The organism is Micromonospora sp. NPDC049204 (assembly GCF_040647935.1).
Taxonomy (GTDB): domain Bacteria; phylum Actinomycetota; class Actinomycetes; order Mycobacteriales; family Micromonosporaceae; genus Micromonospora.
The window spans coordinates 57,085-166,842 of sequence record NZ_JBEZDC010000004.1 but is presented as its reverse complement, the minus strand read 5'-3'; the positions used below and the strand labels follow the sequence as shown (position 1 = coordinate 166,842).

General features: G+C 70.5%; 125 protein-coding genes and 1 riboswitch (2 of these 126 cut by a window edge). Of the genes, 43 read left to right on the top strand and 82 right to left on the bottom strand.

Annotated elements, in window-relative coordinates; translation table 11 throughout:
* Positions 1–829, bottom strand: the beginning of a protein-coding gene (locus AB0A90_RS09905; protein WP_357244610.1) for a BTAD domain-containing putative transcriptional regulator. 2,336 nt of this gene lie to the left of the window's left edge; only the first 829 of its 3,165 coding nucleotides appear in the window; its start codon is at positions 827–829; its stop codon lies beyond the left edge, outside the window.
* A gap of 416 nt (positions 830–1,245) precedes the next feature.
* On the opposite strand from AB0A90_RS09905, the gene AB0A90_RS09900 reads away from it, so the two are divergent.
* From AB0A90_RS09900 to AB0A90_RS09890, 3 genes are all read left to right on the top strand, one after another.
* Complete coding sequence (locus tag AB0A90_RS09900) at positions 1,246–2,772, top strand: hypothetical protein (RefSeq protein ID WP_357244606.1); 1,527 nt, start codon at positions 1,246–1,248, stop codon at positions 2,770–2,772.
* Positions 2,773–2,896: 124 nt separating this feature from the next.
* Positions 2,897–4,603 carry a glycoside hydrolase domain-containing protein gene (locus AB0A90_RS09895; protein ID WP_357244603.1) on the top strand — a complete coding sequence of 569 codons (1,707 nt, stop codon included), beginning with the start codon at positions 2,897–2,899 and terminating at the stop codon, positions 4,601–4,603.
* Positions 4,604–4,707: 104 nt separating this feature from the next.
* Positions 4,708–5,913 (top strand): low temperature requirement protein A, encoded by a 1,206-nt coding sequence (locus tag AB0A90_RS09890; protein WP_357244600.1) that lies wholly within the window; start codon positions 4,708–4,710, stop codon positions 5,911–5,913.
* 7 nt (positions 5,914–5,920) lie between these two features.
* Here the strand turns inward: AB0A90_RS09890 and AB0A90_RS09885 are convergent, their stop codons facing one another.
* From AB0A90_RS09885 to AB0A90_RS09875, 3 genes are all read right to left on the bottom strand, one after another.
* Entirely contained in the window at positions 5,921–6,751 is an 831-nt protein-coding gene (locus tag AB0A90_RS09885; RefSeq protein WP_357244597.1) for a siderophore-interacting protein, read from the bottom strand.
* A gap of 15 nt (positions 6,752–6,766) precedes the next feature.
* On the bottom strand, positions 6,767–7,999 hold the full coding sequence (locus AB0A90_RS09880) for a deoxyguanosinetriphosphate triphosphohydrolase (RefSeq protein ID WP_357245181.1): 1,233 nt from the start codon (positions 7,997–7,999) through the stop codon (positions 6,767–6,769).
* A gap of 81 nt (positions 8,000–8,080) precedes the next feature.
* A complete protein-coding gene (locus AB0A90_RS09875) occupies positions 8,081–8,434 on the bottom strand; it encodes a VOC family protein (RefSeq protein ID WP_357244594.1) in 354 nt (117 codons plus the stop codon).
* Between the two features lie 252 nt (positions 8,435–8,686).
* Here AB0A90_RS09875 and AB0A90_RS09870 point away from each other — a divergent pair, with 252 nt between their 5' ends.
* Positions 8,687–9,187: a roadblock/LC7 domain-containing protein gene (locus AB0A90_RS09870; protein WP_357244591.1), complete on the top strand. Its 501-nt coding sequence runs from the start codon at positions 8,687–8,689 to the stop codon at positions 9,185–9,187.
* A 50-nt stretch (positions 9,188–9,237) separates the two neighbouring features.
* Here AB0A90_RS09870 and ppdK read toward each other — a convergent pair whose 3' ends face one another.
* Positions 9,238–11,973, bottom strand: coding sequence for a pyruvate, phosphate dikinase (gene ppdK / locus AB0A90_RS09865; RefSeq protein ID WP_357244588.1), 2,736 nt, complete (start codon positions 11,971–11,973; stop codon positions 9,238–9,240).
* Positions 11,974–12,338: 365 nt separating this feature from the next.
* On the opposite strand from ppdK, the gene AB0A90_RS09860 reads away from it, so the two are divergent.
* Positions 12,339–14,015, top strand: coding sequence for a beta-N-acetylhexosaminidase (locus AB0A90_RS09860; protein WP_357245179.1), 1,677 nt, complete (start codon positions 12,339–12,341; stop codon positions 14,013–14,015).
* An 862-nt stretch (positions 14,016–14,877) separates the two neighbouring features.
* Positions 14,878–15,540: a C39 family peptidase gene (locus AB0A90_RS09855; RefSeq protein WP_357244586.1), complete on the top strand. Its 663-nt coding sequence runs from the start codon at positions 14,878–14,880 to the stop codon at positions 15,538–15,540.
* A 211-nt stretch (positions 15,541–15,751) separates the two neighbouring features.
* Here the strand turns inward: AB0A90_RS09855 and dusB are convergent, their stop codons facing one another.
* The 5 genes from dusB to AB0A90_RS09830 all read right to left on the bottom strand — a co-directional run bounded on the left by dusB (position 15,752) and on the right by AB0A90_RS09830 (position 20,092).
* Complete coding sequence (gene dusB, locus AB0A90_RS09850; protein ID WP_357244583.1) at positions 15,752–16,924, bottom strand: tRNA dihydrouridine synthase DusB; 1,173 nt, start codon at positions 16,922–16,924, stop codon at positions 15,752–15,754.
* A 71-nt stretch (positions 16,925–16,995) separates the two neighbouring features.
* A complete protein-coding gene (locus tag AB0A90_RS09845) occupies positions 16,996–17,589 on the bottom strand; it encodes a hypothetical protein (RefSeq protein WP_357244580.1) in 594 nt (197 codons plus the stop codon).
* A gap of 163 nt (positions 17,590–17,752) precedes the next feature.
* Entirely contained in the window at positions 17,753–19,132 is a 1,380-nt protein-coding gene (locus tag AB0A90_RS09840) for a glycine--tRNA ligase (protein ID WP_357244577.1), read from the bottom strand.
* A 114-nt stretch (positions 19,133–19,246) separates the two neighbouring features.
* Positions 19,247–19,726: a hypothetical protein gene (locus AB0A90_RS09835; RefSeq protein WP_357244574.1), complete on the bottom strand. Its 480-nt coding sequence runs from the start codon at positions 19,724–19,726 to the stop codon at positions 19,247–19,249.
* A gap of 24 nt (positions 19,727–19,750) precedes the next feature.
* Complete coding sequence (locus AB0A90_RS09830) at positions 19,751–20,092, bottom strand: antibiotic biosynthesis monooxygenase (protein ID WP_110566725.1); 342 nt, start codon at positions 20,090–20,092, stop codon at positions 19,751–19,753.
* Positions 20,093–20,121: 29 nt separating this feature from the next.
* Between AB0A90_RS09830 and AB0A90_RS09825 the strand changes: the two genes are divergently transcribed.
* The 8 genes from AB0A90_RS09825 to AB0A90_RS09790 all read left to right on the top strand — a co-directional run bounded on the left by AB0A90_RS09825 (position 20,122) and on the right by AB0A90_RS09790 (position 24,738).
* The gene (locus AB0A90_RS09825) at positions 20,122–20,379 is read left to right on the top strand and encodes a hypothetical protein (protein WP_110566727.1); all 258 of its coding nucleotides are present in this window, start codon (positions 20,122–20,124) and stop codon (positions 20,377–20,379) included.
* Positions 20,380–20,432: 53 nt separating this feature from the next.
* Positions 20,433–21,374 carry a metal ABC transporter substrate-binding protein gene (locus tag AB0A90_RS09820; protein WP_357244570.1) on the top strand — a complete coding sequence of 314 codons (942 nt, stop codon included), beginning with the start codon at positions 20,433–20,435 and terminating at the stop codon, positions 21,372–21,374.
* A complete protein-coding gene (locus tag AB0A90_RS09815) occupies positions 21,371–22,132 on the top strand; it encodes a metal ABC transporter ATP-binding protein (protein WP_357244566.1) in 762 nt (253 codons plus the stop codon). The genes AB0A90_RS09820 and AB0A90_RS09815 overlap by 4 nt, the downstream gene beginning before the upstream one ends.
* Positions 22,133–22,135: 3 nt before the next feature.
* Positions 22,136–23,008: a metal ABC transporter permease gene (locus AB0A90_RS09810; protein ID WP_357244562.1), complete on the top strand. Its 873-nt coding sequence runs from the start codon at positions 22,136–22,138 to the stop codon at positions 23,006–23,008.
* A gap of 37 nt (positions 23,009–23,045) precedes the next feature.
* Positions 23,046–23,345 (top strand): metalloregulator ArsR/SmtB family transcription factor, encoded by a 300-nt coding sequence (locus AB0A90_RS09805; RefSeq protein ID WP_355030824.1) that lies wholly within the window; start codon positions 23,046–23,048, stop codon positions 23,343–23,345.
* The gene (locus AB0A90_RS09800; RefSeq protein ID WP_357244559.1) at positions 23,342–23,740 is read left to right on the top strand and encodes a Fur family transcriptional regulator; all 399 of its coding nucleotides are present in this window, start codon (positions 23,342–23,344) and stop codon (positions 23,738–23,740) included. The genes AB0A90_RS09805 and AB0A90_RS09800 overlap by 4 nt, the downstream gene beginning before the upstream one ends.
* A 151-nt stretch (positions 23,741–23,891) precedes the next feature.
* Positions 23,892–24,500 (top strand): hypothetical protein, encoded by a 609-nt coding sequence (locus AB0A90_RS09795; protein ID WP_357244556.1) that lies wholly within the window; start codon positions 23,892–23,894, stop codon positions 24,498–24,500.
* 70 nt (positions 24,501–24,570) lie between these two features.
* Positions 24,571–24,738, top strand: coding sequence for a hypothetical protein (locus tag AB0A90_RS09790; protein ID WP_357244553.1), 168 nt, complete (start codon positions 24,571–24,573; stop codon positions 24,736–24,738).
* Between the two features lie 48 nt (positions 24,739–24,786).
* On the opposite strand, the gene AB0A90_RS09785 is transcribed toward AB0A90_RS09790, so the two are convergent.
* The 5 genes from AB0A90_RS09785 to AB0A90_RS09765 form a co-directional block, all read right to left on the bottom strand.
* Positions 24,787–26,793 (bottom strand): acyl-CoA dehydrogenase family protein, encoded by a 2,007-nt coding sequence (locus AB0A90_RS09785; RefSeq protein ID WP_357244549.1) that lies wholly within the window; start codon positions 26,791–26,793, stop codon positions 24,787–24,789.
* Positions 26,794–26,896: 103 nt separating this feature from the next.
* Positions 26,897–27,400, bottom strand: a complete 504-nt coding sequence (locus AB0A90_RS09780; RefSeq protein WP_357244546.1) for a DUF6328 family protein — start codon at positions 27,398–27,400, stop codon at positions 26,897–26,899.
* 139 nt (positions 27,401–27,539) lie between these two features.
* Positions 27,540–28,289, bottom strand: coding sequence for an SIS domain-containing protein (locus AB0A90_RS09775; protein WP_357244543.1), 750 nt, complete (start codon positions 28,287–28,289; stop codon positions 27,540–27,542).
* Positions 28,286–29,092 (bottom strand): AAC(3) family N-acetyltransferase, encoded by an 807-nt coding sequence (locus AB0A90_RS09770; protein WP_357244540.1) that lies wholly within the window; start codon positions 29,090–29,092, stop codon positions 28,286–28,288. Before AB0A90_RS09770 ends, AB0A90_RS09775 begins: the two co-directional genes overlap by 4 nt.
* 28 nt (positions 29,093–29,120) lie before the next feature.
* Complete coding sequence (locus AB0A90_RS09765; RefSeq protein ID WP_357244537.1) at positions 29,121–29,951, bottom strand: alpha/beta fold hydrolase; 831 nt, start codon at positions 29,949–29,951, stop codon at positions 29,121–29,123.
* Positions 29,952–30,057: 106 nt separating this feature from the next.
* A riboswitch (TPP riboswitch) is annotated at positions 30,058–30,162 on the top strand.
* A 77-nt stretch (positions 30,163–30,239) separates the two neighbouring features.
* Between AB0A90_RS09765 and AB0A90_RS09760 the strand changes: the two genes are divergently transcribed.
* From AB0A90_RS09760 to AB0A90_RS09750, 3 genes are all read left to right on the top strand, one after another.
* On the top strand, positions 30,240–30,827 hold the full coding sequence (locus tag AB0A90_RS09760; RefSeq protein WP_357244534.1) for an ECF transporter S component: 588 nt from the start codon (positions 30,240–30,242) through the stop codon (positions 30,825–30,827).
* 111 nt (positions 30,828–30,938) lie between these two features.
* Positions 30,939–32,369, top strand: coding sequence for an ABC transporter ATP-binding protein (locus AB0A90_RS09755; RefSeq protein WP_357244531.1), 1,431 nt, complete (start codon positions 30,939–30,941; stop codon positions 32,367–32,369).
* Positions 32,366–33,166, top strand: a complete 801-nt coding sequence (locus AB0A90_RS09750) for an energy-coupling factor transporter transmembrane component T (RefSeq protein WP_357244528.1) — start codon at positions 32,366–32,368, stop codon at positions 33,164–33,166. Before AB0A90_RS09755 ends, AB0A90_RS09750 begins: the two co-directional genes overlap by 4 nt.
* Positions 33,167–33,335: 169 nt before the next feature.
* Here AB0A90_RS09750 and AB0A90_RS09745 read toward each other — a convergent pair whose 3' ends face one another.
* Complete coding sequence (locus AB0A90_RS09745) at positions 33,336–33,794, bottom strand: hypothetical protein (RefSeq protein WP_357244525.1); 459 nt, start codon at positions 33,792–33,794, stop codon at positions 33,336–33,338.
* Positions 33,795–34,081: 287 nt separating this feature from the next.
* On the opposite strand from AB0A90_RS09745, the gene AB0A90_RS09740 reads away from it, so the two are divergent.
* Both AB0A90_RS09740 and gndA read left to right on the top strand, forming a co-directional pair.
* The gene (locus AB0A90_RS09740; RefSeq protein ID WP_357244522.1) at positions 34,082–34,381 is read left to right on the top strand and encodes an MTH1187 family thiamine-binding protein; all 300 of its coding nucleotides are present in this window, start codon (positions 34,082–34,084) and stop codon (positions 34,379–34,381) included.
* Between the two features lie 104 nt (positions 34,382–34,485).
* Positions 34,486–35,928: an NADP-dependent phosphogluconate dehydrogenase gene (gene gndA, locus AB0A90_RS09735; RefSeq protein WP_357244519.1), complete on the top strand. Its 1,443-nt coding sequence runs from the start codon at positions 34,486–34,488 to the stop codon at positions 35,926–35,928.
* Between the two features lie 159 nt (positions 35,929–36,087).
* On the opposite strand, the gene AB0A90_RS09730 is transcribed toward gndA, so the two are convergent.
* From AB0A90_RS09730 to recO, 5 genes are all read right to left on the bottom strand, one after another.
* Positions 36,088–36,849: a pirin family protein gene (locus AB0A90_RS09730; RefSeq protein ID WP_357244516.1), complete on the bottom strand. Its 762-nt coding sequence runs from the start codon at positions 36,847–36,849 to the stop codon at positions 36,088–36,090.
* The gene (locus AB0A90_RS09725) at positions 36,846–37,046 is read right to left on the bottom strand and encodes a thioredoxin reductase (protein WP_357244514.1); all 201 of its coding nucleotides are present in this window, start codon (positions 37,044–37,046) and stop codon (positions 36,846–36,848) included. The genes AB0A90_RS09730 and AB0A90_RS09725 overlap by 4 nt, the downstream gene beginning before the upstream one ends.
* 175 nt (positions 37,047–37,221) lie before the next feature.
* Positions 37,222–37,407, bottom strand: coding sequence for a hypothetical protein (locus AB0A90_RS09720; protein WP_357244511.1), 186 nt, complete (start codon positions 37,405–37,407; stop codon positions 37,222–37,224).
* Positions 37,408–37,478: 71 nt separating this feature from the next.
* On the bottom strand, positions 37,479–38,291 hold the full coding sequence (locus AB0A90_RS09715) for an isoprenyl transferase (RefSeq protein WP_357244508.1): 813 nt from the start codon (positions 38,289–38,291) through the stop codon (positions 37,479–37,481).
* Positions 38,292–38,295: 4 nt separating this feature from the next.
* Positions 38,296–39,162 carry a DNA repair protein RecO gene (gene recO / locus AB0A90_RS09710; protein ID WP_357244506.1) on the bottom strand — a complete coding sequence of 289 codons (867 nt, stop codon included), beginning with the start codon at positions 39,160–39,162 and terminating at the stop codon, positions 38,296–38,298.
* A 102-nt stretch (positions 39,163–39,264) separates the two neighbouring features.
* On the opposite strand from recO, the gene AB0A90_RS09705 reads away from it, so the two are divergent.
* Positions 39,265–40,068: a DUF4097 family beta strand repeat-containing protein gene (locus AB0A90_RS09705; RefSeq protein ID WP_357244502.1), complete on the top strand. Its 804-nt coding sequence runs from the start codon at positions 39,265–39,267 to the stop codon at positions 40,066–40,068.
* Positions 40,069–40,109: 41 nt separating this feature from the next.
* On the opposite strand, the gene era is transcribed toward AB0A90_RS09705, so the two are convergent.
* The 7 genes from era to AB0A90_RS09670 form a co-directional block, all read right to left on the bottom strand.
* The gene (era, locus tag AB0A90_RS09700; protein WP_357244499.1) at positions 40,110–41,015 is read right to left on the bottom strand and encodes a GTPase Era; all 906 of its coding nucleotides are present in this window, start codon (positions 41,013–41,015) and stop codon (positions 40,110–40,112) included.
* Complete coding sequence (locus AB0A90_RS09695) at positions 41,012–41,398, bottom strand: cytidine deaminase (RefSeq protein WP_357244496.1); 387 nt, start codon at positions 41,396–41,398, stop codon at positions 41,012–41,014. Before AB0A90_RS09695 ends, era begins: the two co-directional genes overlap by 4 nt.
* Entirely contained in the window at positions 41,391–42,812 is a 1,422-nt protein-coding gene (locus AB0A90_RS09690) for a hemolysin family protein (protein ID WP_357245177.1), read from the bottom strand. Before AB0A90_RS09690 ends, AB0A90_RS09695 begins: the two co-directional genes overlap by 8 nt.
* Complete coding sequence (gene ybeY, locus AB0A90_RS09685; RefSeq protein WP_272613012.1) at positions 42,788–43,261, bottom strand: rRNA maturation RNase YbeY; 474 nt, start codon at positions 43,259–43,261, stop codon at positions 42,788–42,790. Before ybeY ends, AB0A90_RS09690 begins: the two co-directional genes overlap by 25 nt.
* A gap of 15 nt (positions 43,262–43,276) precedes the next feature.
* Positions 43,277–44,335: a PhoH family protein gene (locus AB0A90_RS09680; RefSeq protein ID WP_357244492.1), complete on the bottom strand. Its 1,059-nt coding sequence runs from the start codon at positions 44,333–44,335 to the stop codon at positions 43,277–43,279.
* Positions 44,336–44,466: 131 nt separating this feature from the next.
* Entirely contained in the window at positions 44,467–45,864 is a 1,398-nt protein-coding gene (locus AB0A90_RS09675; protein ID WP_357244489.1) for a serine hydrolase domain-containing protein, read from the bottom strand.
* Positions 45,861–46,220, bottom strand: a complete 360-nt coding sequence (locus tag AB0A90_RS09670) for a histidine triad nucleotide-binding protein (protein WP_357244486.1) — start codon at positions 46,218–46,220, stop codon at positions 45,861–45,863. Before AB0A90_RS09670 ends, AB0A90_RS09675 begins: the two co-directional genes overlap by 4 nt.
* 99 nt (positions 46,221–46,319) lie before the next feature.
* Between AB0A90_RS09670 and AB0A90_RS09665 the strand changes: the two genes are divergently transcribed.
* Together AB0A90_RS09665 and ppk2 are read left to right on the top strand one after the other, a co-directional pair.
* A complete protein-coding gene (locus AB0A90_RS09665; RefSeq protein WP_357244483.1) occupies positions 46,320–47,081 on the top strand; it encodes an SDR family NAD(P)-dependent oxidoreductase in 762 nt (253 codons plus the stop codon).
* A 62-nt stretch (positions 47,082–47,143) separates the two neighbouring features.
* Positions 47,144–48,055: a polyphosphate kinase 2 gene (gene ppk2 / locus AB0A90_RS09660; protein ID WP_357244480.1), complete on the top strand. Its 912-nt coding sequence runs from the start codon at positions 47,144–47,146 to the stop codon at positions 48,053–48,055.
* A 73-nt stretch (positions 48,056–48,128) separates the two neighbouring features.
* Here the strand turns inward: ppk2 and AB0A90_RS09655 are convergent, their stop codons facing one another.
* From AB0A90_RS09655 to wrbA, 3 genes are all read right to left on the bottom strand, one after another.
* On the bottom strand, positions 48,129–48,599 hold the full coding sequence (locus AB0A90_RS09655; protein ID WP_357244477.1) for a hemerythrin domain-containing protein: 471 nt from the start codon (positions 48,597–48,599) through the stop codon (positions 48,129–48,131).
* A gap of 283 nt (positions 48,600–48,882) precedes the next feature.
* A complete protein-coding gene (locus tag AB0A90_RS09650; protein WP_357244474.1) occupies positions 48,883–50,304 on the bottom strand; it encodes an MFS transporter in 1,422 nt (473 codons plus the stop codon).
* A 26-nt stretch (positions 50,305–50,330) separates the two neighbouring features.
* Complete coding sequence (gene wrbA / locus AB0A90_RS09645) at positions 50,331–50,957, bottom strand: NAD(P)H:quinone oxidoreductase (protein WP_357244471.1); 627 nt, start codon at positions 50,955–50,957, stop codon at positions 50,331–50,333.
* Between the two features lie 88 nt (positions 50,958–51,045).
* On the opposite strand from wrbA, the gene AB0A90_RS09640 reads away from it, so the two are divergent.
* Positions 51,046–51,486, top strand: a complete 441-nt coding sequence (locus tag AB0A90_RS09640; RefSeq protein WP_357244468.1) for a MarR family winged helix-turn-helix transcriptional regulator — start codon at positions 51,046–51,048, stop codon at positions 51,484–51,486.
* Between the two features lie 216 nt (positions 51,487–51,702).
* Here the strand turns inward: AB0A90_RS09640 and AB0A90_RS09635 are convergent, their stop codons facing one another.
* From AB0A90_RS09635 to hrcA, 3 genes are all read right to left on the bottom strand, one after another.
* On the bottom strand, positions 51,703–52,437 hold the full coding sequence (locus tag AB0A90_RS09635) for a 16S rRNA (uracil(1498)-N(3))-methyltransferase (protein ID WP_357244465.1): 735 nt from the start codon (positions 52,435–52,437) through the stop codon (positions 51,703–51,705).
* A gap of 1 nt (position 52,438) precedes the next feature.
* Positions 52,439–53,584 carry a molecular chaperone DnaJ gene (dnaJ, locus tag AB0A90_RS09630; protein WP_172862226.1) on the bottom strand — a complete coding sequence of 382 codons (1,146 nt, stop codon included), beginning with the start codon at positions 53,582–53,584 and terminating at the stop codon, positions 52,439–52,441.
* A gap of 75 nt (positions 53,585–53,659) precedes the next feature.
* Entirely contained in the window at positions 53,660–54,682 is a 1,023-nt protein-coding gene (gene hrcA, locus AB0A90_RS09625) for a heat-inducible transcriptional repressor HrcA (protein WP_357244462.1), read from the bottom strand.
* A 166-nt stretch (positions 54,683–54,848) separates the two neighbouring features.
* On the opposite strand from hrcA, the gene AB0A90_RS09620 reads away from it, so the two are divergent.
* Positions 54,849–55,499 (top strand): DUF4870 domain-containing protein, encoded by a 651-nt coding sequence (locus tag AB0A90_RS09620; protein ID WP_357244459.1) that lies wholly within the window; start codon positions 54,849–54,851, stop codon positions 55,497–55,499.
* Positions 55,500–55,565: 66 nt separating this feature from the next.
* On the opposite strand, the gene hemW is transcribed toward AB0A90_RS09620, so the two are convergent.
* Positions 55,566–56,789 (bottom strand): radical SAM family heme chaperone HemW, encoded by a 1,224-nt coding sequence (gene hemW / locus AB0A90_RS09615; RefSeq protein ID WP_357245175.1) that lies wholly within the window; start codon positions 56,787–56,789, stop codon positions 55,566–55,568.
* A 19-nt stretch (positions 56,790–56,808) separates the two neighbouring features.
* Between hemW and AB0A90_RS09610 the strand changes: the two genes are divergently transcribed.
* The gene (locus tag AB0A90_RS09610) at positions 56,809–57,618 is read left to right on the top strand and encodes an enoyl-CoA hydratase-related protein (RefSeq protein ID WP_357244456.1); all 810 of its coding nucleotides are present in this window, start codon (positions 56,809–56,811) and stop codon (positions 57,616–57,618) included.
* A 104-nt stretch (positions 57,619–57,722) separates the two neighbouring features.
* Here AB0A90_RS09610 and AB0A90_RS09605 read toward each other — a convergent pair whose 3' ends face one another.
* A complete protein-coding gene (locus AB0A90_RS09605; RefSeq protein WP_357244453.1) occupies positions 57,723–58,487 on the bottom strand; it encodes an SDR family NAD(P)-dependent oxidoreductase in 765 nt (254 codons plus the stop codon).
* A 401-nt stretch (positions 58,488–58,888) separates the two neighbouring features.
* Between AB0A90_RS09605 and AB0A90_RS09600 the strand changes: the two genes are divergently transcribed.
* The 3 genes from AB0A90_RS09600 to AB0A90_RS09590 all read left to right on the top strand — a co-directional run bounded on the left by AB0A90_RS09600 (position 58,889) and on the right by AB0A90_RS09590 (position 62,247).
* Positions 58,889–59,749, top strand: a complete 861-nt coding sequence (locus tag AB0A90_RS09600; RefSeq protein ID WP_357244450.1) for a hypothetical protein — start codon at positions 58,889–58,891, stop codon at positions 59,747–59,749.
* A gap of 223 nt (positions 59,750–59,972) precedes the next feature.
* Positions 59,973–60,875, top strand: coding sequence for a phytanoyl-CoA dioxygenase family protein (locus AB0A90_RS09595; RefSeq protein WP_354979729.1), 903 nt, complete (start codon positions 59,973–59,975; stop codon positions 60,873–60,875).
* Between the two features lie 190 nt (positions 60,876–61,065).
* On the top strand, positions 61,066–62,247 hold the full coding sequence (locus AB0A90_RS09590) for a low temperature requirement protein A (protein WP_357244446.1): 1,182 nt from the start codon (positions 61,066–61,068) through the stop codon (positions 62,245–62,247).
* A 15-nt stretch (positions 62,248–62,262) separates the two neighbouring features.
* Here AB0A90_RS09590 and AB0A90_RS09585 read toward each other — a convergent pair whose 3' ends face one another.
* Positions 62,263–63,456, bottom strand: coding sequence for a low temperature requirement protein A (locus AB0A90_RS09585; protein ID WP_357244443.1), 1,194 nt, complete (start codon positions 63,454–63,456; stop codon positions 62,263–62,265).
* Positions 63,457–63,588: 132 nt separating this feature from the next.
* Positions 63,589–64,209, bottom strand: a complete 621-nt coding sequence (locus tag AB0A90_RS09580) for an MOSC domain-containing protein (protein WP_357245173.1) — start codon at positions 64,207–64,209, stop codon at positions 63,589–63,591.
* A 93-nt stretch (positions 64,210–64,302) separates the two neighbouring features.
* On the opposite strand from AB0A90_RS09580, the gene AB0A90_RS09575 reads away from it, so the two are divergent.
* Genes AB0A90_RS09575 through AB0A90_RS09565 form a run of 3 tightly spaced genes read left to right on the top strand, consistent with a single transcriptional unit; the run spans position 64,303 to position 66,679 of the window.
* Entirely contained in the window at positions 64,303–65,100 is a 798-nt protein-coding gene (locus AB0A90_RS09575) for an ATP-binding cassette domain-containing protein (protein ID WP_357244439.1), read from the top strand.
* Positions 65,097–65,858 carry an ABC transporter permease gene (locus AB0A90_RS09570; RefSeq protein ID WP_357244436.1) on the top strand — a complete coding sequence of 254 codons (762 nt, stop codon included), beginning with the start codon at positions 65,097–65,099 and terminating at the stop codon, positions 65,856–65,858. Before AB0A90_RS09575 ends, AB0A90_RS09570 begins: the two co-directional genes overlap by 4 nt.
* A gap of 38 nt (positions 65,859–65,896) precedes the next feature.
* Positions 65,897–66,679 (top strand): MerR family transcriptional regulator, encoded by a 783-nt coding sequence (locus tag AB0A90_RS09565; RefSeq protein WP_357244433.1) that lies wholly within the window; start codon positions 65,897–65,899, stop codon positions 66,677–66,679.
* 24 nt (positions 66,680–66,703) lie between these two features.
* Here AB0A90_RS09565 and AB0A90_RS09560 read toward each other — a convergent pair whose 3' ends face one another.
* From AB0A90_RS09560 to AB0A90_RS09530, 7 genes are all read right to left on the bottom strand, one after another.
* Positions 66,704–67,534: a carbohydrate ABC transporter permease gene (locus AB0A90_RS09560; protein ID WP_357244429.1), complete on the bottom strand. Its 831-nt coding sequence runs from the start codon at positions 67,532–67,534 to the stop codon at positions 66,704–66,706.
* Positions 67,531–68,517, bottom strand: coding sequence for a sugar ABC transporter permease (locus AB0A90_RS09555; RefSeq protein ID WP_357244426.1), 987 nt, complete (start codon positions 68,515–68,517; stop codon positions 67,531–67,533). Before AB0A90_RS09555 ends, AB0A90_RS09560 begins: the two co-directional genes overlap by 4 nt.
* A complete protein-coding gene (locus AB0A90_RS09550; protein WP_357244423.1) occupies positions 68,514–69,800 on the bottom strand; it encodes a sugar ABC transporter substrate-binding protein in 1,287 nt (428 codons plus the stop codon). The genes AB0A90_RS09555 and AB0A90_RS09550 overlap by 4 nt, the downstream gene beginning before the upstream one ends.
* A gap of 248 nt (positions 69,801–70,048) precedes the next feature.
* Positions 70,049–70,333 (bottom strand): GlsB/YeaQ/YmgE family stress response membrane protein, encoded by a 285-nt coding sequence (locus AB0A90_RS09545; RefSeq protein ID WP_099857898.1) that lies wholly within the window; start codon positions 70,331–70,333, stop codon positions 70,049–70,051.
* 846 nt (positions 70,334–71,179) lie between these two features.
* A complete protein-coding gene (locus AB0A90_RS09540; protein ID WP_099857898.1) occupies positions 71,180–71,464 on the bottom strand; it encodes a GlsB/YeaQ/YmgE family stress response membrane protein in 285 nt (94 codons plus the stop codon).
* A 407-nt stretch (positions 71,465–71,871) separates the two neighbouring features.
* Positions 71,872–73,749: a translation elongation factor 4 gene (gene lepA / locus AB0A90_RS09535; protein ID WP_357244420.1), complete on the bottom strand. Its 1,878-nt coding sequence runs from the start codon at positions 73,747–73,749 to the stop codon at positions 71,872–71,874.
* Between the two features lie 114 nt (positions 73,750–73,863).
* Positions 73,864–74,400 (bottom strand): DUF4240 domain-containing protein, encoded by a 537-nt coding sequence (locus AB0A90_RS09530; protein ID WP_357244417.1) that lies wholly within the window; start codon positions 74,398–74,400, stop codon positions 73,864–73,866.
* A gap of 61 nt (positions 74,401–74,461) precedes the next feature.
* Here AB0A90_RS09530 and AB0A90_RS09525 point away from each other — a divergent pair, with 61 nt between their 5' ends.
* The gene (locus AB0A90_RS09525; RefSeq protein ID WP_357244414.1) at positions 74,462–75,448 is read left to right on the top strand and encodes an aminoglycoside phosphotransferase family protein; all 987 of its coding nucleotides are present in this window, start codon (positions 74,462–74,464) and stop codon (positions 75,446–75,448) included.
* 182 nt (positions 75,449–75,630) lie between these two features.
* The gene (gene rpsT / locus AB0A90_RS09520; RefSeq protein ID WP_357244411.1) at positions 75,631–75,897 is read left to right on the top strand and encodes a 30S ribosomal protein S20; all 267 of its coding nucleotides are present in this window, start codon (positions 75,631–75,633) and stop codon (positions 75,895–75,897) included.
* Positions 75,898–76,015: 118 nt separating this feature from the next.
* Here rpsT and AB0A90_RS09515 read toward each other — a convergent pair whose 3' ends face one another.
* From AB0A90_RS09515 to AB0A90_RS09505, 3 genes are all read right to left on the bottom strand, one after another.
* Positions 76,016–76,453 (bottom strand): hypothetical protein, encoded by a 438-nt coding sequence (locus AB0A90_RS09515; protein ID WP_357244408.1) that lies wholly within the window; start codon positions 76,451–76,453, stop codon positions 76,016–76,018.
* Complete coding sequence (gene holA, locus AB0A90_RS09510; protein ID WP_357245171.1) at positions 76,450–77,430, bottom strand: DNA polymerase III subunit delta; 981 nt, start codon at positions 77,428–77,430, stop codon at positions 76,450–76,452. Before holA ends, AB0A90_RS09515 begins: the two co-directional genes overlap by 4 nt.
* A gap of 237 nt (positions 77,431–77,667) precedes the next feature.
* Entirely contained in the window at positions 77,668–77,913 is a 246-nt protein-coding gene (locus AB0A90_RS09505; protein WP_357244405.1) for a hypothetical protein, read from the bottom strand.
* 115 nt (positions 77,914–78,028) lie between these two features.
* Between AB0A90_RS09505 and AB0A90_RS09500 the strand changes: the two genes are divergently transcribed.
* The 7 genes from AB0A90_RS09500 (at position 78,029) to AB0A90_RS09470 (ending at position 84,628) form a co-directional block, all read left to right on the top strand.
* Positions 78,029–78,922, top strand: coding sequence for a hypothetical protein (locus AB0A90_RS09500; protein ID WP_357244402.1), 894 nt, complete (start codon positions 78,029–78,031; stop codon positions 78,920–78,922).
* Complete coding sequence (locus AB0A90_RS09495) at positions 78,922–79,212, top strand: hypothetical protein (RefSeq protein WP_357244399.1); 291 nt, start codon at positions 78,922–78,924, stop codon at positions 79,210–79,212. Before AB0A90_RS09500 ends, AB0A90_RS09495 begins: the two co-directional genes overlap by 1 nt.
* A complete protein-coding gene (locus AB0A90_RS09490; RefSeq protein WP_357244396.1) occupies positions 79,209–79,475 on the top strand; it encodes a hypothetical protein in 267 nt (88 codons plus the stop codon). The genes AB0A90_RS09495 and AB0A90_RS09490 overlap by 4 nt, the downstream gene beginning before the upstream one ends.
* A gap of 28 nt (positions 79,476–79,503) precedes the next feature.
* Positions 79,504–80,808 carry a hypothetical protein gene (locus AB0A90_RS09485; RefSeq protein ID WP_357244393.1) on the top strand — a complete coding sequence of 435 codons (1,305 nt, stop codon included), beginning with the start codon at positions 79,504–79,506 and terminating at the stop codon, positions 80,806–80,808.
* A 1-nt stretch (position 80,809) separates the two neighbouring features.
* Positions 80,810–81,028 carry a hypothetical protein gene (locus AB0A90_RS09480; RefSeq protein WP_357244390.1) on the top strand — a complete coding sequence of 73 codons (219 nt, stop codon included), beginning with the start codon at positions 80,810–80,812 and terminating at the stop codon, positions 81,026–81,028.
* 265 nt (positions 81,029–81,293) lie between these two features.
* Positions 81,294–82,502: a hypothetical protein gene (locus AB0A90_RS09475; protein WP_357244387.1), complete on the top strand. Its 1,209-nt coding sequence runs from the start codon at positions 81,294–81,296 to the stop codon at positions 82,500–82,502.
* Positions 82,503–82,537: 35 nt separating this feature from the next.
* Complete coding sequence (locus AB0A90_RS09470) at positions 82,538–84,628, top strand: hypothetical protein (RefSeq protein ID WP_357244384.1); 2,091 nt, start codon at positions 82,538–82,540, stop codon at positions 84,626–84,628.
* A gap of 63 nt (positions 84,629–84,691) precedes the next feature.
* On the opposite strand, the gene AB0A90_RS09465 is transcribed toward AB0A90_RS09470, so the two are convergent.
* The 3 genes from AB0A90_RS09465 to AB0A90_RS09455 form a co-directional block, all read right to left on the bottom strand.
* Positions 84,692–84,943 (bottom strand): hypothetical protein, encoded by a 252-nt coding sequence (locus tag AB0A90_RS09465; protein WP_357244381.1) that lies wholly within the window; start codon positions 84,941–84,943, stop codon positions 84,692–84,694.
* 203 nt (positions 84,944–85,146) lie between these two features.
* Positions 85,147–85,497 carry a hypothetical protein gene (locus tag AB0A90_RS09460; RefSeq protein ID WP_357244378.1) on the bottom strand — a complete coding sequence of 117 codons (351 nt, stop codon included), beginning with the start codon at positions 85,495–85,497 and terminating at the stop codon, positions 85,147–85,149.
* Positions 85,498–85,517: 20 nt separating this feature from the next.
* Positions 85,518–86,204, bottom strand: a complete 687-nt coding sequence (locus tag AB0A90_RS09455; RefSeq protein WP_357244375.1) for a hypothetical protein — start codon at positions 86,202–86,204, stop codon at positions 85,518–85,520.
* Here AB0A90_RS09455 and AB0A90_RS09450 point away from each other — a divergent pair.
* Positions 86,188–87,426 (top strand): helix-turn-helix transcriptional regulator, encoded by a 1,239-nt coding sequence (locus AB0A90_RS09450; RefSeq protein ID WP_357244372.1) that lies wholly within the window; start codon positions 86,188–86,190, stop codon positions 87,424–87,426. The two genes, AB0A90_RS09455 and AB0A90_RS09450, sit on opposite strands and share 17 nt — an antisense overlap.
* 270 nt (positions 87,427–87,696) lie before the next feature.
* Complete coding sequence (locus tag AB0A90_RS09445) at positions 87,697–87,999, top strand: hypothetical protein (RefSeq protein WP_357244369.1); 303 nt, start codon at positions 87,697–87,699, stop codon at positions 87,997–87,999.
* Positions 88,000–88,173: 174 nt separating this feature from the next.
* On the opposite strand, the gene AB0A90_RS09440 is transcribed toward AB0A90_RS09445, so the two are convergent.
* From AB0A90_RS09440 to AB0A90_RS09320, 25 genes are all read right to left on the bottom strand, one after another.
* Positions 88,174–88,446: a hypothetical protein gene (locus tag AB0A90_RS09440; protein WP_357244366.1), complete on the bottom strand. Its 273-nt coding sequence runs from the start codon at positions 88,444–88,446 to the stop codon at positions 88,174–88,176.
* A 71-nt stretch (positions 88,447–88,517) separates the two neighbouring features.
* Positions 88,518–88,856, bottom strand: coding sequence for a hypothetical protein (locus tag AB0A90_RS09435; RefSeq protein WP_357244363.1), 339 nt, complete (start codon positions 88,854–88,856; stop codon positions 88,518–88,520).
* Between the two features lie 94 nt (positions 88,857–88,950).
* Positions 88,951–89,148, bottom strand: coding sequence for a hypothetical protein (locus AB0A90_RS09430; RefSeq protein ID WP_357244360.1), 198 nt, complete (start codon positions 89,146–89,148; stop codon positions 88,951–88,953).
* Positions 89,149–89,173: 25 nt separating this feature from the next.
* Positions 89,174–90,016 (bottom strand): hypothetical protein, encoded by an 843-nt coding sequence (locus AB0A90_RS09425; RefSeq protein WP_357244357.1) that lies wholly within the window; start codon positions 90,014–90,016, stop codon positions 89,174–89,176.
* A gap of 44 nt (positions 90,017–90,060) precedes the next feature.
* Positions 90,061–91,497: a hypothetical protein gene (locus AB0A90_RS09420; protein ID WP_357244353.1), complete on the bottom strand. Its 1,437-nt coding sequence runs from the start codon at positions 91,495–91,497 to the stop codon at positions 90,061–90,063.
* A complete protein-coding gene (locus AB0A90_RS09415; RefSeq protein ID WP_357244350.1) occupies positions 91,494–92,567 on the bottom strand; it encodes a hypothetical protein in 1,074 nt (357 codons plus the stop codon). The genes AB0A90_RS09420 and AB0A90_RS09415 overlap by 4 nt, the downstream gene beginning before the upstream one ends.
* The gene (locus tag AB0A90_RS09410; protein WP_357244347.1) at positions 92,567–93,550 is read right to left on the bottom strand and encodes a hypothetical protein; all 984 of its coding nucleotides are present in this window, start codon (positions 93,548–93,550) and stop codon (positions 92,567–92,569) included. Before AB0A90_RS09410 ends, AB0A90_RS09415 begins: the two co-directional genes overlap by 1 nt.
* 14 nt (positions 93,551–93,564) lie before the next feature.
* Positions 93,565–94,449 carry a hypothetical protein gene (locus tag AB0A90_RS09405; protein ID WP_357244344.1) on the bottom strand — a complete coding sequence of 295 codons (885 nt, stop codon included), beginning with the start codon at positions 94,447–94,449 and terminating at the stop codon, positions 93,565–93,567.
* Positions 94,436–97,477, bottom strand: coding sequence for a hypothetical protein (locus tag AB0A90_RS09400; RefSeq protein ID WP_357244341.1), 3,042 nt, complete (start codon positions 97,475–97,477; stop codon positions 94,436–94,438). The genes AB0A90_RS09405 and AB0A90_RS09400 overlap by 14 nt, the downstream gene beginning before the upstream one ends.
* Entirely contained in the window at positions 97,477–97,803 is a 327-nt protein-coding gene (locus AB0A90_RS09395; protein WP_357244339.1) for an HK97-gp10 family putative phage morphogenesis protein, read from the bottom strand. Before AB0A90_RS09395 ends, AB0A90_RS09400 begins: the two co-directional genes overlap by 1 nt.
* Before the next feature lie 21 nt (positions 97,804–97,824).
* Positions 97,825–98,004, bottom strand: coding sequence for a hypothetical protein (locus AB0A90_RS09390; RefSeq protein WP_357244336.1), 180 nt, complete (start codon positions 98,002–98,004; stop codon positions 97,825–97,827).
* Between the two features lie 38 nt (positions 98,005–98,042).
* Positions 98,043–98,561 (bottom strand): hypothetical protein, encoded by a 519-nt coding sequence (locus tag AB0A90_RS09385; RefSeq protein WP_357244333.1) that lies wholly within the window; start codon positions 98,559–98,561, stop codon positions 98,043–98,045.
* On the bottom strand, positions 98,561–98,995 hold the full coding sequence (locus AB0A90_RS09380) for a hypothetical protein (protein ID WP_357244330.1): 435 nt from the start codon (positions 98,993–98,995) through the stop codon (positions 98,561–98,563). The genes AB0A90_RS09385 and AB0A90_RS09380 overlap by 1 nt, the downstream gene beginning before the upstream one ends.
* A gap of 163 nt (positions 98,996–99,158) precedes the next feature.
* Positions 99,159–99,371: a hypothetical protein gene (locus tag AB0A90_RS09375; protein WP_357244327.1), complete on the bottom strand. Its 213-nt coding sequence runs from the start codon at positions 99,369–99,371 to the stop codon at positions 99,159–99,161.
* Complete coding sequence (locus tag AB0A90_RS09370; RefSeq protein ID WP_357244324.1) at positions 99,368–99,754, bottom strand: hypothetical protein; 387 nt, start codon at positions 99,752–99,754, stop codon at positions 99,368–99,370. Before AB0A90_RS09370 ends, AB0A90_RS09375 begins: the two co-directional genes overlap by 4 nt.
* 13 nt (positions 99,755–99,767) lie before the next feature.
* Positions 99,768–100,118: a hypothetical protein gene (locus AB0A90_RS09365; RefSeq protein WP_357244321.1), complete on the bottom strand. Its 351-nt coding sequence runs from the start codon at positions 100,116–100,118 to the stop codon at positions 99,768–99,770.
* Entirely contained in the window at positions 100,115–100,588 is a 474-nt protein-coding gene (locus tag AB0A90_RS09360; RefSeq protein WP_357244318.1) for a hypothetical protein, read from the bottom strand. The genes AB0A90_RS09365 and AB0A90_RS09360 overlap by 4 nt, the downstream gene beginning before the upstream one ends.
* 18 nt (positions 100,589–100,606) lie before the next feature.
* On the bottom strand, positions 100,607–100,873 hold the full coding sequence (locus tag AB0A90_RS09355; protein ID WP_357244315.1) for a hypothetical protein: 267 nt from the start codon (positions 100,871–100,873) through the stop codon (positions 100,607–100,609).
* Between the two features lie 14 nt (positions 100,874–100,887).
* A complete protein-coding gene (locus AB0A90_RS09350) occupies positions 100,888–101,784 on the bottom strand; it encodes a phage major capsid protein (protein ID WP_357244312.1) in 897 nt (298 codons plus the stop codon).
* Positions 101,785–101,802: 18 nt separating this feature from the next.
* Complete coding sequence (locus AB0A90_RS09345; protein WP_357244309.1) at positions 101,803–102,282, bottom strand: hypothetical protein; 480 nt, start codon at positions 102,280–102,282, stop codon at positions 101,803–101,805.
* 87 nt (positions 102,283–102,369) lie between these two features.
* Complete coding sequence (locus tag AB0A90_RS09340; RefSeq protein ID WP_357244305.1) at positions 102,370–103,044, bottom strand: hypothetical protein; 675 nt, start codon at positions 103,042–103,044, stop codon at positions 102,370–102,372.
* The gene (locus AB0A90_RS09335; RefSeq protein WP_357244302.1) at positions 103,028–104,482 is read right to left on the bottom strand and encodes a phage portal protein; all 1,455 of its coding nucleotides are present in this window, start codon (positions 104,480–104,482) and stop codon (positions 103,028–103,030) included. The genes AB0A90_RS09340 and AB0A90_RS09335 overlap by 17 nt, the downstream gene beginning before the upstream one ends.
* Positions 104,482–105,942, bottom strand: a complete 1,461-nt coding sequence (locus tag AB0A90_RS09330) for a hypothetical protein (RefSeq protein ID WP_357244298.1) — start codon at positions 105,940–105,942, stop codon at positions 104,482–104,484. The genes AB0A90_RS09335 and AB0A90_RS09330 overlap by 1 nt, the downstream gene beginning before the upstream one ends.
* A gap of 13 nt (positions 105,943–105,955) precedes the next feature.
* Positions 105,956–106,276 carry a hypothetical protein gene (locus tag AB0A90_RS09325; RefSeq protein ID WP_357244295.1) on the bottom strand — a complete coding sequence of 107 codons (321 nt, stop codon included), beginning with the start codon at positions 106,274–106,276 and terminating at the stop codon, positions 105,956–105,958.
* Between the two features lie 88 nt (positions 106,277–106,364).
* The gene (locus AB0A90_RS09320) at positions 106,365–106,526 is read right to left on the bottom strand and encodes an HNH endonuclease signature motif containing protein (RefSeq protein ID WP_357244292.1); all 162 of its coding nucleotides are present in this window, start codon (positions 106,524–106,526) and stop codon (positions 106,365–106,367) included.
* An 85-nt stretch (positions 106,527–106,611) separates the two neighbouring features.
* Here AB0A90_RS09320 and AB0A90_RS09315 point away from each other — a divergent pair, with 85 nt between their 5' ends.
* Positions 106,612–106,794 (top strand): hypothetical protein, encoded by a 183-nt coding sequence (locus AB0A90_RS09315; protein WP_357244289.1) that lies wholly within the window; start codon positions 106,612–106,614, stop codon positions 106,792–106,794.
* On the opposite strand, the gene AB0A90_RS09310 is transcribed toward AB0A90_RS09315, so the two are convergent.
* The 6 genes from AB0A90_RS09310 to AB0A90_RS09285 form a co-directional block, all read right to left on the bottom strand.
* Positions 106,784–107,077 (bottom strand): hypothetical protein, encoded by a 294-nt coding sequence (locus AB0A90_RS09310; protein ID WP_357244287.1) that lies wholly within the window; start codon positions 107,075–107,077, stop codon positions 106,784–106,786. The two genes, AB0A90_RS09315 and AB0A90_RS09310, sit on opposite strands and share 11 nt — an antisense overlap.
* Positions 107,068–107,733, bottom strand: coding sequence for a hypothetical protein (locus AB0A90_RS09305; RefSeq protein WP_357244284.1), 666 nt, complete (start codon positions 107,731–107,733; stop codon positions 107,068–107,070). Before AB0A90_RS09305 ends, AB0A90_RS09310 begins: the two co-directional genes overlap by 10 nt.
* A 3-nt stretch (positions 107,734–107,736) precedes the next feature.
* Positions 107,737–108,744 (bottom strand): tyrosine-type recombinase/integrase, encoded by a 1,008-nt coding sequence (locus AB0A90_RS09300; RefSeq protein WP_357244281.1) that lies wholly within the window; start codon positions 108,742–108,744, stop codon positions 107,737–107,739.
* Positions 108,745–108,926: 182 nt separating this feature from the next.
* Entirely contained in the window at positions 108,927–109,157 is a 231-nt protein-coding gene (locus AB0A90_RS09295) for a hypothetical protein (RefSeq protein WP_357244278.1), read from the bottom strand.
* Complete coding sequence (locus AB0A90_RS09290; protein ID WP_357244276.1) at positions 109,154–109,324, bottom strand: hypothetical protein; 171 nt, start codon at positions 109,322–109,324, stop codon at positions 109,154–109,156. Before AB0A90_RS09290 ends, AB0A90_RS09295 begins: the two co-directional genes overlap by 4 nt.
* A gap of 382 nt (positions 109,325–109,706) precedes the next feature.
* On the bottom strand, positions 109,707–109,758 hold the final stretch of the coding sequence (locus AB0A90_RS09285) for a phage/plasmid primase, P4 family (RefSeq protein ID WP_357244273.1). It continues 2,672 nt past the right edge of the window; 52 of the gene's 2,724 nt are visible here — the last part of the coding sequence; the start codon falls outside the window, past its right edge; its stop codon occupies positions 109,707–109,709.

Here is a 109,758-nt window from a genome sequence, read left to right as displayed (position 1 = left end):
CGGCCTCCACCGGCACGGGTACGACGGCAGACGGCTGCGCCGGGCGCGGCACCTCGACAACGGGTGTGGGCGCCACCGGTGCCCGCAGGGTGCCGCGCAGGATCTCCCGGTGCAGGTCCTGGAGGTCTGTCCCCGGGTCGACCCCCAGGTCGTCAACGAGTCGGGCCCGGGTCCGGGCGTACAGCTCAAGTGCCTCGGCTCGGCGTCCGTTGAAGTAGAGGGCCCGCATCAGGCTCAGCACCAACGGCTCGACGAGCGGGCTTCGGTCCACGGCCAGGGTGAGCCGCTCGGTGACCGGGCCGGGCCGGCCGTGGGTGATCTCGCTGTCGGCCCAGTCGAGCAGGACCCGGATGAGCTGTTGACGCAGACCCTCCCGGACCCGCGACGCCCAGTCGCCGGGCAGGCCGTCGAGGGGTTCCCCGCGCCACAGGTCGATCGCTTCCCGGAGCAGAGCCGGGCGGTCCGGATGCTCGGCCGGCAGGCCCTGCGCCTGCTCGGCGAGGCGGCGCAGCCGGTGCAGGTCCACGCGGTCCGGGTCGGCGGAGAGGAGATAGCCGGTCTGACTGCGACCCACGGTGATCGGCACCGTCTCGGCGGACCGGGCGGTGGTCAGGATCCGCCGGATGCGGGTCAGGTAGGTGTACAGGACGCCGCGTGCGTCGGCCGGCGGCGTCTCGTCCCAGACGCGATCGACGAGCGCCTCGATCGGCACGCTGCGACCCGCGTCGACGGCGAGTACGGCGAACACCAACCGCTGCTTCGGCGGACCCAGCTCCACCGGTTGCCCGTCGACCACAACCTGCAGGTCACCCAATATCCGTAGTTCCACGGCTTCGCCCCCGCGCCCGTAGTGCCTACACGGCCCACGATCGGGGCCGCCCACGCTGTCAAGGATCCGTTCAGGTTCGCTACCGCATCCGGCTGCGAGGGTCTCCCCAGCCAGTCACCGCGAACAGCACGCGACACCGCTCAACGGGGTGCCACGGCTCATGTGTCCTCATCCGAAGGGACGGTTGCCGACCCACAACCGCATAGCAGGACCAACCAGGGACCGACCACTTCGGACGGTACCCACGGTGACGCCTGTGTCGCGGATCTTAACCGGCCGCAGCAGATCCAGCCAAGGGTCTCGATGCTCCCGGTCCGGTCGTCACCGCCCGGCACTCATCCACCTCGAAGGGAAAAGTTGTGCAGTCAGGAATCCGCCGTACGCGGCGAGCGAGCAGCATCATCGGCGCACTGGCCATGATCGCCACTGGACTGGTCGGCCTGTCACCGGCCCCCGCCCAGGCCTCCGAAATCGAGGGCCCCATCAGTCGCAACGAGGTCCTGTCCCGGGCCCAGGACTGGGTGGAGCGCGGCATCACGTACACGCAGACCGGCACCTGGGCGAGCGATGTGGACGGGGACAAGACCTACCGGCGCGACTGCTCCGGTCTGGTGTCGATGGCCTGGCACCTGAACACGAGCTACGTCACAGGCGACTTCCAGGGGTCCAACTCCCGCTGGTACACGCTGGGGAGCAGAGACGACTGGCAGCCCGGCGACGCGATGGTACGGTCCGGCCACATAGAGCTGTTCGCGTTCTGGGCGGATCGGAACGACCACGGCAAGGGCGCCTACGTCTATTCGTTCAACACTGATGACGAAACGGTCCAGAACCCGTACAAGAACAGCAATTTTGGCCACCTGGGCTTCAACAGTTCGGGTGACCTGTCGAGCTTCAAGCCGATCCGGCGTACCGGTCTGATCACCTCCCCGACGACTCCCGCGAAGCCGCAGGCCACGAAGCTGTCGGTGGCGCTGAACGCGGACGGTCGTATGCAGGCGTTCCAGACGCGTGGCTCCGGTGCGGTGCACAGCACCTGGCAGTCCGCCCCCAACAGCGTCTTCGGCGACTGGGTCAGTCTCGGCGGCAGCGCCCTGAAGTCGCCGACGGCGGTGACGAAGGCGGACGGCCGGATCGAGCTGTTCGCGATCGGTGGGGACGGGAAGCTCTACCACAAGTGGCAGAGCACGGTGAACGGTCCGTTCTCCGACTGGACCAGCCTGGGCGGCAGCGGGCTCAGCAGTGACCTGAACGTCGCCACGAACGCCGACGGACGCCTCCAGGTCTTCGTCATCGGCGGCAACGGCAGCCTTTACAGCATCTGGCAGACCACCACCAGCGGCCCGTGGTCGGCCTGGGCGAACCTCGGCGGCAGTGACCTGCGCTCGCTCAGCGCCGTGAAGAAGAAGGACGGCCGGATCGAACTGTTCGCGATCGGTGGGGACGGCAAGCTCTACCACAAGTGGCAGAACACGGCCAACGGCACGTTCGCCGACTGGACCAGCCTCGGCGGCAACGACCTCACCACCGAGCTCGCCATCTCCGCCAACGCCGACGGACGCCTCCAGGTCTTCGTGATCGGCGGCAACGGCGCCCTCTACAGCATCTGGCAGACCACCACCAGCGGCCCCTGGTCGGCCTGGACCAACCTCGACGGCACCGACCTGAGCGCCGTCCGGGCCGTCACCAAGACCGACGGCCGGATGGAACTGTTCGCCATCGGCGGCGACTCGAAGCTCTACCACAAGTGGCAGACCACGGCCAACGGGCCGTTCTCCAACTGGACCAGCCTCGGCGGCAACGACCTGACCAGTGACCTCGCCATCTCCGCCAACGCCGACGGACGACTCCAGGTCTTCGTCGTCGGCGGCAACGGCGCCCTCTACAGCATGTGGCAGACCACCACCAGCGGCCCCTGGTCCACCTGGGCCAACCTCGGCTGACCCGGCACCACCGCGGGGGTCACCGGCGCGGCCGGTGACCCCCGCTCCACCGCAGACTCCCGGTCCGCCCCTCGGCGGAGCCGCGCCCTCGTACGCCCCGGTAGCCCTTGGAAAGGAACTTCCCATGCGTGTTTCCTCCGCACCGCACCTGTCCAACCAGATCTCCCGACGCGGCGTGCTGGCCGGTCTGGCCGCCATCGCTGCCGGCGGCGTCACCGGGCTGAGCTTCGGATCCCCGGCGGCCGCGGCCGCCCTGCGCCGCGGCGTCGACTACTCGTGGGGTCGCCCGAGCATCAGCGCCCTCCAGGCCGGCGGTTACACCTTCGCCTGCCGATATCTGAGCGACAGCACCACCGGCAAGAATCTCACCCGGAGCGAGGCGGACGCCCTCATCGCGGGCGGCATCGACATCGTCTCCAACTGGGAGTACACCGCCAGTGAGGCGCTGCTGGGGTACGCGAAGGGGGTCGAGAAACCCACCAAGGCGCACAGCCAGGCGTTGGCCTGCGGCATGCCGGCGGGCAGGCCGATCTACTTCAGCGTGGACTTCGACGCCTCGGCGTCGCAGCAGCCCGCCATCAACGCGTACTTCGACGGAGTGGCCTCGGTGCTGGGCCGGGCGCGGGTCGGCGCCTACGGCGGCTACTACGTGATCAAGCGACTCTTCGACGCCGGCAAGATTCGCTGGGGCTGGCAGACGTACGCGTGGTCGTCCGGTCAGTGGGACAGCCGCGCACAGCTGCGGCAGGTGGAGAACGGCGTGCCCATCGGCGGGGCCGACTGTGACCGCAACGAGGCCTGGGCCATCGACTTCGGCCAGTGGGGCACCCGGCGGCCGGCCGCCCGATCGCTGACGGCGGCGTTGAATGCCGACGGCCGGTTGCAGGCGTTCCAGACCCGCGGCTCCGGTGCGGTGTACAGCACCTGGCAGACCTCCGCGAACGGCGTGTTCGGCGACTGGGCCAACCTCGGCGGCACCGACCTCCAGGCCCCCACGGCCGTGACCAAGCCGGACGGCCGGATCGAGCTGCTGGCCATCGGCGGCGACTCGAAGCTCTACGACAAGTGGCAGGCCACCCCGAACGGGCCGTTCGCCGACTGGGCCGGCCTCGGCGGCACCGACCTCACCACCGATCTCACCGTCGCCACGAACGCCGACGGACGCCTTCAGGTCTTCGTCATCGGCGGCAACGGCAGCCTCTACAGCGTCTGGCAGACCACCACCAGCGGCCCCTGGTCGGCCTGGGCGAACCTCGGCGGCACCGACCTGCGCTCGCTCAGTGCCGTGAAGAAGAAGGACGGCCGGATCGAACTGTTCGCCATCGGCGGCGACGGCAAGCTCTACCACAAGTGGCAGAACACGGCCAACGGTCCGTTCGCCGACTGGACCAGCCTCGGCGGCAACGACCTCACCACCGACCTCACCATCGCCGCCAACGCCGACGGACGCCTGCAAGCCTTCGTCATCGGCGGCAACGGCAGCCTCTACAGCATCTGGCAGACCACCACCAGCGGCCCCTGGTCGGCCTGGACCAACCTCGACGGCACCGACCTGCACGCCATCAAGGCCGTCACCAAGACCGACGGCCGGATCGAACTGTTCGCCATCGGCGGCGACGGCAAGCTCTACCACAAGTGGCAGACCACGGCCAACGGCCCGTTCTCCGACTGGACCAGCCTCGGCGGCAACGGCCTCACCACCGACCTGGCCGTCGCCACAAACGCGGACGGACGACTCCAGGTGTTCGTCGGCGGCGGCAACGGCAGCCTCTACAGCATCTGGCAGACCACCACCAGCGGCCCCTGGTCCACCTGGGCCAACCTCGGCTGACCCGGCACCACCGCGGGGGTCACCGGCCGCGCCGGTGACCCCCACCACCGACCGGCTGGGCGGTTCCGGCCCGCGGGCCGGGTCCGCCCGGGGACCATGACCAGATGCGCAGGGTACGGACCGGAGCCCCCCACGTACCGAACTGGCTGGCCAGCCGGATGGGGTTGCGTGGACTGGCCCCGCGGACCGACGAGGCCGGCCACCGGCACGCCACCTGGCTGGAGCTGTTCCTCGACCTCATCTTCGTGTACGCGCTGGCGGCGGTGGCGGCCCGGCTGGGCAACGAGCCGAGCCCGTCGCCGACGGCCGTGCTGGCCGTGATCGGGCTCTTCGTGGTGATCCAGTGGGCCTGGCTGGGGCAGGTCTACTACGACACCCGGTTCGACCCGGACGACGCGCCGCACCGACTGCTGGTGCTTGTCGCGTTGGTCGGCGCGGGCGCGATGACACTCGGGGTCGACGAGGTGCCGGAGAGCGTGCTCCTGCCGGTCGGTTACCTGATCGTGCGGGGCGTGCTGCTCCTGCTGTACCTGCGGGCCCGTCCGACCAGCCCGATGGCCCGCCTGGTGACGACCGTCTACCTGATCGGCTTCGGGTCGGGCTGGCTGATCTGGCTGGTGTCGCTGATGGCGCCCACCGAGCTGCGTCCCGTCCTGTGGATCGTCGCGATGGTCATCGAACTGGCCACGCCGTGGGTCGGGGTCCGCTGGCTCAACCGCTGGCCGGTGGACAACCGGCACCTGCCGGAACGGATCGGCCAGTTCACCATCATCGTGCTCGGCAGCGCGCTGGCCAGCCTGCTCTTCGCGGTGCCGGACCACCCTCCGCCGCACATGATCCTCACCGCCGCGATGGCCTTCCTGATCCCGGCGGCCGTCTGGTGGGTCTACACCACATTCGTCACCACCCGACTCCTCCAGAGCCGCCTACGCGGCGGGCAGGCGTACAGCTTCCTGCACATTCCCCTCGGCGGCGCGCTGCTGCTGCTCGGCTGGTCGCTCGGCCAGGTGGTCCGGCTTGTCGACGACAACGCGGCCCGCCTGCCGCTGGAGCTGCGGCTGCTGCTGGGCGCGTCGATGGTGATCTGGACGTTGTGTGGCCTGGCCCTGTACTGGCTGTGGACCCGACCGAGCCGCGCCCGGTTGGCGATCGCCGCCTACGGGGTGCTCTCGGTCAGCCTGATCACCGCGACGGTGCACGAGCCGAAGTTGATGCTGTCCCTGCTCGCGGCGGCGATCGTCGGGTACGCCGTGCTGCTCAGCCGACGACTCACCAGCGCCCGGGAGTCGAACCAGACGCAGGAGGGTTGAACGACCCTCAGGCGGCGGTGGCCTCCTCGGCTGCCACCTGGTTGTTCCAGTCGGCCTTGGTGGAGCGCCAGCCCTCGTCGTCCATGCCGCGTCGCCAGTAACCGGAGATGGAGAGCCGGTCGAGGGGCACGCCCCGCTCGCCGCGCAGCAGTCGGCGCAGGTCCCGGACGAAGGCCGCCTCGCCGTGCACGAACGCGTGCACCTGCCCGCTCGGGAACTCCAGCGCGCGTACCGCAGCGACCAGCGCCTCGCCCACCGGGCGGTCGCCCCGGTGCAACCAGGTCAGCTCGACCGCGCCGGGGCTGAGCAGCTTCTGCTCGTCCGCCGGGTCGCCGATCTCCACGAAGACGTGGGCCGGCGCGCCCAGCGGCAGCCGCTCCAACGCGGCGGCGATCGCCGGCAGGGCGCTCTCGTCGCCGACCAGCAGGTGCCAGTCCGCGTCCGGGCTCGGCGCGTACGCCCCGCCGGGGCCGACGAAGTGCACCGGGTCACCCGGACGCAGCGCGGCGGCCCACGGGCCGGCCAACCCCTCGTCGCCGTGGTGCACCACGTCCACGGTCAGCTCCTCGGCCAGCGGGTCCCACCGCCGCACGGTGTACGCGCGCAGCCGGGGCCACTGCTCCCGAGGCAGGTCCCGGCGGATCGCGGCGAGGTCCAACGGCTGCGGGTACGCGACGCCGGGCTGCGGGAACACCAGCTTGATGTAGTGGTCGGTGAACTCCCCGACCGGCAGGCCGACCATCTCGTCCCCACCGAGGACGAGCCGGATCAGGTGCGGGGTGGGCCGCTCGCTGCGCAGCACGTGGGCCGAGGTGACGTTCCTGGGACGTTCCGTCATGTCAGTTAGGCTAGCCTAAGCTGGCTCGTGGTCGGTCGGCGGTGCGCTCCTACCGGTCAGGCGGGTGTGCCAGGTCACCGCCGCCGGGTCGGTGAGCGAGGCGACCTGGTCGATCACCACCCGCAGTCGGGCGGTGTCGTCCGGGGCCGCCCGCCACAGCGGGGCGAAGATCGGATCGAGCCCGTCCGGGGCGTGCCGGAGCAGCGCGGCCACCACCTCGGCAAGCATCGTCCGCTGTCGTTCGTAGCGGCCCCGGTAACCGGAACGGCGCATCACGTACCGCAGGGCGATGCCCTTGAGCAGCGCGCACTGCGCCCGGACCAGCCTCGGCACCACCAGATCGGCGTCGTAGCGGCGGTGCGGGCCGGGACCGGAGCGCTCCTCGGTGGCGGCCACCGCCGCCGAGACGAACCGGCCGGTCAGTCCGCTGGTGGTGGCCTTCAGCGCCACCTGGGCGCGGTGGCTGCCGTCGTACCCGGCGAGCGGGGCGAGCAGCGGGTCGGCCAGCAGGTCCACCAGCACCTCGGCCAGGTCGGCCGCGGACTCGCCGGAGTAGGCGGCGGCCACGTCGGCGCAGAGCGCGGCCCGCTCGTCGGCGTCCGCGAGCAGCGGACCCAGCGTGACGTACCCGCCGTGGATGCCGTCCTCCACGTCGTGCACCGAGTACGCGACGTCGTCGGCCCAGTCCATCACCTGCGCCTCCAGGCAGCGCCGGTCGCCGGGCGCACCGGCCCGGATCCAGCCGAAGACCGGCGCGTCGTCCGCGTACACCCCGAACTTGCGCTGCCCGGGGCGACGCGGCCAGGGATACTTGCCGATCGCGTCGAGCGACGCCCGGGTCAGGTTGAGGCCGGCGGGCGAGCCGTCCGGGGCGAGCACCTTCGCCTCCAGCCGGGTCAGCACCCGCAACGTCTGCGCGTTGCCCTCGAAGCCACCGCAGGGTGTGGCCAGCAGGTCCAGAGCGGACTCGCCGTTGTGCCCGAACGGCGGATGCCCGAGGTCGTGGGCGAGCCCGGCGACGTCGACCACGTCCGGGTCGCAGCCCAACCGGGCACCCATCTCCCGGGCGATCTGCGCCACCTCCAGCGAGTGCGTCAGCCGCGTACGCAGGAAGTCGTCGGTGCCGGCCGTGTGCACCTGGGTCTTGGTGGCCAGCCGCCGGAACGCCGCGGAGTGCAGCACCCGGGCACGATCGCGCTCGTACGGTGACCGGCGGTGCCCGGTGTCCTTGGGCGCCTCGCGCACCAACCGCGCGTCCGGCGCGCCCGCCTTACTCCTCGCGCTCACGCAGCCGCCGGTGTTCGCGACTGCGGGGCTCGCAAAACCGGCTCACTCCTCGCGCTCACGCAGGACGCAGAACTCGTTGCCCTCCGGATCGGCCAGCACCGTCCACTCGACGTCGCCCTGGCCGATGTCGACGTGCCGGGCACCCATGTCGACGAGCCGCTCGACCTCGGCCTCCCGGTTGGCGGGGCGCAGGTCGAGGTGCAGCCGGTTCTTGCGGTCCTTGCCCTCGGTCACCGGCACGAAGACCAGGCCGGGCAGGCGGTCCGCGGACTGGCGGATCTCCACCTCGTCGGGAGTGTCCCTGATGACCTGGTAGCCGAGCGCCTCAGCCCACCAGCGGGCCAGCCGGCCCGGATCGCGGGCGTCGACGGTCAGGTTCTCCCAGACGCTTGTCATTCAGTCACCTTTCCCGTTCGACGGCGTACGCAATCAGCCGTTTGCGAGCGAGCCAAGGTTACGCCCGTCACGGTTGGTCGACGTGCCCCCGACGCGTCGTTGAATCGTCCACAACCGCCGATCGGCCCGGAGTTGTGGACCGATCGCCCTGGGTTACAGGCTCGCGGGCGGAGGTGGCCAGCGGTAGCGTTCCCAGCGCGGAAAGTGACGAGCCGACCGACACGCAGATCCCGACCGGTAAGGGAGCAGCTCGTGGACGCAGACACGGTGGTGGGTACGGAGCTACGCGGGCTGCGTCGACGCCGGCCCGACGTCGCCGGGACGGTGCTGGCCGGCACCGACGGGTTGCTCATCTCCAGCGATCTGCCCAGCACCGACGCCACCCATCTCGCCGCGTTGGCCGCCGCCAGTTTCGGGCTCGGGCACCGGGTGGCCGACACCGTCCGGCGGGGTGAGTTCCGGGAGTCGGTGGTCTGCACGACGGCTGGCTGCGTGGTGACCTACCCGGCGGGGCGCACCGCCCTGCTGACCCTGGTCACCGCGTCGCCGGTGGAGGATTTGGAGACGCTGCACCAGGAGGCTCGGGCGGTGGCCCGGCGGACCGGATCGGTGTTGGACACACGTGTCGGCGGTGGCGGCGCCACCGCCGTTCCGAATGGGCACGCGCCACTCGCCGTGCGTACCCCGATGGCGACCCTGCCCACCCAGTTGCGCCGCTCGTCCCGGCCGACCTGGCGGCGCCCGCCGATCTGATCGTCGGTGCCGGCGGCGGACCGGGTGACCCGGTCCGCCGCCGGCCCGCGTCAACGACTGTCCGACCCGCCGGTCTCCACCACGGCCCGACCGGCCTCCAGCCGGGCCACCGGCACCCGGAACGGCGAGCAGGACACGTAGTCCAGGCCGACCTCGTGGAAGAAGTGCACCGAGTCCGGGTCGCCGCCGTGCTCGCCGCACACGCCCAACTTCAGGCCCGGACGGGCGGCCCGCCCCTCCTCGGCGGCGATCCGCACCAGCCGGCCGACGCCGTCGCGGTCGATCGACTCGAACGGCGAGATGCCGAAGATGCCCAGCTCGAGGTAGCGCCAGAAGAACGCGCCCTCGACGTCGTCCCGGGAGAAACCCCAGCCCATCTGGGTCAGGTCGTTGGTGCCGAAGGAGAAGAACTCGGCGGCCTCGGCGATCTGCCCGGCGGTCAACGCGGCCCGGGGCACCTCGATCATCGTGCCGATCAGCACCTCGACCCCGCTGTCCCCGACCACCTCGGCGATGATCTTCTCGGCCTCGGCGCGGACCGTCTCCAACTCCTGCACGGCCCCGACCAGCGGCACCATGATCTCCGGCTTCGCCGTCCCGCCGCCGCGAGCGCAGCTGACGGCCGCCTCGGCGATGGCCCGGACCTGCATCGCGAACAGGCCGGGGATGACCAGACCGAGGCGGACGCCCCGCAGCCCGAGCATCGGGTTCTCCTCGTGCATCCGCCGGACGGCGGCGAGCAGCGCCTCCTCCTTGGCGACGTCCTCGCCGCGCTCCTGGGCGACCGCCACGTTGACGGCGAGCTGCTCCAGCGGCGGCAGGAACTCGTGCAGCGGCGGATCGATCAGCCGGACGGTCACCGGCAGGCCGTCCATCTCGCGGAAGATCTCCTCGAAGTCGGCCCGCTGCAACGGCAGCAGCGCCGCCAGCGCCGCCTCCCGCTCACCCGGGGCACGAGCCAGGATCAGCCGCTCGACCAACTCCCGCCGGTCGCCGAGGAACATGTGCTCGGTGCGGCACAGCCCGATGCCCTCGGCACCGAAGCGCCGGGCCCGGGCCGCGTCCGCGCCGGTGTCGGCGTTCGTGCGGACCGCCAGCCGCCGCTTCCCGTCGGCGTGCGTCATGATCCGGTGTACGGCCCGCACCAGCGCGTTGTCGATGTGCTCCGGGTCGAGGCTGCCCTCGAAGTACTGCACCACCTCCGACGGCATGACCGGCACCTCGCCGAGGTAGACCTTGCCGGTGGTGCCGTCGATGGACACGACGTCACCCTCGTCAACGGTCTGCCCGGCCACGGTGAACCGCTTCGCCGGCACGTTCACGTCGATCTCGTCGGCACCGGAGACGCAGGTCTTGCCCATGCCCCGGGCCACCACGGCGGCGTGGCTGGTCTTGCCGCCGCGCGAGGTGAGGATGCCCTGCGCGGCGATCATGCCGTTCAGGTCGTCCGGGTTGGTCTCCCGGCGGACCAGGATCACCGACCTCCCCTCGGCCGCCAGCTCGACGGCCCGCGCGGAGGTGAAGACCACGGTGCCGGACGCCGCGCCGGGTGACGCGCCGATGCCCGTGGCGACTGCCTCGAACTCGTGGTCGAGTTGGAAGCGCGGGAACATGAGCTGGGCGAGCTGTGCGCCGTTGACCCGGTGCAACGCCTCGTCCAGGTCGATCAGGCCCTCGTCGACGAGCTGCCCGGCGATGACGAACGCGGCGGCGGCGGTGCGCTTGCCGACCCGGGTCTGCAACATCCACAGCTTGCCGCGCTCGATGGTGAACTCGATGTCGCACAGGTCCTTGTAGTGCTCCTCCAGCCGGGCCATGATGCCGAGCAGCTCCTCGTAGGAGGACCTGTCGAGCTGCGCCAACTCCTGCAACGGCACCGTGTTGCGGATGCCGGCGACCACGTCCTCGCCCTGGGCGTTGGCCAGGTAGTCGCCGTAGATGCCCTGCGCGCCACTGGCCGGGTCACGGGTGAACGCGACACCGGTGCCGGAATCGGGACCCAGGTTGCCGAACACCATGGTCACCACGTTGACCGCGGTGCCGAGGTCGGCCGGGATGCGCTCCTGGCGACGGTAGAGCACCGCGCGCTCGGCGTTCCACGACTCGAAGACCGCCCGGATCGCGAGGTCGAGCTGCTCACGCGGCTGCTGCGGGAACTCCCGACCGGTGTGCTTCACAAAGATCTTCTTGTACGCGTCGACCAGCCCGCGCAGGTCGTCCGCGTCCAGGTCGAGGTCGTTCTGCGTACCCTTGGCGCTCTTGATCTCGTCGAGCGCGTGCTCGAACTCCTCGCCCGGCACCTCGCAGACGGTCTTGCCGAACATCTGGATCAGGCGGCGGTAGGAGTCCCAGGCGAACCTGTCGTTGCCGCCGGAGGCGGCCTGATCGCCCGCGCCGCCGGCCTGTCGTGCGAGTCCTTCCACGCTCTGGTCGTTGAGGCCGACGTTGAGGACGGTCTCCATCATGCCGGGCATGGAGAACTTGGCGCCGGAGCGGACGGACACCAGCAGCGGATCCTGCGGGTCGCCGAGGCGCTTGCCCATCGCGCGCTCCAGCGATTCCAGGTGCGCCTCGATCTGATCGGCGAGCCCGTCCGGCTCCTGTCCCGTCGCGAGGTACGCCTGGCAGGCCTCGGTGGTGATGGTGAAGCCGGGGGGAACGGGCAGGCCGAGGTTTGTCATCTCGGCGAGGTTCGCCCCCTTGCCGCCGAGCAGGTCCTTGAGGTCCTTGTTGCCTTCGGAGAAGTCGTAGACGTACTTGTGATCGACGGTTCCTTGCGCTGCCACCAAAGCCTCCACACACGCGCCGGATGGACACTTAACGAAGGTTCAGTTTTTTCCTACCCCGGGACGGACCGCCGGCAATCCCGGGGTCGACGCCGATCGGTGGGCGAAGGTTAAGCGAACATCGGGCGACCTGGGACCGTTCGGTGACAATTGGCACAGCCATCACGACTATCCGTGTTCGTACCGGTTTTTGGGAACGCTTCCATGCGCACCATCACGCATCCCGGCCGAGCGTCGTACGCTTGACGACACGCCAGCCGGTGAACCTCACTTTTGCCATAACCGACGCGAATACACCCCCCGGAGTCGCCGCCGTGTCGACCACCCCCTCCCCCGGCCCCACCGCCGCCCCCGCCACCGGCGAGGTGCCGCTGCCGACGCGGGAACCGGACCCGGCCACGCTGGCCCAGGCCGCCGAACGGGCGGCGGGCGACCTGCTCACCCCGTCGGCCCCGCATCGGCTGGCCGACGTCGTCCCCGCCCCCGCGCAGGTCCAGCCGGATCCGACCGAGGACTGGGTGCTCCCGGCCGAAGCGGTCATCGTGGTCAGCGCCGACCCCGCCGCGCTGGCCGTCGCCACGCAACTCGCCGAGCTGCTCCGCCCAGCCACCGGCTACCCGCTGCCGGTCGTCCACGCCCGTCCACTGCCGGCCACCGACGCCGTCACGCCTGCGCCGCCGTCCACCGACGCGCCGGAGCGGGTCGACGGCATCGCGCTGGTGTTGGACGCGACCGTCGACCTCGGTGCGGAGGGCTACCGGCTCGACATCGCCCGCGACGGGGTACGCCTCACCGCCGGCACCGCCAGCGGCCTGTTCTACGGCGTGCAGACCCTGCGCCACCTGCTGCCACCGGCCATCGAAAGCCCGACCCCGGTCACCGCACGGTGGGCGCTGCCCGGCGGGACCATCACCGACACCCCCCGCTTCCCGTACCGGGGCGCGATGCTCGACGTCGCACGGCACTTCTTCACCGTCGAGGACGTCCTGCGCGTGGTGGACCACCTGGCCCGCTACAAGCTCAACCACCTGCATCTGCACCTCACCGACGACCAGGGTTGGCGGATCGCCGTCGACTCCTGGCCGAGGCTGACCTCCGTGGGCGGGACGACCGAGGTCGGTGGCGGCCCCGGGGGGCACTACACGAAGGCGGACTACCGGCGGATCGTCTCCTACGCCGCCGCCCGCCACATCACCGTCGTCCCGGAGATCGACCTCCCCGGGCACACCAACTCGGCGCTTGTCGCGTACCCGGAGCTGGCACCAGACAAGATCGCGCCTCCTCCGTACACCGGCACCGAGGTCGGTTTCAGCTACGTCGACCCGGCCGACGAACGGACGTACGACTTCGTCGCCGACGTGCTGGGCGAGGTGGCCGCACTCACCCCCGGCCCGTTGCTGCACATCGGCGGCGACGAGGCGTTCAAGGTCAAGGGCGAGGTCTACACCGGTTTCGTCGAGCGGGTCCAGCGCATCGTGGCCGACCTCGGCAAGACGGTCGTCGGCTGGCACCAGCTCGCACCGGCCGCCCACCTCGACGGGCGGGTCCTCCAGTGGTGGGGCACGAACGCCGACGACCCCACCACGGCCGACGCGGTCCGTCGGGGCGCCCGACTCATCGTCTCCCCCGGCAACCACGCCTACCTGGACATGAAGTACGCCCCGGACACCCCGATCGGCCACGACTGGGCCGGCCTGATCGACGTGCGCAAGGCGTACGACTGGGATCCGGGCACACACGTCGCCGAGGTGCCCGCCACCGCCGTTCTCGGGGTGGAAGCCCCGCTCTGGACCGAGTCGGTCACCTCGCTGGCCGACATCGAGTTCCTGCTCCTGCCCCGACTCCCCGCCATCGCCGAGCTGGGTTGGTCACCCCGGGCCACCCACGACTGGGCCGACTTCCGTGACCGGCTGGCCGGTCAGGGTCCGCGCTGGGCGGCCGCCGGGATCACCTTCCACCGCGCACCCGAGGTCCCCTGGCCGAGCACCCCGACCATCCCCACTCAGCGCACCGTGCCAGAGACCGACCCCGCCACGTCCTGATCCTCGACTCAGCCGCCGCCTACATCCGGTCCGCGCTGACCATCCCCGCTGCCCGATACCGGCCGTCGCGCCTTGCCCGATACCGGGCCGTCCGCCTCACCCCGTACCCGCCGTCGCGCCCAGCGTGATCGTGCTCGATCCTGGATGTAGTGGTCTCGTCACGTCGGGAGGGGCCTGTTTCCTGGTTCCAGCACGATCTTGTGCTGGAACCGCGCTGTCCTCCGGTGCTGCGTACCGTCGATCTGGCCGCCGCCGCGCTGCCCCGACGGGCGCCTCGACCTCGGTGCCCTTCGGGCCGGCGAGGTGCTGGCCGGGCCAATCCGCGCGACGCTCTGCCTCCGAGTCGACCCCGTCCGGGCGCAGAACGGCGTGGACCGACATGACACTCGACTTTCATGATGTCGGGCCATCCCCGACACTCGGATACCGCGATTTCTGTGAACCCGAGTCGATCACGCCGCCTCGTCCGCCGTGTCCGTTCGCCGGCTGGGCTGGTTGTCCGGTTTCGCGGTCAGTGTCGGGTTGTCGGGGCTACCTCCGGGGCGGAATCGGCCGCCGGCCCGGGTCGTTATACCTGGCAGACCCCGAGGTGGCCGGCCACCGAGAGCGTCGAGTCCCAGTGCGCAGGGCCCGGTGGGAACATCCGGCAGGCCGCCCCGGTTACATCCCCCGCACGGCCGAGCACCACCACCGGCCAACCCCCGGGCAGGCGGAATGACCCGCCACCGCGAACGGTTACACCCTGTCCCGACGCCGACCCCCTCTGGCGGGTCGCCGGGCACGGATCCCCCTCGCACTTCCCGCACGATCACCCACCCCCGGGTGTGGTGTGGGCACCCCCGATGCAGAGGAGCACGCCATCATGCGTACCGATCTGATCCGTAAGACCGCCCTGACCGCCGCCGGCCTCGCCTTCACCGGCGGCGCCATCGCCGGACCCGTCACCACCGCGTTCGCCGCGCCGAGCACCGACAAGCCCACCACCCAGACCCAGAACGACCGTAAGGGTCACGGTGAGCGCGAACTGGGCGTGCGCTACGAGGCGCAGCCGAACTTCTACTACTGCGGCCCCGCCGCCACCCGCAACGCCCTGAGTGTGCAGGGCAAGAACATCAACGTCGATGACATGGCCAAGGAAATGGGCACCACCGAGGCCGGCACCAACAGCATCAACGACATCACCCCGGTCCTGAACAAGGAAACCGGCAAGAACGACGCCTACCACAGCGTGGAGATCAGCAGCCCCGACGCCGACGCCGCACAGACCGACCGGCTACGCACCGACATCGTCACGACCGTCGACGACGGCCGGGCCGTGGTCGCGAACATCGCCGGCACCAGCACCGACACCGACGGTGTCACCCACTCCTACGAGGGCGGGCACTACATCAGCGTCGTCGGCTACCGCGACAACGGCACCACCGTCAAGATCGCCGACTCCGCCGACCCGAACACCGCCTCCTACTGGATCACCGTCGAGCACCTCGCCGACTGGATCGCCACCCGCGGCTACGCCACCAGCTGACCCACACACCACCACCGCCTACACCGAAGGGCCGGACCCCACCACGGGGACCGGCCCTTTCGGCCTGATCCGCGAGCCCGGCCCGAAGCGCGCCCCACCCCGCGCCAGGTCGCCCGGTTCCTCACCCAAGCACCGCGTGGAATGAGCAGATCTTGGACACTTTCCGTTAGCCGCTAACGGAAAGTGTCCAAGATCTGTGCGGCCGGGGCGCTCAGCCTCCGGAGTCGTCCATTTCGGCGCCCTCGGGGACGGCGTCGTCGTCCCGACTGGCCAGCCAACCATCCGGCAGGAAGACCTTGCCCGGCGAGTTGGTGCGCCCACGGGGCTGGCCCAGGGCGGTCACCGGGAACGGCTCCGTCGGGTCGAGTTTGCCGAGCAGGTCGTCGAGCTGAGCCAGGCTTTCGATCATCGCCAGTGAGCGGCGGAGTTCGCCGCCGACCGGGAAGCCCTTGAGGTACCAGGCGACGTGCTTACGGAAATCGGCGCAGCCGTCCCGTTCGCCCCGGGTCGGGTTGCGGGCGGCGGCCACGAACTGGTCGACCAGCAGCTCGGCGTGCCGACGCATGGTCACCGACACCTCCCCGAGGGTCGGCAGTCGCCGCTCCGGCCGGCCGTTGAAGGCGGCCTCCAGGTCGGCGAACAGCCATGGGCGCCCCAGGCAGCCACGCCCGACGACCACGCCGTCGACCCCGGTGTGCGCGACCATCCGCAGCGCGTCGTCGGCCTCCCAGATGTCGCCGTTGCCGAGCACCGGCACGTCGAGGGCCTGCTTCAACGTGGCGATCGCGTCCCAGTCGGCGGTGCCCGAGTAGCGCTGCGCGGCCGTCCGCCCGTGCAGGGCCACCGCGGCCACGCCGGCCTCCTGGGCGGCCAGCCCGGCTTCGACGTACGTCAGGTGGTCGTCGTCGATGCCCTTGCGCATCTTGACGGTGACCGGCACCCCGGCCGGTGCCGCGGCGTCCACCGCGGCCCGCACCAGCCGGGCGAAGAGCCGGCGCCGCCACGGCAGCGCCGCGCCGCCACCACGCCGGGTGACCTTGGGTACGGGGCAGCCGAAGTTGAGGTCGATGTGGTCGGCCAGGTCGCGTTCCACGATGATCCGGACCGCGGCGGCGGTGATCTCCGGATCGGTGCCGTAGAGCTGGAGGCTGCGCGGCTTCTCGTCGTCGCCGAACGCGATCATGTGCAGGGTCTTCGGGTTCCGCTCGACAAGCGCCCGCGTGGTGATCATCTCGCAGACGTAGATGCCGCCGCCCTGCTCCCGGCAGAGCCGGCGGAAGCCGACGTTGGTGATCCCGGCCATCGGCGCCAGCACCACCGGCGGCCACACCTGGTAGCCACCGAGGGTTAACGGGCGTCCGGGCGCCACCGCGACATCACTCACCCCGCAAGTATACGGAGGGGTTCCTCCCCCTTTACCTGCCGCAGGGCGGCGCCCGGGTCGACCGACCGGGCCTACCGGGGCAGCCGTCGAGCGGTGCTGAACCCCGTCCCGCTCCGCCCCGTACAGGTCTGGAGCACGAGGTCGTATCTGCTCACCCAGTCCGGCATCGTGCCGCCCTTACGCGGCTGCCACCGGTGCCCGACCACCTGGTAGGTGCCCGCGCACGGCCCCGAGTCGACCCGCACCACCCTCCCGGCCGGAAGGTCGTTGAGCCACGCCCAACCCATGGTGTCGTGCCCCGCCAGGAGGCACGTCGGGGAGGTCGTCCACGTCACCAGCGCCCCGCTGTCGATCTTGGCCTGCGAGTGGATCGCCGTCACGGGGGCGAGACGTGTCACGGGGGCGTGCGGGGAGGCACGCCGCGCGGGACCGCCGCGGGACGGGGCCGGCTGCTCGATCCTCCACTGGGCGGCCTCGATCATCTCGGGGACCGGCGACACGGTGGCCGTGGGGACCGCACCAGCCGACCCGCGCGACGTCGAGGTCAGGTGCGGCGGCGGGGCCTGGGCGGCACCGTGGTGGGCCGTCGAGCCCGAGAGCGCCGGCAGTCCCACGACGATCGACGCCGCAGCGGTCACGCGGAGGACGGACAGTCGGTTCGCCATGTCATCCCACCTTCTCCCGATCGAGACCCAAGATATCGAAAGATGGCATTGAACTAATTTCATCGGCCCGCGACTCGCCGACGGTTCGTTTCGGGTCCCGCCCCTGGTCAGGCGCCAGAAAGCCCCTCCCCGACCGTGGTCGGGGAGGGGCTTTCGGAGGACGTCAGCAGCCGGGGAGGCGCTCGATCAGGTAGCGCTCGACCTGGTCCAGCGAGACCCGCTCCTGGGCCATGGTGTCCCGGTTGCGCACCGTCACGGCGTTGTCGTCAAGCGTGTCGAAGTCGACGGTCACGCAGAACGGGGTGCCGATCTCGTCCTGCCGGCGGTAGCGGCGGCCGATCGCCTGCGAGTCGTCGAACTCGACCACCCAGCGCTTGCGCAGCAGCGCGGCGAGGTCCTTCGCCTTGGGCGACAGCGCCTCGTTGCGCGACAGCGGCAGCACCGCCACCTTCACCGGCGCCAGCCGTGGGTCAAAACGCATCACCGTGCGCTTGTCCACGCCGCCCTTGGTGTTGGGGGCCTCGTCCTCGTCGTACGCCTCGAGCAGGAAGGCGAGCACCGCGCGGGTCAGACCCGCGGCCGGCTCGATGACGTACGGCATCCAGCGCTCACTCTTGGTCTGGTCGAAGTACGACAGGTCGACGCCGGAGTGCTTGCTGTGCGTGGAGAGGTCGAAGTCGGTGCGGTTGGCGACACCCTCCAGCTCGGCGAACTCGGTGCCGCCGAACTGGAAGCGGTACTCGATGTCCACCGTCCGCTTCGAGTAGTGCGAGAGCTTCTCGGCGGGGTGCTCGAAGAGACGCAGATTGTCCGCCGACAGGCCGAGGTCGAGGTACCAGTTCCAGCGCTCCTGGAGCCAGTACTCGTGCCACTGCTCGTCGGTGCCCGGCTCGACGAAGAACTCCATCTCCATCTGCTCGAACTCACGGGTCCGGAAGATGAAGTTGCCCGGGGTGATCTCGTTGCGGAACGACTTACCGGTCTGGGCGATGCCGAACGGCGGCTTCTTACGGGCGACCGTCTCGACGTTCTTGTAGTTGACGAAGATGCCCTGCGCGGTCTCCGGGCGCAGGTAGTGCAGACCCTCGTCGCTCTCCACCGGACCCAGGTAGGTCTTCATCAGGCCGTTGAACATCTTCGGCTCGGTGAAGGTGCCCTTGTTGCCGCAGTTGGGGCAGTTCAGCTCGGCGAGTGAGGTCAGCGGCTTGCCGTGCTTCTCCGCGTACGCCTCCTCCAGGTGGTCCGCCCGGAACCGCTTGTGGCAGAACTGGCACTCGGTGAGCGGGTCGACGAACTCGGCGATGTGGCCGGACGCCTCCCACACCTTGCGGGCCAGGATCACGGCGGAGTCGAGGCCGACCACGTCGTCCCGCTGCTGGACCATGGTCTTCCACCACTGCCGGCGGACGTTCTCCTTGAGCTCCACGCCGAGCGGGCCGTAGTCCCACGCCGATCGGGTGCCTCCGTAGATCTCACTGGAGGGGAAGACGAAGCCTCGGCGCTTGGCGAGGCTGACGACGGCGTCGATACGGTCGGCTGGCATGTTTCCTCCTACGCCGGCTGGCGGTCGGCGGGGGCGAGATGTGGATGGATCGGTCGGTTCGGGACAACGGTACGACCACCGTCGCCCTGAGCCCAGCAGAATACCGGTGGCGGGTCAGCTGACCCCGCAGACCTCCACGCCGCCGGTCTGCCCGTCCCGGCCGAGGCTGACCTGCTGCTGCTCCCGGTCGCCGCCGGAGAGGCTCACGTCCACCGGCACGGTCAGGTTGATGGTGTCGACCTGACCGAGCCGGAACGCGGTGACCTGCGGTTCGGCGGCGGCTCGCCGTTCGAACTCGGGCCGGGACTCGCGCCGCTGCGCGTCGTCGCAGAGCTGCTCGTACGCCCGCCCGTAGTCCCGCTCGACAAGCGCCTGGTAGTAGGCGCCGGTCACGGTGCGGGCCTGTTCCCCGATCGCCTGCACGCCGGTGACGGCCAGGCCGATGACGGCGCTGCCACCCCCGCCACAGCAGAGCACCACGGCGAGCGCGCCGACGCCGAGGCCGATCCAGAGCCGAGTCCGACGGCCCTCGGTGGGCGGCGCGGCGAACGGCGGAGCCACCCCGGGACCGGGTGGCGGGGCGGGTGCGGTCATAGGAGCAGCGTAGTGTCCGGCGGCTCAGCGGTAAGGACCCGCAGCCCGATCACTCTCGGCGACGACAACTGCCCCGCCGGGGGCGGCGGTGGCCAGCGCCTCGTACGCGGAGGGCTCGTCGACCGACTCGGCGAGCAGCGGCACGGCGCTGACCTTGACCTCGAAGGCGCCCAGTGCCCGGCGGTAGGTGCCGACCGACTCCCATTCGGTGACCAGCGACCAGTACCGGGGGTCGTCGAGCGCCCGGACCAGTTGACCGCGCAGGTAGCCGGGGCGGGCGGCCAGTGCGGTGAGGGCGGCGTGCGCCCGTTCGGTGAAGTCGTCGGCGACATCGACGTCGACCACGAACCGGTTGGTCACCAGCAACGGGTGTCCCTCCTCGTAGAGTCTGTGGGATGCAGCGTACGCAGCGCCCTCTGTTGGCCCGGTTGGCCGGGGCCAACCCGACGTCGGTGTTCCTGCTCACCCTGGTGGTGGTGCTGGTGGCGTTCTTCACGCCCGGGGTGATCGGCGGGCTGCTGACCCTCGCGCTCGCCGCTGTCCTGATCGCCCTGTTGGCGACGACCTGGGCGGTTCAGGCGCCGCAGACCCGGCTGCTTCGGCTGGTGATGCTCACCCTGCTGGTGACGGTGGGCCTCGCGAAGCTGCTCTGACATGAACCATGCGTTTTTGACAATCATTATCGTTGCCACGGACAGTTGACGACATGAGCAACCGCACCACGTCCCGTGTCCTGGCCGCCGCGACCGCCCTCCTCGCCCTGGGCGCCGGGGCCGGCTGCTCCACCGGAGGCGCTGACGCCGACCCCCAACGGGTCGACGTGGTGGCCGCGTTCTACCCCCTCCAGTTCATCGCGGAGCGCGTCGGTGGCGACGCGGTCCGGGTGACCAACCTGGCCAAGCCGGGCGCCGAACCGCACGACCTGGAACTCAACCCCAGCCAGGTCGGTCAGGTCAGCGAGGCTGAGCTGATCGTCTACCTGAAGGGTTTCCAGCCGGCGGTGGACGATGCCGTCGCGCAGAACGGTGGCGACCGGGCGTTCGACGTGACAAGCGTGCAGCCGCTGCTGGACGCGACCGCCGGCGGTCACGACCACGAGGGCGAGGAGGGGCACACCGAGGACAGCGGCGGCAAGGACCCGCACGTCTGGCTCGACCCGACCCGGCTGGCCGGCATCGGTGACCAGCTCGCCCAGCGGCTCGGCAAGGCCGACGCGGACCACGCCGCCGACTACACCGCCCGCGCGGCGGCGCTGCGCGCCGACCTGACGGCCCTGGACGGCGAGTTCCGGCAGGGCCTGGCCACCTGCCAACGGCGGGAGATCGTGACCAGCCACGCCGCGTTCGGCTACCTCGCCGACCGCTACCAGCTCGACCAGGTCGGCATCACCGGGCTGAGCCCCGACGTCGAGCCCTCGCCGCAGCGGCTGGCGCACGTGATCGAGGAGGCGAAGGAGCACCAGGCCACCACGATCTTCTTCGAGACCCTGGTCAGCCCGAAGGTCGCCGAGACCATCGCCGGTCAGGTCGGCGCGAAGACCGCCGTGTTGGACCCGATCGAAGGGCTCGCCGCCGGCAGCGACGGGGACTACCTTTCGGTGATGCGCACCAACCTGCGGACCCTGCAGACGGCCTTGGGCTGCTCGTGACCACACCTGTCATCACCGTCGAGCACGGGGTGGTCGGCTACGACGGCCGCCCCGTGCTCCGGGACATCTCCCTCACCGTCACCGCCGGTGAGGTGGTCGCCGTGCTCGGGGCCAACGGCTCCGGCAAGTCCACCCTGATCCGCGCCGTGCTCGGGCTGGTGCCGGTCAGCGCCGGCTCGGTCACCCTCTTCGAGAGGCCGTTGCGCCGGTTCCGGCAGTGGGAGCGGATCGGGTACGTTCCGCAGCGCCTGGGCGCCGGTGGTGGCGTACCGGCCACCGTCCGTGAGGTGGTGGCCTCCGGGCGGCTGGCCCGCCGGGGGGTGCTCCGCCCGCCGGGTCGAGCCGACCGCGCCGCCGTCGACGCCGCGCTGCTCGCGGTCGGGCTCGCCGACCGGGCCGGCGACCCGGTGGCCACGCTCTCCGGCGGCCAGCAGCAGCGCACCCTGATCGCCCGCGCGCTGGCCGGCCAGCCGGAGCTGCTGGTCCTCGACGAGCCCACCGCGGGGGTGGACGCGACCAGCCAGGAGGCATTCGCCAGCGCGCTGCGCGACTTCGTCTCCGACGGCGGGACGGTGCTGCTCGTCGCTCACGAGTTGGGCCCACTGCGACCGGTGATCAGCCGGGCTGTCGTCGTCCACGAGGGTCGCATCGCCCACGACGGCGCGGTGCCGGACCCGGCCGGCCACCACGCGGAGCCCGACCACGACCACGTGCACCCGCACTGCTACGACGAGCCCGCCGGGCTGTGGAGCAACTGACCCATGGGACTCTTCCAGTACTCCTACATGCAACATGCCCTGATCGGCGCGCTGGTGATCGGCCTGGCCGCGCCGGCGCTCGGCATCTACCTGGTGCAGCGCCGACTGGCCTTGATCGGTGACGGTGTCGGGCACGTCGCGCTGACCGGCGTCGGGGCCGGACTGCTGCTCAACCGCTCGCCGGTGCTGGTCGCCGTGCTGGTCGCCACCGCGGGCGCGATCGCCATCGAGGTGGTCCGGGCTCGGGGGCGTACCTCCGGCGATTTGGCCCTGGCCCTGCTCTTCTATGGCGGCATCGCGGGCGGCGTACTGCTGGTGGGTCTCTCCGACGCAACCAGCGCGAACCTCAACGCCTACCTGTTCGGGTCACTGATCACCACCTCCCTCGCCGATGTGATCACCATCGCGGTGCTCGGCGCGGCGATCCTGGTCACGATGATCGCGCTGCGTCCGGCGCTCTTCGCGGTCAGCCACGACGAGGAGTACGCCCGGGTCTCCGGCCTGCCGGTACGCACGCTGAACCTGCTGATCGCGGTCGCCACCGCGGTCACCGTGACCATCGCGATGCGGGCCGTCGGGGTGCTGCTGATCAGCGCGCTGATGGTGGTGCCGGTCGCCACCGCCCAGCAGGTCACCAGGGGTTTCCGCAGCACCATGACGGCCGCGATGGCACTCGGGCTCTTCGCCGCCGGCTCCGGTGTCTGGGTGGCGGCCACGGCGGACACCGCGCCGGGTGCCTCGGTGGTGCTGGTGGCGATCGCCTCCTTCCTGGTGGTCGCCGTCGCCGGTGGGGTCTGGCGGACACTGCGCCGACGGTCGACGCCGACCCCCGCGCCAACAGCGGAACCCCACGAGGTCGTACTGGGCCGATCCTGATCCGCGAGCCGTCGGTGGTAATGGGTACCGTTACGGAATGACCAGCGCGACAGGCTACGAGGGCTTCGACGGGGCCAGCGAGTTGCTCCGCGCCCTGTCGGCGCCGATCCGGTTGGCCATCGTCAGCGAGCTGGCCAGCGGTGAGCGGTGCGTGCACGAGCTGGTGGACAAACTCGGTGCCGCACAACCACTGGTCTCCCAGCATCTGCGGGTGCTCCGCGGCGCAGGGGTGGTGCGGGGTTCCCGCCGAGGTCGGGAGATCGCCTACAGCCTGGTCGACGAGCACGTCGCGCACATCGTGGCCGACGCGGTCAGCCACGCCGGGGAGGGATCATGAGCGAGCAGGGCGCCGCGGTGCGCAACACCCGGCAGCGTTCGGCGGTGAGCGCGCTGCTGGGCGAGATGGAGGGCTTCCACAGCGCCCAGGACCTGCACGCGATGCTGCGGCAGCGCGGCGAACGGGTCGGCCTGACCACCGTCTACCGCACCCTGCAGGGGCTGGCCGACGCCGGTGAGATCGACGTGATGCGGCCGCCGGGCGGCGAGCACCTCTACCGCCGGTGCAGCGAGGGACACCACCACCACCTGGTCTGCCGGGTCTGCGGCAACACGGTGGAGGTGGCCGGCCCAGCGGTGGAGAGCTGGGCCGACCGGGTCGCCGCGCAGCACGGTTACGCCGACGTCAGCCACACCCTGGAGATCTTCGGCACCTGCCCCACCTGCGTCCGCTGAACGGTCATTCATCATCGCCGGCAATGCAGCAAGACCTCGCTCGACATCTCGATCCGGGCGGCGCGAAGCTGGCCGGCCCGGGTCGAACCGCTCCCCCGCCGGCTGATCCGGCGGGTGCCGGTCCCGGCCCGTTCGTGTCACGCTGTCCGGCGTGAAGATCTATGCCGATCGGTTCCCGACCGCCGCCCGTCAGTTGCTCACCGACCTCCTCGTCGTCGCCTGGGTGTACGCGGCGGTCCGCGGCGCGCTGTGGCTGCACGACCTGGTGCAGAAGCTCGCCGTACCGGGACAGAAACTGGAGGGTGCCGGCGGTGGCCTCGCCGACAACCTCGCCGACGCCGGCGGCAAGGTTCGCCGGGTGCCGCTGGTCGGCGACGAGCTGACCGCGCCCTTCCAGCGGGCCGCCGACGCCGCCCGGGGGCTCGCCGACGCCGGCCGCGACCAGCAGCACCTGGTCGACCAGCTCGCCCTCGCCCTCACCATCGCGGTGCTGATCTTCCCGCTCGGCCTGGTGCTGTTCGGCTGGCTGCCGCTGCGGCTGCGCTGGATGCGTCGGGCCGGGTCGGCCGCGAAGCTGGCCGCCGGGCCGGCCGGCCGGGACCTGCTCGCCCTGCGTGCCTTGGCCACCCAGCCGCTGGGCCGGCTCACCCGGGTCGGCCCCGACGTGGCCGAGGCGTGGCGGCGCGGCGACGACGCGACGGTCGACGCGCTGGCCGCGCTGGAGCTGCGCCACCTCGGCCTGCGCGGCCGGAGCCGCTGACGTCGACCACGGGTGCCGGCGACCACCGCGCCGTCGCGGTTCGCGCGCCGGGGACCGTTAAGGTCTTCGGGTGTTCTACTTCCTGGTCGTCATCGCTGTCCTGCTGCTCGGCTACGCCGCCGTCCTGGTCTCCTTCGTCCGCCGGGGCAAGAAGATCCCGTCCGCGGCCTACCTGGGTCTGGCGGCGCTCAACGGACTGATCCTGGCGGCGGTGCTGGCCTGGGCGATCGCCAGCTGACCCGCACCGTCACCACCGCACCGCCCGGCAGGACGCCGGGCGGCGCGGTCACGGCCTCGGCGGGATGCGGCGGCGGACGTCCTCGGCGGTGGACGGGCCGGGCGACCAGCCGGCCACCCAGGGCAGTTCGTCGGACGGGGTGAGCACGCCCTCCTCCAGGCCCGCGTAGCGGCCGGCGAGGATCCGCTTCGCGGCGGCGGTGTCGACCGAGTCGGTGTTGTCCCAGAGAGCCGAGAACAGGGCGTCCACCCGCACCCGCGCCTGCCGGCAGAACAGGTCGGCCAACTCGATATTTTCCGGGCGGCTGGCCCGCTCGGACTGTGCCCGGACACAGACGGCGGACATCGCGAACAACTCGGCGCCGATGTCCACCACGCGGCCGAGGAACGCCTGCTTACGTTCCATTTTTCCCTGCCAGCGGGACATCGCGTAGAACGTCGAACGGGCCAGCTTGCGCGACGACCGCTCCACCTGCCGCAGGTGCGCGGCGAGCGGCCCGAACTCGGCGTACGCCGACGGGCTCTGCCCCCGGCCCACGGCGAGCGTGGGCAGCCACTTCGCGTAGAAGGCACCGGCTCGGGCGCCGGCGCGCGCCTTGCGGCCCAGGCCCGCGTCCGGGTCGATGATGTCGCCGGCCACCGACAGGTGGGCGTCGACCGCCTCCCGCGCGATCAGCAGGTGCATGATCTCCGTGGAGCCCTCGAAGATCCGGTTGATGCGCAGGTCGCGGAGCACCTGCTCGACGTTGGCCGGGCGTTCGCCGCGGGCGGCCAGCGAGTCGGCCGTCTCGTAGCCGCGCCCGCCCCGGATCTGGACCAGTTCGTCGGCGATCTTCCAGGCCATCTCGCTGGCGTACAGCTTGACCAGCGCGGCCTCGATTCGGATGTCGTTGCGGTCGTCGTCGGCGAGCAGACAGCACAGGTCGAGCATGGTCTCCATGCCGTAGGTGGTGGCGGCGATGAAGGAGAGCTTCTGCGCGACCGCCTCGTGCTCGCCCACCGGACGGCCCCACTGGACCCGGTCGGCGGCCCAGCCCCGGGCCACGTTCAGCGCCCACTTGCCGGCGCCCACACACATCGCCGGGAGCGACAGGCGGCCGGTGTTCAGCGTGGTCAGGGCGATCTTCAGCCCCTTGCCCTCGCCGCCGATCACGTTCTCGGCGGGCACGAACACGTCGTGGAACCGGGTGAGGCTGTTTTCCAGGCCGCGCAGACCGATGAACTCGTTGCGCCGCTCGACGGTGATGCCGGCGCTGTCCCCGTCCACCACGAACGCGGTGATCCCACCCCGCCGCCCCTCGGTGGCCGGCACCCGGGCCATCACCACCAGCAGCGTGGCCACGATGCCGTTGGTGGCCCAGAGCTTCACCCCGTTGAGCCGGTAGCCGGTGCCGTCCTCGGTCGGCTCGGCGACGGTGGCCAGCCGGGCCGGGTCGGAGCCGACGTCCGGTTCGGTGAGCAGGAACGCGGACACCTCGCCGGCGGCGAGCCGGGGCAGGAAGCGCTGCTTCTGCTCGGCGGTGCCGAACATCTTCAGCGGCTGCGGCACCCCGATCGACTGGTGCGCGGAGAGCAGCGCGCCGATGGCCGGGCTGACCGAGCCGGCCAGCATCAGCGCCCGGCAGTAGTGCAGGTTGCTCAGCCCGAGCCCGCCGTACGTCCGGTCGATCTTCATGCCGAACGCGCCGAGGTCGGCCAGGCCGTGGAAGACCGAGTCCGGAATGGACGCGTCGCGTTCGATGGCCGCCCCGTCCACCTCGGTGGTCAGGAAGGCGCGGAACCGTCCGAGGAACTCCTCGGCACGGGCCACGTCGTCCGGGTCGGACCGGGGCCATGGGTCGATCAGGTCGAGCCGGAAGCGGCCGAGGAACAACTCCTTGCCGAAGCTGGGCCGGTCCCAGGAGGACTCGCGAGCGGCCTCGGCGACCCGCCGGGCCTCCTTCTCCGAGACCTGCCCGGCCTCCGCGGGCAGCGGTGCGGCGGCTCCGGCGGTCTGCGGGGTGGTGTCGGAATCCGGGCCGTCCGGTGCTGGTCGGCCGTCCTGTGTCGTGGTCACGGCTGCCCCCTCGAACCTCGGTGCGGCTGCTCGACGTGTGCGACTACCGTCACGTTACCCCCGGGTGTTACCCAGGGGTAGCGCTCGGTGGAGAACTGCTCGATCAGCGGCCGGCGACCTCGTCCGGGTCGTCGTCGTCGTCGTCGATGTCGTCCTCACCCCAGCTGCGGCGGGCGAACGGCAGGGCGGCCCAGAACGTCAGGAACCAGAGCCCGGTCAGCGCGCTGAGCACGAAGGCGATCGGCCGGTCCAGCACGAAGTCGGTGATCAGTAGCACCGCGCTGACCATCGCGATCAGCATGAAGGCGAGACCGCCGGTGGCCATCCGGTGCGCGAAGCGCACCAACTCCGGCTTGCGCCCCTGCCGGAACAGGGCCCGGTGGAACGCCACCGGCGAGATGATCATCGCGGTCGCGGCGGCCGCGGCGAGCAGCGCGACGATGTAGACGTCCCGCTGGAACTCCGTGGTCTCGGTGAACCCGTTGCTGAACGGCAGGGTGAGCAGGAAGGCGAAGAGGATCTGCACGCCCGTCTGTGCGACCCGCAACTCCTGCAACAGGTCGGCGAAATTCCGCTGCCAACGCTGCTTCTCGGTCTCCTTGGACACGCGCTACCTCCGCTGCGACGCTACTGCCGGCGGTCCCGGCCGCCGGCAGCAACGCCAATGCCCCACCCGGGTGAGCGCGAAACAGGTTCACGACATTCGCTGTTCACCTTCTGGACGCACGTCGGTTATCAGTACGGCCTCAGGACCCGCGTCGGATCCGACCGGCGTACCGGGCCTCCAGCTCGGTGTTGTGCGCGTCGCCGTCCGGGATGTTCGCCGACAGGTAGACCGGCGGCCGCTCCCCCGCCGCCAGCAGCCGGGCCACCACCTCCACGGTCACCTGCTGGGCGAGCAGCGCCGCGGTGATCGAGGAGACCGCGCCGACCGCCCCGCCGCCGGGCAGCGGCAGCGTCGCGTCACCGTACGGAGCGCCGTTGTCGAGCACGACGTCGGCGAGGTCGGCCAGCTTGCGCCCGGACGGGTGGCGGGAGGTCATCCGGCCCGAGTGCTGCGCGGAGGTGATCGCCACCAGGCCGTGACCGCGTTCCTTGACGAGCGTGGCGAACTCCACCATCGCGCCGTTGACCCCGGAGTTCGAGGCGAGCACGAAGACGTCGGTGGGCCGGACCGGCGCCAACTCGTAGAGCCGGTGCGCGACCGCCGGGTCCCGTTCCAGCAGCGGGCCGAGCCGCTCCGCCGGTTCGCCGCCGAGCAGCACCAGGTCGCGCAGCGCGATCCGGTTGGTCGGCACCAGACCGCCCGCCCGGCCGGCGATCTCCATGGCGAGAGCCTCGGAGTGCCCGGTGCCGAACGCGTGCACCACCCCGTCGGCGCGGACGGCGTCGGCGATCAGGTCGGCGGCCCGCCCCACCGCCAGCCGCTGGCTGGCGGCCACCCGGCCGATCGTCTCGGTCACCACGGCCAGGTAGGCCTCGGCACTCACCGTCATGCGTCCTCCGTCGTCCGGTGTCGGTCCAGCCAGCGCACCGCGAAGTCGACAGCCGCCCGCTGACTCATCAGCCTGCCGGTCCCGGTGCCGACCGGTCCGGTGCGAACCGCCCCGGTGGCCTCCAGGTCCGTGCCCAGCGCGTCGAAGTCGTCCGCGTCGAGCCGTACGTCCTGCCACCACATCCACTCCCGACCACCGTCGCCGGTCCGCACCGCGGCGCCGACCCGCTCGCGCGGCGAACCGGGGCAGCGGTACTCGGCCAGATGCAGCGAGGTGCTCACGGAGTGGTCCACGCCGAGCAGCAGGACGTCGGCGTCCAGGTCATAGAGCCGGGCGAGGGGAGAACCCTCGCCGAGCATGTCGGCCAGGCCGTGCCCGGCCACCACCTGCTCGGCGGCCGGCCCGAGCGCGGCGAACGACACGTGCGGATGCGAGCTGCGCAGGGCGCCGGGCCAGCCGCGAACCGTCTCTGCGAGCACGCCCATGAACCGGCTCGGCGTGACCGCCGGGTCGAAGCCCGGCATCTCGGCGCGGATCAGCGGCCACCAGTCCGCCGGCACCGGTGGATTGCGCCACCCCGCGGGGTCACTGTTGTCCGGCGTGTGGGTGGGCACCACGATCGTGCCGTCCGGGCCGAGCGCGTCGCGCAGGGCGAGCACCACCGCGTGCGGGCCGCCGCTGACGAACCCCAGCGGACGTAGCGCGGCGTGCACCAGCAGCGTCGCCCCGGGGCGTACGCCCAGCAGGCGCAGTTGCGCGGCGATCGAGCGTCGGGTGCCCGGCCCGCTGGCGTTCGTGGTCACGGCGCCCCTCCCTGGCTGGCCCACAGGCTCAGGCCGTTCCGCCGGCCCGAGCCAGGATCGCCTCGGCGAGCGGACCCGGCGCGGTGTCCGGAATCCAGTGACTCACACCTGGCAACCGCACGAAGCGGTACGTTCCGGTGACGTTCGCGGCGCACGCCTCGGCGGCGGTCTGGCCAATGGCGACGTCCCGGTCACTCCAGACGTAGGTGGTGGGTACCGCGACCGGGCCGACACCGGCCAGGTCGGCGCGGGACATCGCCCGGTACCAGTTCAGCGCGGCGGTCAGCGCCCCCGGCTCGCGCATCGGGGCAACGTAGCGGTCCACCCGGGGCGCGTCACCCACCCCGCCGAGCATCTTGCGCAGCGCGGTCGCGTGCCACGCCAGCAGCACCTTCTCCGCCGTGCCCGGCTTACGGAACAACGTGATGTACGACGAGCGGGCCTTCTGCTGGCCGTCGTTGCTCAGGGCGTACGCCATGGCGGCCGGATGCGGCACGGACACCGCGGTCAGGGTGCGGACCCGGTCGGGGTGCCCGGCGGCGACCGCCCAGGCCACGATCGCGCCCCAGTCGTGGCCGACCAGGTGCACGGCGTCCAGCCCCAGGGCGTCGAGCACCGCCACCACGTCGGCGACGAGTTCGGGGATCCGGTAGTCGGCCACCGCCGTCGGCCGCGCACCGGGCGAGTAACCGCGCTGGTCCAGCGCGTACGTGCGCAGCCCGGCCGCGTGCAGCGCGGGCACCACGTCGTCCCATTCACCGCTGTGCTGGGGGAAGCCGTGCAGCAGCAGGACGGGTACGCCGTCCGACGGACCGCCGGCGGTTACCTCGAACGTGAGACCTCGCGCGTCAACCCGCATGATCGTCAGCCTACCCAGCCGCGGTACGGCCGGCTGAACGCCGAGATGGGCGGATGCCCTGCTGGGCCGGCCCCCCTGGTCAGTGTTAGCGTCGACGAGACAACTTCACATCCGACAGGGGAGCGCACAGCGCTGAGAGTGCGGGCATGCCCGCAGACCCTCGAACCTGATCTGGGTAATGCCAGCGCAGGGAGTTCGGTCGACCTCCAGCCGCGCCGCCGTCCGGTGCCACCGGACGCGCGGCGTGCGTCTTCTCCTGGTTCGATTTACTGAACTGGGAGCACCAGCATGGACAACACCACCAACCGTTGGCGGACCATCGACATCGTGGTCGCCTCGGTGATCGCGGTCGCCTTCGGCGTCATCTTCTGGGCCTGGGGCCTGGTCTGGAGCGCCACCGAGGGTGCGTTCGCGTTCTTCCCGCCGGCGCAGACGCTGCTCTACGGCGTGTGGCTGATGCCGGCCGTGATCGGCGGCCTGGTCATCCGCAAGCCCGGTGCCGCGCTCTACTGCGAGACGGTGGCCGCGGTCCTGTCCGCGCTGCTGGGCAGCCAGTGGGCCGGCACGGTGATCCCGCAGGGCATCGTGCAGGGCATCGGCGCCGAGTTGGCGTTCGCCGCCTTCCGGTACCGGTCGTTCCGGCTGCCGACCGCGATGCTGGCCGGCGCGCTGACCGGCCTCAGCGCCGCGCTGTTCGACTTCTTCGTCTGGAACGACGCCTACGCGCTTGCCGACTACCGAATCCCGTACGCGCTGCTCACCATCGTCAGCGCCACCGTGATCGCTGGTGCTGGCGGCTGGCTGCTGACGAAGGCCCTGGCCAACACCGGCGTCCTGGACCGCTTCCCGGCGGGCCGAGACCGAGCCCTGATCTGACCCCGCCCCGTTGATCAAGAGGTTTGCGTCAGCGGAAGGCGATTTCCTGACGCAAACCTCTTGATCAACGGCGGATGGGCGGGGGACGCGCGGCCCGGAGGGGGTGGATTGGTGGGCGGGGTACTGCTGCGGGGGTTCGGGTGGCGGCACGCTGGGCGGCGCGCCTGGGCGGTGCGCGGGGTCGACCTGCGAATTGAGGCCGGGGAGCGGGTTCTGCTGCTCGGGCCCTCCGGGGCCGGTAAGAGCACCCTGCTCAGCGCGTTGGCAGGGCTGCTGCCCGAGGACTCCGGCGAGCAGGAGGGCACCGTCGAGATCGACGGGCTCGACCCGCGCAAGGGGCGGGAACGCGTCGGCATCGTCTTCCAGGACCCGGAAACCCAACTGGTGATGGCGCGCTGCGGCGACGACGTCGCGTTCGGTCTGGAGAACCGCGGGGTACCGACCGACGAGATCTGGCCCCGGGTGGACGAGGCGCTACACCGCGTCGGCTTCCCGTACCCCCGGGACCGCCCCACCGCCGCGCTCTCCGGCGGCGAGCAGCAACGCCTCGCCCTGGCCGGCGCGCTGGCGCTGCGTCCCGAGCTGCTGCTGCTCGACGAGCCGACCGCCAACCTCGATCCGGCCGGGGCCGACCTGGTCCGCCAGGCGGTGGCCGGCGCGCTGCACGCCGACACCACGCTGATCCTGGTCGAGCACCGGGTCGCCGAGGCGCTGCCGCTCGTCGACCGGGTGGTCGTCCTGGAGCCAGGCGGCGGGGTCCGCGCGGACGGCACCCCCGAGGCCGTCTTCGCCGCCCACGGCGCCGCCCTGGCCGCCGAGGGGGTCTGGGTGCCCGGTCACCCCATCGCGCCCCGGCCGGCCACCGCCGCGCCGGGGGACCTGTTGCTCACCGCCGACCGGCTCGGCCTGCCGCCCCGGCTGGGCTCCACCGACCTGGGGGTACGCGCCGGCGAGGCACTCGCCGTACGCGGACCCAACGGCGCCGGTAAGTCCACCCTGGCACTGCTGCTCGGCGGGTTGCTCCGGCCGGGCGCCGGACGGGTCACCGCATCCGTCGAGCTGGCCGGCGCGGACCACCGCACTCCCCCACACCGCTGGCGGGCCCCCGCACTGGTCCGCCGGATCGGGTCGGTCTTCCAGGACCCGGAGCACCAGTTCGTCACCAGCACCGTCTTCGACGAGCTGGCGCTCGGCCCACGCCGGACCGGTCAGCCCGAGGCGGCCGTCAACGAGACCGTCAGCGGGCTGCTGGAACGGCTGCGACTGGTCCGGCTCGCCGCCGCCAACCCGTACACCCTCTCCGGTGGTGAGGCGCGGCGGCTGAGTGTGGCGACCGCCCTGGCCACCGCGCCCCGCCTGCTGATCTGCGACGAACCCACCTTCGGTCAGGACCGGCGGACCTGGCGGGAACTGGTCGACCTCTTCGCCGACCTGCGCGACGCCGGGCACGGCCTGGTCGCGGTCACCCACGACGCGGACTTCGTGGCCGCGCTCGCCGACCGAACCATCACCCTGCGACGCTCCTCGGACGACGACCGATGATCAGCATCGAGTCGGTCGCCACACCCGGTGCGCCGTTGGCCCGCCGCAACCCGGTGGCGAAGGTCGCCGCCGCGCTGGTCTTCTCGTTCACCCTGCTCGCCACCCTGGACCCACTGGCCCCGGCGATCGCCATCGCGCTCGAACTCGCCGTGCTGCCGCTGTTCGGCATCGGCTACCGGGTGCTGGCCCGGCGGGCCTGGCCGCTGCTCCTCAGCGCCGCCGGCATCCTGGTCACCCTTGTGCTCTTCGCCGCCGACCGGTCCGGTCGGGTCCTGCTGGACGCCGGACCGGTGCTGGTGAGCACCGGCGTGCTGCTCACGGCGCTCGGGCTGGTGCTGCGCATCTTCGCGGTGGCCCTGCCCGGTGTGATCGTCTTCGCGACCACCGACCCCACCGACCTGGCCGACGCGTTGGTCCAGAACGCGAAGGCGCCGGCCCGGTTCGCCATCGGGGCACTGGCCGCGTTTCGCCTGGTCCCGCTGCTCGGTCAGGAGTGGCAGATGATCAGCATGGCCCGACGCGCGCGCGGGGTCGACGCGGGACGCAACCCGCTCGCGAAGCTACGACTGTTCGCCTCCACCGCGTTCGCGCTGCTGGTCGGGGCGATCCGCCGGGGCACCCGCCTCGCCGTCGCGATGGACGCCCGGGGCTTCGACGCCGGCACTCCCCGGACCGCGGCCCGCCGCCAACGCTTCACCCGCGCCGACGCGCTCCTCATCGTCGGGGCCGCCGTGCTGGCCGGTGCCGCCCTCACGACAAGCGTCCTGGTCGGCACCTTCCGTCCCCTGATCAGCTGAGCCCGTCCCGGGTCACCCGCACGCCCGCCGCCCGCGCGGGCCCGCCGTGCGCGGGCAAGATCTGCACAACATCAGGGATGTAGTGGCCTCGTTGGCGCAGGAGGCCACTACATCCCTGATGTTGCTGTCAGCACCCGGCGCCCCGCCCGACGGGGCGGGGGCGGATCGGTCAGCTGCGGCGGAAGGCGTAGCGGCGGGTCTGGCCGGCCTGTTGGCTGCGTCCGCCGCCCGAGCGGTTGCCGCCGCCCTGCGGCGGACCGGCCGTCGGTGCCGCCGGTCGCCCGGCCGCCGGTGGCAGATCGTCCACCGCCGGAGCGTCGACCGCCGCCGGCACGTCGAACGCTGCCGGCACGTCGACCGGCGCCGGCACGTGGACCGGCAGCGTCAACGCGTCCGAGACGGCCGCCGCCGGCAGCGCCGGCCCGACCAGCACCGCCGGCCCGACCAGTGCCGCCGGTAGCGCCGGCTCGACCAGTGCTGCCGGCTCGACCGGCAGTGCCGGCTCGGTCGGTTCGACGGCGAGGTCGAGGCGGGTGGGTGGGAGCGGGCCGTGCTCGGCCGCCGGGTCGATGCCGAGCGGCGTCGCGCCGGGGGTACGGGACTTCTTCGGATTGCGCCTGGCAGGCATCCGGGCCTCCTTCGGTGCCGACCGGCTCGGCCGGTCCCGCGTTCCGGCGGTCGGTCGGATCGGCTGGTGACCGCCGCGGCGCGACGGTCGAACGGGAGAGACTGCTCACCGGGGTCGGGCAGGGCCAGCGCCGCCGAAGTGCGGGTGGGATGCGGGACGCCCGGGAGCGCACGGACCGCGACGCGGGGCGGCGGGCCGGCTCGGAGAAGGGGCGTCAGTAGCGCATGCCCGCACACTATCGCCGGTCGTCCGTCGGCGCAGCCGATTTTCCTGGCACCATCGGCGGCATGCTTATCGCGTTCTCGGTAACCCCGCTCGGAGTCGGTGAGTCTGTCGGTGACCTGGTCGCCGAGGCGGTACGGGTGGTCCGCGACTCGGGTCTGCCCAATCGCACCGACGCCATGTTCACCACGATCGAGGGTGAGTGGGACGAGGTGATGGCGGTCGTCAAGCGGGCGGTCGACGTGGTGGCCGCACAGGCGCCTCGGGTGAGCGTGGTGCTCAAGGCCGACATCCGCCCGGGGGTGACGGACGCGCTCACCGCGAAGGTCGCGCATGTGGAGGATCGCCTGGCCCGGGAAAGCTGAGCATCATTTGCCGATAACCGGCTGTCGAGACGACTCACCCACGTTTTGCCGCACCGCGATACCGTCCTAGCACGTAAGTCCGACGGCGAGAGGTGGCGGCACGAATGGCTGAGCAGGCGACGGCGCAGATCGGTGTGACCGGGTTGGCGGTGATGGGCCGTAACCTGGCCCGCAACCTGGCCCGCAACGGCTTCACGGTGGCGGTGCACAACCGGTCGCCGGAACGCACCCGCAGCCTGGTTGCCGAGCACGGTGACGAGGGCACGTTCGTGCCCGGCGAGACGATGGCCGATTTCGTGGCGTCGCTGGAGCGGCCCCGCGCGGTGATCGTGATGGTCAAGGCGGGTGCGCCCACCGACGCGGTGATCGACGAGTTGGTGCCGCTGCTGGAGGAGGGCGACATCATCGTCGACTGCGGCAACGCCCACTTCGCCGACACCCGCCGCCGGGAGGAGGCGCTGCGCGCACAGGGGCTGCACTTCAGTGGCACCGGCGTCTCCGGTGGCGAGGAGGGCGCGCTGCTCGGGCCGAGCATCATGCCCGGCGGCTCCACGGAGTCGTACGCCAAGCTCGGGCCGATGTTCGAGAAGATCGCTGCCCAGGTGGACGGCGTGTCGTGCTGCACCCATGTCGGGCCGGACGGTGCCGGGCACTTCGTCAAGATGGTGCACAACGGCATCGAGTACGCCGACATGCAGCTCATCGCCGAGGCGTACGACCTGCTTCGGGCCGGTCTGGGCGCGAAGCCGGCGGAGATCGCGGAGATCTTCCGCGACTGGAACGGCGGCGAGTTGGAGTCGTTCCTCATCGAGATCACCGCCGATGTGCTCGCGCACACCGACGCGGCGACGGGCCGCCCGTTCGTCGACATCGTGCAGGACCGGGCCGAGCAGAAGGGCACCGGCCGGTGGACCGTGCAGAGCGCCCTGGACCTGGGCATTCCGATCACCGGGATCGCCGAGGCGACCTTCGCCCGTTCGCTCTCCGGGCACGTCGACCAGCGGGAGGCGGCGCGGCGGGCGTTCCCGGACGCGGGTGAGCAGTGGCAGGTCACCGACCGGGACGCGTTCGTCGAGGATGTCCGCCGGGCGTTGCTCGCTTCCAAGATCGTCGCGTACGCGCAGGGCTTCGACCACATCCGCGCCGGCAGCCAGGAGTTCAACTGGGATATCGACCTGGGCGGCACGGCCACGATCTGGCGGGGCGGCTGCATCATCCGGGCCCGCTTCCTGAACCGGATCCGCGAGGCGTACGACGAGAAGCCGGAGCTGCCGACGCTGCTGGTCGCGCCGTACTTCGCCGAGGCTGTCGCCGCTGGCGTGCCGAGTTGGCGGCGGGTCGTGGCCGACGCGACCCGGGCCGGTGTGCCGACGCCGGCGTTCTCCTCGTCGTTGGCGTATTTCGACGCGCTGCGCGCCGAGCGCCTGCCGGCCGCGTTGATCCAGGGTCTGCGGGACAATTTCGGCGCGCACACCTACCAGCGGGTGGACCGCGAGGGCTCGTTCCACACCACGTGGGCGGGCGACCGCGCCGAGTCCCCGGCGTAGTCGGCGCGGCGCCCCGCGGCGCCGTGATCGCACCAAATCCATGATGTAGTGGCCTTCCGACGTCGGGAGGCCACTACATCCGTGTTCGGGCGAGATCATGGGGCAGGGCGGTGCGCGATCACGGGGGCGCGGCGGAGCACGCCTCCCGCCCGGCGACGGTCAGCTGATGGTGGCGTGCATCTCCCAGACGAGGATCTCGGCCGGTTCGTCGGCGGTGACCCGCCGGCCGCCGGTCCTGGTGAGCCGGGCCGCGTCGCCGGAGCCGAGCGGGCCGCTGCCCTCCAGCGTCACCGTGCCGTCGGGCACGTACAGGTGCACGTAGGGCGCGTCCGGGATGGTGACCTCGTCGCCGGGAGTGAGACGGGCCGCGTGCAGGGTCGCGTACCGGTTACGGATCCGGATCGCGGACGCACCGTCGTAGCGGTCCATTCCGGAGGCGATCGGCACCAGGCCACCGCGCAGGAGTTCGTCCTCGATCTCCAGTTGCTCGTAGCCGGGGTCGACGCCCGCTTCGTCGGGGAGCACCCACATCTGCACGAAGTGGACCGGGTCGGTGTGCGGTGTCTGGTTGTCGAGTCGCCAGGCGTCGTTCTTCTCCGAGTGCAGGATGCCGGTGCCGGCGCTCATCCGCTGGGCCAGGCCCGGGTAGATCACCCCGGAGTGACCGGTGGAGTCCTGGTGCACCAGGGAGCCACGCAACACCCAGGTAATGATCTCCATGTCCTGGTGCGGGTGGGTCTCGAAGCCGGCCCCTGGGCGCACCACGTCGTCGTTGTTGACGAGCAGCAGACCGTGGTGTGTGTTGGCCGGGTCGTAGTGCCGGGAGAACGAGAACGAGTGCTTGGAGTCCAGCCAGGAGATCCGGGTGGCGAAGCGGTCGTCGGCGCGACGCACCTCGACCGACGGCGCGGGAGCGGTCACCAGGCACGCCGCGCGGTGTCGGGGGCCGTGGGCGCCCAGGTCAGGGCCGGCTCGCCGGTGGCCAGTTCGGCGATCTCACCGGTTAACAGTTGCGGTGCGTGACCGAACTCGGCGCAGTGCTGCTCGGCGATCTCGGCACAGATGTCGGCCACCTGCGCACACATCGGCTCACCCAGATCCGCGGCGTTCAACGCCATGATCATCTTGTATCGGAGATCCCGCACAGCCACCCCCACCGCCGTCGACCCGCCACCTTCGGACCCTACCCGGGCCCCATTCCGCGGCACCCCGAAACGACCGACCCGAGGGGGTGGGACGAGACGGCGCCGCCCGCACCGGAGTGCGGGCGGCGCCGGGGACGGGCGGGGTTGGTCAGAAGAAGCGACGCCGCTTGGCCTTCTGGGGACGCATGAGGTCCGCGCCCTTGGTGAGCAACCGGGTCATCCCGGAGGGACCACGCCGGGCCTCCAGGGTGTGGCTGAGCCGGCGGGCACCGGCAGCCGCGAGGGGCACCGCTACCGCCATCACCGCCCACTGGGCAATGCGCTTCTGGATCATGTGGGTTCACCTCCGTCAGTGGCTTCTGACGACTGTGATACCCAGAGTGACGGGAGAGTAAGCGCGTCGGCTCAGATCACCGGGGCGACCGGGTTGGGCAGCGCCCCGCCGAAGCGGCGGTCCCGCTGCGCGTACAACTCGCACGCGTACCAGAGGTGGCGGCGGTCGAAGTCGGGCCAGAGCGTGTCCAGGAAGACCAACTCCGCGTACGCGGACTGCCAGAGCATGAAGTTGGAGATCCGCTCCTCCCCCGAGGGGCGCAGGAACAGGTCCACCTCCGGGATCTCCGGGTGGTAGAGGTACTTCGCCACGGTCTTCTCGTTGACCTTGGCCGGATCCAGTCGCCCGGCCGCCACGTCGCGGGCGATCGCGGCAGCGGCGTCGCCGATCTCGGCCTGCCCGCCGTAGTTGACGCAGAACTGCAGGGTCAACGTCGCGTTGTCCCGGGACATCTCCTCGGCCGTCTGCAACTCGGAGATGACGCTCTTCCACAACCGGCCGGCCCGGCCCGACCAAACCACCCGGACGCCGAGGTCGACCAACTGGTCACGGCGACGACGGATCACGTCCCGGTTGAACCCCATCAGGAACCGGACCTCGTCGGGCGAGCGCCGCCAGTTCTCGGTGGAGAAGGCGTACGCCGACAGGTACGGGATGCCCATCTCGATCGCGCCCTCGATGGTGTCGAAGAGGCTGTGCTCCCCGGCCTCGTGGCCCTTGGTGCGGGCCAGCCCCCGATCCTTGGCCCAGCGACCGTTGCCGTCCATCACCACCGCCACGTGCTTCGGCACCGCCTCGGTCGGCAGCGCCGGCGGTCGGGCGCCGGATGGGTGCGGTGTCGGCGGCGTCGGCTCGCGCCGGCCGGCCTTCTTCGATCGGATCACTCGGTCACTCCCTGCTCGTGCCGTCCGCCCCGGCCTCGACGTCGCCACGTGGCCGGAGCACCACGACCCCGGCGCCGTCCGGCGGCGAGGACGTGCCGGTCGCCGAGGGACCCCGGTCGACCAGCGGCAGCGAGCGTAGCGCGCGCTCCAGGTGCCATTGCAGGTGAGCCGCGACCAGCCCACTGCACTCCCGGCGTACGCCGGAGTCGGTGGCGTCGGCGAGCACCCAGTCACCGGTGGTCAGCGCGGACATCAGATCGATGGTGGCCGGCGCGGGGTGGGCCGCGCCGGGTGGCCGACAATCCGGGCAGACCGCACCCCCGGCCGGCACGGAGAAGGCCCGGTGCCGCCCTGGGGTGCCGCAGACCGCGCAGGCGATCAGCGCCGGTGCCCAGCCGGCGAGGGCCATCCCCCGCAGCAGGTACGCGTCGAGCACCAGGGTGGTGGCGTGCTCGCCCCGGGACAGCGCCTTCAGCGCGCCCACGGTGAGCTGGAAGAGCCGCAGCGACGGCTCCCGCTCGACCGGGGTCAGCCGCTCGGCGGTCTCGGCGATCGCGCTGGCCGCCGTGTAACGGGGATAGTCCCCGAGGAACCGCTTGCCGTACAGGTCGATGCCCTCGACCTGGCTGACGGTGTGCAGCGAGCTGCCGAGGTTGCCCTTCGGGTCACCGGCGAGCTGGAGGTCGACGTGGCCGAACGGCTCCAGCCGGGCACCGAACTTGCTGGTGGTGCGGCGGATCCCCCGGGCCACCGCGCGCAGCCGGCCGTGCCGACGGGTGAGCAGGGTGATGATCCGATCGGACTCGCCGAGCTTCTGCACACGCAGCACCACCGCGTCGTCGCGGTAGAGCTGTCGGCGATACCCGGCCATCGGGCCATTCTCCCTCGGGGTGCGAAATCAGGGTTGGTTCGGGGTGGATGCGCGGACGAACCCCGATGCGCCAGGCTCGTCGCCGCCCGTAGCGTGCTGGTCATGGCAATGCACCCCACCACCAGCGCCGTCCGTCGCGCCACCGCGCCCGTCGCTCTGGGCCTGACAACCGCCCTCATCCTTGTCGCCGGGTGCGACAACCTCGCCATGCGCCGCCTTGACTACGACGACACCGAGGCGGCGAAGATCACCACCATCCGGGTGCTGCCCGGTGCGGGCGACGTGATCGTCCGGGGTAGCGGCACGGAGGGCGAGGCGCGGATCAAACGGGTCGTGCGCTATCAGGGTGGCGAGCCCAGCGCCCGGTACGAGATCAAGGGCAGCGAGTTGGTGCTGGACACCGACTGCGGCGACCGGTGCAGCATCTCCTACGAGGTGGCCCTGCCGGAGGGCGTGGCTCTCCAGGGCGAGTCCGGCTCCGGCGACGTCGAACTGAGCCGGGTCGGCACGGTGGATCTGCGGCTGGGCTCCGGCGACGTACGGATCGTCGGCGCGTCCGGCGCGGTCGGGGTCGAGACGGGCTCCGGCGACATCGACGTCAGCGAGGCCAGCGGGGCGGTCCGACTGCGCGCCGGCTCCGGGGACATCACCGCGCGCCGACTGGGCGGCGCGGTCGACGCGGAGGCCGGGTCCGGCAACGTCAACGTCGAACTGGACAAGCCCGCCGCCGCCCGCGCACATGCCGCCAGCGGCGATGTCACGCTGCTGGTGCCGGCGGGAAGCTACCGGGTCCGGTCCAACACCGGCTCCGGTGACGCCCGGGTCACCGTCGCCGACGATCCGGCCGCATCCCTGGTGCTCGACGGCTCGGCCGGCAGCGGCAACGTCACCATCAGCCAGCGCTGACGATACCGGTCGCCACCGGGCCGACCCACCGCCGAGGACGCTCAGAAACCCAACTTGCGCAACTGCTTCGGGTCGCGCTGCCAGTCCTTCGCGACCCGAACGTGCAGGTCGAGATAGACCCGGCCGCCCAGCAACTCCTCGATCTGCCGACGGGCGTTGGTGCCGACCTCCTTGAGCCGGCTCGCCTTGTGCCCGAGCACGATCGCCTTCTGGCTGGGGCGTTCCACGTACAGGTCGGCGTAGATCTTCATGACCTGACCCTCGGGGATCATCTCCTCCACCACCACGGCGATGGAGTGCGGCAGCTCGTCGCGGACCCCCTCCAGGGCGGCCTCGCGGATCAGCTCCGCGACGAGCACCTGCTCGGGATCGTCGGTCAGCATGTCGTCCGGGTAGAGCTGCGGCGACGGCGGCAGGTATTTGGTCATCACGTCGACCAGGGTGTCCACCTGGTGCCCGGAGACCGCGCTCACCGGCACGATCTCGGCGAACTCCCCCATCTTGCTGACCGCGAGCAACTGCTCGGCCAGGCGGCGCTTGTCGACCAGGTCGGTCTTGGTGACCACCGCCAGCACCGTCGCCTTCAGCTCGGCCAGCTCACCGGTGATGAACCGGTCTCCGCGCCCGACCGGCTCGTCGGCCGGGATGCACAGGCCGATCACGTCGACCTCCGTCCAGGTGGACCGGACCAGGTCGTTGAGGCGCTCGCCGAGCAGCGTACGGGGGCGGTGCAGCCCCGGGGTGTCGACCAGGACCAGTTGCGATTCCGGACGGTGCAGCACGGCCCGGATGACGTGCCTGGTGGTCTGCGGCTTGTTCGAGGTGATCGCGATCTTGGTGCCGACGATGGCGTTGGTGAGCGTCGACTTGCCCGCGTTGGGCCGGCCGACGAAGCAGCCGAACCCGGCCCGGTACGGGCGGGTCTCCGGGTCCCGCACGGGGCTCACTCGGTCACCGTGCCGAGGACCGTGCCGTCCGGGGCGGCCACGTGGATCGGCGCGTCCGTCGCGAGGTCACGCACGGCCGAGTGCCCGGCGCCGTCCAGCGTCGACGCCTCGGTCACCACCACCGCGGCCTCCAGCCGGCTCGCCCCGGCCGCCACGGCCGACGCGACCGCCAACTGCAACGCGGTGAGAGTCAGCGAGGGCAGCGCGACACTTGCCGCCGCGTACGTCCGGCCGTCCTGATCCCGGACCGCGGCGCCCTCCACGGCGGCGACCCGGCCACGGGCGCCCCGGGCCAGGACGACCAGTTTGGCGTCCTCGGCGCTCAGGGGCGCCGGCGCGGTGGGGGCGGGCCGGGCGGCGGGCGCGGCGGGTGTGTCAGGCATCGGCGGATTGCCTCTCGTCGTCTCGGTAGTTGTCCGTGTCGTCCCCGGAGCCGGCGTGCTCGCCGCGCCCCGCGTCCTGCTCATGGCCCGACTCCACCCGGTTGACCAGGACGGTGTCGATCCGGTTGCGCCGGCCGGTGGTGCCCTCGGCGAGCAGCCGGAGCCCGGCGACCTCGACCTCCGCGCCGGGGATCGGCACTCGCCCCAGCGACTGGGCCAGCAGGCCACCGACCGTCTCCACCTCGTCCGTGGGAAGTTCGGTGTCGAACATCTCGCCCAGGGTCTCCACCGGCAGGCGGGCGGTCACCCGCACCGAGGAGTCCGTCAGACGTTCGACGGGCGGGCGTTCGACATCGTACTCGTCGGTGATCTCACCGACGATCTCCTCCAGGATGTCCTCGATGGTGACCAGACCGCCGGTGCCGCCGTACTCGTCGACCACGATGACCAGGTGATTGCGGGCCGCCTGCATCTCCGACAGTAGGTCGTCGACCGGCTTGGACTCCGGCACGAAGGTCGCCGGGCGCATCAGCTCGGCCACCGGCAACTGTTCGGCCGCCGGGTCCCCGCCGCGGGAGCGCCGGATCAGGTCCTTGAGGTAGAGCACACCGAGCACGTCGTCGACGCTCTCGCCGATCACCGGGATGCGGGAGAAACCCGAACGCAGGAAGAGCACCAACGCCTGCGCGAGCGTCTTGCCCTCCTCGATCCACACCATCTCGGTACGCGGCACCATCACCTCGCGGGCGATGGTGTCACCGAGCGCGAAGACCGAGTGGATCATCTGACGTTCGCCGTGCTCGACCACGCCGCGCTGCTCGGCCAGGTCGACCAGCTCACGCAACTCGACCTGGCTGGCGAACGGCCCCTCCCGGAAGCCGCGCCCCGGTGTGACCGCGTTGCCGATCAGGATCAGCAACGAGGCGAGCGGATTGAGCGCCCGGCCCAACCAGCGGACCAGCGGCGCCACCGCACGACCCACGGCGTACGCGTGCTGCCGGCCGATGGTGCGCGGAGCAACGCCGACGACCACGAAGCTGACCACGGTCATCGCGCCGGCGGTCACCAACGCGGCCCGCCAGCCGGCGCCGAAGCTGTCCACCGCGACGAGCGCCACCAGGGTGGTGGCGGTCAGCTCGGCGAGCAGCCGCAACAGCAGGAGCAGGTTGAGGTGCCGGACGACGTCACCGGCGACCACCTGGAGGGTGCGGGCGCCACGCACGCCGTCGCGGGCCAGCTCGGCGGCCCGCGCCGGCGAGACCGCGGCGAGCGCCGCCTCGGTCATCGCGATCAGCCCGGCGAGCACCACCAGGCCGGCCGCGAAGACGATCAGCTGGAAGTCGGGAAGGCCGGCGGTGGCGCCGGCCGCCAGTAACGGAGGAGTGGACATCACTGGGTGCGGGTCGACCGCCAGCTCGCCAGCAGGCGGGCCTGGAGGGCGAACATCTCCCGCTCCTCCTCCGGCTCGGCGTGGTCGTAGCCGAGCAGGTGCAGGACCCCGTGCACGGTGAGCAGGTGCAGCTCGTCGGCGGGGGCGTGCCCGGCGGTCGCCGCCTGCTTGGCCGCGACCTCGGGGCAGAGCACGATGTCACCGAGCAGGGCGGGCTCGCCACCGGCCGGCGCGGACTCCCCCGGGCCGTGGTCGACGCTGCCCTCGTCCATGGGGAAGGCGAGCACGTCGGTCGGACCGTCGCCACCCATCCAGCGGTGGTTCAGCTCGGTCATGTAGTCGATGTCGACAAGCAGCACGGACAGCTCGGCGAGGGGGTTGACCCCCATCTCGTCGAGGGCGTGCCGGGCGACGGCGAGCACGGCATCGGTGTCAACCTCGACACCGGACTCGTTGGCGATCTCGATGGACAACTGCTTTCCTCTGCTTTAGCGGCGGCGGCCGGCACGGCCGCCCTGGGCGGGTCGCCCGGGCACGGCGTGGACGCCCTGCGCCTGCTGGTTCTCCCGCTCGGCGTCCCAGCGGGCGTACGCGTCGACGATCTCCCCCACCAGCCGGTGGCGGACCACGTCGGAGCTGGACAACTGGGAGAAGTGCACGTCGTCGACGTTTTCCAGGATCTCCCGGACGACCCGCAGGCCGCTGCTGGTCCCGCCGGGAAGGTCCACCTGGGTGATGTCACCCGTCACGACGATCTTGGAGTTGAAGCCGAGCCGGGTGAGGAACATCTTCATCTGCTCGGGCGTCGTGTTCTGCGCCTCGTCCAGGATGATGAACGCGTCGGAGAGCGTCCGGCCCCGCATGTAGGCCAGCGGTGCCACCTCGATCGTCCCCTGGGCCATCAGCTTCGGGATCGTCTCCGGGTCGAGCATCTCGTGCAGCGCGTCGTAGAGCGGGCGCAGGTACGGGTCGATCTTGTCGTTGAGCGTGCCGGGCAGGAAGCCCAGTCGCTCACCCGCCTCCACCGCCGGCCGGGTCAGGATGATCCGGTTGACCTGCTTGGCCTGCAACGCCTGGACGGCCTTCGCCATCGCCAGGTAGGTCTTGCCGGTGCCGGCCGGGCCGATGCCGAAGACGATGGTGTGGGTGTCGATCGCGTCGACGTACCGCTTCTGACCGAGCGTCTTGGGACGGATGGTGCGCCCGCGACGGGAGAGGATGTTGAGCGTCAGGACCTCGGCGGGCCGCTCGGCACTGCCCTGCTCGAGCATGCCGACGGTACGCCGGACGGCGTCAGTGGTCAGGGTCTCGCCTTTCTCGATGAGTTCGAGCAGCTCACTGAAGACCCGCTCGGCAAGGGCGTTGTCCGCGGGGTCACCGGTGATGGTGATCTCGTTGCCGCGAACGTGCACGTCACTGTTGACCGAGCGTTCGACGAGTCGGAGGATCTCGTCGCCTGCGCCGAGCAGATCGACCATGATCTTCGAGTCGGGCACGGTGATCCTGGTCTGCACCCGGGGCGGGCCGGGAGGTGGGGTGCCGGTCATAAGGTGGGCCGAAGGGCCCTGCGCACCTGCTCTCGATCTCGGCGCCGGCCCTGCTGGCACGGCGTGCGGACGTTACACCCATCGTATCTGTTCAACGTGGGGCGCATCGCGCCCATTTCCGCTGGCCGCGATCAACTCCCGGCCCGGAAGTCGTACCTGTCGAAGGTCTCCTGGTGACGGGTGAACCGGTACGTCGCCCAGTGCATCCGGACCACCGCGCCGGCCCCGTCCCGGGTCAGTCGCAGCAGCTCGCCGGCCTCCCGACCGGAGACCGTGCGGAACACGTCCGGCTGGTCCGGCAGCGGGGTGAAGATCGCCGGCGGTCGTCCGGCCGGGTCACCGACCCCGCGCGCCCGCAGGGTGCCGTCGTGCCAGGAGAAGACGTACTCGTAGCCCTCTCCCCACCAGCGGCCGAGCGCACCCCGCAGGGCCGCCGGAGCGGGTGCGCCCGGCCGCCAGGGCTCGATCTCGGCCGGGTCGTGCTCGACCGCCGCCGCGAGCAGCAGGTGCGGCAGGTCGAGCACCTCGGTCGCCGTGCCGGACGAGCCGAGCACGGCGGCGCCCATCGCGCCGGCCGTGCCCTCGCCTCCGCGACGGCCGTACACGGCGGCGAGGAAACCGGGCATCGCCCCGTCGTGCCCCACGTGCACCACCCGCTCCCCCTGCGGGACGAGGATCAGCCCGAGCCCGAAGCCCGCGCCCCAGAGCGTCTCGTCGGTGGTGGTCACCGGCCAGCGCATCTCGTCCAGGGTGGCCGGGGCGAGGACCGCGCCGGCCGGGTCCAGCGCCGCCGGGTCGGCCAGGAACGCCGCCCAGCGGGCCATGTCGGTCGCGGTGCTCCAGAGCTGGGCGGCCGGGCCGACCGCACCGAAGTCGGTGGGCGGTTCCGGGCGCGCCTCGTCGGAGTACGCGTCGACCAGGAAGCCGGTGGCCGCCGTCGGCCGTGGGGTCACGGTGGTGTCGGCCAGCCCCAGGGGCGTCAGGATCCGCTCGGTGAGCGCCCGCGCCCAACTTTCGCCCCGAAGCCGGGCGACGAGCTGGCCGAGGACGGCCAGGCCCAGGTTGGAGTAGTGGAACCGACGGCCGGTCGGCAGCACCCGCTCGGCCCGGTCCAGCTCCGCGACCAACTGGTCGGCGTCCGGCGCGCGCAGCCTGTCCCACACGTCGCCGAACGGCTCGCGTTGCAGGCCGGCGGTGTGCGACAGCAATCGGCGCACGGTCAGCTCGCCGTGTGCCGGGAGGTCCAGGTGCCGGCCCACCGGGTCGTCCAGGTCCAGCAACCCGTCGTCGCGGCACTGCAGGACCAGCGCCGCGGTGAACGTCTTGGTGACCGAGCCGATCCGGAACTGGGTGCCCGGCCCCAACGGGCTGTCGGTGCCGGTGTCGCCGACGGTGCAGTTCCAGAGCGGGCGGTCGGCCCGGTGCAGCGCCGCCGACACCGCCGGCACCCGGGCGTCGGCCTGCACCCTGCGAACCAGCCGACCCAGGCGCTCGTCCACCCGGGCGTCCGGCGCCGGCCCTGCGCTCACGCCAGGTTCCGGGCGAGCATCGGACCGAGCGGCGCGCCACCGAGCAGGTGCACGTGCACGTGGAAGACCTCCTGGCCGCCGTACGCGCCGGTGTTGAACATCAGCCGGAAACCGTCGCCGAGCAGGCCCTCGTCCTCGGCCACCGCGGCGGACGTCGCCAGCACGTCGGCGGCCAGCGCCGGGTCGCCCTGGGCGAGTGTGGCGACGTCGGCGTAGTGCTCCTTCGGAATGACCAGCACGTGCACCGGCGCCTTCGGGTCGATGTCACGGAAGGCGAGCGTGGTGTCGGTCTCCCGGACCACGGTGGCCGGGATCTCCCCGGCGACGATGCGGCAGAACAGGCAGTCGGATCCCATCGGGGCAGTGTAAAGACCAACGGGCCGGGGGCGCTCCGGCGCGGCACGCGCCGCCGGCGGCGTTCGCAGCGAAGAGGCGGCTGAGGCAGGATGGCCGCCATGACGGATCGAGCGGTACTCGTGACCGGGGCCTCGCGCGGGATCGGCCGGGCGGTGGCGACGGCGTTCGCGGCCAGCGGCGACCGGGTGGCGATCCACCACCGCGACTCCGCCGACGCGGCCGAGGAGCTGCGCGCGCACCTGCCGGGCGCCGGACACGTGGTGGTCCGCGCCGACCTCACCGACCCGGACGCGGTCCGGGCCATGGTCGACCGGGCCGCCGAGCTGCTCGGCGGGCTGGACGTGCTCGTCAACAACGCCGGGACGTACGGCGACCGGGACGATCCGCACCCGATCTTCGGCGCCTCCTACGAGCAGTGGCAGCAACGCTGGCAGCTGGTGCTCGCGACCAACCTGACCGGCGCCGGCAACGTCACCTGGTGCGCGGCCCAGCACATGCGGGAGCGCGGCGGTCGGATCGTCAACGTCTCGTCCCGGGGCGCGTTCCGCGGCGAGCCGGACCAGCCGGCGTACGGCGCCAGCAAGGCGGGGCTGAACGCGCTGGGCCAGTCCCTCGCGGTGGCGCTCGCGCCGTACGGCATCACGGTCGCCACGGTCGCGCCGGGCTTCGTGGCGACCGACATGACCACCGAGCACCTGCGCGGCGAGCAGGGCGCCGCCATCCGGGCGCAGAGCCCGTTCGACCGGGTGGCCGAGCCTGCGGAGATCGCCGCCGCGGTGCACTGGCTGGCCTCGCCGCAGGCCGAGTGGGCCTCCGGCACGATCGTCGACCTCAACGGCGCCTCCTACCTGCGCAGCTGAGATCGGCAGATCACCCAGCAGGGAAGGTGGTTCGCGGCACGAGGCGGGTAAGTCTCACCGACATGGCCGACTCCGCGCTGCTGGACCTCACCGCCGACTACCGGGTGGCCGATGGCCACGACGACGACCCCGTCCTGCTCCGCCCCGACGGCACCCCCGTCGAGACCTGGCGCGAGGACTATCCGTACGACGAGCGGATGGACCGCGACGAGTACGACCGCGACAAGCGACTGCTCCAGATCGAGCTGCTCAAGCTCCAGGACTGGATCAAGGAGTCCGGTGAGCGCCTGGTGATCCTCTTCGAGGGTCGGGACGCCGCCGGCAAGGGCGGCACCATCAAACGCTTCATGGAGCACCTCAACCCGCGAGGCGCGTCGGTGGTGGCGCTGGCCAAGCCGGACGAGCGGGAAGCCGCCCAGTGGTACTTCCAGCGGTGGCTGGCACATCTGCCGGCCGCCGGCGAGATCGTGCTGTTCGACCGATCCTGGTACAACCGGGCCGGCGTCGAGCGGGTGATGGGCTTCTGCTCCCGCAAGGAGTACCTGGAGTTCCTGCGGCAGGCCCCGGAGCTGGAGCGGATGCTGGTGCGCTCAGGCATCCGGTTGGTCAAGTTCTGGTTCTCCGTGTCCCAGAACGAGCAGCGCACCCGGTTCGCGATCCGCCAGGTGGACCCGGTGCGCCAGTGGAAGCTGTCCCCGATGGACATCGCGTCACTGGACCGGTGGGACGAGTACACCGAGGCCAAGGAGGCCATGTTCTTCTGGACCGACACGGCCGACGCGCCGTGGACGGTGGTGAAGAGCAACGACAAGAAGCGCGCCCGGCTCGAGGCCATGCGGCACGTGCTGCACCGTTTCGACTACGCCGGCAAGGACTCCGAGGTGGTCGGCACTCCCGATCCGCAGATCATCGGGCCGGCCGGGCTGGACCTGACGCCGGAGGAAGAGGTCGTGCCGGTGTTCCCCCGCCCCTGAGGGCATGGTTCCTCGTCTTTGAACGTTGGTCGTGTAATCCGTCGGTGGCGCGCTATTTCGGGGGCACCATTGCTCACAGCGGGCCCAGAACCTCCTCGGGCGACGCATCCAGCGAGAGTGTCTCGAGCACGCTGAGCAGCTGACGCTCCTCGTACCGAAAATGGCTCTCCATAATGGCTGCGGCGCCCTCGAGGTGACGACCCAACTCGGCAACCGGTGCGGCCCGATCGACCGCGGCCCGCAGTACGCCGAGTAGGTGCGCGATCATCGAGTGGTCCTGGGTGAGGTTGCGGAGCACGGGCTCCAACTCGGGATGAGCCGCCTTGATCGCCGGAAATAGGCGGTGGTCCTCGGCCCTGTGATGTCCGTCGAGGGCAGCGCAGAAGCCGTGGCAGTACAGCAGCAGCTCACGTGTGGCCGCCTCCGCGGAGCGACCTTCGGCAACTGCGGTGCGAGTGAGGTCAAGTGCTTCGCGCAGGCGCACATGCACTTCGCGAAGCTCGCGGCTCCAGGCGATCAGCCTGGTCGTCTCGCGCTCAGTCACGCGAAGACGAAGGATGGGACGTCAACGTCGTCGGTCTCCCTCGGTCGGGCGCCTCCATGCCTGCCACGGTCTGCCACCGGCACGCGACGCTGGTCGAAACTAAACCCATTGAGATCAGCTGATCCTCGGTAGCGAACCTGAGTCATGTTCTGTGCTCTCGTGTCGAGGATAGTAAGTCCGCAGCATGGACGGGAGCGCTGCGTTGCCGCGGGGACCACTGAGCCGGGATTGACACGCCCGGGTGGCAACCGCGTGGGCGGCGGGCATCATGTGGCGTTGTGGGTCAGGTCCGCCGCCGCGTGGGGAGCAACGGGCTGACTGCGGCAATCGTCAGGGCGACTCCGGCCGCTATACCGAAAACCAGTGCGTATCCAGAGGCCAGTGCGTCGGGCGGGGCGCTCGCGCTGTCGTTCGCGGCGGCGCGGGTGGCGGCCGCGGTCGCGTACACCGCAAGTGCGATCGAGCCACCAACCTGGCTGGCGGTGTTGGCCAGGCCGCCGACGATGCCGGCGTCACCCGACGAGACGTCGGCGGTCGCTGAGGCCATCAGGGTCGGGAAGACCAGGCCGATGCCGATCGCGACGAGCAGCGTCGGCCCGAGCACTCCGGCGGCGTAGTGACTGTCGGCGTCGGCTTGGGAGAGCCAGGCGAAGCCGGCCACGAAGCATGCGCACCCAGTCAAGATGAGCGCGCGGGCACCGCTCCGGAGAAACCAGCCGGTGGCGAAGCGGGCGACCACTACGAACATGACTGCGGCGGGGGTCTGTCCGAGCCCGGCGTCCAATGCGCTGTACTGCAGCACGTTCTGCATGAACAGCGAGGAGAAGAACCACATCGCGATGGCGATGCCGCCGAACAGCAGAAGCATCGCGTTGCTGACGGCTACGTTGCGGTTCCTGAACAGCCGCAGTGGCATCATCGGGGCCGCGACGCGCTTCTCGACCACCAGGAACACGGCGAGCAGGACCACGCCGGCCAGGATCGGCGGCATCACCCGCGGGGAGCCCCACGCGTGATCGGCGGCCTGCATGACGCCGTAGATCAGCGACGCCAGGCCGGCCGTGCCCGTGATCGCGCCGAGCAGGTCGAGCGATTCGCGCCGGAGCGCCGGTGCCGCGGTCAGCGATGTGGCCACCAGGAGCAGCACGATGCCAATCGGCACGTTGATCAGGAACACCCACCGCCAGGAGAGCCCGGAGGTCAGCACGCCGCCGGCGACCGCGCCGACCATGCCGCCGACGCCGCCCGCCGAGGACCACGCACCGAAGGCCCGAGCGCGCTCCTTCCCTTCGGGAAAGCGCGTGTTGATCACTGCGAGGGTGGCCGGTGCCAGCATGGCGCCGCCCAGGCCCTGAGCGACCCGGGCACCGACAAGCAGCTCTGGCGTGTGGGCCAGGCCGGCGGCCAGGCTGGCCAGCGAGAACAGGCCGAGGCCGGCCACCAACATCCGGCGGTGCCCGAACAGGTCCGCCGCACGGCCGCCCAGCAGCATGAACCCGGCGAACGTCAGAACATAGCCATTGACCACCCAGGCCAGCCCGGTGTCGGTGAACCCCAGGTCACGCTGTACGGAAGGCAGGGCGACGTTGACGATCGACACGTCCAGCACGACCATGAACTGGCAGGCGCAGGCCAGCGCGAGGACCAGCCAGGCAGGCCCGGCGTACAGCTTGGTCCCCGGATTCTCGGTACGGATACTCGTCATCTTTTCCTCCGAAGCAGGGTGACTGCTCACGCCGCTGCGGAGCGGCTCGGGACGAGGACGTCGCCGCTAAGCCGGGCGGCGAAATTGGCCAGACGCTGCCCCTGGTAGCGAGCGGCCCCGAGAGCCGCGGCGTCGGCACCCTCGCCGCCGGTCGCGACGGTGCCGTAGGGGTTGCCGCCGGCCGCGTAGACGGTGGCGTCGGTGAAGCCGGGCGGGATGATGACCGAGCCCCAGTGGTAGAAGACGTTGCCGAGCGCGAGGATGGTGGCTTCGCTGCCACCGTGCCGGTTATAGGCCGAGGTGAAAGCCGTGACCGCCTTGTCGGCCAGCACGCCCTCACGCCACAGGCCGCCGGCCTGGTCGATGAACTGCTTGAGCTGCGCCGCCGGCGTGCCGAAGCGGGTCGGCGTGCCGAACGCGAACGCATCAGCCCAGGCGAGGTCGTCGAGCTCGGCCACGGGCACCGACTTGGTGGCGTCGGCGTGCCGGCGCCACAGCGGATTCTGATCGATCGCCTCATTCGGCGCGAGCTCGGCCGCCCGGCGCAGGCGCACCTCCGCGCCGGTGGTCATGGCCCCGTCGGCAACGGCCTGCGCGAGGGCATGCACGGTACCGGTAGAGCTGTAGTAGATGACTGCGACCTTCACCGTCACGTTGACTCCTTGGTAGCGTTAGTTATGCGCTTAATCATTAGGCGGATAATGTTATGCGCATAACTAACGCCGCTGTCAAGGAGGTTCCGTGGATTACGAGTACGCCGACGCCCTGAACCAGGCGATCCGCCTGCTCAGCCTGCGTCACCGGGCCAGGGCGGCGCACCTGCTCGCCTCGCTCGGCCTGCACGTCGGCCAGGAGGCTCTGTTGCTGGAACTCGACCGGAGTGGCCCTCGCATCCAAGCGCAGCTCAGCGAGGCGCTGGGTTGTGAACCACCCAGCGTCACGCTGATGACCCGGAAGCTGGAGGCCTCCGGCCACATCAAGCGCACACCCGATCCGGCCGACAAGCGCGCCACCGTCGTCGCGCTCACCGCCAGCGGCAAGGCGCTGGTCGGGCAGATCCAGCAGCTTTGGCTCACCCTTGCGGAGGAGACGATCCGCGACCTGCCCGCCGAGATGCTCGAGCAACTGCCCGGCATCCTGCACACGATGTCCACCAACGTCAGCGGCAAGCTGCCCGCTTGACCGTCACGCCGTGCGAGAGTCCGGCGTGCCGCGGTCGGCGCCTGGCGCACGTCATCGCTGCCGTACAGCGGCGCTGGACCACGACTCCGGTATCCGGATCTGGAGCCGAGCGCGCGGAGACACGGTCGCGCGTCGTTCCCTGTTCGCCATGACCGCCGACCTGGGGGTGGCCGGCACTGACCGTCACAAGCAGGCCGGCGCGACCGCAGGAGCGGGTTACCAGCGACCGAGGCGGGTGGCCAGCACGCTGAGCGCCGCCACGCCGGCCGTCGAGGTACGCAGCACGGCCGGGCCGAGCCGCACGACTCGCCCGCCCGCCTCCCGGAGGGCCGTCAGCTCGGCCGGAGCGATGCCACCCTCGGGGCCGACGACCAGGACGATCTCACCGCTGGGCGGCAGCTCGGCGGTGCTGAGCCGCTCCTCGGCCTCCTCGTGCAGCACGAACCCGGCGGCAGCACCGGCGATCCGGCGGGCGACGGTGGCGGTGGACTCGTCGGGCGCGCCGGCCACCACGGGCAACCACGGGCGGCGGGCCTGCTTGGCGGCCTCCCGAGCGGTGGCCACCCACTTCTCCCGCGCCCGTACGCCCCGGTCGCCGCGCCACTGGGTGACCGAGCGGGACGCCGCCCAGGGCACGATCTCGTCCACCCCGACCTCGGTCATCGCCTGCACCGCCAGCTCACCCCGGTCGCCCTTGGCGATGCCCTGCACCACCACGATCCGGGGGACCGGCGCGTCCGCGTACCCCCGGGAGGTGATGGCGACCTCCAGGCTGCCCCGGCCGACGGCGGTGACCACGGCGGCGGCCGTGCCGCCCCGACCGTCGGCGAGCAGCAGTTCCTCGCCGACCCGCAGCCGCTGCACGGTGGCGGCGTGGTGCCCCTCCGGGCCGTCCAGGGTCAACGCGTCACCGGTGGGCAGCGCCTCGACCAGGAACAGCGGCGCGGACACCTCAGGCGTGCCCGTTGAACGCGTCGCGCATCCGCGAGAAGAAGCCGCCCTGCTTGGATAACTCGGCGACCTCCTCACCACGGGTCTTGGCGAAGTCGCGCAGCATCTTCTCCTGGTCGGGGTCGAGCTTGGTCGGGGTTCGCACGTCGAGGTGCACGTAGAGGTCGCCTCGGCCGGTGCCGCGCAGATGTGGCACGCCCCGGGCGCGCAGTCGCAGCGTGCTGGCCGGTTGGGTGCCGGCCTTGACGTCGACCGTCTCCTCGCTGTCCAGCGTCTTGATGGTCAGGCGGGTGCCGAGCGCCGCAGCGGTCATCGGCACGGTGACCCGGCAGTGCAGGTCGTCGCCCTTGCGGGAGTAGACGTCGTGCGGACGCTCGTGGATCTCCACGTAGAGGTCACCGGCGGTGCCGCCGCCCGGGCCGACCTCGCCCTGCTGGGCCAGCCGGATCCGCATGCCGTCCTCGACACCGGCCGGGATCTTGACGGTCAGCGAACGACGGGTGCGCACCCGGCCGTCGCCGGCGCAGGTGGGGCAGGGGTGCGGGATGGTGGTGCCGTAGCCCTGGCACACCGTGCACGGCCGGGCGGAGACCACCTGGCCGAGGAAGGTGCGCTGCACCGACTGCACCTCACCCCGGCCGGCGCACGCCTCACAGGTCGCCAGGTGGGTGCCGGCGGCCGTGCCGGCGCCGGAGCAGGTGGTGCAGAGCACAGCGGTGTCGACGGTGATCGGGGCCTCGACGCCGAACGCCGTCTCGTGCAGGTCCAGTTCGAGGCGCAGGATCGCGTCGGCACCCGGGCGGGTCCGGGGACGGGGACCGCGCGCCCCACCGGCCGCGCCACCGAAGAACGCGTCCATGATGTCCTGGAAACCGACGAACGGACCGGCACCACCGGGGCCACCCGGGCCGCCGGCGCCACCGCCGCCCGGGGCGAGCGGGTCGCCACCCAGGTCGACGATCTGCCGCTTCCGGTCGTCCGAGAGGACCTCGTACGCGGCGTTGATGTCCTTGAACTTCTCCTGAGCCTCCGGGTCCGGATTGACGTCCGGGTGGAACTGGCGCGCCAACTTGCGGTAGGCGCGCTTGATCTCGTCATCGGAGGCTTCCCGGCTCACACCGAGAATGCCGTAGTAGTCCCTGGCCACTGCGTTCCGTGTCCTCATGTTCGTCTCGCGTTGTGCCGGTCGGCGGCCGCAGCCGGCCGCATCGGCCCTGACCAATCAGTTCTGGGCCAGCAACTCGCCCACGTAGCGTGCCACGGCGCGCACCGTGGCGATATTGCCGGGGTAGTCCATCCGGGTGGGACCCAGCACCCCGAGGCCGCCGACGATCGTGGCGCCCGGGCCGTACCCGGTGCTGACCACCGAGGCGGCCCGCAGGTTGTCGAACTCGTTCTCGTCACCGATCAGCACCCGGGTCGTGCTCGGCTCGGTCTCACCGATGAGCTTGAGGAGCACGACCTCCTCCTCCAGCGCCTCCAGGATCGGCCGTAGCGAACCCTGGAAGTCGAGCAGGCCGCCGCGGGTGAGGTTGGCGGTGCCGGCCAGCGCGATGCGTTCCTCGTGCCGCTCGACAAGCGTCTCCAGGAGCACCGTGGAGAGCGTGGTCATCGCCGGACGCAGCTCGGACGGCGCCTCCTCGACGAGCGCCTGCACCAACGGTGGCGTGTCGGACAGCCGCGCGCCGGCGAGCTTCTCGTTGACCAGCCGGCGCAGATCGGTGACGTTGTCGGCGGGCACCGGCCCGGGCAACTCCACCAGCCGCTGCTCCACGCGCCCGGTGTCGGCGATCATGACGAGCATCAGCCGGGTGGTGGAGATCGGCACCAGCTCCAGGTGCCGAACCGAGGAGCGGGCCAGGCTCGGATACTGCACGACGGCCACCTGCCGGGTCAGCTGGGCGAGCAGCCGGACTGTGCGGTGCACCACGTCGTCGAGGTCGACCGCGCCGACCAGGAAGCGCTCGATCGCCCGACGTTCCGCCGGGCTGAGCGGCTTGACCCGGGACAACCGGTCGACGAAGAGTCGATAGCCGCGGTCGGTGGGCACCCGGCCGGCACTTGTGTGCGGCTGCCGGATGTAGCCCTCCTCCTCCAGCACGGCCATGTCGTTGCGGACCGTGGCCGGGGAGACCCCGAGTTGGTGCCGCTCGACCAGCGCCTTGCTGCCGACGGGCTCCTGGGTGGAGACGTAGTCCTCGACGATCGCGCGGAGCACAGCGAGTTTCCGGTCGTCGAGACCCATCCTCCGCACCTCCTGTCGCACGTCGGCCGCCGGCGCCGTGGCCCCGGTCGGGCCGCCCTGGCACTCGACTGTAACGAGTGCCAGTCTACGTCGGCGTACCCGCCAGCGCGATGATCAACGGCCGCCCACTGGTGCGGCGTTGCCACGGACCCCTACCGTGACACCCATGACTGAACCTCCTCGCCCTCCCGGCGCGGGTGACCCCGGCAACTACCCGCCGGAGCCGACCTCTCCCAGCTCGTACCCGTCGGCTGAGCCACCCACCGCACCACTGTCCGGGGCGCCTGGCCCGGGCGGCTATCCCCCGGCCGGTGGCTATCCGCCGCCCACCGGTGACCAACCGTCGTCGGGCGGCTACCCCCCGGCTGGTGGCTACCCGCCGCCCGGAGGCTATCCGCCGGCCGGCGGTTACCCGCCGCCCGGTGGCGGATATCCGACCGGCGGCGCCTACGGCGGCCCCGGTGGCGGTTTCGCCAGCAACGAGGACAAGACCTGGGCGCTCGTCGCGCACTTCGGCGGTGCCGCCGGGATGATCCTCAGCGGCGGGGTGCTGGGCTGGATCGCGCCGCTGGTGGCGCTGCTGGCCCGGGGAAACCAGTCCCCGACGGTGCGGTCGCACGCCGCGGCGGCGCTGAACTTCCAGCTCATCTGGTCGGTCGTCGGCCTGGTCGGCTGGGTGCTGTCCTGCATCCTGATCGGCTTCATCGGGGTCGGGGCGGCCATCATTCTCGGCGCTGTGTTCGGCATCATCGCCGGCATCAAGGCCAACGAGGGCCAGCTCTACCGCTACCCGCTCTCGGCCAGCTTCATCAAGTGACCCGCTCCGGCCGCTCCCCCGGCCGGTCGGTGCCCCGCTGCCCCGGTCCGGGGCGGCGGGGCTGGCTCAGGGCAGCAGGTCGCGCACGACCGCGTCGGCGAGCAGCCGCCCGCGCAGGGTGAGCACCGCCCGACCGGCCTTGTACTCGTCGGCGGCCAGCAGGCCGCCGGCCAGCGCCCGCTCGGCGCCGGCCCGCCCGGTGGCGTCGAGCACCGCCAGCGGCAGGCCGCTGGCGAGCCGCAGCCGGAGCATCACGTCCTCCATGTGCGCCTCGTCGGCCGTGAGCACCTCCCGGGCCAGGCCGGGAGACGTGCCCGCAGCCAGCCGCTGGGCGTACGCCGTGGGGTGTTTGACGTTCCACCAGCGCACCCCGCCGACGTGGCTGTGCGCCCCCGGCCCCAGCCCCCACCAGTCCGCGCCGGTCCAGTAGAGCAGGTTGTGCCGGCACCGGGCGTCGTCGGTGCGCGCCCAGTTGGAGACCTCGTACCAGGAGAGCCCGGCCGCGTCGAGCGCGGCCTCCGCGGCCAGGTAGCGGTCCGCGGCCACGTCGTCACTGGGGTACGCCAGCTCGCCGCGCCGCATCCGGGCCGCGAGCCGGGTGCCGTCCTCGACGATCAGGGCGTACGCGCTGACGTGGTCCACTCCGGCGGCCACGACCTGCTCCAGTGAGGCGGCGAAGTCCTCGGGCCGCTCCCCCGGGGTCCCGTAGATCAGGTCCAGGTTGACGTGCTCGAATCCGGCGTCGCGGGCCTCCAGGGCGGCGGCGGTGGCGCGGCCGGCGCTGTGTCTGCGGTCCAGGATCGCCAGCACCCCCGGGGAGGCGGACTGCATGCCCAGCGAGATCCGGGTGTAGCCGGCGGACCGCAGCAGCTTCAACGATTCCGGGGTCACCGACTCCGGGTTGGCCTCGGTGGTCACCTCGACGTCGGCGGCCAGCCCCCAGGTGCGGTCGATGCCGTCGAGGATGCGGGCCAGGTCGTCGGCGGGGAGCAGGGTGGGTGTGCCGCCGCCCACGAAGACGGTGTCGACCCGGGGCGGCGGGTTGTCGCCGAGCACCCGGGCGGCGAGCGCCAGCTCGGCCAGGACGGTGTCGGCGTACCCCTCGCGGCTGGCACCGCCACCCAGCTCGGACGCCGTGTAGGTGTTGAAGTCGCAGTAGCCGCAGCGGCTGGCGCAGAACGGCACGTGCACGTAGACGCCGAAGCCGCGCGCGCCGACCGCCGTGGTGGCGGTGGCGGGCAGCGATCCGTCGACGGGGACGGTCTCACCATCTGGAAGGACGCCGGGCATGGCCACTAGTGTGCCCGGCATGACCTCTCCCGACGTCCTCGTGCGGGTCGCCACGGCCCGTGGGGTGACCACCCTCACCCTGGACAGCCCGCGCAACCGCAACGCGCTGTCCACCGCCCTGATGACCCAGTTGCTGGCCGGGCTGGGCGACGCGGTCGCCGACGAGACGGTCCGGGTGATCGTGCTGGACCACACCGGCCCGGTCTTCTGCTCGGGCGCGGATCTGAAGGAGACCGCCGCGGCGTACGCCAGTGGGACGGTGCCCGCCGGGATGCTGGGCGACGTGCTCGCGGCGCTCTGGGAGTGCCCGAAGCCGGTGCTGGCCCGGGTGGGCGGGCCGGCGCGAGCCGGTGGGCTGGGCCTGATCGCCGCCGCCGACCTGGCGGTCTGCGCCGACGAGGCGACGTTCGCGTTCACCGAGGTGCGGATCGGGGTGATCCCGGCGGTGATCTCGGCGACCGTACTGCCTCGGCTGCAGGCCCGGGCCGCCGCCGAGCTGTATCTGACCGGAGACACCTTTGACGGCCGGCGGGCCGCCGAGATCGGACTGGTCACGGCCAGCGTGCCGGCGGACGGCCTGGACGACGCGGTGCGGCGGTACTGCGACTCGCTGGTGCGTGGCGCACCGGGCGCGTTGGCCGGCGCGAAGGAGCTGCTGCGCCGGCCGAGCACCGCCGAGCTGCGTGGCGAGCTGGCCCGGCTGTCCGCCCTGTCGACCGGGTACTTCCTGTCCGACGAGGGACGCGAAGGGGTCACGGCCTTCCGGGAGAAGAGATTGGCTCGATGGGTGGCCGCTCTGGACGAGGGCTCCGGCGAGCACGCCGGGTAGGCATGGTTGTCCGCGCGCCCTTTGCTCTGCTTCAACCGGCGCACCACTTACGGCGTCTGAGTGTTGCGTCCGTTGGAGCAGAGCAAAGGGCTCGTCCGGTGGGGTCACCAGGCGGTCGCGCCGCCGTCGACCGGGTAGTTCGCCCCGGTGATGTAAGACGCCCGGTCGGAGGCCAGGAACACCACGAGTTCGGCGACCTCCTCGGGTTGGGCGAACCGCTTGAGCAGCGTCTTGCCGGTGATCGCGTCTCGCGCCGCCTGGTTGTCACCCAGGTCGCGTTCACTCGCCGGGCTGATGATCGGCCCGGGGCTGACCGCCACCGCGCGGATCCCGTGCGGCGCGCCTTCGAGCGCGAGCTGTCGGGTCAGGCCGATGACGCCGGCGTTGGCGGCGGTGTGACCCACCATCGGGGGGACGTGACCGGCGATCAGGCCGGCCATGGAGGCGGCGTTGATGATGACGCCGCCGCCCCGCTGGACCAGGTGCGGCCAGGCGAACTTCGACACGAAGTACGGAATGTCCAGTTCGCCGGTGATGGTGTACCGCCAGTCCTCGACGGAGAAGTCCGGCATCGGGCCGAAGCGGAGCGCGGCCGCGTTGTTGTAGACCACGTCCAGCCCGCCGTAGACCGCGGCGGCCTCCTCGACGAACGTTCGCACCTGTTCCGGGTCGCTGAGGTCGACCGGCGCGATGCCGGTCATCTCACCGCCGGCGGCGCGGACGAGTTCGACCGTCTCGTCGTTGCCGGCGACCTGGATGTCGGCTCCGACGACCTTCGCGCCTTCCCGCGCGAAGATCTGCGCGGAGACGCGTCCCAGACCGCCGCCGGTGCCGGTGACGAGCACAGCCTTGCCGTCGAGCGTTCCCATGGAACTCCTCCTTGCTCCGTGACCCGGCTCGGTCGCATCGCGTACCACCGGACGGGCCAGCGATTGACATGTCAACCGTAGTAACTCCTTGACCGGTCAACCACTTCCCTGCCCGGTCGAGGCGGTGACGCGCGCGACAAGCCGGCGGCCGAGACGCCGGGTGCCCGCCACCTGGCCAGCGACAACCGGCACCACACGCTTGGATTGTCGTTGAGTCAGGGTGGGCGGGAGAGCCATCCGGGCAGGTGAGACCGCGCCCGCAGCGGGAATGTGCTCGATCGGAACGCGTCGGTGGAGCCGACCCCGAACCGGGACGGAGCCGCCGAGCCGGCCTCGAACCCGCTCGGACGGTCCGTTCGGCGCGACGGGGACGTACGCTTGGCAGACTTGTCGATCTGGGGGTGTGGGTGCGAACTCGGGCAGCCGTTGCGGGTGGAGTGGTCCTCATCCTCGTCGCCGTGATCGCGATCTGGCTCGTCGTACGGCAGGTCGGGGGCGGTCTGCAGCTGCCGCTGTCGGCACGCAAGTGCACCGTGCAGGCCGACGGCCGGGTCGCCCTGGACGCCGACCAGATGGCCAACGCGGCCACCATCGCGGCGATCGGCGCCCAGCGCGGCATGCCCGAGCGGGCCGTCGTGGTCGCGCTGGCCACGGCGTACCAGGAGTCCGGGCTGCGCAACCTCGCCGACGGCGACCGCGACTCGGTCGGCCTCTTCCAGCAGCGACCGAGCCAGGGCTGGGGCACCCCGGCGCAGATCCGCGACCCGCGCTACGCGGCCAACCGGTTCTACGCGGCGCTCAAGAAGGTCCGCGGCTGGGAGAAGATGCGGGTCACCGACGCCGCCCAGCGGGTGCAGCGCTCGGCCTTCCCGGAGGCCTACCAGAAGTGGGCCGACGACTCCGAGGTGCTCAGCCGCGCACTGATGGGCGACGCCACCGGCGCGGTCGCCTGCACGGTGGGGCGTACCCCGGTGATGCACGGGGCGGCGGCGGCCACCCAGCTCACCCGCAACCTCGTACTGGACTGGGGGTTGAAGGGTCTCGACCCGAACGACCCGACCGGCCTGACGGTGACTCCGGGTGATCAGCGCGATGGCTGGCGGTACGCGCACTGGCTGGTCTCGCACGCCCAGGACCACGGGGTGAAGCGGGTCCGCTTCGGCGACCTGGAGTGGACCGCCCGGGGCGGCACCTGGGGTCGGGTGGACGGACAGCAGAACTCCGCCGGCCGGGTGGTGGCCGAGGTGTTCGACGAGGGCTGACCGGCCCCGGATCTCTTAACCGGCAGTCACCGCACAATCGGACAAAGAGCCACAAGAACGTCTCTCGATCACAAAGATCTCACTGTGCGCAGCCCTCCCGCTGCGGGGGGTTCCGGCTGGGTCCCCCACACGCAACACGCCCTCCCCGAGGCCTTGGCCACCGCGTTACGATCGGCGGCCTGTGCCAGAAAAGGTTTCACCTCATGGGGAGGGGTACGACGCGGTGTTCGATTACGGCGACCGGACCGGTTACGAACCGATCAGCGACACTGACCGCAAGGAGTTCCACGAGCAGGGCTTCCTCCTGCTGCGCAACGTCCTGACGGAGGACCACCGGGCGGCGCTGGAGGCGGCTGTCGACCGCGTCTACGCGGAGGAGCAGGCCAAGGGCACCACCAAGAAGGACGGCACCCTGCACCTGCTGGGGTTCCTGGAGCGCGACGAGCTCTTCGGCGAGCTGCTCACCCACCCGGTCGCCTTCCCGTACATGTGGGGGCTGGCCGGCTGGAACATCTACACCCACCACAACCACCTGGACGTCACCCCGCCGGCCGCCGAGCCGGAGAAGCCGTACTGGGGTTGGCACCAGGACGGGTACCGGCAGAACTCCGACCCGGAGACGATGGACCCGAACCTGCCCCGGCCGATGTTCTCGCTGAAGGTCGCGTACGTGCTGTCGGACCTCTCCGAGACCGGCCGCGGCGCCACCAAGGTCATCCCGGGCAGCCACCTGAAGAACTCGCTGCCCCGGCCGGCGGACCTCACCGTCCAGAACCCCGACCCGGAGGGCACGGTGGAGATCACCGCCAACCCGGGCGACGCCTTCATCTTCGACCGCCGGCAGTGGCACTCGCGCTCGACGAACCTGTCGACCATCACCCGCAAGATGCTCTTCGTCGGCTACACCTACCGGTGGATCCGTCCGCTGGACGAGCTGCACCCCGACGTGAACGGCGAGTGGTACCGCAACCGCACCCCCGTGCAGCGCCAGCTGATCGGTGAGGGCACCCACACCGCCAACTACTGGGGCATCAACTGGGACGGGTACGTCGACGACGAGATCCCGCTGCGCAAGGAGCTCAAGGAGCGCGGTCTGCTCGACCGCAACATCCCCTGGCTCCGCTGACCCGCTGCTCGTAGAACGGCCCTCTGCCACCGCTGCACCACGGCAGAGGGCCGTTTCGTGTCCGCGGGGACCCGACCGCTCGGACCGAGCCCGTTCCGACCACCGGAGACCGCACTGTCGGTAGCGTGGCGGGTGCGCAGGTCGGGGCGCCCCCGCCGGAGGGCGCGGGGTGGCACAGGAGGCAGTCGCAGTGACGTCCGCTCCGCTTCCCCGGATCCTCCGCCGCCGGGGCGAGCAGGCGTACCCGACCTTCCTGGAACTCTTCTTCGACCTGGTCTACATCTTCATGTTCTCCCGGCTCGCCGCCAGCCTGGCCGCCGACCTCACCGTCCGGGGTGCGCTACAGACGGCCGTTCTGCTGCTGGCCGCCTGGTGGGTCTGGGTGCTGACCGCGTGGCTCACCGACCTGTTCAACCCTCGGCTGCCGATCATCCAGGCGACCGCCCTGCTGGTCATGCTCGGCACCCTGCTGATGGCCATCGCCACGCCGTACGCCTTCGGCCGGTACGGATGGCTGTTCGTCGCCGCGTACTTCGGCATCCACCTGGTCCGGGACGCCGTCCTGATCCCCGGCACCCGGGTGGACCGCCCGATCCAGGCTCGGAGCATCCGGGTGTTCTTCTGGTTCGGCATCACCGTGGCGCCGTGGGTGGCCGGCGTGTTCGTGGACGAGACGGCTCGACTGGTGCTCTGGTCGCTCGCGGTGGTGGTCGACCTCGGCTCGGCGCGGTTCGGCTGGCCGACGCCGAGGCTGGGGCGTACCGAACTCGCCAGCCAGATCTTCACCGGCATGCACCTCACCGAGCGGCACCGGGCGATCTTCATCGTCGCGCTCGGCGAGTTGATCCTGAGCACCGGCATGGGGCTGGCCGACAGCGGGTTCACGGCCGGCCGGGTGGCCACCTGCGCGGTCGCGTTCGTCAGCGCGGTCCTGCTGTTCCAGCTCTACTTCCAGCGGGTCCAGCGGATCCTGGCCCCACCCAGCGTCGCGACCGTGGAGCGGGTCCGCCCCGGCACCTCCACCTCGTACAGCCACCTGGTGATGGTGGCCGGGGTGGTGTTGGTGTCGACCGGCACCTCGCTGGTCATTGATCGGCCGTTCGGTTCCGCGCCGGTCGGGTTGATGGCCACCATCCTCGGCGGACCGGCCCTGTTCCTGCTCGGAACCGTGCTGTTCGACGCCGTGGTGACCGGCCGGACCCTCTGGTCCCGGGTGCTGGCGATCGGGGTGCTGTGCGCCCTGCTGGGCCCCGCCACACTCCTGCTCCCGCCCCTGGCCGCCCTGGTGCTGGCGAACCTGGTGCTGCTGCTCACCCTGATCGGGGAGGGGCTGGCCGCGCGACACCATCCGGTCCGGGCCGCCGCGCCATGACGCGGCGCGGCCTGGTCACCCCAGCATCGGCGGTGCCGGCGCCCGCGCGTGCCGGCGGGTACTCACCAGGTTCGCCGCGGCGATCAGGAGCAGCACCGTCATGGCGAGCAGCGCGACCGTGACCGGCGGCAACAGGGGTGTGGTCGGTGCCAGGCACGCCAGCAGCACCACACCGGCCAGCCGGGACCGGGAGATCCGTCCGAAGACGGTGAAGTCGAGGACGCCCCGGCCGACCAGATACAACGCGGGGCTGCCAAGGATGACCGCCGCCCAGGAGGGCGGGGTCTCGCCCAGCGGGCGGCTCACCACGAGGTGGCTGGTGACCGCCGCGCCGACGATTCCGGCCACCATGACCAGGTGGGTTGCCGCCGCGGACTGGGTGAGCAGCGCCGGGTTCGTCGATCGGGCGATCGCGTCGGTCAGCAGCTCACCGGCACGGTAGATGTAGATCCGCCACATCAACACGACGGTGGCGAACACGACGAGCAGCGCCCAGCCACGCTCCAGCGTGTACTCGCTCGCGCTGAAGGTCGTGCCGGTGACGAAGATCGAGACACCGAGCGCGACGATGACGAACTGCCGGTACCGCTCCGCCACCCGGGCACCGACCAGCCGCCAGTCACGTGCTCGGGACCGACCGATCCGGGGCACCGGCCAGCCGAACACGGCTGCGGCATACTCGACGACGACAGCGAGCGCCCAGATCGCCAACTGCCCCGAACCGCCGACGAGCGCCCCACCGATCCAGCCGACGCCGGCGACGCTCTCCCAGAGCTGGATCCGGATGCTGCGACGCGGCGGTCTCCTGATCGAGATGACCACGACGTAGTAGGCCGCGGAGCTGAGGTGGATCACCACGTACGTGGTCCCGAAGAGCAGCCCACGATCGCCGTACGCGTCGGCCGCGAGCGCGGCCAACAGCAGACTGGCCGACGCCACCCAGATGACCTGTCCCTGCCCGGACGGGCGGGTCAGGTCGATGCTGTCCGCCCCCCAGACGGTCAGCGCCCAGATCATCGTGAACGCGAGCAGCAGCACCACCGTCTCGGCGAGGCCGGTCCAGCTGAGGTTGTCGGCCAGTACGGTCGCCAGGGTGACAAGCGCGAAGATGTAGACGAGGTCGAAGAAGAGTTCCAGGAAGGCCGGACGCTCCAGGCCCGGATCGGGGGGTGACGCCGCCGTGGCATCGCTGTCCGTCGCCGTCGACATCGCGCTCCACCCGGCCCCCCGCAGCACGCCCCCGGTAGGGACAATACGGGCAACCGTCGGCCCCGTCCCCAGGTTCTCGCCGGCGGCCAGCCAGCCCGGAGCGGACTGTCGCGCGTGGTCGGGACCCCGCGTTCAGCCGCGGGAGGCGAGGCGGCGGCGGACCTTCTCCCGGATCGGTTCCGGCAGGTCCTCCGCTTCGAGCAGCCGGGGCAGCAGCTCCGGCTCCAGGCTGGTGGCCCGGAACACCTCGCCGATCGTCACACCGTGCGCGGGCCGCTCCACCACCTCGACCGGGTCACCCGGCCCGACCTCGCCCTCGCGCAGCACCCGCAGGTAGGCGCCGGGCATCGCCCGCGCGGTGAACCGCTTGATCAGATCCGGTACGCCCCAGAACCCCGCGAAGGTCGTGCAGGGCGTCCGCGGCTTGGTGACCTGGAGCAGGGCGGAACCGACCTGCCACTGCTCGCCGATCACCGCGCCGGTCACGTCGATCGCGTAGGTGGACAGGTTCTCCCCGAAACCACCGGGCCGTATGTCGCGGCCCAACTCGGCCGCCCACCAGGCGGCGTCCTCCTCCGCGTAGGCGTAGACCGCCTGGTCAGGACCACCGTGATGGGCTCGCTCGCCGATGAAGTCACCGACCACCCCGTCGGCGCGGATCAGCACCGGGCCGTCCACCGGCCGCTTGTCGATGCCGCTGCGACCGCTCGCGTCGCCGGCCCACTGCGCCTCGGTCACGATGCCGAGGTTCATCGCTGCCACCCTGCCCGTCATGACCGTCAGCCTAGGTGAATTCGCGTTGCTGGCTTGACCTTGACGCTGCGTCAACCCTCCATGCTGGCTGCCATGAGCATCCCTCCAACAACCGCTCAGGTCGAGCCGCCCGTGCTACACGTGCGGGGCCTGGAGAAGTCGTTCAAGCATCTGAAGGTGCTGCGCGGTGTGGACATCGACGTGGCGCGCGGCTCCATCTTCGCCCTGCTCGGCTCCAACGGAGCGGGCAAGACCACTGTGGTGAAGATCCTGTCCACGCTACTCAGGGCCGACGCGGGGACCGCCCGGGTCAACGGCTTCGACGTCGCGGCACAGGCCGCCGAGGTGCGCGAGTCGATCAGTCTCACCGGGCAGTTCGCGGCGGTCGACGAGGTCCTCACCGGGCGGGAGAACCTCGTCCTGGTCGCCCGGCTCAGGCACCGCCCGGAGCCGGGCACAGTCGCGGATGACCTGCTGAGGCGCTTCTCGCTGACCGAGGCGGGCACCCGGAGGGTGGCTACGTACTCCGGGGGTATGCGCCGCCGGCTGGACATCGCGATGAGTCTCATCGGGAACCCACCGGTGATCTTCCTTGACGAGCCGACAACCGGGCTGGACCCGGAGGCGCGCATCGAGGTGTGGCAGGCCGTCAAGGAACTCGCCAAGGGAGGTACGACAGTACTGCTCACCACCCAGTACCTCGACGAGGCGGAGCATCTCGCCGACCGGATCGCGATCCTGCACGAGGGCCGGATCATCGTGAACGGCACCCTCGACGAGCTCAAGCAGCTCCTCCCACCCGCGAAGATCGAGTACGTCGAGAAGCAGCCGAGCCTCGAGGACGTCTTCCTCACCGTCGTCGGCACCCGCACGAGCAAGGAACAACGATGAACAGGCATTTCGTCGGCGACACCGCCGTTCTCCTGGGTCGCTCGCTGCGCCACATCGCCCGCAGCCCGGACACCATCATCACCACCGCGATCATGCCGATCGCCTTCATGCTGCTGTTCGTCTACGTCTTCGGCGGCGCGATCGAGACCGGGTCCGACTCCTACGTCAACTACCTGCTGCCCGGCATCCTGATCATCACGATCGCCTCGGGCATCTCCTACACCGCCTTCCGGCTCTTCCTGGACCTGAAGGGCGGCATCTTCGAACGGTTCCAGTCCATGCCGATCGCCCGCTCCGCCGTGCTGTGGGCACACGTCCTGACCTCGCTGGTCGCCAACCTGATCTCGATCGTCGTCGTCATCGGCGTCGCCCTGATCATGGGCTTCCGTACGGGGGCGGGCGTGTCTGGCTGGCTCGCGGTCGCCGGCATCCTCGTCCTGTTCACCCTGGCACTGACCTGGATCGCCGTGATCCCCGGCCTCAGCGCGAAGACGCTGGACGGCGCGAGCGCGTTCTCCTACCCGCTCATCTTCCTGCCGTTCGTCAGCTCGGCCTTCGTGCCCACCGAGTCCATGCCCGGCCCGGTACGCGCATTCGCCGAGCACCAGCCGGTGACCTCCATCGTCAACGCGATCCGGGACCTGTTCACCCAACAGCCAGTCGGCGCCGATATCTGGATCGCTCTCGCCTGGTGCGCCGGCATCCTCGTTCTCGCCTACCTGTTCGCCAACGTCACCTACCGTCGCAGGATCTCCTGAACGGGGGAGCTGTTCGAACTGGGGGGCAGGATCAGGGCATGCTGACGATCGGCCAACTCGCGGCGTACGCCGGCGTCACGGTGCGGGCGGTGCGGCACTATCACCAGATCGGGCTCCTGCCCGAGCCGGAGCGGGACGCTTCGGGCTACCGGCGGTACGGCGCAACGGCAGTCGTGTCGCTCATCAAGATCCGCACTCTCGCCGACGCCGGCGTGCCACTGTCGCAGATCAGTCGGATGCTCGAAGCCGACGCCTCGGCCTTCGCCGAAGCGATCCGGACCATCGACAACCACCTGCGCGACGAGATCCAACGGCTGGAGAGCAGCCGCAGACACATCGCGCAGCTCACCGCCGGGGACAGCCTGGCGCTCCCACCGGAGGTCGCGGCCTATCTCGACCGGCTCCGGGGCATCGGGGCGTCCCAGCGGATGGTGGAGGCCGAACGGGACGGGTGGATCCTGGTCGCGGCGCGCTGGCCCGACCGCATCGTCGAGTGGATGCCCGGCAAGATCGCCCACCTCGATGATCCGCAGGTCGTCCGACTTTATCGGGTGCTCTCGGAGATCTTCGACGGTGACGAGGAGGACGACCCGCGGCTGGCGGAGGCCGCCGACATCATGGCCTGCCTAGCAGAGCAGGCGTACGCCGCCAGCGAGGTCATTCCCCGAGAGGACGCCGACGACGATCTCCCGCACGACCTGATCGACGCGCTCGCCGTCGAGTCCGACCCGCGTGTGCGGCGGCTGCGGGAGCTGATGCGCGAGCGCGGCTGGTCCGGATGGAACCGGATGGAGCGACTGCCGAAGTCGCCGCCCGACTGACCGCCGGGCGGCGTTTCCGGCCGGTCAGCCCTTGACGGCGCCGGCCACCAGACCGGAGACCATCCGCCGCTGCACCAGCAGGAAGAAGATGATGACCGGCAGGGTGAACAGGGTGGACGCGGCCATCACCGGACCCCAGTTGGTGTCGTCGCGGCCGAAGAAGAACGTCATCGCCACCGGCAGCGTGTAGCTCCCCTGGTCGTTGATGAACGTCAACGCGAAGATCAGCTCGTTCCACGCCGTGATGAAGGAGAAGATGCTGGTGGCCACCAGGCCGGGTGCGACAAGTGGGAAGAGGATCCGCCGGAACATCTGGGCCCGGCTCGCCCCGTCGATGGCCGCCGCCTCCTCCAGTTCCTTGGGCACCGCGGCGACGAAGCCGCGCAGCATCCAGACCGCGAACGGCAGCGAGAAACCGAGGTACGTGAGGATCAGGCTGGGCAGGGTGTTGTAGAGCCCCAGCCGTTGGATCATCAGGAACAGCGGGATGACCAACGCCTCCAGCGGAATCATCTGCACCACCAGCAGCATGATCAGGAAGCTGGTCCGCAGCTTGAAGCGGAACCGCGCCACCGCGGTCGCGGCCAGCAACGCGACCAGGCCACTGAGCACCACCGTGGAGACGGCGACGAGCGCGCTGTTGAGGAAGAAGTCGAAGAAGCTCACGCCGGGGATCAGGTTGCCGGTCAGGATCTCCCGGTAGTGCGCCAGCGTCGGGTGGGTCGGCACCGGTTGCGGGGTGGCCGAGAAGATCTCGTTGCTGGGCTTCAGCGAGGTCGAGATCATCCAGTAGACCGGGAACGCCGCGAAGAGCGCGACAAGCAGCCCGGCGGCGTTGAGGGCTACCTTCTTCACGACTCGTCCTCCTGCCTGAGCACCATCCGTACGTAGAAGCCGGTCACCACGAGCAGGATCAGCGTGAGGATCACCGCGACGGCCGCGCCGAGTCCATACTTCGGCGGCGGGGAGAAGGCTTCGGCGTACGAGTAGATGGCGAGCATGAACGTCGGCCGGTCCTGGGTGCCGCCGGCCAGGACGAACTGCTGGGTGAACACCTTGAAGTCCCAGATGGTGGAGAGCACGATCAGGATCCCGAAGACCGGCCGCAGCAGCGGGAAGGTGATCTTCCAGAAGACCCGCCACGGGCTGGCGCCGTCCACCCGGGCCGCCTCGTGCAGCTCGCTCGGCACGCTCTTCAGACCGGCGAGCACGCTCACCGCGATGAACGGGAACGAGTGCCAGACCACCACCAGGGTGAGGATGGCGAAGAAGAGCAGCGGTGAGTTGAACCAGCCGTAGCCGGTCCAGTCGCTCCGACCGAACAGGCTGTCGGAGAGCCCGTCGGGCAGCGCGTTGAACAGCCACGTGACGAGGCCGCTCGTGTCGTCGAAGATCCACTTCCACACGATGGTGCCGGTCAGCGCCGGCGTGGCCCAGGCCAGCATCACGCAACTGGCCACAAAGGTCGCCATCTTGCGGCCGAGCCGGTTGAGCAGCAGCCCGACAAGCGTGCCGAGGACCATCGTGAGCAGCACGTTCGCCGCGGCGAACAGGACCGTGTTGCGCAGCACGGTCAGGAAGAACGGATCGGACAGGATGTCGGCGTAGTTGCCCAGCCCCACCCACGGCCACTCCCGGTCGCCGCGCAGCTGCCGGACGCTGTTCAGGCGGTAGAAGGACATCACCACCACCTGGCCGAGCGGCCAGAGCAGCAGCACCCCGATGATCACCAGTGCGGGCAGGAGCAGCAGGTAGGGCAGGCGGTCCACCCGGCGACGCCGCCGCGCGGGGGTCTCCCGCGCGGCGGCCGTCTCCGGGGGTTTTGTCTGTGAGCTCACTTGCTGTTCAAAATGCCTTCCATCTCACCGGCCGCGTCGGCGGTAGCCTTCTCGACCGTCTTCTGACCCTTCATGACCGAGCTGTTCATCGCCTGCGTCACCGTCTTGGTACGGCTGACCTCCACCCACTTCGGGGTGAGCGGCGTGAGCTTGGTGTTCTGCATGGTGGTGGCGAACGCCGCCATCACCTTGTCGTTGGCGTACGTGTCACTGGCGACCAGATCCTTGTAGACCGGGAAGAAGCCGAGGCTGCTCGCGAAGCTCTGCGAGTTCTTCTTGTTCAGCAGCACGGTCAGGTAGTCCCAGGCCAGGTCCTGCCGCTCGCTGTCCTTCCAGATCGCCACGTCCGAACCACCGGCGAACCCGGGCGCCGCCTTGCCGTCCGGGCCGGGGATCGGGAACGTACCCCAGACCTTCTCGATCTCGGGGTTGTCCTTCTTGATGGCGCCCTGCTGCCAACTGCCGGCGAACGCCATCGCGGCCTTGCCGGTGGCGAACTGCGTGCGCGCGTCGATCTCGTTCCAACCCGCCGCCGCCGGCGGGGCCACCTTGTGCACGGTCACCAGGTCGGTCCAGAACTTGACCGCCCGCTGCGCCTCCGGCGTGGTGTAGCCGGACTTCCAGGTGCCGCCCTGGTTGCTGGCGATCTCGCCGCCGGCGCCCCAGAGGAAGGAGTAGAACGGCAGCTCGGAGTTGCCCGGCAGGGCGATGCCGTAGGTGCCCTTCTTCTTCGCCTGCACGGCCTTGGCCACGGTGACCAGGTCGTCCCAGGTCTTCGGGGGCTGCACGCCGGCCTCGGCGAACCAGTCGGTGCGGTAGTAGATCGCGCGCACACCCGCGTACCAGGGCACGCCGTACTGCTTGCCGTCGAGTTGGGCGTTGCGCACCAGGTCGGGAAGCAGGTCCTTGCCGTCGGCCCAGCTGCCCATCCGACCGCTGACGTCGGCGAGCGCCTCCTGGGCAGCCCACCCCTGCGTCTCGGTGTTGCCCAGCTCGGTGATGTCCGGTCCCTCACCACCGGCGAGCGCGGCCTGGAACTTCTTGGGCGCTTCGAGCCAGGGAATGTACTGCACCACCACGTCGGTGTCGGGGTGCTTCTGGCGGAACTCGGTCTCGACGGAATCGAGGAAGGCGTTCTGCGCGTCGCCGCCCTCGCCCATCATCCAGACCGTGAGCTTGCTGTCGTCGGCCGCGTCCTCACCGGAACCCCCGCAGCCGGTCAGCACCATCGCGGCCGAGGCCACCATGGCGGTGACCGGGGCCAACCGCTTCCACCTGTTCACGCCACTTCTCCCCTCACGCCGCCTGGAACTAACCTTCTCCGCCGCACCCTAGTACGAAGAATTCCTTTACGACAGTGGGCAGGACTGATCGAAGCGAGGCGACGGTATCGCAGCGGCCCGACCACCGATGCTCTGACATCGGGCTGAAGTCGGGCACACGGCACGAAAAAGCGCCCGGCTCTGGGCCGGGCGCTCCTTCAGTCGCGCTGTCCTACGGTGGCGCAGTGGCGCCAGGTGTTGCGAGGTCGTTATCGGGTGACGCGGCGGCGGCCACCCACACCGGCCACCAGCGCGACCGCGATCGCGGCCACCACGACCTGCACCAGCAACTCGGCCCAGTCGATACCGCTCGTCTCGGTCGCGATGCCGATGGCCCGCGCCAGAACGGTGCCCAGCAGGGCCGCGCCAACACCGATCAGCAGGTGCAGCCAGATCGGCATGTTCTGCCGGCCCGGAACAACCAGGCGGCCGAGCGCGCCGACGATGAGACCAACAACGATCGCAGTGATGATGCCCCACACGGTGAGCTCCACGGCCACCCTCCTTCAAAGAATGTTCGACACACAAGGTGCGCTTCCTGTCGTGACCACTAATTGCCCGACCCAACGAAAATCCAAACCGACTTAGCCCACCAGACGATCACGACTTGGTCGACAGGCACACGTTCCACCGCGCACCCCGCCACCCCACACGAGCCGGGCCGCCAGGCCGCCAAGCCCGCAGCGCCGTCAGGCTCTCCCGCAGCCCGGGCCGCAGCGCCGCCAGGCCGCCGGCCACCAGGCCCGCCGGCCACCAGGCCGCAGCGAGGCCAGGCCCCTGCCGCCCGGACATAGGGCGGCCGGTCGGACCCCACAGCCACCGGCCGCGCAGCGCCTGGCGTCGCGAGGCCGCGTGATCCACTCGGTTTGCTTGATCTCGCGGCATTACGGCCGCCGGGACACCGCGACATCACGGAAACCGAGTGGATCTCCGCCGCCACCAGGCGCCGTAACACCCCTGACGCGATACAGACGAACGACTCCGCCACGCCGAACCAAGAGATCAACACGAGATCATTGAAACCGCGGCATCACGGCCACCAGGACACCGCGACATCACGGAAACCGAGTGGATCTCCGCGATCCGACCCGCCAGGGACGCCCGGCGAGGTGCCGGCGACGCTTGGCGGACGCCACTCTTGGCCGGCCACAACAGAACCGGCGCGACGACCGACCACCACAACAGCAAGACGCCGACGGACCCAACGACCGACCACCACAACAGCAAGACGCCGACGGAGCCGACGACCGACCACCACAACGGCAGACGCCGATGGGCGCCCAGCCTGCTGGCCGGGCGCCCATCGGAGATGCTGCGTAATACGGGGGTTGGTGCTGGTGTTACCGGGTTACGCGGCGGCGGCCACCCACACCGGCCACCAGCGCGACCGCGATCGCGGCCACCACGACCTGCACCAGCAACTCGGCCCAGTCGATACCGCTCGTCTCGGTTGCGATGCCGATGGCCCGCGCCAGAACGGTGCCCAGCAGGGCCGCGCCAACACCGATCAGCAGGTGCAGCCAGATCGGCATGTTCTGCCGGCCCGGAACAACCAGGCGGCCGAGCGCGCCGACGATGAGACCAACAACGATCGCAGTGATGATGCCCCACACGGTGAGCTCCACGGCCACCCTCCTTCAAAGAATGTTCGACACACAAGGTGTGCTTCCTGTCGTGACCACTAATTGCCCGACCCGTCGAAAGCCCAAACCGACTCACCTCAAAGGAAAGCGTCAGTCGTCTATGTCCGGGAGCTGCGTCGGTTGGCGTGGAGCCGCGTCCACACAGGTGGGAGCCGGTGTCGCCGACCCGGGTGCCCCACGACGACGGCCAGAAAAATTTCTGCCCCGGCGGTCACGGCACCGCACCCGGCGCTCCGAGGGGCGACCACCAGACCCCCGAGGAGGCAACCGGACCGGCACTCCCAACGTGGCCGGAGAGACGAGACAGGCCCCCACACCGCAGCGGAGGACGCCACCGAACACGAACGCGCCCGGGCGCACAGGGCACCCGGGCGCGTACGAAGCGCGACCTACTTCTTTCCGGCGGCCTTGCCGTCGCCGGAGTCGGAGGAGAGAGCGGCGATGAAGGCCTCCTGCGGCACCTCGACGCGGCCGACCATCTTCATCCGCTTCTTGCCTTCCTTCTGCTTCTCCAGCAGTTTGCGCTTACGGCTGATGTCACCGCCGTAGCACTTGGCGAGCACGTCCTTGCGGATCGCCCGGATGGTCTCCCGGGCGATGACCCGGCTGCCGATGGCCGCCTGGATCGGCACCTCGAACTGCTGGCGCGGGATCAGCGTACGAAGCTTGGCGGCGATGCTGACGCCGTAGTTGTACGCCTTGTCCTTGTGCACGATGGCGCTGAACGCGTCCACCGGCTCGCCGTGCAGCAGGATGTCCACCTTCACCAGGTCGGACGCCTGCTCGCCGGAGGGCTCGTAGTCCAGCGAGGCGTAGCCCTTGGTACGGCTCTTCAACTGGTCGAAGAAGTCGTAGATGATCTCCGCGAGGGGCAGCGTGTAGCGCAGCTCCACCCGGTCGGCGGACAGGTAGTCCATGCCCAGCAGGGTGCCGCGGCGGCCCTGGCAGAGCTCCATCACCGCGCCCACGTAGTCGTTGGGCGTCAGCACGGTGGCCCGCACGACCGGCTCGTACACCTCGGCGATCTTGCCACTGGGGTACTCGCTGGGGTTGGTGACCACGATCTCGGCGCCGTCGTCGGTGATCGCCCGGTACACCACGTTGGGCGCGGTGGAGATCAGGTCGAGGTTGTACTCGCGCTCCAGCCGCTCCCGGATGATCTCCAGGTGGAGCAGGCCGAGGAAGCCGCAGCGGAAGCCGAACCCGAGCGCGCCGGAGGTCTCCGGCTCGTAGTCCAGGGCGGCGTCGTTGAGCTTGAGCTTGTCCAGTGCCTCACGCAGGTTGGGGTAGTCGGACCCGTCGATCGGGTAGAGCCCGGAGTAGACCATCGGCTTCGGGTCCTTGTAGCCACCCAGTGCCTCGGCCGCCGGCCGGCTGTTGATGGTGACCGTGTCACCGACCCGGGACTGCCGGACGTCCTTCACACCGGTGATCAGGTAACCGACCTCGCCGACGCCGAGCGCCTCGGCCTTGACCATCTCGGGCGAGATGACGCCGATCTCCAGCAGCTCGTGCACCGCGCCGGTGGACATCATCTTGATCCGGTCCCGGGCGCTGATCCGGCCGTCGATGACCCGGACGTACGTGACGACGCCGCGGTAGACGTCGTACACCGAATCGAAGATCATCGCCCGGGCGGGCGCCTCGGCGTCGCCGACCGGTGGGACGAACTGCCGGACGATCTCGTCGAGCAGGTACGGCACGCCCTCGCCGGTCTTGCCGGAGACCCGGATGCAGTCGGCGGGGTCGCCGCCGATCAGGTGAGCCAGCTCCTCGGCGTACTTCTCCGGCTGGGCGGCCGGCAGGTCGATCTTGTTGAGCACCGGGATGATGCGCAGGTCGTTTTCCAGCGCCAGGTAGAGGTTGGCCAGGGTCTGCGCCTCGATGCCCTGCGCCGCGTCGACAAGCAGCACGGCGCCCTCACAGGCGGCCAGCGACCGGGACACCTCGTAGGTGAAGTCGACGTGCCCCGGGGTGTCGATCATGTTGAGCACCGCGTGCTCGCCGGCCCGCTCACCCTCGCGGATGGTCCACGGCATGCGGACGGCCTGGCTCTTGATCGTGATGCCGCGCTCGCGCTCGATGTCCATCCGGTCCAGGTACTGGGCGCGCATCTGCCGGGGGTCGACCACACCGGTGAGCTGCAGCATCCGGTCGGCCAGGGTCGACTTTCCGTGGTCGATGTGGGCGATGATGCCGAAGTTCCGGATGCGACCGGGGTCGGTGGAACCAGGAGCATTCGCGCCGGGATCGAGCTTCGGTGGCACAGCGGTCCGTTCTGGTCGGCTGACGTGAACAGGCCGGCGCGCCGCCGACCCCCTCTATGTTCCCACGCCGCCGGGGTGCGCCCGCTGCGCGGGCGACGGATCGCTTCGCGGCCCTCACTCCAGCGGCGGCTCGACGAAGAGCGCGGCGAGTCGCGGCAACCGACGACGCGCCTCCTCCTCGTCGTCGAAGTCCCAGAAGTCGTTGAGGTCCGGCGTCCGCACCGGGTCGCGGTCCGCCGGCAACTCGGTCGCGGTGGCCTTCCGGTACGCGTCCCAGGGCACCGACAGCATCTGCTCGGCGGAGAACTCCTCGCCACTGAGCGAGGCCGCCCGCACCTGGGGCAATTCGGCAAGGGAGTCCGGTTCGGTGACCGCCCGGGCGAAGACCGCCCGTCCCTGGGTCATCAGCCAGCCCCGGAAGTGCTCGAAGCCGTCGGCCGAGGCACCACCGTTGATCAGGTACGCCGCGCCCCACAGGTCGGCCTTGTGCGAGGCGGCCAGCACCCGCGTCTGGTGCCGGGCGTACCCGACGATGTCCTCCGGATCGCGCGCGGCGAGCAGCGCGACGGCCCGCGCGGCGACCGGCCCGGGTTCTCCCCCACCGCCGGCCCGCGCGTCGTCGATCAGCTGCCAGAAGTCCTCGGTCCTCATGGCTTGGCAGTCTGGCAGTGTCGCCGTGCGTCGCGCACGTACCCCGGGGCAGCATGGTGTGGTGTCCCCAACCTCGCTGCCGCCGGTGCCCTACCACGCGAGTGCGCTGCGCCCGTCGTGGCCGACGCTGCCGGCGGCGCTGCGGGCCGCGGTCGCCGACCGCCTCGGCGCGCCGGTCGTCACCGCCCGGGTCGCGGGCGCGGGCTTCACCCGCGGCTTCGCCGCGGTGCTCGACACCGCCGACGGTGGCCGGGCCTTCGTGAAGGCGGCACCCGCCGCCGAGCAACCGCATCTGGTCGACTGGTACGCCCGAGAGGCCGCGATCCTCGACCGGCTGCCGGCCGACCTGCCGGCGCCCCGCCGCCGGTGGACGCTCTCGGCGGCCGGCTGGTTCGTGCTGTGCACCGACGCCGTCGACGGGCACACCCCGCACCTGCCCTGGGTGCCCGCCGAGTTGGACGCCACCCTCGCCGGGTACGCGCGGGTCGCCGCCGCCCTGGCCGACCCGCCGGTCGAACTGACCGCGCTCGGCCTGCCGCACCTGGCCGACCTGGCCCGCTCGGACATCCTCTGGTGGGAGGAGGTCGCCGCCGGTCGCGAGCCGGCGCCACCGCTGCCCGCTCCGCTGCGGAACCGGCTGCCCCAGCTGGTGGAGTTGGAGTCCCTGCTCCCCCGGTACGCCGCCGGGGCGACCGGCCTGATCCACGGCGACCTGCGGATCGACAACGTGCTGATCGACGTGGACGGCCGAGCCTGGTTCTGCGACTGGACCTGGGTCTGCTCCGGGCCGGCCTGGTTCGACCTGGCCGGGCTGCTGCTCACCGCGTACGCCAGCGGCCTGGACGCGGACCGGCTCTTCGCCACGCACCCGGCGGCGGCCGGCGCGCCCCCGGACGCACTGGACGCGACCCTGGCCGCGTTGGCCGGCTACTACCTCACCGGCGCTGCGGCCGCGCCGCCGACGGCCTCGCCGCACCTGCCCGCCCACCAGCGGTGGAGTGGCGAACAGTCCCTCGACTGGCTGGCTCACCGGCAGGGCTGGCGGTGAGCCGCGTTGACGGCCGAGGGCGTAATCTGGTGCCCGACGGGCCAGGTCCGTCCGCGCGAAGGCCGAGCCGTTTTGGCTCGTCCCGGGCGACCTGGTAACCTGGCTCTTCGCGCAGCGGTGACGCATGTTCGTCATCCAGCGCACAAGCTGACCAACCCGAGCTATCAAGACGAGGCTGTCGCGTGGCGAACATCAAGTCCCAGATCAAGCGCAACCGGCAGAACGAGAAGGCCCGGCTGCGCAACAAGTCGGTCAAGTCGTCGCTGAAGACCGCCGTCCGGAAGTTCAACGAGGCTGCCGAGGCCGGTGACGTCGAGAAGGCCACCGCGCTCATGCTGGACGCCTCTCGCAAGCTGGACAAGGCCGTCAGCAAGGGCGTGATCCACTCCAACCAGGCCGCGAACCGCAAGTCCGCGATCGCAAAGCGCGTGGTGTCGCTCTCCGCCTGACGACTTCACCGTCAGACTGATTCGGAAAGCCCCGGGCATCTGCCCGGGGCTTCCGTGTGTCTCATCGCGAACACCGGCCTGAGATCTTTGGCTCCTGGCGGCCGTGCCGCTCCCAGCTCTACTGCGCCTGAGCTGGTGGGCGCTTTGGCGCATCGGTGCGCGGGGTGGACGCGTCCACCGCCACAACGACCCCGGTCACACTGTGCGAGATCCACTCCACCTGGGCTCGCCCGACCGCAGGTTCCATCTGCCGGCGGAACCGGTCCCGTTCCTGCTCCGGCACGAGCGCCGCCGACCGGACCACGACCGCGGCCACGATGTCGTTGAGCTTGACCATGGCCGCTACCACGGCGGGCAACACCAGCACCGCCCACCAGCTGACCAGTTCGGCGAGGGCGAGCAGCACCGCCAGTGCGATGGCGCCCTCGAAGAAGAGGAAGCACAGCACTCCGCCGGGGTTGACGAACCGCAGACCGAGGAGTCGGGCGTAGAGCGGCCGGTACCGCTCCTCATCCACTGCGATGCTGGCCCACGCTGGGCGGTTCGCACCCGTCACCTGGTGCTGCCCTGCCGGGCCGCCGCGACCGAGAAGACGGCACGCTCCAGGGCGTACGCCCGGTCGTCGGAGCCCCCCTTGACTGCCGCGTTGCACTCGGCGGCGACCTGCATGGCTCGGACCAGGCCCTCCGGTGTCCAGCCCCGCCCCTGCCGCTGTGCGCGTTCGATCTTCCAGGCGGGCATTCCGAGGCTGCTGGCGAGCTGGTACGCGTTACCCCGCCCGGCCGACGCCACCCGGGCGACCGTGCGTACCCCGTCGGCCAGGGCGTCGGCGATGGGCACCGGGTCGACTCCGACATGCAGGGCCCAGCGCAGCGCCTCCAGTGCCCCCGGCACGTCACCGACCATGGTGGCGTCCGCCACCGTGAAGCCGGTCACCTCGACCCGGCCCCGGTAGTAACGGGCGACCGCGTCGGCGCTGATCCGCCCGTCGGTGTCGGCGATCAGTTGGGAGCAGGCGGCGGCCAGCTCGCGCAGGTCGTTGCCGACCGCGGCGATGAGCGCCTCGGCGGCGTCGTCGGTGCACTTCCCGCCGGCTCGGCGGATCTCGTCCCGGACGAAGGCCACCCGGTCGCGGTGCCCCTTGAGCTTGGTCGCCGGGATCACCGTGGCGCCGGCCGCGCGTAGCCCGTCGGCGAACGCCTTGCCCTTGGCGCCGCCCAGGTGCAGCACCAGGAGTTGGACGTCCGGGTCGGGATTCTTCGCGTACGCCAGGAGCGCGGCGACCAGGTCCTTGCGAGCGTCCTGGCCGGAGCGCAGGACCAGCAGCCGCCGCCCCCCGAACAGCGAAGGGCTGAGCATCTCGGCGATCTCGCCGACGGTGAGCGCGCTCGCCTGGTATTCGCGCACGTCCACCTCGGGGTCGACGCCGCGTACCTTCGCGACAGCTTCGGTGACCGCGCGCGTGGCGAGCAACTCCTCGTCACCGAGGACGAGCAGAATGGGGGCGAGGTCGGCGGCGGTCACGCCGCCCATATTCGCACGGCCGGCGTCGGGATCATGCCTGCTCATTCGCTGCTTGGTCGGCGCAGCCCGCACACAGCGCAAATCCAGACATCCAAGTCAATTCCCCTTTTTGTCAACAAGTCGCCCGATTAATCGGAGACTCGTTCGTGATCCACACGGCATCAACGAAGCCGTGGTGTCGGACCACCGTTGACACCCCGAGGTCAGCGATCCCGAGTCGATCAGCGAGTGGACGGTCAGCGCGGTTCACTGCCCCCTTCCGGCCGGCACTCCTCGCCGGGCTACCGCGAGACCCTCGCCCGTACGGACCGCGGCCACATCACCGTCCGTGTCGGTGCGCAGCACCCGGGTGCCGCCCCTGCCCAGTCGGGCGAGCAGCCCCGGGTTCGGGTGGCCGTAGGTGTTACCGCTGCCCACCGGCACCAGGGCGACGGCAGGTCTTACCGCGTCGAGAAAGCTCGGGTCCTGGTACGCCGACCCGTGATGCCACAAACATCAACTAGCACATCTGTTGAGGGTGGCCTTCGGTAGAGAAGCAAAAGCGGGGCCGGCAGGAGTTGGCGCTCCTGTAACCCGGCCCCTTGATCGACTGCGAAGGAGTCGACCCGTGACCATCATTGCATCTGCCTCGGTCCCTGCGGCGAACCGTCTCATCGACGCCGACACCACCGACCTGACCGCGATCCAGCGGCCGTCGACCGACGGCTTCCCGATGAACCGGGCGTACGCCGGTCGCGCCGACATCCCGACCCAGCGGACCGCCGAGGTGCAGCTGCTCGACGGCGAAGAGGACCGGGCCCTGTGGGACTCGGTGCCCGCCGCCGACGAGCTGCTGACGCTGGGCCGCCGGGCGTGGGAGTTGGCCCGCACCTCCGAGCAGCCGATGAGCGACAAGCAGCTCGCGGTGTGCTTCGGCACCAGTGAGGCTCGGATCAGCCGGGCGCTGCTGGCCCACCTGAACACCCAGCCCGCCGCCGCGGCGTCGCTCGTGGCCGGTCGCAGCGTCGAGGCCATGCTGGCGGCCGACCAGCACGCCACGTACGACGAGGTTGCCGCCGACCTGGGTATCACCGTCGACCAGGCGCTGGACGCCCGTCACAACCTGCTCTGCTGGGTGACGGGCGCAACCCGACTGGTCCGCATCCCCGAGAGCGTCGAGGGGCTGACCAACTTCCTGGGTCGCCCGCTGGTCCGCTGCTCGGTCGCCTGGTGCTCGGGGAACTGCACGTTCGACGACGAGTTCGCCTCGGACGAGTTCTCCCACAGCCGGACGCTGGTCGACGACCAGGTCGCCGATGGTTCGTCGATCGGTGAGCGTCGCCGGTTGTTCGTGCAGCTCCAGGAGTTCCACTCGCCGATCCTCGCCGACGTCGAGGAGACGTCGGTCTACCTGTCCACCGGTGACACCGACGAGTACGGGGCGAAGCTGACGCTCGACGAGGCCGAGCGCCTGGCGCTCACGCTGCTCGCCGGTGTCCGTGCCGCTCGGGCCGCCCGCTGATGCGCGGGGCGCGACCGGCGCACCCGTCGTGGTGTGACCGGCAGGGCTGCGAGGCCCGCGAGTTTCACGCCACGGCGCTCGTGCCGGTCGCGCCGGCCGGCGACGAGCAGGCCCTGTTCGAGGTTCAGCTGTGGCAGCACGTCGGTTCGCAGCCGGCGCTGGCGCTCCAGGTCACGGACGACGAGGTGACCGCTCACCACCTGATGACGCTGCGCCAGGCTCGCCTGCTGATCCGCGTCCTGGCCCGCCTGCTCGTGTCCGCTGCCCGCACGCGCCGGGCCGCCCGATGACCGCCCCGGCCGAGCACCCGGAGTGGTGCGTGCCGTCCCTGCATCTCGACGGGCTTCACCGGTCCGAGCCGGTGCGCATCCGTGAGGGTCTGCACGCGGTGCTCCAGCAGCACCCGGCTCAGCCGGTGCGGATCTCGCTGGAGTGCTGGGACGGCATCGGCGACCGCGAGCCGGCCGAGCTGATCCTGCTCGACCTAGCCGACGGGGCGCTGCTGGCCGATGCGCTGAACATGATGACCGAACGCGTGTGGCGGGCCGGCTGATGGCCCCCGTGCTGGAGGGAGCAGAGCTGTGAACGCCGCCGCTGAACTGGACGCGCTCCGCCGGTCCGCGAAGATCGTGAACGCTCTCGCGTGGGGGGTCGTCGCCCTGATCATGGTCTACGGGACGCCGATCGTGTTCCGGTACCTGGTCGACCACGATGTCCCCAAGGCGACGGCGTGGATGCTCAGCCTCGCCGCCGACGGTGCGCTCGCTGTTGGCCTGGTGGCCACGCCAATCCTCGCCCAGCACAACGTCAGCTCCGGGTGGGTCGGCGCGCTCCGCTGGGTTGCAGGGTTCGCCACGTGGGCGCTGAACACGTCCGACGCGTGGGACACCCCTGACGGCCCGGACGTCGGCGGGATCATCTCCCACACCTGGGGTCCGCTGCTGATGTTCGCCGCCGTGGAGGGCGCCGCGTACTTCGGTCGGAAGATCTCCGCGGTGATCCGGGAGAAGGAAGCGGAGGTCGCCAAGCGGGTCGATGACCTCGCGGCGTTGCACACCCGGGCGGACGAAGCCGAGCGGAAGACGGCGGAAGTGGAGTCCCTTTTCCGGGCGGAGCAGCGGGCGAGGGTCGAGGCAGACGAGCGGGCCAAGGCGGCAGAGGCTGCCCGGACGGACGCCGACGCCGAGCGGGAGAAGGAAGCCGCAGCGCGGGCTGACGAGCGCCAGAAGGCAACCGCCCAGATCACCCTGCTCAAGTCGGAGATCGCGGCGATTGGCGCCCGGCACCAGCAGCGCATGGAGGAGGTGCAGGCGTCCGCCCGTGACGCCCGCACCGAGGCCGCCAAGGCATCCGATGTTGCGTCTCGGACCGCCGGCCAGTTGGAAGAGGCGCGTCTGCTGGCCGAGCGGGCGATCACCGAGAAGGCGAACGCCGAGCAGCACGCCGCCGCCGTCACCGCGGCACATCAGGCGCAGGGCGAGGAACTGGCGCGAGCCCGGCAGGCGTACGAACGGCTGAGTCGGAAGACGGCAGACGACGGCCGGCAGGTGCCGGCTCGGCAGTCCCGGAAGCGGTCGGCAAACGCTGGGTCTGCCGACCGGCAATCGCCCGCGATTATCGATGGCGCGGACCGGCAAACGGCGCTCGCTTTGCCGGCTGGTTTGCCGACCGCTTTGCCGGTGGATCCGCCAGAGATCGAGGGGGTGCGGCCGGAGCGTGTGGCCGCCGTTCTCCTGGCCTACAGGTTCGAGCCGGGAGCTAAGCGCGAGCGGACGGCGGAGCTGGCGGGTGTGTCCGTGAAGACCGTTCAGAACGTGATGAACAGGATTCCGGACGGCCACCCGGTCCTGGCGATCAACGAAGACGCCGACCAAGCGGCGGGCTGACATGGCCTGGGGTTGGACCAGCAACGGCTACCTGTGGTGCGACGTCTGCAAGGGCTCGAAGTGGGTGCCGTGCACCGGGCCGGACGGATTCAGCCCGGATGGCTGGTGCGACCACTGCGAGGCCGGGCCGGGCGTGCACGGGGAGATGGCCTGCCCGCACTGCGAGGACGACGAAGACACGTACGCCGGAGAAGAAGAGGAGGAAGACCACGATGAGTAACGTCAAGCCCTTGACGGTCAAGGGGGATCAACCCCTTGATGCGCCGTCTCAGGCGGCCCCTGCGCCGTCAACGGGGGGGTTTCCCCGACGCGTCAACCCCTTGATTGATCAAGCCCTTGACGGTGCACGGAAAGTAACCATCGAGAGTGGTCGGCCGACCGGCGCGGGCCGTCAGGCAACCCAGGCGAAGAAGCCGAACCCCGTCCTGTCGCCGCCGGTTCTGGTCACGGCCGGGCTGGTTGTGCTGCTGGCCGAGGTGGGGTTGGTGGCTGCGGTCGGCTGGGTGTGGGCGGCCGTCATCAACGCCGCAGTGATCGCGCTCGCCGCCGCCGCGGTGGTGTCGTGGAAGAAGCGCACCGCCGGTGGCCTCATCGACCGGGCGGGCCGCGCGATGTCCCGCCAAACCCGTTCGAGCACCGCCCGGTCGGGTGGCGTCGGCAACGGCTCGGGTCGGCCCAACGCGGCCGGCAAACGGGGCGGCTTTGCCGGTCTGCTGGACCGCCTCCGGCCCGGCAAAAACGGCGGTAAGGGCGGCCGGTCTACCGGGTCGTCTGCCGACCGTTCTGCCGGGCCGGCAAACGGCAAAAAGCGGGGACTGCTGGACCGGCTCGGCCTCGGCAAGTCGGACCGCTCCCACTCTGCCGGTGCCGGCAAAACGCCGGGATGGAAGTCGCTGTTCGGCGGCCGGCAACCCCGCTCGCCGAAGGGCTCGGCCAACCAGTCGGCAAAGCAGAAGCGCGGACTGCTGGGTCTGCTCGGCGGCAAACCGAAGGGTTCGCCGACCGGCGGCGCCAACTCACACACCCCCGCCAAGCCCGCCGGCAAGAAGCACGACGGGTTCCTCAAGAAGACCGGCCGAGGGCTACTCGCCGGCTTCCGCAGCCAGGTCGACGGCGACAGCAAGAAGCCCGCTGCGAAGACGCCCGACAAGCCGGGTGCGGTCAAGGACGGCGGCAAGCATGCCGCGAAGGCGCCCGACACCAAGAACACGCCCGGTACCGAGCCGGTGCGTAAGCCGAGCCCGCACCCCAAGCGGGACGGCGGAAGCAGCAACACCCCAGTAGAGGAGAACACCATGGTTCAGCACCAGGACGACGCGAGCCTTCAGAAGTGGGGCCGCAACCTGACCACGGTCAGCCCGGCCATCGAGGACGCGGCGAAGGCCGCCGCCGTCAACGACGAACTACTGACCGCCCTCGCGTCCAGCGTCCAGAAGCTCGCCAACCAGGGCGACACGGAACTGCCGGCGTCCCCGGCCATCGTGGCTGAGGCCGCGTCGATCGCTGCGGCGTTGAAGGCCATCGAGGCGGAGGAGGTGCCCCGGCGGCTGCGCGAGTTGGCGGCCCGCGCGGAGGCGCTGGGCAGCATGTACCGCAACGACCACGAGGTCGACGAGGCGCGGCTGGCCGGTGAGCGTGGCGGCCGGCACAAGGAGAAGCGCGCCGACGTGGGCGCCGCCGAGCTGGACACCTGACCGGGCCGCACACACCAAGCTGAAAGGAGAAAGCCATGAAGTCGCGGGTTGCTCGTAGCGGTGCGGCGTGGGTGCCGGCGTGGACGCTGGCGGTGGTGTTGGTGGCGATGGCCCTGCGCACGGAGGTCGCCCCGGTGTCGTGGTGGGCACCGCTGGGTGCCGCCCTGGTGGGTGTACCCGCCGCGGTCATCGTCACCTTCGCCACGGACCGTCCGTTCGCGGTGCCGCACCGGGCTGTCGCCGTTGCGGGTGCCTGCGTGTGGGCGGCGGTGGTCGCCCATTCGGGGTGGTCGGAGCGGCGGGGGCTGGTGTTGGTGTTCGCGGCGGTGCTGTTGGCCGCCCTGGAATACGCCGTCCCCTCCGCCTCCGGTGCCCCTGTCGTGTGGCAGGGCGGCGGGGACGGCGAGCAGTCCGACCGCCGTCCTGAGTCGGTGAAGTCGTGGGAGGGACTGCTGCGGCGCACCACCAAGAAGGCGTTGGTGGTCCGGTCGGTCGACCCGTGGGAGAGGCGCGGCGACGGTGAGCGGGTGGTGGTGGACCTGCCGGAGGACATGACGTTGAAGGACGTCGCCGCGGTGTGCGACAAGCTGGCCGCTGGGCGACGGCTACCGCAAGGCTGCGTGGTGCGTGCCCTCGACGGTGACCACCAGGGCCAGGTGGTGTTGGACGTGATGCTGCGGGACTGCCTCGCCGGTGAGGGCCGGATGGTCAGCGAACCCACCACCCCGGCGTCGATCAATGACCCGTTCGATGTGGCGTTCACCCCGCGCGGTGAGCAGATGCCGGTGTGCCTGCGCGAAGAGTCGATGGTCGTGGGCGGCACCACCAACGCCGGTAAGACGACGCTGCTGCACCGGATCATCTTCCGGCTGGCCCGCTGCACCGACACCCTGATCTGGGTGGCGGACCCCAACGGCGGTGGTGTGGCAGAGCCGTGGATCAAGCCGTGGGCGCTCGGCCAGGCTGAGACTCCTACCATCGACTGGCTGGCGGAGAGCGCCGCCGAGGCGGCCGTGATGCTGGCTGTTGCCCGCGCTGTCGCGAAGGATCGGAAGACCAGCAAAGAGGCGTCGCGGCGGAAGCGGGCCGCGAACAGCACCGTCCTGCCGGTCGACGCGGAGATGCCCGCCATCCTGATCATCACCGATGAGGGCGCCGAGTTCCGGCAGGCCGCCGGACTGCTCGCCCTCATCGTGGATGAGGGGTTCGCTCGGGCCGCCCAGATCGGCCGGGCCGAGGGGCTGCGGATCGTGATGAGCGTCCTGCGCGGTACCGGTGATCTGCTGAACAAGGGGTTGCGGACGGTGGCCGGCATCCGGGTGTGCCTGCGCATGAATGAGGAAGACGAGTACGGCTACATCCTGGGCGTCAACCCCGGCCGCGCCCGCCTGCTGCACAAGGGCTCGGCGTACGTGTACCGGACGGACACCGACCACATCCCCGTGTTGGCGCGCACCGTCAACGTGCTGCTCGACGGCATGGAGCAGCACGCCATCGCGACCGCGCACCTGCGGCCGAAGCTGGATGCCCGCGCGCAGCAGGTCGCCGCGAGGCTGACCGTTCGGGATGTGTTGGAAGGCCGGGACCCGACTGAGCACCGAGACATTGCCCGCATGCCGGTGATGCGGGATGTGGAGGCCGGTCGCGCCTACTCGGGCCGCTGGGACCGGCAGGCGGCGATCCTCGCGGAGATGCGCGGGGAGGACGCGCCGGAGGTCGAGCGCGCGGTGACGGTGATCGCGGAACGGCCCACTGCCGCCCCGCCGGGCAGCGCCGCAGAGCGGTTGCTGTTGGGCACCGGCACCCTGGTGGAGGAAACGCCGAAGGCTGCGCCCGCCATCGCTCAAGCTCCGGCGGGCAACGGTGAGCCGGACGTGATGGCTGAGGCCGAGGCGCTTCTGTCGCCGCAGCACATGGCGCGGCGGGCACCCCTGAGCACCCGGGACGCGATCCTTCCACTGTTGCGCGACGCCTACCCGGACCTACTGACGAACGCGCAGGTCCACTCGCGATTGATGGAGATGGGGATTGAGGTGTCACCGCAGCGGTCACACCAGGTGCTCAAGTCCCTGGTCGAGAAGCGCGAGGCGCGGCAGGACGGCGCCGGTTACGGGCACGTCGCCTGACCTCAACATGCGAGAGCAGCCCCGGCCGATGATGGTCGGGGCTGCTCTCGTTGCGTGGGTCGGTCAGATGCTGCCGACGGCCCGCAGGAGTTTTTCGGCGGCACTGCCGGGCTGCGGCACGAACGGCTTCGTAGGTTCGGTGGCCGGAACGTGCGTGCCGTTGCGGAGGTCGTTGATCCGCTGCCCCTCCTGGATGCCGGCGTCTACCGCGGCGCGGACGGACTCCGGGTCTGCCCCGCCCGTGATGGCGCTGGCGACGGCGCTGGTGACACGGCGGGCCCAACGCTGGGCGTCAGTCTCGTTCGCGGGCATCATGCATCTACTGTCGCATATTCACGCTGCTCGGGCATCCAGCGATCGAGTCAGGTCCGACGCTTCTGCTGAAAGGCGTGCTCTTCTGCCACTTCCTCAGGCGTCGGGTCAGGTTCGCCCGGCGGCAGTCAGAGGTAAGGCCACTTCCCGAAGTGCCGCCGACCCGGTTGAGGGGCACCCACGACGTGCGTGCCCCTCAACCGGCACTACTTCGGGAGGTTCTTTCGTCGCTCGTACTCGTTGGCAATCTCTCCGGGCGACGGGTTCTCCTGATCAGGACCTAGCACCCGCCACACCGGTATTTCGTCATCCGGATCGAAAACCGTCGAGCCAAACCCCTCGGCGTGGATTGCGGCAACGACCCGGCGTTCTCGGTCACCCGGAGGGGGTGCGCCCGGGGCGACATGTCCGTCGTCGTGGCACTCCACGAACTCTTGGAGCAGCCACCCTACGATCGGATCGGACTTCAAGTTTCCGTCACGATCAATCCATAGTGATCTCCAGCCGGCTTGCATCGCAGGCCGGAAGTCGATGTTGCGATACTGCATCCTGCTCATCGGTCTCCTCGCCGTCGCCCTCAGTTGGCCTGCGCCCGCTGCTGGCGCAACATCTCACGCTGAGCGGATGCGCGCTCTCGCCGCCGCGACAGATCAGCCTGCATTTGCGGCCTCACGATCTCGGCACCATACGAAGCCTTCGCTGCGATCCTCTCGATAAAGCCATCGCCGCTAAGCCAGTGGGTGTTCACGTCTTCGAGGAGACTGACCACGTTGGCCGCCTGCACGACCGGCGACCATCGGGCGAGAAGGTCCATGAGGTCGGGGAAGCTCCTCACCTTCAGGAAGGGCGAGCCCTGGGCCAGGTCGTTGACGCTGAGCAGGAACTCTTGCTGGTCATCCACGGTGCGTGTCCATGAGTGGATACTCATCACGGCGTTGTCGCCGCCAATCCCGAAGAACTCTGACCAGCCCTTTGACCTCAAGTAGTCGTCGACGATGAAGTCGCCCTCGGGGTCCTCGGCGAACGGGTCAAAGGGCTCGTACGGGCTGTCCACATGGACCTCCGTCTCATCGCGCCAGCGAAGCGCCGCCGGCGTACCGGGTGATTGGGCCAGACTGGCCACGGTGTCGATTCCACGATCCGTGACTGTCGCGTCAGCCCGCAGTAGCCTTTCAGGTGGCGGCCCGCCGGGGTAGAGGCCGGCGGTGCCGCCAATCGGGTCCTCTACCCCGAAAGCAGGCACCGCCATGAGCAACCCGACCACCGGTGACAACCTCGCCCGACTCCGCCGCGCCGCGAAGCTCAACCAAGAACAGTTGGCCGAGCGCGCCGGGTTGAGCGTCGAAACGGTCCGCAAGCTGGAGCAGAACAAGCCCGGGGCGCCCAGCCTGGGCACCCTCCACGCGTTCGCCCGCGCCCTCGGCGTGCACACATCCGCGCTGATTGGCGACATGTCGCAGGCCGCCGCCAGGGATGAACCCGACCACCAGCCGCTGTCCCTGGCAGAGATCCGCCGCGCGGTCGCCCCCGTGCGTGGGCTGACCGGTGTTGCGCTGACCGCACCAGTCGGCGACCCGCCACCCGCTGACACACTCCGGGCCAAGCTGCGCGCTGTTGATCGGGCGTACCAGGGCAACGACTACGCGACCGCGTTGACCGCGCTGCCGCCGCTGCTACTCGACGTGCGCGCTGCCGTCGACCTGGCCGACAGCGACGGCGAGCCCGCCGCGTATGCCCTGCTCGCCCGCACCCTTCACCTGACCGGGAACCTGCTCATCCAGCTACGGGCCGGGGACCTTGCGCAGACTGCACTCACGGATGCGCTCACCGCCGCCCGACGATCCGGGGATCAGGTGGTCGGGGCCACCGTCGTCCAGGGCCTGTGCTGGCTGCTGATGCGGCAGGGCCGGCTGGCTGAGGCCGCCGAACTGGCAACGTCCACCGCAGACCAGGTGGAGCCGCGTTTCTCCCGCGCCACGCCGGGCGAACTCGCGGCGTGGGGGTGGCTGCTCATGGGTGGCGCCGCCGCCAAGGCCCGCGACAACCAGCCGGAGGAGGCGGCCGAGCTGGTCAACGCAGCCGCCGCCGCAGCCGTGCGTATCGGGGAGCGCGACCCGGGCGGGGAACACCTGCTCATGGTCGGCGGGTTCGACGCGGATCGGGTGCAGATGGCCCGGGTGGAGAACGCCGCGGTGGCCGGTGACCCGGGTCGGGTACTCACGCTGGCCGAGGCAGTGCCGCCGGGGCCGACACCAGTCGGGTCGAGCTGGCAGCGTCACCGCTTGGACGTGGCATGGGCGCACGCCGCCCGGCGCCAGTTCGTTGAGTCGGAGGCGATCCTGACCGGGCTGGGCCACCTCGCGCCAGCGTGGCTGCGGCACCAGCGGTACGCCCGTGACATTGTGCAGACGATCGACGTTGGCCGCCGTCGGGCCATGACGGACAACCTGGCCGCGCTGGCTGACCTGGTCGGCTACACGAACTAGCACGGAGCGTACTACCGACGTCACTGATCGTTTCATGTCGTACGGCCTATGCCTTGAGGGTCGTGGATCTACCCACCAACCTCAATGGCGAGGGCCAGACAACCGGTTGTTCCCCCGTGGCGTCCGGCGTCCAGCCCTCACCGGGACGGCGGCGGTTCACATCCAACCCGAAGGTGTGTGCGACGGCTGCCGCCGGCCCGCCGAGAGGCGGGGGGCGTCCGAGTCGGCGATGACCGGGCGCCCCTCTGCTACCGACGGAGGGACGCACCGATGATGGGCGACGAACCGACCACAGTGCAGGCGGTGTGCGTCGAGCTGGGTGAGCGGTCGGTGAAGGCGCTCAACGACCGCTTGGAGGGCCAGCACCTGCCGCGCCGGCCTGAGTGGGACTGCGCGGCGTGCGAGAAGGAATGGCCGTGCGACCCGGCCCGGGTGCTGCTCGCGGAGACGTACGGCGACAACCGGATCTCCTTGTCCATGTACCTGGCGTCGCTGCTGTACGCGGCGTTGACGGAGATGCCAGAGACGTCGGCCGCTGAGTTGCACGAACGGTTTGTCGCCTGGACGAAGTGACGAGCGGCCCCGCCGCCACAACGACAAAGACGCCCCACCAACCTCCCGGGGGGAGGCGGTGGGGCGTCTTAGCGCGGTCTGCTGCTGGGGATGAGCAGACCGTCTCGTTACCGTTCCCGAAGGGAACAGCAACGGGTCCAAGGGGTACCCCCTAATTGGGGCACGCGGTTGGGGTCAGTTGGGGCGGTTGCCCGGCGGGGTGCTGCGCAGTCGCATGAAGTAGGAGACGGCGGCCACGGCGACGGTCTTCACTACCGAGATGCCCACCACCGTCCAATACTCGGAGGTGAACGCGCCGTCCCACCCGGAGACGGCGTCGTAGATCACGGGCAGCGCGGCGATGGCCACGTCGGTGGCGAGGCCCTGCACGAAGGTCCGGGCGGCGCGGTTCGCGGCGTCGGCTCTCGCCGGCAGCGGGGTGGCCGGGGTGATCGGGGTGGTGGTCATGCGCCCTCCATGAAGAAGGCCCGTCCCCGAGAGTCGGGGCGGGCGCGGTTTGTGTCTCAGGTGGGACAGGTTCAGCAGCGTTGCGACGGTGGCGCCGGAAGAGGGTTGGCCCGCCGCTGCTCGTCGGCCTGGTCGCGGCTGAGGTTGTACTGCCGCAGTGCCTCGATGCCCGAGCGCGGATCCTCGGCGATGCTGCGGAACAGTTCGTCCTGCGCCTGGCGGTCCTGCTCGGCCGCCGCATACCTCGCGGCCTGGCTGCGGTTGTTCGCCTCGTTGTACTCGGCGAGGCACGACGTGAGCTGCACCTGCTGCACCCCGACGAACACCGACAGTGCAAGCGCAAGCACAGCGATCACCTTGACGATCATGTTGACGGCAGGCGAATCAAGCGCCCGCACCACCCGCGCCATCACCGGCGTCCCCGGTTAACCCAAGGCCGCAGGGCCAGCCCGAGCACGGCCGCGCCAGCGACAGACAGGATGACCTGGATGCCATAACTCAAGGTCACGTCGTTGTCTCCTCATTGGTGGACGACCGGGAACGGCCGATACTGATCGGTGGCGCCAGGGCGAGCACCAGTGCACCCGGAACGCCCATCAGGATCGCGTCGGGCAGTTTGCCCTGGAACAGGTAGGCGATGACTACCGCTGACCAGCCTCCGAGGCCAACCAGCATCGCGAGATTGCGGACCCATGTGGACATGCGGCCCCCGTGCGGTTGAGTTGGGTCAGGACGCGAGGCGGCGGGTCAGCTCATCCGCGACCTGCTTCGCCACGGTGGACGGGATCGCGTCGGCGATGCGCTCCGGGGTCAGCGCGGCCAGAACCCCGGCGACGATCTGCCCCTCGTCGACCAGGTCCCGCCCGGCAAGGACGGCGAGCTGCGCCTCGATGCGGGCGAGAGACTGCTGCTCGACGCTGCTGCCCGGATTGCCCTTGAACTGGGCGTAGTGCAGATCGGCGAGGGCCTGCCGCTCCGACGGGCCCTTGGTGTAGATCGGCGTCTTGGTGTCAAGCACTTCGGATACCTCCGCGCTAGTCGGGGCCTTGATCAGGCCGATGCTGGTCAGGTAGCGGCGCACCACGGCGGTCTGATCCCGACCAGCCTTGATGGCGTCGCGGTGGTACGAGATGTGCGTGTGCCACCGGTGCGACGAGTCTCCGGAGCTGCGCTTGCCGAGGCGATCCCACCGCTTCACGGTGCTGCCGTCGGGGCTGTAGATGATCTCGCGGATGTCCCGGGTGTCGGCGCTGCCCGCGGCGCACTGGGCGACCAGCCACACGCTGAACGACGCGAGGGTGTGCCGCTTCCCGCCGACGGTCACCTCGAACCCGCCGATGTCCAGCGCCGCCGCGTCGAGGGTCAGTCCGGCCCGGTCCCGGGGTGACTCCACCACGGAGTAGTCGCCTGAGATCACCCGGTCCGAACCGCAGTGGTAACCGCCGCGGTGAGCTGCGTCAGGAACGATGCCGACCTCCGCCGGCTCCAAGTCGTTTGCCCCGGGAGCGTTGTCCAGGTGGGTCAGCAGCAGGCTGCGGGCAGCCAGCAGATTGACTGGTGCGCGGGTCACGGTGCCTCCGTCAGGGTTGAGGTGCGTCCGCCCGATGGGGCGGGTTACTCGAAGATCAGGACCGTGAGGCCGCTGTGCGTCGCGTTGCACCGCACGGACGCGGTACCGAACGCCCGCGCTACCTGCGATTTGAAGGTGTAGCTGCCCGCATCACCGAGCACACCCGCCGCGTGCTGCGTCACCGTCGCCCGCGCACCCACCGCTGCGGCGTTCGCGAACCCGGCCAGCACGTTGTCAGTTAGCGCCGAACCGTTGACCACGCACTTGCCGTAGATGGTGGTGGCGGTACCCGCCGTGACGAGTTCCGCATCGAGCGTCCAGATGGCCAGGTACCGTGCACCGTCGCGCGTCGTCGTGATCGTCTGCGCGGTGCCGGGGATGTCGACCAGCGATCCCGACGTGGGGGTCACGTCCGTTGACGACCGGCCCTTGAGGGTTTCCGTTTGCAGGGCACCCGCAGCGAACGAGGCGTCACCGCCGACGGTGAGGCCGCCGTTGACCGCCAGGTCCCCGTACACCTGCGCGGACTCGCTGACCTCGACCGCCTGGGCGACGACCAGGCCGTCACTGCGCACTTGGAAGTGGATCTCATGGCCCGATTCCACGGGGCGCGCGATCTCCCAGTCGCCATCAACGGACCACGACGCGCCGTCTGCGGCTTCCAAGAAGAACCGGTCGGCTTTGATGTAGAGGTCGGAGCCTTCCGGGTGGCCGGTCATGTACATCTCGGCGGCGTTCTGCCCGTTGACGCTCGGACCCACGTACGCCGTCCGCACGGTGTTGTCCGGCACACCTTCGGAGACGTCGACGATGCCCGTCTTGATGGAGCCGGGCGTGACCGGGTGCGCGACCGGGTCAGGCAGCAGCGGCGGGTTGACCTCTACCACCGCACCGTCCTCGGGTGTGGTGGTGATCCGCACGTACGACCCGTCGGTGGCGGCGGTGATGACCTCACCACCTGCGAGGATCGACCCGGTGATCGTCCGCCCGTCGATCGCGTTCGCGGTGATCTTGTCGGCGGTCACCGAGTTGGACGCGATCTTGTCGGCGGTCACCGCCGCGGCGACGAGCTTGCCCGTTGAGATTGCCTCGGCCGCGATCTGCAACGCCTGCACCGCCCCCGCCACGATCTTCGGTGTGGTGATCGCATCGTCGGCGATCTTCGTCTCGGTGACCGCGCCGGCCGCGATCTTGGCTTCCGTGACCTGCCCGTCGGCAAGTTCCAGGTCCGCTGCGATCTGGTCGAGCACCTCCTGAGACACCCCGGTCGCGATGACCTGGCCGCCGTTGGTCCCGGCCACCGCGTACCCGCCGTCGTCCTGCCGGCCCACCGTCAGCACCGGCGTACCCGCCGGGTCGTTGACGACCAGGGTGCCGGCCTCGATGGACGTGCGGGACATCTGGCTGCCCCGCTCCACCGCGGTCAGCCGCCGGTCCATGTCGGCCAGCCTCCGGGCGATCGCCTCAGCGTTGTCGCTCAACTAGTCCCCCTGTAGGTGAAAGCGTCGCTGCGGCGCAGCGACAGTCGTGCGCGGTGGTCGCTGACCAGCGACCAACCGACGATTCGGTGCCACAGCGACACGTCCCCGAGCCACGGAATCCGCGCTTTGATCAGCACGTCGTCACCGACAGCCCACGACCCGATGGGCGCGTGCGGGTGGTTGATGACCGTGACCTCGGCGATCTCCGTGATCTGCTTGCGCACGGCCAGCTCGGCGCGGCACAACGCGTCCATCCGGTCCGTGCTGGTGATCGACTTGTCGGAGTACACCGCGGCCCGGCGCAGCCGCCCGTCCGGCTCCGGGATGCGACGCTGCACCACCGCCCGCCCCTCACCGGCCCCAAGGCCGATCAGCTCATTGGCGTACTGGTCGCCGTCGCGGGTCGGCGCGACCACGTTGGTGATGTTCACGCCCTGCTCAAACGACAGGTCATCGCGCCGCCGGCCCAGCCGCGGATACCCGATGACCAGGCGGTGCGTGATCGAATCACCGTCCCACTGGTGGTGCTCGGTGTAGTCGAACGGTGTCTCTCTCGCCAGGGTGTCGATCTCCGTGCCGCAGTCGGTGGACTCCCACCACACCAGCGTGTACGGCTCATCGACAGTGCCAACCCGCACCGGCGTTGTCATGCTGTCGACGACGATCCCCAGGTCCCCATCCGGTTGCCCCTGCACGTGCGCCCACAACTCACGTACCACGTCGAGAGGGTCCACACCCTCGCTGATGTACTCACCGAGGTACGGCAGGCCGTGCGGGTAGCCGGCCATCCCGACGGCCTCCACCGACCAGGCGGAGCCCTCAAACCGGCTGCGGACCACGGTGCCACCCCACCGGATCTCACCGTCGGCCTCCGCGTACAGCAGCGTGCCCCACTCGTCGAGCACCAGGCGCCCGTCAGCGGCACGCAACGCCCCCACGTCGGGGCTGATGGTGCCGCGCAGCCCTCCCGGCCCGGACAGCGCCCACGACAGCTCATCGCGGACGATCGGCACGTCCAGGTGCAGCATCTCCCCGGTCGTGGCCCGCTGCGCGATGTACCGCCAGCCCACTACGACTCCGCGATCTCGACGAACTCGATGTCCGTGATGACAGTGGTGCCCTCGTACGCGCGCAGCGTCCCGAGTCCGGACGTGCCCCGCTGGGTGAGGATCGCCTGCAACGCGATGTCCTGCGTGGTGCCGCGCATGGCTGAGGGGATCGTCATCTCGTCGGCGGTCAACAGGGTCCGGTCGACGCCGTCGCTGGGCACCGCGGCGTTGGTGTCGAACACCGTGCCCTGCCCGAGCTGCGTGCCGAGCCGGTTGCGCAGGAACCCGTCGGTCTTGTCGTGGACGACCAGCGCCCCGCCGACGTGGGTCACCACCTTCGCCTGGGTGGCCCACAGCGGTATGTCGACCGGCTGCACGTGCACATCCGGCCAGTCGATGTACTCCGACAGGGACGTCACATCGTCGGACTCCGGGAACAGCAGCGGCGATGACACGAGCACCCGGCGCTCCCGGCGCGGGTTCGCGACGCGCCGCAGGTCCACCACCGACGTGACGGTGCCGGTGGACGGCCCCAGGTCGATGCGCGCCAACGCGATCGCCGAGTACCCGAGCCCCAACTCCGCGACCGTCCGCGTGCCCGACGGCACACCAGCGATGCGCCGGGCGAACAGGTACGGGCCGATGGCCTCATCCTCCGGGTCCTGCCACGGCTCACCCGGCATGAACGGGTCCTCAACGCGCATCACGATCAGGTCGGACCGGCCGCTACCGGACCCGGTGGGTGACACCGCCACGACCTCCTGCGACGTCACCCGCCCGGAGTACGCCTGGTACTCGCCACCGGCCGCCCGGTTGTTGATCGCGCACGCGCCGGGCAGCACCCGCACACCCGCGCCGGGCACAGACAGGGGCCGGACCAGCAGGTCACCCGACCCGAGCACCCCCTCATTGCCCCTGAACGCGGCGTACGCGAGCTGCCGGGCGACCTCGGGGCTGTGTTGTGCGCCGCCGCCGACAAACCATGGAACCGGATCAACAGCCACCGGTCATCTCCTGCCTAAAGTCCCGGATGTGTTTCCTGCCAGGTGATTGACGCTGTCGACGTGCCCGTCTCATCGACGCCACGGAACGCGACCTCCCACGTGCCCGGCGGGATGCTCATGTCGGTGAGCCGCGAGGAGTGCGGCGACACTGCCCCGGCGAGCGAACCGCCGCCGGAGCGCAGCACCGACAGCACCCACGGGCGGGTGTCGATGACCGCCGACTGGTCGTAGGCGAGGGTGGTTCGCAGCTCGATGCGCCACAACCCGACCAGCTCCACGACCGGTGTGGTGACCGGCCCCTGGATAGTGATGACCGGCCACGCCGGTAGCCGGCCGGCCACGATCGCCGCCACCGACCGGTCCGATGTGCTCGTCGACGTCAACGGCGCGGACAGGGGGGCGAGTAGCCCGCCACCCGAGCCCGCCGCCAGGGCCGCCGTCACCGACTGCACGGTCGACCCGAACCAGCAGTCGCCGGTGGTGGCGAAATCGGCGACCGCCGACACCACCCCCTGGCTGGCGAACCGGTAGTCCACCGCGCAGCGGCGCGGACGCCCGTAGATCACCCGTTCCCGGCCGGCGTACCGCGCCCGCAGCTCGGCCACCGCCCCCGGCGTCTGCCGCACCACGTCACCCCGCCACGCCGCTTCAACGTCGGCGGCGACGTCCCGCACCGCCGCCTCAGTGTCGGCGCGCATCACCAGTTCAAACGCGATGGTGCGGCCACCCCGATAGTCGGCGCCGAACAGCACCCCATCGCCGCGGGGCCGGTCCACGTCGTCGAGGCGCAGCCCCGGATCGCCCAGGTCCGGCCACGTCGCGTTCGATACCGGCAGGTCGTGTGGCCCCCACGTAAGCGAGGTGCCCGGGTAGGTCAGCGACCATTCACGGTCCCGCATACACACCCCCGCGTCGGATTCGGCGCAGCGCGAACACCAACTCGTCGATCTGGTCCCGCGCCGAATCTGACGACGGGGCCAGCGTCACCGAGCCGATGAGCGGGCCTCCGCCCATTGCCGACGCCACCTCGGCGCGCAGGCTGCGCAGCTCCGACACCACCGACCCGCCGCGCATCGGTCCATGGGGCACCACCGACTCGTGCCGGCCGCCCTCACCGAACGAGTAGGTGCGCCCCGACTGGCCGACGCCGAAGATCGGTTCCGTGATCGTGCCGCCGCGCGCCATCGCCGCGTGCACGTGCGCATTGCCGCCAGCAAAGTTGTGCTGGTTCCACACCGCACCCGTGTACTTGTGTGGCTTGCCGTTGTGCAGGTTGTACTGCGGGAACGGGGTGATCAGTTCCTTGAGTTGCGGCCCGTACGTGTCGTGCAGATACCGCGCCCACGCCTCCACCGGCGCGAGGTCAACCGCCCGGCCGCTCGCGTGGTAGGAGACGTTGCCGGACAAGGTCCGCGCCCCGGCCCGCACACCCGAGATCAGCGGCACCGACCCGAACGTCGAGCGCAACGACGCCAACACCCCGGCGATGCCCGACCGCAGACCACCCGCACCCACCGACCCGCCACCGGACCCGCCGAGCAGTTCACCGGCCAGCGTGCGGACCCGCTCCAACGCGAAGTCCTTCGCCTTGCCCGCGGCGCCCGTGACCATCTTCGAGAACGGGTTGCTGCCGAACTTCCCGACGATGCCGCCCAGGCCAATCCGGTCACCCAGCCACTTCGCCGGGTTGGTCAACAACGACCCGAGGCCGTCGCCGATGCCCTTGCCGTCACCGCGGCCGTACCCATCGCCCAGGTGGTCGGCGTTGTCCCGACCGGTAGGTGTGCGCGCAGCCTTCGCCGTGCTGCCGCCGGCGCCGCCCCAACTGATCGTGGGAATGCGGTCCTTCACGCCCACCTTCGACGCCAGCCAGTTGATGGAACCGATGATGCCCTTGTTGAGGACCTGGTCGACGACGAAGCGCACCGGCGCGGCGGCGGCTTCCTTCAGCTTGTCCCAGGCGGCGGCGATCGCACTGACACCCGTGCGGAACGCCGGGGCCACATGGTTCGAGATGAACCCACCCAGCGCGGACAAGACCGGCTTGATCCCGTTGTTCCACACCTCCGAGATCCGTGACGCGACCGCATTGAACACGGGCTTGACGACGTTCTCGTACAGGAACTGAATCGCCGGGAACAGCACGTTCGTCAAGTACAGCTTGAACGCGGCGAAAACGACCTGGATGACCACCCACGCGGCCTGGATCGCGTAACTGATCCCCGCCCAGGCCGGCTGCATCACGTTGCGCCACAGGAAGTTCGCCACCTCCATGAGCTGCCCGAACGCTGCCTTCAGCGACGGCCACAGGGTGCCCACGAACCACGCGCCGACCGCAGCTATGGCGATCTTCACACCCGCCCACGCCGCCGACACGACGTCACGGAACGTCTCGGAATTCTTGTACGCCAGGATCACCGCGCCGACGAGCAGGCCGATCGCCACCACGACCAAGCCGATCGGGTTCGCCGTCAGGGCCGCGTTCAGCAGCCACTGCACCCCGGTCCAGATTTTCGACGCCGCCGCGGCGACCTTCGTCGCCACCGACCACACCGTTGTAGCGATGGCCGCGGCATTCGCGTACAGCGCGAACGCCTTCACCGCGAGCAGCACCCCACCGAGCACCACCGCGAACACCTTCATCGCGTCCTGGTTGCGGATCAACCAGGACGCCAGCGCGGCCACCGCCGGCACCAGCGCGGTCAAGACCATCGCCGCCATCTGCGCGAAGTACGGCAGCAGCGGCGCGACCGCGATCACCAGGTCGGCGAACACCGGCGCCAACGTCCCCAGCGATGGCAGCAGCGCCTGGACGCTCTGCGCGACCGCCGGAAGCACCGCCGACAGCGCGCGCCACAGCGACTCACCCAAGGTGGACAGGGTGCCGAACAGGGTCGTCATCGCCGACGAGCCCTGCGCCGACTTCAGGAACGCGGCCACCTGCCCGGTGATCTTCTGTAGGTTCGTGAGCAGGTTCCCGCTGCCCGAGGTGGCGGCTGAGAACACCGAGCCGAAGATGCTGCCGACATTCGCCACAACCCCGCCGAGCGTGCGGAGCGTGTCGAGGCCGCCCTGCAACCAGGCACGCAACTGCCCCGTCTTCGCGGCCTCGTTCACGAACCCCGCCGCGTCGGTCGCGACATTCCGGAACCCGGTGCCCAGCCGTTGCAGCATCGGAGCACCCGTGAGCAGCAGGTTTCCGAACGCGTCCGTCAGCGGACGCACCGCATCGTTCGCCACAGCCAGACCGCGGGCGGTGCCGGCCAAGGTGGCGTTCAAGCCGGCGAGCAGCGGCCCCTGATTCGCCGCGCGGAGGAAGTTTTCCGCGAAGCCCCCCAGGGACGCGGCGATCTTGGGCAACTGCCGCGACACCGCCGGCAGATACACCTTGCCGAGGACACCGATCTCCTCGTTGATGCCGGCGAAGAAGCTGTTCGACACCGACGAACGGAGGTCGTTGAGCTTCCCCTTCAACCCGATGATCGACCGGGCGAACGTCGCCGCACCCGCAGGCAGACCCTCCATCGCCTTCGCGGCTTCCTTCGCCGACCCGGTGATCCCAGTCTGAATCGCTTCGCTTACCCCGGCCGTGGCCAGCTTCAGGGTGCCCGCGGCGACCTTCACCGCGACCATTGCCGCCGGCATCGCCACCAGCGCACCAGCGGCCGGCGCCAACGCCGCACCCAGTTGCGCCACCGCCGGGGCGGCTGACGCGACCGCCGACCCCATCAGCGTTGCCCTCGCCGCGATCGTCGCCGCGGCGGTGGCGAACGCCCCACCCCGGTCCGAGAACCCCTTCGCGAAGGTGCCGCCGACCCGGGAACCCTCCTTTGACACGTCGATGCGCCGCAGCTTCGCCCGCAGCATCGGCTCGAACCGGTCCGTCTGCGGCTCCACCGGCACATACGCCGCCCGCAGCACCGACATCAGCGATCACCCCGCACCGCGACCGCACCATGTGCGATTGCCGCCGGCACCAGATGCGGACGTGGCTCCTGATCCTCGGTGCCCGACTCGACCAACCACCCGTACCAGCCGCGCGGCCCCCACCCGACGATGAACCCCACCCGCCGGGTCAACGGGTCGTACACCCGCTCCACGCTGATCGACCGGGCAAGCTGCCCGGTCTGGCGCGGCGCCAGCCGGCGGGCGTCACGGCGGATCGCGTTCGCGACCTCCCGCACCTGCCGGGTCACCTCCGGCACCTGTGACAGTGCCGCCAGCACCTCGGGGCGAATCCGCCTGGAATCCATCCGCACGACCCACCCCCTTGTTCAGATGTCACCGGCCAGGACCGCCGCGGCCCTGGCCGTTAACCGCTCGTCCTCGGCCGCGTCGGCTGCCGTCAGCGGTGCCCGCAGCGACTCGTCGAGATGCTTGACCTCGCAACCGGCGGCGCACCCGTTCTTCTCGGTGCACTTCTCCCCGTGCTCTGCCAGGGACCGCAAATGCATGTAGATCAGGTTGAACAGCAGCCGCGGGGAGACGCTGTTCAGCCAGCCAAGACCCGGTCGACCGGGGTCATGTCCTGCAAGGCCGGGTGTACGGAGACAGACCCATTCGAACTCGTCGAAGTTGGCAGCGGCCCAACCTGCAAGACGGGCTGCTGCACGGTAGGGCGGCCGGCCTGCGCCTCGAACAGCACCATGGCCAGCCGGATCAGCTCCTCCAAGTCCACGTAGCTGGCAACGGCCAGCTTGTAGAACCGCTGGAACTCGGCGGCGTCAGCCTCCACGGTGCGTTCCACCATGGTCTGCCCGTTCGTCTCCGGGTCGGGCTCCATCTGCTTGCGCTCTGGGGCGGTCAGAGAGCAGCGCATCGCCTCCCAGATCGCGGCCAGGCCCTCCATCTCCTCGATCTTCCCGGAGGCGGCGGCACCCAGTTGCAGCATCAGCATTGGCGGGATCCGGCCGTGCACCACGAACTGCTCGCCGCAGAAGTCGAACGAGTCCTTCTCGGCGTACGGGTCGGCCTCGCGCAGCGCGGCGCCGAACGTGCCCAGGCTGCCCATCAGATGCCCTGCGCCAGGGAACCGGACGTCCACCGCTTGTACGGGGTGGTCAGGATCGCCGGGTCGGGCAGCTCCACCGAGAATTCGACCGGCAGGCCGGCCTTCGTCTCGTAGGTGCCGCGCTCCACCTCGACGCTGCCGGTGTTGAACACCTGCGGCCAGACGATGACCTCGTCGTCGTCCAGCGACTGGAACGCCAGCATCATCCGAACCTCGGTGCCGACCAGGGGCGGCACGTACGCGTTCAGCTTCGTCGCGCCGGTGCCCGACGTGGTGATGGTGCCGCCGTTCATGGCCAGCTTCCAGTTGATGTCCGACAGGTGGTTCATGGTGAACGACACCGACCCGGACTTGCCGGTCGTCACGATCCGCACCGGGTAGAGGCTTTCGGCAACGGTGATGTTGGAGGTGTCCACCGACTCTGAGTACGTCATGCCGCCGTCGGTCGCGCCGACGTCCAGCCACGTCGTCCACGTGCCGGTGACCTTGCTGGCGGTCGCCGTGAACGTGGGGATCGTGGTGCCCAGCGGCGCGTACCGGATGATCCCGGGGCCGGTCTTGATCTGGCCCGGGGCGACAGTGTTGGTGGCCGTGCGCTCAGCCCTTCTTGCTGGTGGTGGTGGCCGGCTGCTCGCCGGTCCGCTCGGCGACCGCCTCGGTGGCGGCCTTGCTGCCGGCGCCGGACACGAAGTCCTGCCAGCCGTTCTCCTCGACCAGGCCGGCGGGGACGCGGTCGCCCTTGCGGAAGGCGTAGACGCCGCGGCCCGGCTCGCCGAACGGGATGTCGCTGGTAGCGATCGGGTCGCTCACGATTCCTCCGGATGAACTCGGAACTGAACTTGGCTGATGAAACGGGGTCGGTTGGTCGACTCGTCGGGCGACCACAACTGCGACAGCGGCACGGCGACGCCAGTCACCCGGCCGCCCGGCATCGGGCCGAGGAACGCCCACAGGGCGGCCTCACCCGTGCGGGCCAGGGTTTTGGTTTGCAGGTCGGTGCCGCCCCACCACTCGACCTGGTACTCAGGCAGTCCCTCCCACGGCCACGGCTGAACACCGCCCAGGGATGTCACCCGCACCGCCGGTGTGGTGCCCGCCGCCAGGCGGGTGCCGACCCGTCCGCCGTGCAGCGGGGTCAGCGTTGGATGGGTGCGGAGGTAGTCGACGAGCGCCTGGTCGACGTCCGGCAGCACGGCGTACTGCATGTCACTCCTCCGCGATGTAGACCCGCCGCAACGCGACTTCCACGCCGGGGCGCCAGCCGGTCAGCGGGGAACGCCACTCGCCCACCTCGCCGACCACCTCGTACACCACGCCCCGAACTTCCATCCGGTCCGTGGGCAGCACGTCGGACCCGGGCGGCCCGAAGCCGGTCAAGCCGACGATTACACCCTCAGAGCCGGTCGCCGTGTCCTCGTCGCTGGTGCGGGGCGCGAACCCCCACCCCAAAAGCAGGGTGCTGGTCGCGTTGCCCCAGTCGCGCTGTTGGTTGCCGTACGGGGCGTCGGTGAGCGGCGCACGCAGCACCGTCGCCGTCTCCCCGTAGGCGAACCTCACTCGGTCACCTCGTACAGCGGGCCTGCGAGGGTCAGATCCGCGCCGCACGAGCAGTACGCGGCCCCGAAGTTCACCGAGCAGATGAGGGAATGCGCGACACCGCCGCCGGGGGCGGTGTCAATGGAGAAGGCCGCCGCCGGCCCGGACGTGCGGCACAACTCCTGTAGCGCCGCGATCTCCGACGGCCACAGGTTGAAACCTGACCGCTGGCGGGTGTCGACGGTGACTGAGTACGGGCCGGCGGTCTGCTGTTGCAGCGCCCCCGATCCGGCCTCAACCCACCGCTTCACCGCACCCAAGAGGATCAGTTTCGCCTCCGCCACCTGGCCCGCCGTGGGGGCCGGATCAGTGGACGCCAGGCAGGGGGCGACCCGGGCGGCCTTCGCGTTCGCGCCGGCAACCAGCACGTCGACCAGTTCCGCCGACCGCAGAGCCTCCGGCAGGTCGGACACCTCGATGACCTCGGCCACGGGTCGTCCCCTTCGCGGTCACTGCCCAGTGTGGGCGTCGTCGTCGGCCTTGAGCGCCGCGATCAGGTCCGGCTTCTGCCCCTTGGCGGACACCCGGTTTGCCTCGTCGCGGTCGGCGTTGCGCCGGTCGATCTCCGCCCGCAGGTCGGGGACCTTCATCGCCTCGTAACCCTCGGCGGCCGGGGCAGAGTCGCCCTCGGCGGAGGGCAGCCAGGAAGAGTCCATGACCTTGTCGTCACGGACCGACACCCGAGCGCCGCTGACGATGTGCGTGTAGCGAGCCATCAGGTCAGCCCCTCTCAGACCAGGTCGTGGATCTTGGCGAAGGCGTTCAGGTCCGCGATGCCCCAGCCGTAGACGACCTCGGCGCGGAATGCGACCTGGTTGTTCCGCTTGAGGTCGCCGCCGCCGTCCGGGTCGCCGTAGCGGATGACCTCCAAGCCGATGCTCTTCTGCACACCCCAGCGGATCGCGGAGAAGTCGCCGACGAAGCCGAGCACCTTCGTGTCGACCGCGAGGACGCCCGTGCCGCGGACCGTGTTCGACACCGAGGCGCGGTGCCCGTCCAGCTCCGAAACCTCAGTGCCCAGACGGAAGTTCGGGTACATCTTCTGCTCAGAGTTCGTGCCACGCAGGGCCGAAAACTTCGACGCGTAGGTGGGGTCCACCGCGATGTCACGCGGCACGTACCCGTCGGCGAGCACCAACGCGTCGGCCGCGTCAAGGCTCACGTAGGGCTTGTCGGCGGCGACGTACTCGACGAGGTTCGTTGTGTCCGTCAGGCCGCCGTTCATGGCCGCCACGACGGCGCCGCCGGTGGGGTTGATCTCGTGGAACACCCCGAAGTCGAGCGCGCGGGACAGCGCCGGCTGGATGAGGTCGAGGATGTCGTCAACAACCTCAAGCTGCCGGTCCTCGTCCGCCCACAGGACTTCCTCGTTCATGCGGAGGGTCTTGTGGAACTTGTAGGGCTTGACGGGCTTGCTCGTCGGCGTGATCGTCGAAGCGCCCTTCTGTCCGCCCTCAGCGACGTACTCGGCCTCGCCGATGTCGAAGGTCCACGACTCGCCCTCACCGAAGGTCATCGGGGTTGCGGCCGAGAGGGTGGCGACGCACGAGCCGCCCTTGATCTTGCCGAGCCAGGGGCTCAGCTTCTGCTTGGGGATCGTGAGGGATCCCGTCGCCAGTGATGCCACGGTGTCCTCCTGAGGACGTCAGTCGACGTTGCCGAACAGGTTCCGCGCGAACGCGCGCATGTCGCTGTTCTTGTCGGGGTGCTGGTTGTTGCCCTCGCGGGGCACGTGGTTGCCTTGCTTCCTGCGGTCCTGGGCCTGCTGGCCGAGCCGCTCAGCGAGTCGGCGCATTGCGTCTTCGTCGGTGATCGAGTCGAGCAGGGCCGCGTCGTCCTTGGACAGCTTGTGATCGATGGCCACCTCGCGGCGCAGCGCGCGAGCCTCGGCGTCCCTGGCGGTCTGCTCGGCCTTCGCCAGCCGCTCCGCTGCCTTGTCCGCCTCGGACTTCTGCGCCTCTTCGATCTCGCCGAGGCGCTTCGCGGCGTCGGCGTTCGCCTTCGCCTTGCGCTCCCAGTCGCGGGCCTTGGCCTTCCAGTCGATCTCGTCCGGCTTCGCCTCCGGCGCCTGTGCAGGCGCGGGCTGGACGGTCGGACCGGGCTGGACGGTGCTGTCTTCGGACATCAGGTGATCTCCCGTGCGGGATAGCCGGACCGCCATGCGGCAGACCCGGCAGGGTTGGATGGGATGCCCCCGCCGTGCGGCGGGAAGTCAGTTGGCGGAGGCTCGCGCCCGCGCCTGCGCCTGGTCGGCGTTGTACTGCTCGACCAGGGCGTCAACGTCGTACGGTTCCCGCTCGCCCGGCCACACCGGCGTCGGAACACACCCGCACTTGCCGTGCCAGCGGTCCATGCCACCGGCGGTCGCCTGCGAGTGGTACACCGCACCGCGTGAGGCGAGCATCCGGCAGAACCGGCACGGATCCGACCGTCCGGGCACCCGCGCCCACCGCGCCTTAGCCGGGTCACGGCGCACACTGTCAGCGATCGTCCGCCGCGCCGGTTGCAACACCAGACGCTGCGCGGCGCCAGACAGGTTCGCTAACACCTGCGCCCGGTCCGGGGTGGCCGAGAACAGGGGGCCGGCCGCCCACCGGGCCACCACCGCCGCCTGCTCCTGCCCCACCGGTGACGCCATCGCCGCCCGGAACCGGCCCGGCGCGCCCGCCTGCAACCGCATGTCATCGAACCAGTCAGCGGCAGCCAAAGCGGCGGCGTCGCCGTGCGCGGCGACCAGGTCCGGTAGGAACGCTTCCAAGGCGGCGACCAGGGCGTCCGTGGATGCTGGGGCGATTCGCCGCCACCAGTCGAGCAGGTCAGCCAACGCCAGCGCCACCACGTCCGTCTGAGCGGCCCGGAACGCGACCACGTCAGCCGGCGTCGCCACCGACATCCTCCGGGCCGGTGCGCTCCAACGCGGCCAGCGCCGGATCCTGGCGGGCCGCCTGCGCCGCAGACGCCAACAGGGTGGTGCGCTGCTGGGCCTGCGCCCGCCGCCGGTCCGCCTGCGCCCGGTCGATCTGCTGCCGGTCCAAGCCGAGCAGTTCCAGCCCGACCTCAGTTTCGGCCAGCCATGGCACGGCCGTCAGTTGCTTCATGCCCGCGTCGGCCTGCGCCGCTCGGCTCAGGTACCGAGGGTCGCGCCACTTCGTATCGATGGTCGCCCACTCCGGCGGGATGCTGTCCGCGGCGACGCCGTTCTGCATGGCCAGTGCCCGGATCGTGGCCCGACGCAGGTACGGCGCCCAGTCGTCCGTTGCGCCCTCAGCCTCGGCGATCAGCTCATGCTGCGACGCGTCGTACGCCTCCGCCGAGATGGGGTTCGCCATGTCGGTGATCGCGACCGCCGTGTCCGGCAGCGACGCGGACCGGGCGAACATCTTCGCGTACGCGTTCAACGCCGCCAGGTGCGGCTCCGGCGAGCTGGCGGGGAACTGCTTCACATCCGCCCGCGGCTGGGTGGCGTCATCATCGTCGGGGATGGCCTTCAGCCGACCCATCACGACCTGCCACGCCGCCCGCAACGACCCGTCAGCGTTCTTGAAAATCGACTCGTCGGCACCGAGCAGCCACAAGTCGGGAATCGCGTAAATGTCCGAGTGGGCCTCAAGGCGGATCAGCGCCCGGGTTGCCTGATCCTGCAAGTTCATGACCTCGCGGCTGATCCGGCTGGATCCGAACGGGCGACCCAACCGCGGCTTGTACGGCAGCGGCTCCGCCGGCACACCCCACGCGTGTTCCTGCACGTCCACCGACCAGCCCGACGAATCCTTATCCGCGACGATCGTCCGGCCGTCGAGGTACAGGGCCAGCGCAGTCACCTGGCCCTCGTCGCTGCGGGCGTTCACCGACAACAGGTTCGCCAGCCGGCGGGTGCGCGGGTTCCACTCGCCGGTCGCGTTCAGAGCGTCGCGGAAATGGATCAGCGCGTCGGGCTCGCCGTCGCCGCCGACCGTGTTCACCGCAAACCCCGTCGAGTGGATCAGCGACGAGATCAGCGCCTGCGACACCTCCGACCCGAGGCGGTTGCCCTCCCACACCTCGCGCATACCGAGGTCGTCAAGGTCACCGTCGGCCCACACGAACCCGTCGAGGTTGCAGCGTCGGGCCAGGATGTCGACGGCCTTACCCGACCAGCCCAGCACGATGCCCAGCCGCCAATAGTTGGGCGGGATCACCGACCCGACCAGGCGTACCACGCTCTTCATGTCGTAGTACGCCGAGCGCAGCTCGTTGCGCTGCGTCTTCGCCCCCAGCCGCGCCAACAACGCGTTCAGGGTGCGGTGCTCGTCGTCGGAGACGCCCGGCAGGGTGACTGTGTCCATCACAAAACCACCGCCCTCCGGTTGCCGCCGCTACGTCCCACACCAGACCGGTGCGGTTTCCTCACCCGTGTGTTCTGCGCGCCGATCAGCGCCAACGTGCCCGCCTGAATCGGCGTGATGTCGCTCTCCGCCGTCTTCCGCGACCAAACCCACATGCCCGTGTCGCCGAGGGCACGCTTACCCGCCGACAAGGCCGCCGAGCTGAACTGCGGCTGGCCGATGTGGTGCAGCCAGCCCGTCACGATCCCGTCCAACACCCGCGCGCAACCGGCACCCAGCTCGACGACCCTCACTGGTGTCACCTCAAGCTTGGTGTCCTTGAAATACCACCGCTCGTTGCGGCGCTCCAACAGGGCGGCGATCGGACCGCCCACATCCACCACCACCGCGCGGATCTGCGGATTCGCCGCCACCGTCGCCGCCAGGTGCGGCACCAGCCACCCCACACCGCGGCCCCGGGTGTGCTGGTCGTCGTCCAGCTCGAAATGCCACTGCCCGTCAGCTCGCTGCCCGGCCAGGGCCACCGACGCCCACGCCAGATCGGGGCCGCACTCCACACCCAGCGCGAACCGGTCGGTCGCCATCGACAGCTCGTCGCCCTGGTCCCGCCACGACGGAGCCGGCAGCACCCCCGAGCCCTTGACCGTGTCCCAGATGCCCAAGCCCTCGCGCAGCCAGCCCTCGTCCGACGACAGGTTCTCGCGCAGCCTCAGCATCGACACCAGCGGTGTGTGGTCCGGGAACGACGGGTTCGCCTTCTCCCACTGCTCCCGGTCGTCCGGGTCGGCGTCCTCGTCGGCAGAGCATTCGATGTACACCATGTCGTCGGAGTCGCCCGACAACGCCTTCGCCCGCTTCGACGAGAACGCCTCACCCGGGTCGATCGGCCGGGGTGGGGTGCCCATGTAGAACAACAACGCGCCTGACTCGTGCCGGGACTGGTTCGTCGCGGCCACCATGTCCTCAAGCGCCTTCTCGGTGAGAATCTGCGCCTCGTCGAACACCTCAACGTCGATCTCGTCGAAGCCGCGGCCGAACCCCTGCTCCCTCGCTCCGAACATGATCACGGAACCGTTCCGGAACAGGATCTCCTGCTCCCCGTTCGTCGTCCGAATCGACGCGATGTACGGGGCGACCTTCTTCCGCCGGGCGAACCCTTGCAGGTTTTTGAACGTCATCGACGACGTTCGCGTACGGTGCGCCGTCCACAACACCTTGAAGCCAGGGAACAACACGCACAGGGCGAAGATGATCCGGCCGACCAGGAACGTCTTCGCCACCTGCCGGGGAATGGAGAGCACCACCCCGCCGATCGTGGCGGCGTACACCCCGTCGGCGCGCTTGCCGAGGATCGCCCTGCCCGCGCCGTCCTGCCACTCATCGAAGGCGTCTCCGAACTCCCGGCACTTCTCCCGCACCGCCGGCCAGCCAGTCGACACCACACCGGACGGCAGCACCACGTGCCGGGCAACCTCAGATAGCTTGCGCGTCGAACGCTTCGTCCGCGACCGGACCGGCACGCTCCGCCTCCTGGTCGTCCCGGGCGTCGATCGCCTCTATGTCCTTCATCACCTCGGTCAAACGCTTCGTCAACGCCGCCAGATCCCGGGCCGGAGTGTTCGGATCCTCAACAGCCGTGGCGATCCGGGAACGCATCGCCACCAGCAACTCCCGGGGCGTGCCCTTGTCGGCCGCCTCGGTGACCGTCTTCGGCTTCGCAGGCTTCGGTGAAGTCTCGCCAGCAGCGACCACCCGCAGCGGGGCCGCCTTACGTGCACGCGGTGGCATGGTCACCTCCATCAAGTGGAAAAAGGGCCGGGGAGGGAGCCCGCCTACGCCGGGACACCCCTTGGCCTCCGGGGGGCGGGGACCTCCCCCTCCCTCATCGAGGTCGAGCGAGACTTCCCGATCGCCTGAGCACCGGGCCGCCGTCGAGCCGGTCGCTTTTCGCGCGGTTGCAGGTCCGGTGGCTGGCGCGCTTGTTGCTGAGGTCGTCGGTGCCGCCGCGGTTGCGGGGGATGACGTGGTCGACTTCGTAGCGCATGGGGTGGGGTACGCAGCCTGCGCATTTGGCGGCGCCGGGGCATTTCTGTCCGTGCTCACCGGCGACGACGGTGAGCAGAAAATCTATGGGTTCACCGCAGAGGTGGCAGGGCGGGGTGCTGCGGGCGATGAGCGCCCGGTGCCGGTCGCGGGTGGCGGTGTTGCGTCCGGGGCGCAGCCTCCCACCTCCGGGCATGCGAAAGGCCCGCACCGTGGCGGGCCTTCGGTTCGCGCTGCGGGCAGTCTTCGCCCGCGATGTCAGCGTGTGATCAACGGTAGCACCTGCGGAGGGCGGGTGAGGAGTTCCACCTGGGCGGCATCGGTCAACCGGTAATACGAGTTCCCAGTCCGGTGGCCCGGTACGTGGATGGCGGGCAGCTTGCCGTGCAGCCGATCGCCCGGGCGCCGAGATCGGCGGGCCCAGTCGCGGATCCGATCGGCGGTGATGGCCCGCTCGGGCGAGGTGAGCAGCTGGGCGAGCTGGCCAGCGGTCCCGTACTCGTGGCCGTCGAGGTCACGGGGTAGCGCGGTTGGGTTGAGAGTCAGCGGCATGTCGTCTCCCCTCGCGCGGTGGCGTCAAGACCGAGTGTGACGCGAGCCCAGGCGCTGTCCCAGATGTGAGCAACCCGCGGGGTGCGGTCCGCCATGCCGCAAGGGCAGGCCATGCCGGAGCAGAGGCAGCCCGCTGCACAGACGATCGGCCAGTCGCCGGAGGTGGGCGCGGAAGTCCGCGCGCGGAGTAGCCGAACGCCGCAGCCGGGGCAGGGCGGGTTGCCCGGCAGTGGTCCCCAGTAATCGGAGTCGACACCTAGGGTGCGGCGTGCGGCCTGGTCGGCATCGGCGAGGTAGCGCGCCACCTCGCCGGCGGTGGACGGATTGAGGCCGGCGATGGCCTTCCCGATGACCGCCAGCGCCGGACCGGTGGTGAGCGCGCCGTGGCGTAGAGAGCTGGCGCACAGCCAGTACGCCTGGTCGACGTTCTCCCGGACGATGTCCGTGGCCCGGCCGTAGCGGCTCCCGGAGCTGCTCAGGCTGGGGACCGGGTCGGCGTGCCCACCGCTGGCGTGCCGAACGCCGTACAGGGGTGAGCGGAGCCCATCAAAATCCCCTGCTGTCGCGGCGGCCGAGTTTGTATCGCGGAGAGCCGCCCAGGATCGACGCAACGACCAGCAGTTCGCGGCGGCATGCAGGTTCGAGGGGTGGTTCAACGTCTACTCCCGAGTCTGAGCAGTGGCGCGGGTTGTGGCGATCACGTTCATGAGGGCGTAGCTCGGGTGGGTGTCGGCCGCGAGGTGGGAGCGGTCGTACCCCTGGGTGGTGATGGGGCTGGAGTGGCCAACCGCGGCTTGCACGGCTTGAAGTGGCTTTCCTGCGGCCAGGTTGAGCGTCACGTACGTCGCCCGAGCCACGTGCGGGCCGAGGTGGTCGATCACCGCGTCGGGCAGACCAGCGCGGCGGGCGAGCTTGCGGAGGGTACGGCCGATGGTGCGTGGGTCGACGCGGCGGCCGGTGGCGGTGGCGATGAGCGGCCGGCGTGGTCGGGCGCCGACGATGCGGGCGGGGAGCCGGGTGTCGTCGGCGCGGGTGGCCCGGTACGCCTCGATCCGTTGCACGGTCGGCGGGACGAGCACCGGGGTACGCCGTTTGCCGCCCTTGCCGACGATGTTGAGGATCGGGTGTCCGTCGTCGTAGCCCACGTCCTCAAGGTCGGCGCTGAGGAGTTCGGCAACGCGGATGCCAGTGGTGACGAGTGTCCACACGATCGCGGCGGACCGGGGCCCGTCGGCGTCGGCGGCGTCGAGCAGCACCACCATCTGTTCCTTGGACAGGGCCGGGGTTTGCTGGGGGTTGGCCTTGGGCCGACGGCGTCCGGGCTCGGCCGGGTTGGACCGGTAGTCGATGTCGTTCTCGGCCAGCCACCGGTACCAGGAGCTGACGGCGGACATCCGGTTCGCGCGGGTGCCGTCGGACAAACCCTCGTCGCGCATCTCGGCTTCCCACAGTTGCCCGTGGGCGCGGCGAACGTCGAGCGGGTTCAGTCCGTACCGGTCGCAGTAGGCCATCCATGAGTTGAGGCCGTACCCGTAGGAGCGGGCGGTGTTCGGGCTGGCCTGGATGCGGAGGAACGCGGCGATGTAGCCGGCGATCCGGCGGTCGGTGGTGATAACCCGGGCGGGGAGGATGTCACCCCCCGATGCGCTGATGGTGTCGCTGTTCATGGTCAACACTCCTGTTGATCAAGCCCGATAATTCTTCTTAACGGGTGCGTGTGGTGGTGTCGTGGGATTCCTGTTCGATCCAGTCCACCAAGCGCCCGGGTCGAGGGTGGCGACCACCACGCGCAGGGCGTGACCGGGAACGGCGGTCATGGTCCGGTCTACCTCCTTGTTGATCCCGTCTCTCAGGTACGGGAAGTGGGGTTATCAGACGTGACCCCGGAATCGGAACGTGAGGCCGAACCCCGGCCGTCGGTGTACTTCAGCCGGTCCAGACGATCGGTCAGATCAGTCAGATCGGCGACGAGCCGGCGCATCTTCTCGACCTGAGCCGCGCTGGCGGCAGGCCGCCGGACCAGCCACGCGACGAACGCGGCGAAACCGAGCAGAGCGATGAAGGCGATGGTCAACGTCACTTGGCGCTCCTTGCGGTAGCAACTCGGATCAGGGTGATGGCGCGAGCCAGGTGCTTCGTGCACAGCAACACGTCGCCGTCGGGCTCTACCGCCGCCGCGGTGCACATCTCGTCGTTGCGGCGCTTGTACCGGCAGCGGACGACGCGGTCGGTCGTAGGACTGGGCATCGAGACTCCTTCGGTTCGAGATGCGTTCCTGGTCAGTTCCGACGGGGCAGACCGCCTGCCCCGTCCCTGCCCCGTCAGCAGAAGCGCCGTGACCTGCGGGTACTTCCCGAAAGAAGCCCTGACGGGGCAGACGGGGCAGGCAAATCCCTTTCTCTTCTGGTGAGTGCCTTTTAGAAGATCAACGATCTTTGTATTGCCTGTTTGAATGAAGTTGTTGAAGAAAGCTGCCCCTTCTGCCCCGAAGGGGTTGTTGTTGCAGGTCAGAGGGTTTTGGTCCGGGGCAAGGACGGGGCAGGTGGACAAGTTGGGGCAATTGGCGTTTGCGCTGCTCGCTGCCCTCCTGCCCCACGCCGGGGACGGGGCAGCGGCGGGGCAGGCCCGGTCACCAGGGGTTGTCACGGAACCCGCCCACCCACGAGGTCGACGGGATGACG

What these genes read in the sequence shown, in the direction of transcription:
- AB0A90_RS09825 (WP_110566727.1), top strand. Translation starts at nt 20,122, where the DNA reads ATGCAGCGTACGCAGCGCCCTCTGTTGGCCCGGTTGGCCGGGGCCAAC.
- AB0A90_RS09800 (WP_357244559.1), top strand. Translation starts at nt 23,342, where the DNA reads ATGAGCGAGCAGGGCGCCGCGGTGCGCAACACCCGGCAGCGTTCGGCG.
- AB0A90_RS09835 (WP_357244574.1), bottom strand. Translation starts at nt 19,726, where the DNA reads ATGACCGCACCCGCCCCGCCACCCGGTCCCGGGGTGGCTCCGCCGTTC.
- AB0A90_RS09460 (WP_357244378.1), bottom strand. Translation starts at nt 85,497, where the DNA reads ATGAGCAGGATGCAGTATCGCAACATCGACTTCCGGCCTGCGATGCAA.
- AB0A90_RS09705 (WP_357244502.1), top strand. Translation starts at nt 39,265, where the DNA reads ATGGCAATGCACCCCACCACCAGCGCCGTCCGTCGCGCCACCGCGCCC.
- AB0A90_RS09405 (WP_357244344.1), bottom strand. Translation starts at nt 94,449, where the DNA reads ATGCGGGACCGTGAATGGTCGCTGACCTACCCGGGCACCTCGCTTACG.
- AB0A90_RS09885 (WP_357244597.1), bottom strand. Translation starts at nt 6,751, where the DNA reads ATGACGGAACGTCCCAGGAACGTCACCTCGGCCCACGTGCTGCGCAGC.
- AB0A90_RS09765 (WP_357244537.1), bottom strand. Translation starts at nt 29,951, where the DNA reads ATGCGGGTTGACGCGCGAGGTCTCACGTTCGAGGTAACCGCCGGCGGT.
- AB0A90_RS09290 (WP_357244276.1), bottom strand. Translation starts at nt 109,324, where the DNA reads ATGCCCAGTCCTACGACCGACCGCGTCGTCCGCTGCCGGTACAAGCGC.
- AB0A90_RS09495 (WP_357244399.1), top strand. Translation starts at nt 78,922, where the DNA reads ATGCGCGGGGCGCGACCGGCGCACCCGTCGTGGTGTGACCGGCAGGGC.
- recO (WP_357244506.1), bottom strand. Translation starts at nt 39,162, where the DNA reads ATGGCCGGGTATCGCCGACAGCTCTACCGCGACGACGCGGTGGTGCTG.
- AB0A90_RS09435 (WP_357244363.1), bottom strand. Translation starts at nt 88,856, where the DNA reads ATGGCGCGGGTGGTGCGGGCGCTTGATTCGCCTGCCGTCAACATGATC.
- AB0A90_RS09430 (WP_357244360.1), bottom strand. Translation starts at nt 89,148, where the DNA reads ATGTCCACATGGGTCCGCAATCTCGCGATGCTGGTTGGCCTCGGAGGC.
- AB0A90_RS09465 (WP_357244381.1), bottom strand. Translation starts at nt 84,943, where the DNA reads ATGATGCCCGCGAACGAGACTGACGCCCAGCGTTGGGCCCGCCGTGTC.
- AB0A90_RS09750 (WP_357244528.1), top strand. Translation starts at nt 32,366, where the DNA reads ATGATCAGCATCGAGTCGGTCGCCACACCCGGTGCGCCGTTGGCCCGC.
- AB0A90_RS09680 (WP_357244492.1), bottom strand. Translation starts at nt 44,335, where the DNA reads ATGACCGGCACCCCACCTCCCGGCCCGCCCCGGGTGCAGACCAGGATC.
- hemW (WP_357245175.1), bottom strand. Translation starts at nt 56,789, where the DNA reads ATGCCCGGCGTCCTTCCAGATGGTGAGACCGTCCCCGTCGACGGATCG.
- AB0A90_RS09775 (WP_357244543.1), bottom strand. Translation starts at nt 28,289, where the DNA reads ATGACGGTGAGTGCCGAGGCCTACCTGGCCGTGGTGACCGAGACGATC.
- AB0A90_RS09440 (WP_357244366.1), bottom strand. Translation starts at nt 88,446, where the DNA reads ATGACCACCACCCCGATCACCCCGGCCACCCCGCTGCCGGCGAGAGCC.
- AB0A90_RS09725 (WP_357244514.1), bottom strand. Translation starts at nt 37,046, where the DNA reads ATGGCGTTGAACGCCGCGGATCTGGGTGAGCCGATGTGTGCGCAGGTG.
- AB0A90_RS09900 (WP_357244606.1), top strand. Translation starts at nt 1,246, where the DNA reads ATGATCGCCACTGGACTGGTCGGCCTGTCACCGGCCCCCGCCCAGGCC.
- AB0A90_RS09855 (WP_357244586.1), top strand. Translation starts at nt 14,878, where the DNA reads ATGCGTACCGATCTGATCCGTAAGACCGCCCTGACCGCCGCCGGCCTC.
- AB0A90_RS09320 (WP_357244292.1), bottom strand. Translation starts at nt 106,526, where the DNA reads ATGCGCTACGAAGTCGACCACGTCATCCCCCGCAACCGCGGCGGCACC.
- AB0A90_RS09610 (WP_357244456.1), top strand. Translation starts at nt 56,809, where the DNA reads ATGACCTCTCCCGACGTCCTCGTGCGGGTCGCCACGGCCCGTGGGGTG.
- AB0A90_RS09490 (WP_357244396.1), top strand. Translation starts at nt 79,209, where the DNA reads ATGACCGCCCCGGCCGAGCACCCGGAGTGGTGCGTGCCGTCCCTGCAT.
- AB0A90_RS09720 (WP_357244511.1), bottom strand. Translation starts at nt 37,407, where the DNA reads ATGATCCAGAAGCGCATTGCCCAGTGGGCGGTGATGGCGGTAGCGGTG.
- AB0A90_RS09875 (WP_357244594.1), bottom strand. Translation starts at nt 8,434, where the DNA reads ATGACAAGCGTCTGGGAGAACCTGACCGTCGACGCCCGCGATCCGGGC.
- gndA (WP_357244519.1), top strand. Translation starts at nt 34,486, where the DNA reads ATGGCTGAGCAGGCGACGGCGCAGATCGGTGTGACCGGGTTGGCGGTG.
- AB0A90_RS09300 (WP_357244281.1), bottom strand. Translation starts at nt 108,744, where the DNA reads ATGAACAGCGACACCATCAGCGCATCGGGGGGTGACATCCTCCCCGCC.
- AB0A90_RS09395 (WP_357244339.1), bottom strand. Translation starts at nt 97,803, where the DNA reads ATGGATTCCAGGCGGATTCGCCCCGAGGTGCTGGCGGCACTGTCACAG.
- AB0A90_RS09585 (WP_357244443.1), bottom strand. Translation starts at nt 63,456, where the DNA reads ATGTCGACGGCGACGGACAGCGATGCCACGGCGGCGTCACCCCCCGAT.
- hrcA (WP_357244462.1), bottom strand. Translation starts at nt 54,682, where the DNA reads ATGGGTCTCGACGACCGGAAACTCGCTGTGCTCCGCGCGATCGTCGAG.
- AB0A90_RS09335 (WP_357244302.1), bottom strand. Translation starts at nt 104,482, where the DNA reads ATGGACACAGTCACCCTGCCGGGCGTCTCCGACGACGAGCACCGCACC.
- AB0A90_RS09355 (WP_357244315.1), bottom strand. Translation starts at nt 100,873, where the DNA reads ATGGCTCGCTACACGCACATCGTCAGCGGCGCTCGGGTGTCGGTCCGT.
- AB0A90_RS09400 (WP_357244341.1), bottom strand. Translation starts at nt 97,477, where the DNA reads ATGTCGGTGCTGCGGGCGGCGTATGTGCCGGTGGAGCCGCAGACGGAC.
- AB0A90_RS09895 (WP_357244603.1), top strand. Translation starts at nt 2,897, where the DNA reads ATGCGTGTTTCCTCCGCACCGCACCTGTCCAACCAGATCTCCCGACGC.
- AB0A90_RS09760 (WP_357244534.1), top strand. Translation starts at nt 30,240, where the DNA reads ATGGACAACACCACCAACCGTTGGCGGACCATCGACATCGTGGTCGCC.
- AB0A90_RS09670 (WP_357244486.1), bottom strand. Translation starts at nt 46,220, where the DNA reads ATGGGATCCGACTGCCTGTTCTGCCGCATCGTCGCCGGGGAGATCCCG.
- AB0A90_RS09840 (WP_357244577.1), bottom strand. Translation starts at nt 19,132, where the DNA reads ATGCCAGCCGACCGTATCGACGCCGTCGTCAGCCTCGCCAAGCGCCGA.
- AB0A90_RS09650 (WP_357244474.1), bottom strand. Translation starts at nt 50,304, where the DNA reads ATGACGAGTATCCGTACCGAGAATCCGGGGACCAAGCTGTACGCCGGG.
- AB0A90_RS09845 (WP_357244580.1), bottom strand. Translation starts at nt 17,589, where the DNA reads ATGGCGAACCGACTGTCCGTCCTCCGCGTGACCGCTGCGGCGTCGATC.
- AB0A90_RS09810 (WP_357244562.1), top strand. Translation starts at nt 22,136, where the DNA reads ATGGGACTCTTCCAGTACTCCTACATGCAACATGCCCTGATCGGCGCG.
- AB0A90_RS09470 (WP_357244384.1), top strand. Translation starts at nt 82,538, where the DNA reads ATGAAGTCGCGGGTTGCTCGTAGCGGTGCGGCGTGGGTGCCGGCGTGG.
- AB0A90_RS09345 (WP_357244309.1), bottom strand. Translation starts at nt 102,282, where the DNA reads ATGTCCGAAGACAGCACCGTCCAGCCCGGTCCGACCGTCCAGCCCGCG.
- AB0A90_RS09390 (WP_357244336.1), bottom strand. Translation starts at nt 98,004, where the DNA reads ATGCATTTGCGGTCCCTGGCAGAGCACGGGGAGAAGTGCACCGAGAAG.
- AB0A90_RS09580 (WP_357245173.1), bottom strand. Translation starts at nt 64,209, where the DNA reads ATGAACCTCGGCATCGTGACCGAGGCGCAGTGGGCCGGCGACGCGAGC.
- AB0A90_RS09820 (WP_357244570.1), top strand. Translation starts at nt 20,433, where the DNA reads ATGAGCAACCGCACCACGTCCCGTGTCCTGGCCGCCGCGACCGCCCTC.
- AB0A90_RS09570 (WP_357244436.1), top strand. Translation starts at nt 65,097, where the DNA reads ATGAACAGGCATTTCGTCGGCGACACCGCCGTTCTCCTGGGTCGCTCG.
- AB0A90_RS09605 (WP_357244453.1), bottom strand. Translation starts at nt 58,487, where the DNA reads ATGGGAACGCTCGACGGCAAGGCTGTGCTCGTCACCGGCACCGGCGGC.
- AB0A90_RS09565 (WP_357244433.1), top strand. Translation starts at nt 65,897, where the DNA reads ATGCTGACGATCGGCCAACTCGCGGCGTACGCCGGCGTCACGGTGCGG.
- AB0A90_RS09740 (WP_357244522.1), top strand. Translation starts at nt 34,082, where the DNA reads ATGCTTATCGCGTTCTCGGTAACCCCGCTCGGAGTCGGTGAGTCTGTC.
- AB0A90_RS09480 (WP_357244390.1), top strand. Translation starts at nt 80,810, where the DNA reads ATGGCCTGGGGTTGGACCAGCAACGGCTACCTGTGGTGCGACGTCTGC.
- AB0A90_RS09695 (WP_357244496.1), bottom strand. Translation starts at nt 41,398, where the DNA reads ATGCCTGACACACCCGCCGCGCCCGCCGCCCGGCCCGCCCCCACCGCG.
- AB0A90_RS09530 (WP_357244417.1), bottom strand. Translation starts at nt 74,400, where the DNA reads ATGAGGACCGAGGACTTCTGGCAGCTGATCGACGACGCGCGGGCCGGC.
- AB0A90_RS09445 (WP_357244369.1), top strand. Translation starts at nt 87,697, where the DNA reads ATGATGGGCGACGAACCGACCACAGTGCAGGCGGTGTGCGTCGAGCTG.
- AB0A90_RS09805 (WP_355030824.1), top strand. Translation starts at nt 23,046, where the DNA reads ATGACCAGCGCGACAGGCTACGAGGGCTTCGACGGGGCCAGCGAGTTG.
- holA (WP_357245171.1), bottom strand. Translation starts at nt 77,430, where the DNA reads ATGGGCGGCGTGACCGCCGCCGACCTCGCCCCCATTCTGCTCGTCCTC.
- ppk2 (WP_357244480.1), top strand. Translation starts at nt 47,144, where the DNA reads ATGGCCGACTCCGCGCTGCTGGACCTCACCGCCGACTACCGGGTGGCC.
- AB0A90_RS09575 (WP_357244439.1), top strand. Translation starts at nt 64,303, where the DNA reads ATGAGCATCCCTCCAACAACCGCTCAGGTCGAGCCGCCCGTGCTACAC.
- AB0A90_RS09380 (WP_357244330.1), bottom strand. Translation starts at nt 98,995, where the DNA reads ATGACGTACTCAGAGTCGGTGGACACCTCCAACATCACCGTTGCCGAA.
- AB0A90_RS09745 (WP_357244525.1), bottom strand. Translation starts at nt 33,794, where the DNA reads ATGCCTGCCAGGCGCAATCCGAAGAAGTCCCGTACCCCCGGCGCGACG.
- AB0A90_RS09310 (WP_357244287.1), bottom strand. Translation starts at nt 107,077, where the DNA reads ATGCCGCTGACTCTCAACCCAACCGCGCTACCCCGTGACCTCGACGGC.
- AB0A90_RS09385 (WP_357244333.1), bottom strand. Translation starts at nt 98,561, where the DNA reads ATGGGCAGCCTGGGCACGTTCGGCGCCGCGCTGCGCGAGGCCGACCCG.
- AB0A90_RS09890 (WP_357244600.1), top strand. Translation starts at nt 4,708, where the DNA reads ATGCGCAGGGTACGGACCGGAGCCCCCCACGTACCGAACTGGCTGGCC.
- AB0A90_RS09665 (WP_357244483.1), top strand. Translation starts at nt 46,320, where the DNA reads ATGACGGATCGAGCGGTACTCGTGACCGGGGCCTCGCGCGGGATCGGC.
- AB0A90_RS09450 (WP_357244372.1), top strand. Translation starts at nt 86,188, where the DNA reads ATGAGCAACCCGACCACCGGTGACAACCTCGCCCGACTCCGCCGCGCC.
- AB0A90_RS09315 (WP_357244289.1), top strand. Translation starts at nt 106,612, where the DNA reads ATGGGTTCACCGCAGAGGTGGCAGGGCGGGGTGCTGCGGGCGATGAGC.
- AB0A90_RS09620 (WP_357244459.1), top strand. Translation starts at nt 54,849, where the DNA reads ATGACTGAACCTCCTCGCCCTCCCGGCGCGGGTGACCCCGGCAACTAC.